Source organism: Pelagovum pacificum, assembly GCF_016134045.1.
In the GTDB taxonomy this organism is placed as follows: Bacteria; Pseudomonadota; Alphaproteobacteria; order Rhodobacterales; family Rhodobacteraceae; genus Oceanicola; species Oceanicola pacificus_A.
The window spans coordinates 494113-606002 of the sequence record NZ_CP065915.1; the positions used below are offsets into that span (position 1 = coordinate 494113).

The 111890-nt window shown below is 66.2% G+C and carries 107 protein-coding genes and 1 tRNA gene (2 of these 108 only partly in view); 48 read left to right on the forward strand and 60 right to left on the reverse strand.

What is annotated here, in order from left to right:
* Both fabB and fabA read right to left on the reverse strand, forming a co-directional pair.
* Nucleotides 1-787, reverse strand: partial view of a beta-ketoacyl-ACP synthase I gene (fabB, locus tag I8N54_RS02625; protein WP_140194058.1) — the 5' portion only. It extends 443 nt beyond the left edge of the window; the window shows 787 of its 1230 coding nt (coding positions 1-787); the start codon lies at nt 785-787; its stop codon lies beyond the left edge, outside the window.
* Between the two features lie 132 nt (nt 788-919).
* On the reverse strand, nt 920-1429 hold the full coding sequence (gene fabA / locus I8N54_RS02630; protein WP_140194057.1) for a bifunctional 3-hydroxydecanoyl-ACP dehydratase/trans-2-decenoyl-ACP isomerase: 510 nt from the start codon (nt 1427-1429) through the stop codon (nt 920-922).
* A gap of 185 nt (nt 1430-1614) precedes the next feature.
* Between fabA and irrA the strand changes: the two genes are divergently transcribed.
* The 3 genes from irrA (at nt 1615) to gndA (ending at nt 4292) form a co-directional block, all read left to right on the forward strand.
* Nucleotides 1615-2019 (forward strand): iron response transcriptional regulator IrrA, encoded by a 405-nt coding sequence (gene irrA, locus I8N54_RS02635; RefSeq protein WP_140194056.1) that lies wholly within the window; start codon nt 1615-1617, stop codon nt 2017-2019.
* A 52-nt stretch (nt 2020-2071) separates the two neighbouring features.
* A complete protein-coding gene (gene trmB / locus I8N54_RS02640) occupies nt 2072-2782 on the forward strand; it encodes a tRNA (guanine(46)-N(7))-methyltransferase TrmB (RefSeq protein ID WP_140194055.1) in 711 nt (236 codons plus the stop codon).
* Nucleotides 2783-2888: 106 nt separating this feature from the next.
* Nucleotides 2889-4292: an NADP-dependent phosphogluconate dehydrogenase gene (gndA, locus tag I8N54_RS02645; RefSeq protein WP_140194054.1), complete on the forward strand. Its 1404-nt coding sequence runs from the start codon at nt 2889-2891 to the stop codon at nt 4290-4292.
* Nucleotides 4293-4309: 17 nt separating this feature from the next.
* Here gndA and I8N54_RS02650 read toward each other — a convergent pair whose 3' ends face one another.
* Nucleotides 4310-5332, reverse strand: coding sequence for an aldo/keto reductase (locus I8N54_RS02650; RefSeq protein WP_140194053.1), 1023 nt, complete (start codon nt 5330-5332; stop codon nt 4310-4312).
* 153 nt (nt 5333-5485) lie between these two features.
* Between I8N54_RS02650 and I8N54_RS02655 the strand changes: the two genes are divergently transcribed.
* The gene (locus I8N54_RS02655; protein WP_197097529.1) at nt 5486-6379 is read left to right on the forward strand and encodes an AraC family transcriptional regulator; all 894 of its coding nucleotides are present in this window, start codon (nt 5486-5488) and stop codon (nt 6377-6379) included.
* 4 nt (nt 6380-6383) lie between these two features.
* Here I8N54_RS02655 and trpA read toward each other — a convergent pair whose 3' ends face one another.
* Nucleotides 6384-7175: a tryptophan synthase subunit alpha gene (gene trpA, locus I8N54_RS02660; RefSeq protein WP_140194051.1), complete on the reverse strand. Its 792-nt coding sequence runs from the start codon at nt 7173-7175 to the stop codon at nt 6384-6386.
* Between the two features lie 150 nt (nt 7176-7325).
* On the opposite strand from trpA, the gene I8N54_RS02665 reads away from it, so the two are divergent.
* Entirely contained in the window at nt 7326-7739 is a 414-nt protein-coding gene (locus I8N54_RS02665) for a DUF1801 domain-containing protein (protein WP_197097528.1), read from the forward strand.
* 3 nt (nt 7740-7742) lie between these two features.
* Here the strand turns inward: I8N54_RS02665 and I8N54_RS02670 are convergent, their stop codons facing one another.
* Complete coding sequence (locus tag I8N54_RS02670) at nt 7743-8162, reverse strand: VOC family protein (protein ID WP_140194050.1); 420 nt, start codon at nt 8160-8162, stop codon at nt 7743-7745.
* A gap of 110 nt (nt 8163-8272) precedes the next feature.
* Between I8N54_RS02670 and ychF the strand changes: the two genes are divergently transcribed.
* Both ychF and I8N54_RS02680 read left to right on the forward strand, forming a co-directional pair.
* On the forward strand, nt 8273-9370 hold the full coding sequence (gene ychF / locus I8N54_RS02675; RefSeq protein WP_140194049.1) for a redox-regulated ATPase YchF: 1098 nt from the start codon (nt 8273-8275) through the stop codon (nt 9368-9370).
* A 129-nt stretch (nt 9371-9499) separates the two neighbouring features.
* On the forward strand, nt 9500-10024 hold the full coding sequence (locus tag I8N54_RS02680; protein ID WP_140195642.1) for a GNAT family N-acetyltransferase: 525 nt from the start codon (nt 9500-9502) through the stop codon (nt 10022-10024).
* A gap of 3 nt (nt 10025-10027) precedes the next feature.
* Here I8N54_RS02680 and I8N54_RS02685 read toward each other — a convergent pair whose 3' ends face one another.
* Nucleotides 10028-13354, reverse strand: coding sequence for a chemotaxis protein CheB (locus I8N54_RS02685; protein WP_140194048.1), 3327 nt, complete (start codon nt 13352-13354; stop codon nt 10028-10030).
* 187 nt (nt 13355-13541) lie between these two features.
* Here I8N54_RS02685 and I8N54_RS02690 point away from each other — a divergent pair, with 187 nt between their 5' ends.
* Nucleotides 13542-14267, forward strand: coding sequence for a hypothetical protein (locus I8N54_RS02690; RefSeq protein WP_140194047.1), 726 nt, complete (start codon nt 13542-13544; stop codon nt 14265-14267).
* A gap of 40 nt (nt 14268-14307) precedes the next feature.
* Here the strand turns inward: I8N54_RS02690 and I8N54_RS02695 are convergent, their stop codons facing one another.
* The 6 genes from I8N54_RS02695 to I8N54_RS02720 all read right to left on the reverse strand — a co-directional run bounded on the left by I8N54_RS02695 (nt 14308) and on the right by I8N54_RS02720 (nt 19924).
* Nucleotides 14308-15396 (reverse strand): ABC transporter ATP-binding protein, encoded by a 1089-nt coding sequence (locus tag I8N54_RS02695; RefSeq protein ID WP_140194046.1) that lies wholly within the window; start codon nt 15394-15396, stop codon nt 14308-14310.
* A gap of 25 nt (nt 15397-15421) precedes the next feature.
* Nucleotides 15422-16267: a sugar phosphate isomerase/epimerase family protein gene (locus tag I8N54_RS02700; RefSeq protein WP_140194045.1), complete on the reverse strand. Its 846-nt coding sequence runs from the start codon at nt 16265-16267 to the stop codon at nt 15422-15424.
* Nucleotides 16264-16737, reverse strand: coding sequence for a VOC family protein (locus tag I8N54_RS02705; RefSeq protein WP_140194044.1), 474 nt, complete (start codon nt 16735-16737; stop codon nt 16264-16266). The genes I8N54_RS02700 and I8N54_RS02705 overlap by 4 nt, the downstream gene beginning before the upstream one ends.
* Nucleotides 16738-16767: 30 nt before the next feature.
* On the reverse strand, nt 16768-18015 hold the full coding sequence (locus tag I8N54_RS02710; RefSeq protein ID WP_140194043.1) for an ABC transporter substrate-binding protein: 1248 nt from the start codon (nt 18013-18015) through the stop codon (nt 16768-16770).
* 83 nt (nt 18016-18098) lie between these two features.
* Nucleotides 18099-19031, reverse strand: coding sequence for a carbohydrate ABC transporter permease (locus I8N54_RS02715; protein ID WP_140194042.1), 933 nt, complete (start codon nt 19029-19031; stop codon nt 18099-18101).
* A complete protein-coding gene (locus I8N54_RS02720) occupies nt 19028-19924 on the reverse strand; it encodes a carbohydrate ABC transporter permease (protein ID WP_140194041.1) in 897 nt (298 codons plus the stop codon). The genes I8N54_RS02715 and I8N54_RS02720 overlap by 4 nt, the downstream gene beginning before the upstream one ends.
* A gap of 189 nt (nt 19925-20113) precedes the next feature.
* On the opposite strand from I8N54_RS02720, the gene I8N54_RS02725 reads away from it, so the two are divergent.
* Nucleotides 20114-21184, forward strand: coding sequence for a LacI family DNA-binding transcriptional regulator (locus I8N54_RS02725; RefSeq protein WP_197097527.1), 1071 nt, complete (start codon nt 20114-20116; stop codon nt 21182-21184).
* Between the two features lie 23 nt (nt 21185-21207).
* The gene (locus I8N54_RS02730; protein WP_140194039.1) at nt 21208-21630 is read left to right on the forward strand and encodes a VOC family protein; all 423 of its coding nucleotides are present in this window, start codon (nt 21208-21210) and stop codon (nt 21628-21630) included.
* Between the two features lie 11 nt (nt 21631-21641).
* Here I8N54_RS02730 and I8N54_RS02735 read toward each other — a convergent pair whose 3' ends face one another.
* Nucleotides 21642-22424 (reverse strand): IclR family transcriptional regulator, encoded by a 783-nt coding sequence (locus tag I8N54_RS02735; protein WP_140194038.1) that lies wholly within the window; start codon nt 22422-22424, stop codon nt 21642-21644.
* 5 nt (nt 22425-22429) lie between these two features.
* On the opposite strand from I8N54_RS02735, the gene I8N54_RS02740 reads away from it, so the two are divergent.
* Nucleotides 22430-23683: a mandelate racemase/muconate lactonizing enzyme family protein gene (locus I8N54_RS02740; protein ID WP_269434064.1), complete on the forward strand. Its 1254-nt coding sequence runs from the start codon at nt 22430-22432 to the stop codon at nt 23681-23683.
* On the opposite strand, the gene I8N54_RS02745 is transcribed toward I8N54_RS02740, so the two are convergent.
* Nucleotides 23680-24639, reverse strand: coding sequence for a Gfo/Idh/MocA family protein (locus tag I8N54_RS02745; protein WP_140194036.1), 960 nt, complete (start codon nt 24637-24639; stop codon nt 23680-23682). The two genes, I8N54_RS02740 and I8N54_RS02745, sit on opposite strands and share 4 nt — an antisense overlap.
* Before the next feature lie 11 nt (nt 24640-24650).
* Complete coding sequence (locus I8N54_RS02750; RefSeq protein ID WP_140194035.1) at nt 24651-25841, reverse strand: mandelate racemase/muconate lactonizing enzyme family protein; 1191 nt, start codon at nt 25839-25841, stop codon at nt 24651-24653.
* Nucleotides 25842-26011: 170 nt separating this feature from the next.
* Here I8N54_RS02750 and I8N54_RS02755 point away from each other — a divergent pair, with 170 nt between their 5' ends.
* From I8N54_RS02755 to I8N54_RS02785, 7 genes are all read left to right on the forward strand, one after another.
* Nucleotides 26012-27229: an ABC transporter substrate-binding protein gene (locus tag I8N54_RS02755; protein ID WP_140194034.1), complete on the forward strand. Its 1218-nt coding sequence runs from the start codon at nt 26012-26014 to the stop codon at nt 27227-27229.
* Between the two features lie 75 nt (nt 27230-27304).
* Complete coding sequence (locus I8N54_RS02760) at nt 27305-28165, forward strand: carbohydrate ABC transporter permease (RefSeq protein ID WP_140194033.1); 861 nt, start codon at nt 27305-27307, stop codon at nt 28163-28165.
* A complete protein-coding gene (locus I8N54_RS02765) occupies nt 28162-28992 on the forward strand; it encodes a carbohydrate ABC transporter permease (RefSeq protein WP_140194032.1) in 831 nt (276 codons plus the stop codon). Before I8N54_RS02760 ends, I8N54_RS02765 begins: the two co-directional genes overlap by 4 nt.
* A gap of 6 nt (nt 28993-28998) precedes the next feature.
* Nucleotides 28999-29820: an aldo/keto reductase gene (locus tag I8N54_RS02770; protein ID WP_140194031.1), complete on the forward strand. Its 822-nt coding sequence runs from the start codon at nt 28999-29001 to the stop codon at nt 29818-29820.
* A 4-nt stretch (nt 29821-29824) separates the two neighbouring features.
* The gene (locus tag I8N54_RS02775; protein ID WP_140194030.1) at nt 29825-30877 is read left to right on the forward strand and encodes an ABC transporter ATP-binding protein; all 1053 of its coding nucleotides are present in this window, start codon (nt 29825-29827) and stop codon (nt 30875-30877) included.
* A 15-nt stretch (nt 30878-30892) separates the two neighbouring features.
* A complete protein-coding gene (locus I8N54_RS02780; protein ID WP_140194029.1) occupies nt 30893-31660 on the forward strand; it encodes an RraA family protein in 768 nt (255 codons plus the stop codon).
* Nucleotides 31657-32403 carry an SDR family NAD(P)-dependent oxidoreductase gene (locus I8N54_RS02785; protein WP_140194028.1) on the forward strand — a complete coding sequence of 249 codons (747 nt, stop codon included), beginning with the start codon at nt 31657-31659 and terminating at the stop codon, nt 32401-32403. Before I8N54_RS02780 ends, I8N54_RS02785 begins: the two co-directional genes overlap by 4 nt.
* 57 nt (nt 32404-32460) lie before the next feature.
* On the opposite strand, the gene I8N54_RS02790 is transcribed toward I8N54_RS02785, so the two are convergent.
* The 6 genes from I8N54_RS02790 to ytfQ all read right to left on the reverse strand — a co-directional run bounded on the left by I8N54_RS02790 (nt 32461) and on the right by ytfQ (nt 38586).
* Nucleotides 32461-32835: a response regulator gene (locus I8N54_RS02790; protein ID WP_197097526.1), complete on the reverse strand. Its 375-nt coding sequence runs from the start codon at nt 32833-32835 to the stop codon at nt 32461-32463.
* Between the two features lie 524 nt (nt 32836-33359).
* A complete protein-coding gene (locus I8N54_RS02795) occupies nt 33360-34064 on the reverse strand; it encodes a FadR/GntR family transcriptional regulator (protein WP_140194026.1) in 705 nt (234 codons plus the stop codon).
* Between the two features lies 1 nt (nt 34065).
* Entirely contained in the window at nt 34066-35040 is a 975-nt protein-coding gene (gene yjfF / locus I8N54_RS02800) for a galactofuranose ABC transporter, permease protein YjfF (RefSeq protein ID WP_140194025.1), read from the reverse strand.
* A complete protein-coding gene (locus I8N54_RS02805) occupies nt 35037-36056 on the reverse strand; it encodes an ABC transporter permease (RefSeq protein WP_140194024.1) in 1020 nt (339 codons plus the stop codon). The genes yjfF and I8N54_RS02805 overlap by 4 nt, the downstream gene beginning before the upstream one ends.
* A complete protein-coding gene (locus I8N54_RS02810; RefSeq protein WP_140194023.1) occupies nt 36053-37558 on the reverse strand; it encodes a sugar ABC transporter ATP-binding protein in 1506 nt (501 codons plus the stop codon). Before I8N54_RS02810 ends, I8N54_RS02805 begins: the two co-directional genes overlap by 4 nt.
* Before the next feature lie 83 nt (nt 37559-37641).
* Complete coding sequence (gene ytfQ, locus I8N54_RS02815) at nt 37642-38586, reverse strand: galactofuranose ABC transporter, galactofuranose-binding protein YtfQ (protein WP_140194022.1); 945 nt, start codon at nt 38584-38586, stop codon at nt 37642-37644.
* Nucleotides 38587-38785: 199 nt separating this feature from the next.
* Between ytfQ and I8N54_RS02820 the strand changes: the two genes are divergently transcribed.
* Nucleotides 38786-39361, forward strand: coding sequence for an exopolysaccharide biosynthesis protein (locus tag I8N54_RS02820; protein WP_140194021.1), 576 nt, complete (start codon nt 38786-38788; stop codon nt 39359-39361).
* A gap of 10 nt (nt 39362-39371) precedes the next feature.
* Here the strand turns inward: I8N54_RS02820 and I8N54_RS02825 are convergent, their stop codons facing one another.
* Nucleotides 39372-40589 (reverse strand): aminotransferase class V-fold PLP-dependent enzyme, encoded by a 1218-nt coding sequence (locus I8N54_RS02825; protein ID WP_140194020.1) that lies wholly within the window; start codon nt 40587-40589, stop codon nt 39372-39374.
* A gap of 70 nt (nt 40590-40659) precedes the next feature.
* On the opposite strand from I8N54_RS02825, the gene I8N54_RS02830 reads away from it, so the two are divergent.
* Nucleotides 40660-41433, forward strand: a complete 774-nt coding sequence (locus I8N54_RS02830; protein WP_140194019.1) for an IclR family transcriptional regulator — start codon at nt 40660-40662, stop codon at nt 41431-41433.
* Here I8N54_RS02830 and I8N54_RS02835 read toward each other — a convergent pair.
* From I8N54_RS02835 to I8N54_RS02870, 8 genes are all read right to left on the reverse strand, one after another.
* Entirely contained in the window at nt 41424-41918 is a 495-nt protein-coding gene (locus I8N54_RS02835) for a RidA family protein (RefSeq protein ID WP_140194018.1), read from the reverse strand. The genes I8N54_RS02830 and I8N54_RS02835 overlap by 10 nt on opposite strands.
* A complete protein-coding gene (locus tag I8N54_RS02840; RefSeq protein ID WP_140194017.1) occupies nt 41908-42870 on the reverse strand; it encodes an ABC transporter ATP-binding protein in 963 nt (320 codons plus the stop codon). Before I8N54_RS02840 ends, I8N54_RS02835 begins: the two co-directional genes overlap by 11 nt.
* Nucleotides 42867-43865: an ABC transporter ATP-binding protein gene (locus tag I8N54_RS02845; protein ID WP_140195641.1), complete on the reverse strand. Its 999-nt coding sequence runs from the start codon at nt 43863-43865 to the stop codon at nt 42867-42869. Before I8N54_RS02845 ends, I8N54_RS02840 begins: the two co-directional genes overlap by 4 nt.
* A complete protein-coding gene (locus I8N54_RS02850; RefSeq protein WP_140194016.1) occupies nt 43862-44977 on the reverse strand; it encodes an amidohydrolase/deacetylase family metallohydrolase in 1116 nt (371 codons plus the stop codon). Before I8N54_RS02850 ends, I8N54_RS02845 begins: the two co-directional genes overlap by 4 nt.
* Before the next feature lie 4 nt (nt 44978-44981).
* Nucleotides 44982-45851, reverse strand: coding sequence for an ABC transporter permease (locus I8N54_RS02855; RefSeq protein WP_140194015.1), 870 nt, complete (start codon nt 45849-45851; stop codon nt 44982-44984).
* Nucleotides 45851-46792, reverse strand: coding sequence for an ABC transporter permease (locus tag I8N54_RS02860; protein ID WP_140194014.1), 942 nt, complete (start codon nt 46790-46792; stop codon nt 45851-45853). Before I8N54_RS02860 ends, I8N54_RS02855 begins: the two co-directional genes overlap by 1 nt.
* A 67-nt stretch (nt 46793-46859) precedes the next feature.
* The gene (locus I8N54_RS02865; protein WP_197097524.1) at nt 46860-48362 is read right to left on the reverse strand and encodes an ABC transporter substrate-binding protein; all 1503 of its coding nucleotides are present in this window, start codon (nt 48360-48362) and stop codon (nt 46860-46862) included.
* A gap of 660 nt (nt 48363-49022) precedes the next feature.
* The gene (locus I8N54_RS02870) at nt 49023-49490 is read right to left on the reverse strand and encodes a hypothetical protein (RefSeq protein ID WP_140194013.1); all 468 of its coding nucleotides are present in this window, start codon (nt 49488-49490) and stop codon (nt 49023-49025) included.
* A 78-nt stretch (nt 49491-49568) separates the two neighbouring features.
* On the opposite strand from I8N54_RS02870, the gene I8N54_RS02875 reads away from it, so the two are divergent.
* Nucleotides 49569-50018, forward strand: a complete 450-nt coding sequence (locus tag I8N54_RS02875) for a MarR family winged helix-turn-helix transcriptional regulator (protein WP_140194012.1) — start codon at nt 49569-49571, stop codon at nt 50016-50018.
* 460 nt (nt 50019-50478) lie between these two features.
* On the opposite strand, the gene I8N54_RS02880 is transcribed toward I8N54_RS02875, so the two are convergent.
* Nucleotides 50479-51234, reverse strand: coding sequence for an SDR family NAD(P)-dependent oxidoreductase (locus I8N54_RS02880; RefSeq protein ID WP_140194011.1), 756 nt, complete (start codon nt 51232-51234; stop codon nt 50479-50481).
* Between the two features lie 139 nt (nt 51235-51373).
* Between I8N54_RS02880 and I8N54_RS02885 the strand changes: the two genes are divergently transcribed.
* Together I8N54_RS02885 and alaE are read left to right on the forward strand one after the other, a co-directional pair.
* On the forward strand, nt 51374-52276 hold the full coding sequence (locus I8N54_RS02885) for an AraC family transcriptional regulator (protein ID WP_231592525.1): 903 nt from the start codon (nt 51374-51376) through the stop codon (nt 52274-52276).
* A 282-nt stretch (nt 52277-52558) separates the two neighbouring features.
* Complete coding sequence (alaE, locus tag I8N54_RS02890) at nt 52559-52966, forward strand: L-alanine exporter AlaE (protein ID WP_140194010.1); 408 nt, start codon at nt 52559-52561, stop codon at nt 52964-52966.
* Between the two features lie 97 nt (nt 52967-53063).
* Here alaE and I8N54_RS02895 read toward each other — a convergent pair whose 3' ends face one another.
* The 3 genes from I8N54_RS02895 to I8N54_RS02905 are packed head-to-tail and all read right to left on the reverse strand — an operon-like array spanning nt 53064 to nt 54278.
* Nucleotides 53064-53435, reverse strand: coding sequence for a YdeI/OmpD-associated family protein (locus I8N54_RS02895; RefSeq protein WP_140194009.1), 372 nt, complete (start codon nt 53433-53435; stop codon nt 53064-53066).
* On the reverse strand, nt 53432-53842 hold the full coding sequence (locus tag I8N54_RS02900; protein WP_140194008.1) for a DUF1761 domain-containing protein: 411 nt from the start codon (nt 53840-53842) through the stop codon (nt 53432-53434). Before I8N54_RS02900 ends, I8N54_RS02895 begins: the two co-directional genes overlap by 4 nt.
* Before the next feature lie 13 nt (nt 53843-53855).
* A complete protein-coding gene (locus tag I8N54_RS02905; RefSeq protein ID WP_140194007.1) occupies nt 53856-54278 on the reverse strand; it encodes a VOC family protein in 423 nt (140 codons plus the stop codon).
* A gap of 98 nt (nt 54279-54376) precedes the next feature.
* Between I8N54_RS02905 and I8N54_RS02910 the strand changes: the two genes are divergently transcribed.
* From I8N54_RS02910 to I8N54_RS02920, 3 genes are all read left to right on the forward strand, one after another.
* Nucleotides 54377-55060, forward strand: a complete 684-nt coding sequence (locus I8N54_RS02910; protein WP_332872166.1) for a helix-turn-helix transcriptional regulator — start codon at nt 54377-54379, stop codon at nt 55058-55060.
* A 147-nt stretch (nt 55061-55207) separates the two neighbouring features.
* Nucleotides 55208-55297 (forward strand) — tRNA-Ser (locus I8N54_RS02915).
* Nucleotides 55298-55486: 189 nt separating this feature from the next.
* A complete protein-coding gene (locus I8N54_RS02920) occupies nt 55487-56167 on the forward strand; it encodes a hypothetical protein (protein ID WP_140194005.1) in 681 nt (226 codons plus the stop codon).
* Here I8N54_RS02920 and I8N54_RS02925 read toward each other — a convergent pair.
* Genes I8N54_RS02925 through I8N54_RS02955 form a run of 7 tightly spaced genes read right to left on the reverse strand, consistent with a single transcriptional unit; the run spans nt 56164 to nt 64729 of the window.
* Nucleotides 56164-57303, reverse strand: coding sequence for a glycosyltransferase (locus I8N54_RS02925; protein ID WP_197097522.1), 1140 nt, complete (start codon nt 57301-57303; stop codon nt 56164-56166). The genes I8N54_RS02920 and I8N54_RS02925 overlap by 4 nt on opposite strands.
* The gene (locus I8N54_RS02930; RefSeq protein WP_140194003.1) at nt 57300-58604 is read right to left on the reverse strand and encodes an O-antigen ligase family protein; all 1305 of its coding nucleotides are present in this window, start codon (nt 58602-58604) and stop codon (nt 57300-57302) included. Before I8N54_RS02930 ends, I8N54_RS02925 begins: the two co-directional genes overlap by 4 nt.
* Complete coding sequence (locus I8N54_RS02935; protein ID WP_140194002.1) at nt 58601-60292, reverse strand: GumC family protein; 1692 nt, start codon at nt 60290-60292, stop codon at nt 58601-58603. The genes I8N54_RS02930 and I8N54_RS02935 overlap by 4 nt, the downstream gene beginning before the upstream one ends.
* Before the next feature lie 12 nt (nt 60293-60304).
* Nucleotides 60305-61183 carry a sulfotransferase family protein gene (locus I8N54_RS02940; protein ID WP_140194001.1) on the reverse strand — a complete coding sequence of 293 codons (879 nt, stop codon included), beginning with the start codon at nt 61181-61183 and terminating at the stop codon, nt 60305-60307.
* Nucleotides 61180-62415, reverse strand: coding sequence for a glycosyltransferase family 4 protein (locus tag I8N54_RS02945; RefSeq protein ID WP_140194000.1), 1236 nt, complete (start codon nt 62413-62415; stop codon nt 61180-61182). Before I8N54_RS02945 ends, I8N54_RS02940 begins: the two co-directional genes overlap by 4 nt.
* Complete coding sequence (locus I8N54_RS02950; protein ID WP_140193999.1) at nt 62412-63629, reverse strand: polysaccharide deacetylase family protein; 1218 nt, start codon at nt 63627-63629, stop codon at nt 62412-62414. The genes I8N54_RS02945 and I8N54_RS02950 overlap by 4 nt, the downstream gene beginning before the upstream one ends.
* On the reverse strand, nt 63626-64729 hold the full coding sequence (locus I8N54_RS02955; RefSeq protein WP_197097521.1) for a sugar transferase: 1104 nt from the start codon (nt 64727-64729) through the stop codon (nt 63626-63628). The genes I8N54_RS02950 and I8N54_RS02955 overlap by 4 nt, the downstream gene beginning before the upstream one ends.
* Before the next feature lie 217 nt (nt 64730-64946).
* Here I8N54_RS02955 and I8N54_RS02960 point away from each other — a divergent pair, with 217 nt between their 5' ends.
* Nucleotides 64947-66050: a glycosyltransferase gene (locus tag I8N54_RS02960; protein WP_140193997.1), complete on the forward strand. Its 1104-nt coding sequence runs from the start codon at nt 64947-64949 to the stop codon at nt 66048-66050.
* Here the strand turns inward: I8N54_RS02960 and I8N54_RS02965 are convergent.
* Entirely contained in the window at nt 66031-67077 is a 1047-nt protein-coding gene (locus tag I8N54_RS02965) for a GNAT family protein (protein WP_140193996.1), read from the reverse strand. The genes I8N54_RS02960 and I8N54_RS02965 overlap by 20 nt on opposite strands.
* A gap of 206 nt (nt 67078-67283) precedes the next feature.
* Here I8N54_RS02965 and I8N54_RS02970 point away from each other — a divergent pair, with 206 nt between their 5' ends.
* Nucleotides 67284-68816: an oligosaccharide flippase family protein gene (locus I8N54_RS02970; protein ID WP_140193995.1), complete on the forward strand. Its 1533-nt coding sequence runs from the start codon at nt 67284-67286 to the stop codon at nt 68814-68816.
* A gap of 12 nt (nt 68817-68828) precedes the next feature.
* Here the strand turns inward: I8N54_RS02970 and I8N54_RS02975 are convergent, their stop codons facing one another.
* Nucleotides 68829-69815 carry a LacI family DNA-binding transcriptional regulator gene (locus I8N54_RS02975; protein WP_140193994.1) on the reverse strand — a complete coding sequence of 329 codons (987 nt, stop codon included), beginning with the start codon at nt 69813-69815 and terminating at the stop codon, nt 68829-68831.
* Between the two features lie 297 nt (nt 69816-70112).
* On the opposite strand from I8N54_RS02975, the gene I8N54_RS02980 reads away from it, so the two are divergent.
* The 6 genes from I8N54_RS02980 to I8N54_RS03005 all read left to right on the forward strand — a co-directional run bounded on the left by I8N54_RS02980 (nt 70113) and on the right by I8N54_RS03005 (nt 76683).
* Complete coding sequence (locus tag I8N54_RS02980; protein WP_140193993.1) at nt 70113-71042, forward strand: carbohydrate ABC transporter permease; 930 nt, start codon at nt 70113-70115, stop codon at nt 71040-71042.
* A gap of 4 nt (nt 71043-71046) precedes the next feature.
* Entirely contained in the window at nt 71047-71904 is an 858-nt protein-coding gene (locus I8N54_RS02985; RefSeq protein WP_140193992.1) for a carbohydrate ABC transporter permease, read from the forward strand.
* Between the two features lie 25 nt (nt 71905-71929).
* Nucleotides 71930-73216 carry an ABC transporter substrate-binding protein gene (locus I8N54_RS02990; protein ID WP_140193991.1) on the forward strand — a complete coding sequence of 429 codons (1287 nt, stop codon included), beginning with the start codon at nt 71930-71932 and terminating at the stop codon, nt 73214-73216.
* 62 nt (nt 73217-73278) lie between these two features.
* A complete protein-coding gene (locus I8N54_RS02995) occupies nt 73279-74787 on the forward strand; it encodes a sulfatase family protein (RefSeq protein ID WP_140193990.1) in 1509 nt (502 codons plus the stop codon).
* Nucleotides 74780-75874, forward strand: a complete 1095-nt coding sequence (locus tag I8N54_RS03000; RefSeq protein ID WP_140193989.1) for an ABC transporter ATP-binding protein — start codon at nt 74780-74782, stop codon at nt 75872-75874. Before I8N54_RS02995 ends, I8N54_RS03000 begins: the two co-directional genes overlap by 8 nt.
* An 83-nt stretch (nt 75875-75957) precedes the next feature.
* A complete protein-coding gene (locus I8N54_RS03005) occupies nt 75958-76683 on the forward strand; it encodes an SDR family oxidoreductase (RefSeq protein ID WP_140193988.1) in 726 nt (241 codons plus the stop codon).
* 142 nt (nt 76684-76825) lie between these two features.
* Here the strand turns inward: I8N54_RS03005 and I8N54_RS03010 are convergent, their stop codons facing one another.
* From I8N54_RS03010 to I8N54_RS03045, 8 genes are all read right to left on the reverse strand, one after another.
* Nucleotides 76826-78487: a hydantoinase B/oxoprolinase family protein gene (locus tag I8N54_RS03010; RefSeq protein ID WP_140193987.1), complete on the reverse strand. Its 1662-nt coding sequence runs from the start codon at nt 78485-78487 to the stop codon at nt 76826-76828.
* A 5-nt stretch (nt 78488-78492) separates the two neighbouring features.
* Nucleotides 78493-80562 carry a hydantoinase/oxoprolinase family protein gene (locus I8N54_RS03015; RefSeq protein WP_140193986.1) on the reverse strand — a complete coding sequence of 690 codons (2070 nt, stop codon included), beginning with the start codon at nt 80560-80562 and terminating at the stop codon, nt 78493-78495.
* A 102-nt stretch (nt 80563-80664) separates the two neighbouring features.
* Complete coding sequence (locus I8N54_RS03020) at nt 80665-81642, reverse strand: ABC transporter permease (RefSeq protein ID WP_140193985.1); 978 nt, start codon at nt 81640-81642, stop codon at nt 80665-80667.
* Nucleotides 81639-83174: a sugar ABC transporter ATP-binding protein gene (locus I8N54_RS03025; RefSeq protein ID WP_140193984.1), complete on the reverse strand. Its 1536-nt coding sequence runs from the start codon at nt 83172-83174 to the stop codon at nt 81639-81641. The genes I8N54_RS03020 and I8N54_RS03025 overlap by 4 nt, the downstream gene beginning before the upstream one ends.
* A 73-nt stretch (nt 83175-83247) precedes the next feature.
* Nucleotides 83248-84240 (reverse strand): sugar ABC transporter substrate-binding protein, encoded by a 993-nt coding sequence (locus tag I8N54_RS03030; protein ID WP_140193983.1) that lies wholly within the window; start codon nt 84238-84240, stop codon nt 83248-83250.
* A 33-nt stretch (nt 84241-84273) separates the two neighbouring features.
* Nucleotides 84274-84867, reverse strand: coding sequence for a hypothetical protein (locus tag I8N54_RS03035; RefSeq protein WP_197097518.1), 594 nt, complete (start codon nt 84865-84867; stop codon nt 84274-84276).
* A 21-nt stretch (nt 84868-84888) separates the two neighbouring features.
* Nucleotides 84889-85890, reverse strand: coding sequence for a 4-hydroxyproline epimerase (locus I8N54_RS03040; protein ID WP_140193982.1), 1002 nt, complete (start codon nt 85888-85890; stop codon nt 84889-84891).
* Nucleotides 85887-87134: an NAD(P)/FAD-dependent oxidoreductase gene (locus I8N54_RS03045; RefSeq protein WP_140193981.1), complete on the reverse strand. Its 1248-nt coding sequence runs from the start codon at nt 87132-87134 to the stop codon at nt 85887-85889. The genes I8N54_RS03040 and I8N54_RS03045 overlap by 4 nt, the downstream gene beginning before the upstream one ends.
* A 141-nt stretch (nt 87135-87275) precedes the next feature.
* Here I8N54_RS03045 and I8N54_RS03050 point away from each other — a divergent pair, with 141 nt between their 5' ends.
* Together I8N54_RS03050 and I8N54_RS03055 are read left to right on the forward strand one after the other, a co-directional pair.
* Nucleotides 87276-87992, forward strand: coding sequence for a GntR family transcriptional regulator (locus I8N54_RS03050; protein WP_140193980.1), 717 nt, complete (start codon nt 87276-87278; stop codon nt 87990-87992).
* A 162-nt stretch (nt 87993-88154) separates the two neighbouring features.
* Nucleotides 88155-89087, forward strand: a complete 933-nt coding sequence (locus I8N54_RS03055; protein ID WP_140193979.1) for a dihydrodipicolinate synthase family protein — start codon at nt 88155-88157, stop codon at nt 89085-89087.
* 118 nt (nt 89088-89205) lie between these two features.
* Here the strand turns inward: I8N54_RS03055 and I8N54_RS03060 are convergent, their stop codons facing one another.
* Both I8N54_RS03060 and I8N54_RS03065 read right to left on the reverse strand, forming a co-directional pair.
* The gene (locus tag I8N54_RS03060) at nt 89206-90303 is read right to left on the reverse strand and encodes a M24 family metallopeptidase (RefSeq protein WP_140193978.1); all 1098 of its coding nucleotides are present in this window, start codon (nt 90301-90303) and stop codon (nt 89206-89208) included.
* A gap of 18 nt (nt 90304-90321) precedes the next feature.
* The gene (locus I8N54_RS03065; protein ID WP_140193977.1) at nt 90322-91032 is read right to left on the reverse strand and encodes a GntR family transcriptional regulator; all 711 of its coding nucleotides are present in this window, start codon (nt 91030-91032) and stop codon (nt 90322-90324) included.
* Between the two features lie 317 nt (nt 91033-91349).
* Here I8N54_RS03065 and I8N54_RS03070 point away from each other — a divergent pair, with 317 nt between their 5' ends.
* From I8N54_RS03070 to I8N54_RS03105, 8 genes are all read left to right on the forward strand, one after another.
* Nucleotides 91350-93380: a hydantoinase/oxoprolinase family protein gene (locus I8N54_RS03070; protein ID WP_140193976.1), complete on the forward strand. Its 2031-nt coding sequence runs from the start codon at nt 91350-91352 to the stop codon at nt 93378-93380.
* A gap of 4 nt (nt 93381-93384) precedes the next feature.
* Nucleotides 93385-95097: a hydantoinase B/oxoprolinase family protein gene (locus I8N54_RS03075; RefSeq protein WP_197097517.1), complete on the forward strand. Its 1713-nt coding sequence runs from the start codon at nt 93385-93387 to the stop codon at nt 95095-95097.
* Nucleotides 95098-95155: 58 nt separating this feature from the next.
* On the forward strand, nt 95156-95659 hold the full coding sequence (locus I8N54_RS03080) for a GAF domain-containing protein (protein ID WP_140193975.1): 504 nt from the start codon (nt 95156-95158) through the stop codon (nt 95657-95659).
* A 16-nt stretch (nt 95660-95675) separates the two neighbouring features.
* Nucleotides 95676-96494 (forward strand): pyrroline-5-carboxylate reductase, encoded by an 819-nt coding sequence (proC, locus tag I8N54_RS03085; protein WP_140195633.1) that lies wholly within the window; start codon nt 95676-95678, stop codon nt 96492-96494.
* A 167-nt stretch (nt 96495-96661) separates the two neighbouring features.
* Nucleotides 96662-97651, forward strand: coding sequence for an inositol 2-dehydrogenase (gene iolG, locus I8N54_RS03090; RefSeq protein ID WP_140193974.1), 990 nt, complete (start codon nt 96662-96664; stop codon nt 97649-97651).
* A 49-nt stretch (nt 97652-97700) separates the two neighbouring features.
* A complete protein-coding gene (gene purU / locus I8N54_RS03095; RefSeq protein WP_140193973.1) occupies nt 97701-98585 on the forward strand; it encodes a formyltetrahydrofolate deformylase in 885 nt (294 codons plus the stop codon).
* A gap of 63 nt (nt 98586-98648) precedes the next feature.
* The gene (locus I8N54_RS03100) at nt 98649-98873 is read left to right on the forward strand and encodes an AbrB/MazE/SpoVT family DNA-binding domain-containing protein (RefSeq protein WP_140193972.1); all 225 of its coding nucleotides are present in this window, start codon (nt 98649-98651) and stop codon (nt 98871-98873) included.
* Nucleotides 98870-99265: a type II toxin-antitoxin system death-on-curing family toxin gene (locus tag I8N54_RS03105; protein ID WP_140193971.1), complete on the forward strand. Its 396-nt coding sequence runs from the start codon at nt 98870-98872 to the stop codon at nt 99263-99265. Before I8N54_RS03100 ends, I8N54_RS03105 begins: the two co-directional genes overlap by 4 nt.
* 9 nt (nt 99266-99274) lie before the next feature.
* Here I8N54_RS03105 and I8N54_RS03110 read toward each other — a convergent pair whose 3' ends face one another.
* The 4 genes from I8N54_RS03110 to I8N54_RS03125 are packed head-to-tail and all read right to left on the reverse strand — an operon-like array spanning nt 99275 to nt 103152.
* Entirely contained in the window at nt 99275-100186 is a 912-nt protein-coding gene (locus I8N54_RS03110) for a methyltransferase domain-containing protein (RefSeq protein WP_197097516.1), read from the reverse strand.
* Between the two features lie 30 nt (nt 100187-100216).
* The gene (locus tag I8N54_RS03115) at nt 100217-101464 is read right to left on the reverse strand and encodes a diaminopimelate decarboxylase (RefSeq protein ID WP_140193970.1); all 1248 of its coding nucleotides are present in this window, start codon (nt 101462-101464) and stop codon (nt 100217-100219) included.
* A complete protein-coding gene (locus I8N54_RS03120; protein ID WP_140193969.1) occupies nt 101457-101690 on the reverse strand; it encodes a hypothetical protein in 234 nt (77 codons plus the stop codon). The genes I8N54_RS03115 and I8N54_RS03120 overlap by 8 nt, the downstream gene beginning before the upstream one ends.
* Before the next feature lie 43 nt (nt 101691-101733).
* Nucleotides 101734-103152, reverse strand: coding sequence for an aminotransferase (locus I8N54_RS03125; RefSeq protein WP_231592519.1), 1419 nt, complete (start codon nt 103150-103152; stop codon nt 101734-101736).
* Between the two features lie 590 nt (nt 103153-103742).
* Here I8N54_RS03125 and I8N54_RS03130 point away from each other — a divergent pair.
* The 4 genes from I8N54_RS03130 to I8N54_RS03145 are packed head-to-tail and all read left to right on the forward strand — an operon-like array spanning nt 103743 to nt 108313.
* Nucleotides 103743-104375, forward strand: a complete 633-nt coding sequence (locus I8N54_RS03130; protein ID WP_140193967.1) for a paraquat-inducible protein A — start codon at nt 103743-103745, stop codon at nt 104373-104375.
* Nucleotides 104354-105019, forward strand: a complete 666-nt coding sequence (locus I8N54_RS03135) for a paraquat-inducible protein A (protein ID WP_232790425.1) — start codon at nt 104354-104356, stop codon at nt 105017-105019. Before I8N54_RS03130 ends, I8N54_RS03135 begins: the two co-directional genes overlap by 22 nt.
* A complete protein-coding gene (locus I8N54_RS03140; RefSeq protein ID WP_140193966.1) occupies nt 105016-107745 on the forward strand; it encodes an MlaD family protein in 2730 nt (909 codons plus the stop codon). The genes I8N54_RS03135 and I8N54_RS03140 overlap by 4 nt, the downstream gene beginning before the upstream one ends.
* A 1-nt stretch (nt 107746) precedes the next feature.
* Nucleotides 107747-108313, forward strand: a complete 567-nt coding sequence (locus tag I8N54_RS03145; RefSeq protein WP_140193965.1) for a PqiC family protein — start codon at nt 107747-107749, stop codon at nt 108311-108313.
* A gap of 188 nt (nt 108314-108501) precedes the next feature.
* On the opposite strand, the gene I8N54_RS03150 is transcribed toward I8N54_RS03145, so the two are convergent.
* The 3 genes in view from I8N54_RS03150 to I8N54_RS03160 are tightly spaced (at most 57 nt apart) and all read right to left on the reverse strand, a layout consistent with a single transcriptional unit that may run on beyond the window.
* Nucleotides 108502-109461: an ABC transporter permease gene (locus I8N54_RS03150; RefSeq protein WP_140193964.1), complete on the reverse strand. Its 960-nt coding sequence runs from the start codon at nt 109459-109461 to the stop codon at nt 108502-108504.
* Nucleotides 109458-110954, reverse strand: coding sequence for a sugar ABC transporter ATP-binding protein (locus tag I8N54_RS03155; RefSeq protein WP_140193963.1), 1497 nt, complete (start codon nt 110952-110954; stop codon nt 109458-109460). Before I8N54_RS03155 ends, I8N54_RS03150 begins: the two co-directional genes overlap by 4 nt.
* A gap of 57 nt (nt 110955-111011) precedes the next feature.
* On the reverse strand, nt 111012-111890 hold the 3' portion of the coding sequence (locus tag I8N54_RS03160) for a substrate-binding domain-containing protein (protein ID WP_140193962.1). 30 nt of this gene lie beyond the right edge of the window; only the last 879 of its 909 coding nucleotides appear in the window; the start codon falls outside the window, past its right edge; the stop codon is at nt 111012-111014.

Genomic DNA, 111890 nt, shown 5'->3' on the forward strand with positions numbered 1-111890 from the left:
AGGTCGCGGCGAAGCCGGTGACTTCGGCGTAGATCTTCGCGCCGCGCGCCTTGGCGTGCTCGTAGTCTTCCAGCACGACCATGCCGCCGCCGCCGGCGATGACGAAACCGTCCCGGTCTGCGTCGAACGCGCGCGAGGCCTTCGTCGGCTGATCGTTGTACTTGGAGGACATCGCGCCCATCGCGTCGAACAGGCAGGAGAGCGTCCAGTCGAGCTCTTCTCCGCCGCCGGCGAACATGACGTCCTGCTTGCCCATCATGATCTGCTCCGCGGCGGAGCCGATGCAGTGCAGCGAGGTCGAGCAGGCCGAGGTGATCGAGTAGTTGATCCCCTTGATCCGGAACGCGGTGCTGAGGTTCGCGGAGATCGTCGAGCTCATGCATTTCGGCACGGCGAACGGGCCGATCCGCTTGGGCGACCCTTTCTCGAGCACGGTCTGGTGCGCGGTGAACATCGCCGAGGTCGACGGCCCGCCGGAGCCGGCGATCAGGCCGGTGCGCGGGTTCACGATCTCGGACTCCTCGAGGCCGGCATCCGCGATCGCCTGGGTCATGGCGATGTGCGCGTAGGCCGCGCCCGGTCCCATGAAGCGCAGGGCGCGTTTGTCGACATGCTCGCTGACGTCGATCTTCAGGGTCCCGGCGATCTGGCTCCGGAAGCCTTTCTCCGTCATTTCTGGGACGGCTTCGATACCGGACTTGCCCGCCCGGAGGGCGGCGTCCACTTCGGTGGCATTATTCCCGATCGGCGAGACGATACCCAACCCGGTGACGACGACGCGACGCATGGAGTCTCCTTGCATGAGGCCGGCTCCCTGTTAACGACGCTGCGTCTCAGGAGCAAGGTGTCAGGGAATGTCGGTCCCAGTTCCGCGCGCCGCAACACGGGGTGCGGGGCCGGCAACAGGGTCGGGCGAGCGTCAGCTCTCCGACAGGGCGACCTTCATGTCCTTGACCTGATAGATCGTTTCGCCGTCCGCCTCGACGCGCCCGTCGGCGACGCCCATCGTCAGGCGACGGGTCTGAACGGCTTTCGTGAAGTCGACGTAGTAGGTCAGCATCTTGCGGTCCGGTCGCACCATTCCGGTCAGCTTCACCTCGCCGACACCGAGCGCGTAGCCACGCCCCTGCCAGCCGCGCCAGCCGAGGTTGAAGCCGGTGAGCTGCCACAGTCCGTCGAGGCCGAGGCAGCCCGGCATGATCGGATTGCCGGGGAAGTGACATTCGAAGAACCAAAGGTCGGGAGTGATGTCGAACTCGGCCACGACGTGGCCCTTGCCGTTCGGCCCACCGTCGCCGGAGATGTCGGTGATCCGGTCCATCATCAGCATCGGCGGTTCGGGAAGCTGGGCGTTCCCCGGTCCGAAGAGCTCTCCCCGCGCGCATTTGAGCAGGTCGTCCTTGTCGAAACTGGTGGGGTAGTCGGCCATGCCGGCTCTGCTCCTCGGTGCTGCTGCGGGGCGTGTGGTTCCTGACGCAGCGCCTTATCACCCGGGAGCGAAGCGTGGCAAGGGCGGCACTCGGGAGGCGCGGGACCCAACGACGCATTGAAATCCGGGGCACAAGCGCATTATCTTATGAGAAACGCTAAGGATTGGACGGACCATTGGACCAGGTGACGGTACGCAGCGAGAATTGGCTTGCGGCAGCGGGGCTTCGACCGACGCGCCAGCGGCTGGCGCTTGCGTCATTGCTGGTCGGTGACGGCCATGACCGTCACGTCACGGCCGAAAGCCTCTACGAGGCTGCGCAGCGAAGCGACGAGAAAGTGTCGCTCGCCACGGTCTACAACACGCTCAAGGCCTTCTGCGAGGCGCATCTCCTGCGCGAGATCGTGGTCGACGGTTCCAAGAGCTACTTCGACACCAACATGACCGACCACCCGCACTTCTTCTGGGAAGACAGCGCGGAGCTGACCGATGCCCCGGCGGAAGAGCTGGAGATCGCGCGGCTCCCCGACGCGCCGAAGGGTGCGGAGATTTCCAAGGTCGATGTGGTGATCCGCCTGCGCCGCACCTGAGCGGGGCCCATGGCACTTGCCTGCACACCCGGCTTTGGCTAGGGCGCGGCGCATGACCGATCAGCATCCCACTGGCGCACCCTGGCGCAACTTCTACGGACGGACCAAGGGCAAGGGCCTGCGGAAGTCGCAGGAGGTCTACCTCGACGAGGATCTCGGCAAGCTGTCGCCGGGCGATGTGACGTGGGACGCGAACCCCGAGCGCACGCCGCTCGACCTTTCAGGGCTGTTCGGCGACCGGGACGTCTGGCTGGAGATCGGGTTCGGCGGTGGCGAGCATCTCGTGCACCAGGCGGCGGCCAACCCGGACGTCGGGTTGATCGGCTGCGAACCCTACATCAACGGCGTGGCCATGCTGCTCGGCAAGATTCGCGCGGCAGGGGTCGAGAACCTCCGGGTGCATCCGGGCGACGTGCGCGACATGTTCGACGTGCTGCCGGCGCAGAGCATCGCCAAGGCGTTCCTGCTCTATCCCGACCCCTGGCCGAAGGCGCGGCACCACCGCCGCCGCTTCGTGACGCCGGAACATCTGGAGCCGTTGGCAGAGGTGCTGAAGCCCGGCGCGGAGTTCCGCATCGCCACCGACATTCCCGATTACGTGCGACAGGCGCTCGAGCAGGTGCCGCGGTTCGGCTTCGAATGGCTGGCGGAAGAGGCGGACGACTGGCGCCACCCTTGGGACGACTGGCTGTCCACGCGCTACGAACAGAAGGCGCTCCGCGAGGGGCGCGTTCCGCATTACCTCACCTTCCGGCGTCTCTGACGTCCGGGGGGCCTGTTGGTCGGTGCGGATTTCGGTCTAGGTTGCCGCCAGCACAGATCACTAACCCGGCAGGCGCCGGGATGCATGAATGACAAGGAGCCGCGCCATGACACTTCCGACACTCGGCCTGTACGGTCTTGGAACGATGGGAAGCGCGCTGGCGCTGAACATCCTGGACAACGGCTACCCGCTGCATGTCTCCAACCGCTCCGCCAACGTGACGAAGGACTTCGTCACCGAGGCCGGCCCGCTCGCCGAAAAACTGACCTCCGCCGACAGCCTCGTCGAGATGGCGCAGGCGATGCCCGCCCCGCGCGCGATCATCCTGATGGTGCCCGCAGGCAAGCCGGTCGATGATTCCATCGAGCAGCTGATCCCGCACCTCGAACCCGGTGACGTGATCGTCGACGCAGGCAACGCCGACTTCAACGACACGCGCCGCCGGACGGGCGAGCTCGAGTCGCGCGGCCTCGCCTTCCTCGGCATGGGCGTGTCCGGCGGTGAGGAAGGGGCCCGCAACGGCCCCTCCATCATGGTCGGCGGCACCGACAGTGTCTGGCACGGCCTGAAAGAGGTGATCGACGCGATCGCCGCCAAGTTCGATGGCGCGCCCTGTGCCGCGCGCCTTGGTCCCGACGGCGCCGGCCACTTCGTGAAGACGGTCCACAACGGCATCGAGTATGCCGACATGGAGCTCATCGCCGAGGTCTACGGCCTGATGCGCTACGGCCGCGACATGGAGCCCGCCGCCATCGGCGAGGTGTTCGGCGGCTGGAACGAGGGTCGCCTGCAGAGCTACCTCGTGGAGATCACCGCCGAGGTGCTCGCCGCGAAGGACAGCAAGACGGGTGAGCCCGCCGTGGACGTCATCCTCGACCGCGCGGGCCAGAAGGGCACGGGCCGCTGGACCGTGATCGAAGCGCTACGCATGGGGCAGTCGGCGTCCGCGATCGAGGCCGCCGTCGGCGCGCGCAGCTGGTCCGCCGAGAAGGGCACGCGCAAGGCGGGTGCCGATATCCTCGGCTTTACCCGTGGCTCGGTCGACCTGACGAACGAGGATCTCGAAGCCGCTCTGCTGGCGGGCCGTGTCGTGGCCTACGCGCAGGGCTTCCGCATCCTCAAGGCGGCGTCGGACGAATTCGAGTGGTCGCTCGATTTCGCCACCATCGCCGAGGTCTGGCGCGCCGGCTGCATCATCCGCTCGTCCCTGCTGGACGAGATCGCGTCCGCCTTCCGGGGCAACTTGCCCGAGGGGCAGCTGATCTTCGGCGACGACTTCGCGGAACTGCTGCGCAGCACCATGCCGGCGCTGCGCAAGGTGGTCTCCGCCGCCGCGCTGTCCGGTCACGCGGTGCCGGCGTTCTCGGCGGCGCTCGGCTTCCTCGACACGATGTCGACCGCGCGCGGTACGACGGACCTGATCCAGGGCCAGCGCGACCGCTTCGGGATGCACGGGTTCGAGCGTCTCGACACCGGCGAGACGGGCCAGCACGGCCCCTGGTGGGACTGAACCGACCCGCCTGACGATCAGCGCGTGTGCGGCGACGTCTGTTGCCGCGCCTGCATCCAGCCCGGATATTCGGGCTGGAGCGCCGAGACGGCATCGAGGGCCGAAAGGTCCTCGACCCCCAGCCTGAGCCCCGAGGCTCCGATGTTGTCGGTCAGCTGATCGACACTCTTGGCCCCCACGATGACCGAAGTGACCGCCGGCTGATGCAGGAGCCATGCCAGCGCGACCTGCGGCACCGACGCGCCGTGCGCTTCGGCGATCGGGCGCATCGCATCCACGATGTCGAACACCTGCTCCCGGTTCACTGGCGGAAAGTCGAAGTCGGCCCGTCGGCCTTCGCCCCCGCCGTCGCGGGTGAACTTGCCCGACAGGAGGCCCCCGGCGAGCGGGCTCCAGACCATGAGACCGATGTTCTCTGACAGCAGCATCGGCACGATGTCGCGTTCGAGATCGCGCCCGGCGAGCGAATAGTAGGCCTGAAGCGACAGGATCGGCGACAGTCGGCGCAGCTCGGCGATGCCGACAGCCTTCACGACTTGCCACGCGGCCCAGTTGGACAGGCCGATGTAGCGGACCAGTCCGCGCTGCACGAGGTTGTCGAGCGCTGTCAGCGTCTCTTCGATCGGCGTCTCGGGATCGAAGCCGTGCAGCTGGTAGAGGTCGATATGATCGACCTGCAGCCGCTTCAGGCTGTCCTCCGCCTGGGCGAGGATGTGGCGGCGGGAACCGCCCTTGTTGTTGATCCCGTCGCCCATGGCGCCGAAGACCTTGGTGGCGATCACCACGTCGTCGCGGGGCACGCCGATTTCCTTCAGGGACTGGCCGAGCACCTCTTCGGCGTGACCGAAGGAATAGACGTTCGCCGTGTCGATGAAGTTGATCCCGGCGTCGAGCGCGGCCTTCACGATGGGCTTGGCGTCGCTGGTCTGGAGCGTACCGACCTTGCTCCACATGTCCGGGCCGCTGTCGCCGAAGGTCATGGTGCCGAGGCAGAGTTCGGAGACGCGAAGCCCGCTGTTGCCGAGTTTCCTGTATTGCATGGGACATCCCTCACTAGTGTTGTCGTGCGTGGGCCTGAGATGGGAGGTGCGCGGAGGGGAGACGACACCGATCCTCTCGTGCTATTGCACGATCCTATCAATGAGCGGCGCCATCCGTTCCGGCGCGGACTTCGAGCGCCTATTTCGATCGACATGACCAGCGACCCCGAAACACTCGCCGTGATGGCCGACCGGCTCTGGAAGGCACAGGCCGGCGGCGTGCCCGGTATCGCGGGGCTGACCGTCATCCGCTTCGAGCGCGAACTCGGGATCCTGCCGACCGTCTATCACCCCTCCTGGCTGTTGCTGCTGCGCGGCCGCAAGGAGGGCGTCTTCGCGGGCGAACCGATGGCGATCGCGGCGGGCGAGGGGATGCTCATCAACTGCGATTCACCCGTTTCGGCGCGGATCCGGGACGCGACTCCGGCCTGGCCGTACATCGCTCTGCGGCTGGAGCTCGACCGCGACGCGGTCGCCGGGCTGCTGGTCGAAGGCGCGGACAGCGCCGCGCCTGCCGAACCGCTCCGCCGGTTCCGGCGGGCGCAGGCGGGGGCGGAGCTTCTCTCCGCGATCGGCCGCCTGATGGCGATGTCCGACGACCCGGCGGAGGAGGCGGCGCTTGGTCCGTTGGTCCGGCGCGAAATCCTGTGGCGGCTGCTGACCTCTCCGCTCGGGCCGCAGCTTCGCCACTTCGGGGCCGTCGAAAGTACCGAGGCGCGGATCTCGGCTGTTGCCGCCTACATCCGGGTGCACCATGCGGAAGCGCTCCGGGTCGCCGACCTCGCCGCGATGGCGCATATGTCGGTGCCGACGTTCCATCGACGCTTCAAGGCGGTGACCACCATGTCGCCGGTTACGTTCCAGAAGCGCGTGCGGTTGCAGATCGCGCGAGAGCTGCTGCTGTCCCCGGGGGACATCGCGGCCATTGGCTATCGCGTCGGCTACGGCAGCGCGTCGCAGTTCAGCCGGGACTATCGATCTCTCTACGGGCTGCCGCCGGGGCGGCACGGCGCGGAACTGCGCGCCATGGCTGCAGGCACGGGCTGACCGCTCAGGCGCGGTGCGCGCCGGCGGCGAGGCTTTCGACGAAGGCGAGCACGTCGGGCACCGACTGGCCCGAGGCGATTTTCTCCACGATGGCGGAGCCGACGACCGAACCGTCCGCGACGGAGGCGATGGCCTCGGCCGCCTCGGGGGTCTTGATGCCGAAACCGACGATCACGGGCAGGTCGGTGGCGGCCTTGATCCGCGCGACTTCCGGGCCGACCTCGGTCGCCTGCGCGACGGCGGCGCCGGTGATGCCGGTGATCGAGACGTAGTAGACGAAGCCGCTGGTGTTCTCGAGCACCTTGGGCAGGCGCTTGTCATCGGTGGTCGGTGTGGCGAGCCGGACGAAGTTCAGCCCCGCCTTCTGCGCCGGGATGCAGAGCTCGTCGTCCTCTTCGGGGGGCAGGTCGACGATGATGAGCCCGTCGACGCCGGCCTCGGTCGCGGCGGCGAGGAAGTTGTCGACGCCCAACGAGTAGATCGGGTTGTAGTAGCCCATCAGCACGACCGGCGTGGTGTCGTCCTCCTCGCGCAGGGCGCGGACCATGTCGAGCGTCTTGCGCAGGGTCTGGCCGCCCGCGAGGGCGCGCTGGCCGGCGAGCTGGATCGTCGGGCCGTCGGCCATCGGGTCGGTGAAGGGCACGCCGAGCTCGATGACGTCGACACCGGCGGCGGGCATGCCTTTGACGATCTGGAGCGACGTCTCGTAGTCCGGATCGCCGCCCATCACGTAGGCGACGAAGGCCTTGCGGCCGGCGGCCCTCAGTTCTGCGAATTTGGCGTCGATCCGTGACATCCCGTCCTCCAGCCTTGCGGTCGCGGTGGTGTGCTGCACGCGGGGCGGAAAAGCAATATCCCGGCGGCCTGGCGCGGGCCATTTCCGAAAGGCGGGGTTGCGGTGCACTTGTCAGCAGACGGAGGCGCCGGGAGATGGCAGGCTGCGGACATGACCGAGACTGTCCAAGATCTGCCTGCCGACATTGCGGCGGTCATGGCGACCTGGCCGTCGGCAGTGCGGCGGCGGGCGCTGGACCTCCGGGCCCTGACGTTCGACGTGGCGGCGAGGACGAACGGCGTCGGCCCGCTGACTGAGACGCTGAAGTGGGGAGAGCCGGCCTACCTCACGGCGGCGACCGGCAGCGGCACCACGCTGCGGATTGCGCCGGTGCGGGGCGACGAGGCCGTCTGCGGTCTGTTCGTGAATTGCCGGACGACGCTTGTCGATACCTTCCGGGAGAGGTTTGGCGACAGCCTCGATTGTCGGGGCGACCGGCTGGTCGCGGTGCCGACGACGGGTGCGGTGCCGCAGGAGGTCGGGGCGTGCATCGCCCTGACCCTCACCTACTTTCGCTGGCGCTGAGCCTCAGCCCGGCTGGTCGCCCGTCAGGCTGATCATCCAGCGCACGCCGAACCGGTCGGTGAGCGCACCGAAGAGCGGCGTCCAGAACGTCGGCATCAGCGGCATCCGGATCTCGCCGCCCTCGGCGAGCGCGTCCCACGCCTTGCGGGTCGCGGCCTCGTCGGGGAAGTCGACATGGACGTTGCAGCCTGCCATGGCGGGTGTCTCGCCGGTCGGATCGTCCGAGCCGTAGATCCAGCCGGACCCGACGGGGAGGGCGGCGTGCATGACCGTGTCGGGTGCGGCGCCCGGCATCTGCGCGCGGTCCTCCTCCGGCATGGCGGAGAAATCCATGATTTCCGGTGTCGCGCCGAAGATTTCGCCGTAAGCGGTGAAAGCCGCGCGGCACTGGTCCTTGAAGAAGATGTAGGGGATAGGCTGCATGGAAATGTCCTGTCTCTGCGAGTCGACGCGGCGATGCTAGCACGGCCAAGGTTGCGGCGAAGCGGAGATGCGCCTATGAGGCTCGGCGATCCAATTATGGAGTATCCCTCATGGGCTTTCGCATGGGTATCGTCGGCCTGCCGAACGTCGGCAAATCGACTCTTTTCAATGCCCTGACCAAGACCGCCGCGGCACAGGCCGCCAACTTCCCGTTCTGTACGATCGAGCCGAACGTGGGCGAGGTCGCGGTTCCGGATTCGCGGCTCGACAAACTGGCCGCGATCGCTAAATCCGCGCAGATCGTGCCGACACGGATGACCTTCGTCGACATCGCCGGCCTCGTGAAGGGCGCCTCCAAGGGGGAGGGGCTCGGCAACCAGTTCCTTGCCAACATCCGCGAGGTCGATGCCATCGCCCACGTGCTGCGCTGCTTCGAAGACGGCGACGTGACCCACGTCGAGGGCCGTGTCGATCCGGTCGCGGACGCCGAGACGATCGAGACGGAGCTGATGCTCGCCGATCTCGAGAGCATCGAGCGTCGTCTGCAGAATATCGTCCGTAAGGTGCGCGGCGGCGACAAAGAGGCGGTCCAGCAGGAGCGGTTGCTGAAAGCCGCGCAGGAGGCGCTGGAGAACGGCCGCCCCGCGCGCACGGTCGATGTGGACGAAGAAGACCGCCGCGCGTGGGTCATGCTGCAGCTGCTGACGACGAAGCCGGTTCTCTATGTCTGCAACGTCGAGGAAGAGAATGCCGGCCCCGGCAATTCCCAATCTGCCCGTGTCGCGGAGATGGCGGCGGCGGAGGGCAACGCCCACGTCGTGATCTCGGCCAAGATCGAGGAAGAGATCAGCCAGCTCGACCCGGAGGAGCAGGAGATGTTCCTCGGCGAGATGGGGCTGGAGGAGCCGGGCCTCGACCGCCTGATCCGTGCCGGCTACGAGCTTCTGCACCTTCAGACCTACTTCACGGTCGGCCCCAAGGAGGCGCGCGCCTGGACGATCCAAAAGGGCACGCTGGCGCCGCGCGCTGCGGGTGTGATCCACGGCGACTTCGAGCGCGGCTTCATTCGGGCAGAGACGATCGGCTACGAGGATTACGTCTCGCTCGGAGGCGAGCAGGGCGCCAAGGAAGCCGGCAAGATGCGGGCCGAAGGCAAGAGCTACGAGGTCAAGGACGGCGACGTCCTGCACTTCCTGCACAACGGGTAGGGCGTCTTCGAAGGCGCCCGTCACCTTTCATGGCGGCTGGAGGCGCTGCGATGCGTCTTCCGCCGGACCGGTTGATCCGTCCCGCGCGATATGTGAGGCATGACCCTTTCGACCGGAGGGCCAGTGCCGATGACCGACCTCGACGTCAGACCGAACCACGCGCGGGATCTCGCGCCGCTCGCGCGGCTGCTGTTCGACGAGGCCGACCTCGCGCTCGTCAATCCCAACGCCAAACATCCGTTCGATCCGCTCGAATGGCAGGAACGCTGGCTGAACGAAGCCGATGACGAGTCGTTCTACCTCGTCGATCCGGACGGCCGCGAGGTTGGCTTCTTTGCGCTGCGGGTCGGCGTCGGCCCGGAGATCCGCCACCTGACCTATGTCTTCGTCGCAGAAGAGGCGCGGGGCGGCGCGGGCGCGCAGCTTGCCGGGCTGGCCGAAGACGCGGCACGTGGCCTCGGCGCGCGGGCGATCTCGCTGAAGGTGGAGATCGACAACGAACCGGCCTACGCGCTCTATGTCAGCGCGGGCTACGAAGAGCTGTCCCGCAGCGGCGACATGGCGACGATGCAGCTTGAGCTCGATCCCGCGGATGCGCCGCCCGAACCGGAGCCGGAACTTCCGGTCCTCCTCCAGCAGCCGCCGCCGGACTGAGGGTCAGTCCTCCTGCCCGTCGGGCAGGGCGAGTATGTCCACCGGGCCGATCCTGCGGTTGCCCGCTTCGTCGTCACTGAGCACTCTAAAACTGCCGTAGACGTGGCTGACCTTGCCGTCGTCGCGGGTCCGCGCGTAGCCGCGCCCCTCGCAATAGAGCTCACTGCCGCCCTCGCGGAGGATCCGCGCGCGATAGGCGTAAGGCTCCGCGTCGGAGAGGCAGCGGCTCAGCATCTCGCCCACCATCTCCCGCTCATCGGGGTGGATGATGTCGAGGCCGCTCTGAACGCTCGGCACATGGGTGTCCGGATCGTAGCCGAGGATGCGGTGCAAGCCGGCCGACCAGTAAGGCTGATCGTTGGCGACGTCGTAGGAATAGAAGCCGACCTCGAATTCGTCTTGCACCTGCTCGAGGTTGGCGATCAGCATGCGGTTCCCGATCTTCTCGGCCATGTCGTAGAACACGCCGACGATATAGGCGGGCTCACCCCGGGAATCGCGCACGAGGCTGGCGGACGTGGCGACCGGTCGGATCAGCCCGCTCTTCGCGACAAGGCTCGCCTCGAAGGAGAAGGGCTTGCCGGTGCGCAGGCAATCTTCGAACGCCGACTGCACCATCGGCCGGTCGGCGTCGGTGTAGAAGCCGATCGCTTCTTCGACGTCCGGTTCGCCGTCGTGGTAGTCGAGGCCGTGCAACTCGAAGACCTTGCGGGACCACGTCAGCTTGCCGGTACGGATGTTGTAGCGCCAGTTCCCGATGCCGGAGACGACGTGCACCATCTCCGACATCGTCTCGAAGGGCTGCATGTCGAACTCCACGACGGAGATCATCTGCCCGATGAGCTGGCCGAGACTGTCCGCGAAGGGCGTGAAGTTGATCGTGTAGATGCTGTCCTCGCTGTCGACGGTGATCGACCGGGGGGTGCGCATGGTGAAGACTTCGCTGGCAATCCGGCTGATCGCCGGGAAGTCGCCGGGCAGCGAGCATTGCGACAGGTGAAAGCCGGCGCTGGGCAGGCGTCCGATATCGAACAGTTGCAGCGCACGGTCCGAGGCGCGCCGGATCATCAGGGCCTGGTCGACAACGAGCATGACGTAAGGCGAGCCCGACAGGATCGCCGACAGCTCCGTCGAGACACGCTGCAGCTCCGCCGTGTTGACCTGCATCTCCTCGTTGACGGTAATCAGCTCCTCGTTGGTCGCCTGCAGTTCCTCGTTCGAGGTCTCGAGCTCCTCGTTGGTGGCCTGAAGCTCCTCGTTGGTGGACTGCATCTCCTCGTTGACCGACTGGAGCTCCTCGTTGGAGGTCTGGAGCTCCTCCACCGTCTGCTGGAGCGCCTCGCGGGTCGACTGCATCTCGGACTCGATGCGGGCGACGTAGGCGATCCGCTCATCCGCGGAGAGCTGGTCGAGGTCGGTGCGGACGTTCACCTCGTGCCGGGTCAGAATCGCGAACAGGCAGTAATCCTCGCCGCCGTTGGGGCGGTAGATCGGGTAGCACTGAAGCTGTGCGCGGTTCGCGCCCGGCGTGTCGAACTCGTGCCAGCGGCCCGAGCGCATCTCGCGCGTCTTGGTGGCGATGGCCATGAGGCTGGTCGCCTCGTCCCGGAATTCGGAGACGAGAAGCCGGGTGTTGAGGGACAATGCGCTCTGCTCCGTCACGCGGACGAAGGGGCTTATGTCGCCGAACACCCGGACGATGTCGCCGCCCCTCGTGACGAGGAAGCCATTCGGCGCGACGGAGCGCGCGAGCGCTTCGAACATCGGGTCGTTGGGCTGGTTGGCGATCGCATCGCGGGAGCGGGTCTCGGCCCGCGACGGCGTGCCGAGCGGCTGGCTGCTGCTGGACAGGCCTGAGTAATTGAGACGCCGCCCGCCGCTGCGTTTGGCGAAAATCTTGTCCGAGCCGGAGCGGCTTTCGAACCAGGTGTCCATGCTGCCGACGCTTTCGGCCGTGCCGAGGAACAGCAGACCGTTCTGGCCGAGCGCATAGAGGATACGGCTCAACACGCGCTCCTGAAGCGCCGTGTTGAAGTAGATCAGCAGGTTGCGAAGGCTGACGAGGTCGACCTTGATGAACGGCGGGTCGTGGAAAATGTTGTGCTTGCTGAACAGCGTGACCGAGCGCAGCTCGTTCGTGACCGTGATGTCGGCGGCGCTGATGGAGAAATACTTGTCGAGGTATTCGCGGGGGATGTCCTGCGCGGCGGTGATCGGGTAGACGCCGCGCCGCGCCACTTCCAGCGCGCGTTCGTCGATGTCGGTTGCGAAGACCTGAAGGCGGCTCTTCTGCAGGAACTCCGGTCCGCCGAGCGCCTCGGCCACGAGGATCGCGATGGAGTAGGCCTCTTCCCCCGTCGCGCAGCCTGCCACCCAGACCCGAAGCTGGTGACTGTCCTGGGATTCGATCAGCGTCGCGATCTCTGCCTTCAGCTGCTGGAACTGCTCGGAGTCGCGAAAGAAGCGGGTGACCGAGATCAGCAGGTCGCGGTAGAGCGCGTCGAGCTCCTCTTCCGAGGCGCGGCAATATTCGACGTAATCTTCGTAGACCTCGATGCCGAGCGCCGTCATCCGCCGCGCGATGCGGCGATTGATCGTGTTTTCCTTGTATTCGCGGAAATCGACGCGGGTCCGGGCATAGAGGATCTGGAGCAGGTCAGAGATCCGGCTCGGCTGTTCGTTCAGCCGGCGCAGCGCTTCGAAGTCGCGCGGATCGGCAAGAATTTTCTCGAGGTGCTCGCCGATCTGTTCCGGCGTCAGGGTGAGATCGACGCAGCCCGTCTCGATCGCGGAGGCGGGCATCCCGTTGTATTTCGCGCTGCCCGGATCCTGCGCGATGGTGATGCCGCCGGCCTCGCGGATCGACTGGACGCCGTAGCTGCCGTCGCTTCCGGTGCCCGACAGCACGACGCCGACGCAGTTCTCGCCGCAGTCGGAGGCGAGGCTCTTGAACAGGCGGTCGGCGGATGGTTTCGGCGTCGCGGGGTGGCCGCTCGGGTTGCGCAGGCGCAGCCGACCGTTCTCGAGCGTGACGTCGGTGTTCGGCGGCGTGACGTAGATGGTATCCGGGGCCGGATCGGTGTCGTCACTGAGTTCGACCCCCGGCAGCCGCGTCTCGTGAGAGATGAGCGTGGTCAGCAGGCTCTTGTGAGTCGGGGACATGTGCTGCGCGATCACATAGACCGCGTGCGCTTCCCTCGGCAGGTTCTGCACCAGCAATGATGCGGCTTCGAGTCCCCCGGCAGATGCCGCAATCCCGACGAAACGCAATTCGTGAGGGGGGCTCGCGCGCTCCTCACCGTCGTTCTGACTGCCCGTAACCTCAGCCATCGTTACCGTTTCAACTCCCCCGATCTTGCACGGTAAAGTAGAGTGTCCGGCCATTATGGTGAAGCAGTTTTCTCGATTGCTGTACTCCGCAAGGCAAAGCGACGAGGTGTGAAGACCACAGTCGCGCCGTTAACCTTTTCTCAACTATTTTCGGGCGAGATTCAGGGCGAGCTCTAGAGGTATCCGGATGTCACAGCCGGCGGACAGCCGCAGCGAACCGACGATTCCGAGCGTGTCGATCACGTTCCGTCCTGTCGCGGACGATTTTCACCTGCAGTCCCTCAACGTCGTGGACGGGGATGCGCGGATTGCCGTGTCGTTCAACGACGCGCGTCCGCTCGGGACCACCCTGAAGGACCGCGCCGCGCGAGAGGTCCGACAGTTTCTCGATCGCGCGGGCGAGGAACGCGGCATGTGGAGCTTTCCGGACGAGCGGATCGTTCTGCGCGATCTGCTCTTGGCGGAGCCGCGTCTGATCGTGTCGCACCGTCCGACGCTCGGCCGGGTTCATGTGCTGCGATTCAATCGCTTCTACGGGCAGGTCATGGGGCTGTTCGACGCTTCGGTGAGGATCGCCAACCCCCTGCGCAGCCAGCTCGAGGATCTCGCTTTCCGGACTGTCGAGGGGGCGATGCTGCCACTCTTCAACCTGTCAGAATTTCTCGAGACCAACCGTTTGAGCGGTGAAGAGCTCGACCGGATCCAGGTGTCGCGAATGGTCGAACTGCTCGACCAGCTTCGCGAGAAGATCGGGCAGCTTCAGCTGCACTACCTGATCCTGTCCCGGACCGTCTCGAAGGGGACGCCGGACTCGGCCTCCCGTCTCAGCACGGACCTGATGGAGCTGATCGACGGCGAAGACGTCCTGCTGGCGGAGAACGACGACACCGCGATACCGCCATTCCTCTGGTGAGGCGACCGGGCGCGATTACGCACGGTGTCCGACGATCGCGCTAGAGCCGCAGCCCGCTTTCGGCGTCGAAGACGTGGGCTTCGGCGGCGGGATAATCCAGCGCGATGCGTGAGCCGGGCGTGATGCCGCGTGCCGTCGCGGGTTCGGTCCGCACGGCCCAGATGTCGCCGGGCGCCCTGCAGAACACCGTCGCGTCGCTTCCGGTCCGTTCGGTCGATTCCACTTCGTAGAACATTCCGGCATCACCGGTGGCGATGCGGAAATGTTCGGGCCGCAGGCCGAGCCGGATCGAATGTCCCCGCTCCGGTTCTCGCGCGAATCGGTAACCGGACAGGTCGACGGCGTGACCGTCCTGCATCCGCGCCACGGGGCCGCCGCTCTCGCCGGCCTCGATCCGTGCCTCGGCGAGGTTCATGGCCGGTGCGCCGATGAACTTCGCCACGAAGAGGTTCGCCGGATTCTCGTAGACCTCGTCGGGCGTGCCGAACTGCTGGATCACTCCGCCGTTCATCACCGCGATCTTGGTCGCCATCGTCATCGCCTCGATCTGGTCGTGGGTGACGTAGACCATGGTCGAGCGAAGCTCGTCGTGCAGGCGCTTGATCTCGATCCGCATCTCGGTGCGCAGCTGCGCGTCGAGGTTGGAGAGCGGCTCGTCGAAGAGGAACAGCTCGACCTGCTTCACGAGTGCCCGGCCGATGGCGACACGCTGACGCTGGCCGCCGGACAATTGCCCGGGTTTGCGGTTCATCAGCGGTTCGATCTGCAACAGCTTCGCCGCCCAGTCGACACGCTTCTTCATCTCGTCCTTCGGCAGCCGCCGCGCGGCGAGGCCGAACTCGAGGTTCCCGCGCACCGTGAGCGTGGGGTAGAGCGCGTAGGACTGGAACACCATCGCCAGACCCCGGTCCTTCGGGTCGAGGTCGGTGATGTCGCGGCCGCCGACGTGGATCGAGCCGGCGGTGACGCTCTCCAGCCCGGCCAGCATGTTCAGCAGCGTGGTCTTGCCACAGCCCGACGGTCCGAGCAGCACGAGGAAGTCGCCGTCGTCGACCTGAAGGCTCAGGTCGCGCATCACGGTCAACCCGCCGTATTTCTTGAGGATCCTGCGAAATTCGACTTGGGGCATGGGTCTGTCCTCTTCCTGTCGGGCGTCAGCGGAAATCGACGCCGGCGTCGCGTCCGGCGGCTTTCACGCGGTCGCGGGCGATGGCGTAGTCGTCGTGGTCGAGATGTTCGAGCATCAGCGGCACGTCCTGCGGCAGGGCATCGAGCCCGCGCAGGAACGCGGCGTAGTCGAGCGCTCCGTCGCCGATCATGCATTCGTCGAGATGCAGCGCGGCCTGGTGGTGCAGCGTGATGTCCTTGGCGTGGCAGCTCACGATGTGCGGGCCGAGCCGTACGAAACAGTCGTTCAGGAAAGCGCCGCTGTTCCAGTAGCGACGGGGCGTCATGATCAGGTTCACCGGGTCGAGGTGAACGGCAAAGGCGGGCCGGTCGATGGCGGCGATCAGCTCGAGGTAGCTGTCGACGCTGTCGGGCAGCGCATACTGCATCATCTCCAGCGCGAACTTCGCGCGCTTCGGCTGCACGGCGTCGATGATCTCTCGCACCGTCTCGACGCAGGCATCGAAGCCGCGTTGTTCGAGGTTGTCCGGGTGGGGGGCATAGTCGCTGTCAGGGGCGAATGTGCCGATGTAGCTGACGGCACAGCCCGCGCCCACTTCGTCCGCGATGACGAGGCACTCCTTCGCGCGGGCGAGGTGAGCGGCGCGGCGGTCGTCCTCGATCGCGGTGAGGTTCCGCCAGATGCCGATTTCCGCGATCGTGACGTCGGCCTCCGCGAAGGCCGTCTCGATCGCGCGCAGGCGGTCGGTGTCGGCCAGGTCTACTGGCGGGCAGTAGGCCGCAGCATAACCGAATGCGCGGTGCGCCGCGGCGAACCGCGCAGGGTCGTCGTCCGGTGCGACCGGCAGGCCATGACCGCCGAGACGGATCATGGCGTCTTGTCCTTGTCCCACTCGAGCAACTCGAGGATCGCGCCCATTGCAGGCTTGCCGTTGAAGTAGGCGTAGCGCCCGCCGCCGCCGTCGAACTCGCCCGACTGGATCAGGGGGAGTCCCTTCTCTTCCATGTGGGCGGCGCGGCGCTGCATGTCGCGGGTGCGGATGCCGAGGTGGTGAAAGCAGGGGCCGTTGGCCTCAAGCTCATCGCGCCACGTGCTCGGCTCCGGTCCCGGCTCGAGGAATTCGAGGTCGATATTGCCGAAGCGGAAGAGGGCGAGCCGGTAGGTGAACCGGCCCGGCCCGCCCTCGTAGATGTCGGTCTCCGGGTTGGAGGTCGCGGTCTTGCCGACATGCACCGGCTCCTTTCCCGTCAAATCGCCGAACCAGGCGATCGAGCGGTCGAGGTCGTCGGTGACGAAGCAGACTTGCAGCACTTCGTCGAAGTCGAGCATGCGGTCATCCATCCCGGAGGGTCCTTTCAGCCTTGATTGCGATCAGTAGAAGATCGCGTCGTATTCATCCTGGAGGTCGGCCACGACGTCTTCGGTCGTCATGTCCGGGTTGCTCCAGAAGTCGAACATCACCGCCCAGATGGCCTGGTGCCAGTCGCTGTCGGAGATGTTGAACGGGTTCTGCACCGCACCGCCATCGACGGCGAGCAGGTCCTGAACCACGATGTTGCACTCGTCGAGCAGGTCGGCCGGCGCATCGGTCCGCGCTGGCGTGGCGCCCTTGTTCGCCGCGAAGGCACCGGAGATCTCGGGCGACAGCGTCGTCGCCGCGAAGGTCAGTTCCGCCTCGGTCGTCGCCTCGTCCTGCCCGCCGAGAAGCCCGAAAGCGTCGGACGTGACAGGCACCGCCAGAGCGCCGGGGATCGGGATGCAGCCGAAGTCGACACCCGGTTCCTTGCCGGCGGCCTTCCACTCGCCCTTCATCCAGTCACCCATGATGTGCAGCAGGGCGTCGCCGTTGATGACCTGGTTGGTGGTCTCGTTCCACGGGCGGTTCTGGGTTTCGGGACCAGCGTATTCGGACATCTTGCGCACGGCGGCCACGACGTCCGCGAACTCCTCCGTCTCGAACGCGGTGATGTCGGGCTCCGCGCCGTAGATGCGGTTGTAGATGTCGGGCCCTGCCATCGCGGCGGTCAGCGCGTGGGTCAGGTAGCCGACCTGGAAGGCCTGGCTGCCGACGGCAGCGGGGATGAAGCCAGCCTCCTCGACCTTGTCGAAGTCGGCGAACATCTCGTCCACGGAGGTCCAGGACGCTGGATCGACGCCGGCTTCCTCAGCGACGTCCATGTTCCAGTAGACCATGCCGTCGATGTGCAGTGCGACGGGCACTTTGACGAACTTGCCGTCCACCATGCTGAGTTCTCGCACGATGGGAGCGAGGTTCTCGGCGATGCCTTCGCTCTCGTAGAGATCGGTCAGGTCGAGCGACAGGTCCCGCGCCGCCAAGTCGCGATAGACGCCGGGGTTGCTCTCGACGAAGGCGTTGGGCGGGTTGCCGCCCGTGACCATGTTCACGAGGCTGACGTTGACGCCGGAGTTGTGCGGGATCGCCATGTCCTTCCAGGCGATGCCCTGCTCTGCGAGGGCGTCCCGCAGGACCTGAAGGGCCGAGACCTCGGCCGGCGTGGACCAGCCGTGATAGATGACAAGCTCGTCGTCCTGCGCGGCGGCGCCGCTGGCGAGAGCCACGGCGAGACCGGCCGCGACGGTGTTTCTCAGGTGTTTCATTCTGTCCTCCCTTTGGCGGCGGGGCCGCCGTTTCTCCGGCCGCGTCGGCCGGTCTTTTGTCTCCCTGCGGAGCGTCGGCGCCATCACCCCTTGATCGCGCCGGCGGTGATGCCCTGGACGAAGAAACGGCCGAGCAGGAAGTAGATGACGAGAGGCGGGATCGCGGTCAGAAGCGCCGCGGCCATGTTCTCGTTGTAGAGGGTCTCGCCCGTGGTGGTGATGACCACGTTGGCGAGGATGACGGTCATCGGCTGCGTGCCGAGCCCGCCGAAGGTCAGCCCGATCAGGAAGTCGTTCCAGATGTTGGTGATCATCAGGATCAGCACGACGATCAGGATATTGCCCGACATGGGCACGATGATGCGGAAGAAGATCTGCCAGAAGCGGCCGGAATCCATCACCGCCGCCTGCATGATCTCGCGCGGGATATCCTTGTAGTAGTTCCGGAAGATCAGCGTCAGCAGCGGCAGAGACGTGATCGCGTGGACCACTGCGATGCCCCAGACAGTGCCGTAGATGCCGAACATCCCCGTCAGGATGATGAGCGGGATCATCACGATCTGGAACGGGATGAAGGCGCACATGAAGAGCAGGAACAGGAACGGCCCCGCCCACCGGACATTCCACAGTGCCAGCGCGTAGCCCGTCACGCTGGAAAGCACGATGGATAGCACCAGCGACGGAAACAGGATGGCGAGCGAGTTGACGAAGCCGACCTTCAGCCCGTCGCAGGTGATGCCCGAGCAGGCGCTGTTCCACGCCGTGATCCAGGGCTCGATCGTCCATTCCGTCGGCAACGAGAAGATGTCGCCCAGCCGGATTTGATCGAGCGTTTTGAACGACGTCACGAGAATCACATAGAGCGGCAGGCAGAAGAAGGCCGCGCAGAAGGTGAGGAACGCGATCACCGCGATCGACCGGCCCCGGATGCGGCGTTCCTTCCGGAGAGGCACCTCGGCCAGGTATTCATCCTCGAGCTGGCCACCCGCGGCGGCGGCGTTCACGTTCATGGTCATGTCACGGACTCCTCGGCGCGGCGGCGGCGACGGGCGGCGAAGATCACCATCGGCAGGAAGAAGGCGAGCGTGATGAGCAGCATGATCGTGGCCGCTGCGCTGGCGTAGCCGAGGTTCGATTTCTGCCAGTAGGCGTTGATCGTGAAGTAGGCCGGGACGAAGGTGGACTGCCCGGGCCCGCCGTTCGTCATCGCGACGACGATGTCGTAGGCCTTCACCACGCCGAGCGACATCAGGATCGCGCAGGTCAGGAAGGTGAACTTCATCATCGGGATGACGATGCGCGTATAGAACTGCCAGACGCCGATCCCGTCGAGCCGCGCGGCCTTCCAGATCTCGTCATTGATCGATTTCAGTCCCGCCAGCATCAGCGCCATGTAGAAGCCCGCGCCCTGCCAGACGGAGGCGAGGATGATGCCGTACATCGCCGTCTCCGACCGGGCGAGCCAATCGAGCCGCACCCACGTCAGCCCCCAGTCGTGCAACGCCGCCTGCATCCCGAGCTGCGGGTCGAACAGCCAGCGCCATGCGACGCCGGTCACGATCAGCGAGATCGCCAGCGGATAGAGGAAAACCGTTCGGAAGAAGCCCTGTCCGCGCCGTTCCCGGTCGATCAGGCAGGCGAGGATGAAGCCGAAGCCGATCGCCAGCGTCGAGCCGAGTCCGAGGATCACGAGGTTCTTCAGCGAGGTGATGAAGGCGTCGTCGCCGAAGAGCCTGCCGTACTGGCGGAACAGGTTCTCCGTGTCGATCGCGTATTCGGGGAAGCGGCGGCTGCGCGTGAAGGACAGGTAAACCGTCCACAAGATCGAGCCGATGAAGGCGACGAATGTGATCGCGACCGCGGGGGCGAGTGCCACCTGCGGCATCAGCGTGCTGTGCCGTAACCTCATTGGGTCCTCCCGACTGCCACCCGACACGGCACCTCCTCGTGCTGTCGGGCTGCATTACCGGTAATGCAATCCGATTCTTCCCATTTGGTCAATCAAAATTCATATATAGTTTTTCACCGGCGCTTCTGTATTCTTGCCGGCAAGCGCTACATGCGCTCAGGAGCGCCTTGCGAACGGAGGTCCGGGCACTTGGACGGGGAGGAGACAAAGCGGCGACCCGGTCCTGCCGGGGCGGGCGGGCCGATCCGGCTGTCCGACATCGCCGCGCGCACGGGCTTTTCCAAGAACACGGTGTCGCTCGCCATGCGGGGCAATCCGCGCATCCCGGAGAAGACGCGCGACTATATCCGGGGCGTGGCCGAGGACATGGACTACGTGCCCAACCATGTGGCACGGGCGCTCACCAGCCGCCGGACCCGGACCATCGGAGTCGTTCTGTCGGACATCTCGAACCCGGTGCTGACCGAGACCTCGAAGGTGATCGAGTCGCAATTGCGCGCGAAGGGCTATTCGATGCTCTTCGCCTCCTCCAGCGACAGCGTCGCGGCAGAGGTCGAGGCGATCCGCATGTTCCGCACGCGGCAGCTCGACGGAGCGCTCGTCTACCCGACCCGGCCGCAGCGGAACTGGCCCCATGCCGAGGAAATGCGCCGCGCCGGGTTTCCGATCGTGCTCGTCACACCGGGGGGGGAGGGGGGCGCCGACCTCGTCGCGGCGGACGAGTTCGCCGGCGCCCGGATGGCCGCGATCCATCTGGTCGAGGAGGGCTACCGTCGCATCGGCGTGGTCGACGGTGACGGGCAAGACGGCAATGCCGACAAGCTGAACGGCGTGCGCGCCGGGCTCCGTGACGCGGGTCTGTCGTTCGACGAAGCGCTGCGCGCCACCCCGGAGACCCACAGCCCCGCCGGCGGCTTCTCGGCGATGGAGCGGCTGATGACAGGGCCAGAGCGGCCCGACGCCGTGTTCCTCGCCAGCGATTACCTCGCCATCGGGGCGCAGCACTGGTGCCATCTCAACGGGCTGCGCATTCCCTCCGACGTCGCGCTCGTCGGGTTCGACAATATCGCGCTGTCGGAGTTCATGCCGACCCCGCTCACCAGCGTGGACTTCGACATCGGCCATATCGCGGAACTCGCCATCGGGCGGCTCATGACCCTGATCGACGCGCCTGGCCTCAAGCCGCCGCCGACCGTGACACTCGTGGCGCCACGGCTGATCGTTCGCGACAGCAGCCGCCGCCAACGCTCAATGAACTGAAAATCACCCAAAAGGAGAATTCCATGACCATCAGGATGAAACAGGTCGCCCACGTCTGCATCTTCGCGCGCGACGTCGAAGAGACCCGCCGCTTCTACGAGGATACGCTCGGCATGAAGACGGTCTTCAACTTCACCCGCGAGGGCCGGATCTTCGGCTTCTACCTCGACGCGGGCAACCGCACCTTCATCGAGGTGTTCGAGAACACCTCGGCCACCTACGACGGCAAGAACCAGATCAACCACATCTGTCTCGAGGTCGAGGACCTGCAGGAAGCGGTGGCCCACATCCGCGCGGCAGGGACGGAGCCGACCGAGGCCCGCAAGGCCTGCGACGAGACCTGGCAGGCCTGGATCGATGACCCGAACGGCGTGAAGATCGAGCTGTTCCAGTACACCGACGCCAGTGCCCAGTTCGCCGGTGGCGATCGCGAAGCCGATTGGTAGAGGTGTCCGCCTCAGCCTGCCAGCGCGGCGGAGAGGGCCTCCGCCGCGCCGATGACCGCATCGCGCAGCAGCGCGATGCGCTCCTCCGGCTGGCCCGCGAGGAAGGGGATGCTGATGACACCGGCAAGCGCGCCGTCCCGGTCGCGGACCGGCGCGGCGACCGCGTTGATCGACGCGGAATGTTCGCCCCGGTCCACGGCCCACCCCTGCTTCTGGATGCGGTCGAGCTCGGCATCGATGTCGGCGCGGTCGGTCAGGGTCACGTCGGTGAAGCGGTGAAGATCGGGCACGCCGATCCACGTCTCGCGCTCCGCCGGCCTCATGTTCGCCAGCAACAGTTTGCCCGCCGCGCCCACGTGGATCGGAATGCGCTGGCCCGGCGTGACCGTCAGCGCATATTGCCGCCGACCCTGCGCCGTGGCGAGCACGAGCACGCCCTGCGCGTCCACGACCGAGAGCTTCACCCCTTCGCCGGTCGTCTCCGCCAACCGGTCGAGGACGGGCTGCGCGCGCCCGACGAGTGCCTCGCTCCGCGTGTCCGCCACGCGGGAGGCGAGGACCAGCAACTGCGTGCCGAGCGTGTAGCGCCCCTTGTCGTCGCGGCTGACCATGCCGTGCCGGGTCAGGGTGTTCAGAATCCGGTAGATCGTCGTGCGCGGCTGACGCAGCGCTTCGGTCAGCGCCGTGATCGACAGCCCTTCCTCGCGCTTCTCCAGTTCCCCGAAGATTTCCATCATCCGGTCGATGACGGGGACGGAGTATTTCTCGTTCGGCTCGACCGCCTGATCTCGCATGTGTCGTGTCCTTCTTGCGCGTCGACACGCGCTATAGTGCATCGTGCGATCGAGACCAATCCAGATTTGAACTACCTGTCACGGATCAATCCATGAAAATCACCGGCCTCAAGACCTTCGTCGCGAACGTCTCGCGCACCAACTTCGTCTTCGTGAAGCTCTACACGGACGAGGGGATCGATGGCGTGGGGGAGGCCACGCTCGAGTGGAAGACCCAGACCGTCGTCGCCGCGCTGGAAGAGCTCGAGCGGGTGCTCGTCGGGCAGGACCCGTTCCGCACCGACCCGCTGATCGAACAGCTCCACCGCGACAGCTACTGGCGCACCGGTGCCGTGTTCCGCACCGCACTCGGTGCGATCGACGCGGCGCTGCTCGACATCAAGGGCAAGGCGCTGGGCGTGCCGGTGTTCGAGTTGCTGGGCGGCAAGTTCCGGGATCGCGTGACCTGTTATGCCAACCACTGGTTCTTCGGCGCGGTCGAGCCCGAGGATTACGCCGCCCGTGCCAAGGACGCCGTCGCGATGGGCTACACCGCGCTCAAGTGGGACCCGTTCGAAACGGCGGACATGGAGATGTCGCTCGCCGCCCGCAGCCGTACGGTCGACATCGTCGCCGCCGTCCGCGACGCCGTGGGGCCGGGCATCGACCTGATGCTCGACGTGCACGGGCGGCTCAACGTGCCGACCGCCATCGCCATGTGCCGCGCGCTCGAACCTTACGACCTGCGCTGGATCGAGGAGCCGACACCGCCTGAATCAATCGACGCGCTGGTCGAGGTGCGCCGCAACAGCCGGGTTCCGATCGCCGCGGGCGAGCGACTGTTCGAGCCGCAGCGCGTGATCGAGGCGCTGGCGAAAGGAGCGGTCGACGTGCTTCAACCCGATGTCAGCCACGCCGGCGGACTGTCGGAGGTGAAGCGCATGGCCCATATCGCGCACGCCCACCTCATCCCGCTTGCGCCGCACAACCCGGTCGGGCCAGTGATGAACGCGATGACCCTTCACACCGCCGTTGCCATTCCCAACATGTCGATCTTCGAGACGGTTTCGGTCGATGTGCCGTGGCGCAAGGAACTGGTGCGCGAGACGCTGGTCTTCGAGCAGGGCGATCTGCTCGCCCCGACCGCGCCCGGCCTCGGGGTCGAGCTGATCGAGGAGGCCTGCGCCCGCTTTCCGTACGAACCCTACGACGTGCCCTTCTACGACGGCTCGCTGAACACTGCCGGCATCGCGACCGGGGCGAAGGTCATGGGCGACTAGCGCAGGCCGACCTTCCGGTAGATCGCCTCGAGCGCGGCCATGTTGGCGAAGGCGTCCGCGCCGCCGGTCAGCGGGCGCTGGCCGGTGCGGACCGCCTCGACGAAGGCGGCAAGCTGATAGTCGTAAGTCGTGCCGCCGGCGACGGTGTACTGCCGCACCGGTGCACCCGCGATCTCTTCGCGCAGGAAGTGCCCGTTGTGCGGCAGGCAGGGATTGTCGAGCGTGAGGGTGCCATTCTCCCCCATGATCGTCAGGGTTGCGCGGAACGGCGGGTCAATCAGGTCGGCGGTCATCCGGGCGGGGACGCCGTCGAAGTCGAGCTCCGCCTCGATCCGCCGATCCATGCCGAGCTCTGTTAGTTCCGCGGTGGCCTGCCGTACCTCGGGCTCCGCGCCGAGGGCGCAGCGCAGCCAGTGCAGCGGGTAGCAGCCGAGATCCATCATGCAGCCGCCGCCCATTGCCGGGTCGAACCGGATGTTCGCCGGGTTCCACGGCACGTCGACGTGAAACCGCGCCTCCGCCCCGGTGATCTTGCCGAGGTCGGGCAGGCGGGACAGCAGGTGCAGGAACGCCGGGTGATAGCGGTCGTGGAAGGCTTCCATCAGGATCAGGCCTGCGGCTTTGGCGGTATCGACCATCTGCCGCGCCTCGGCCTCTGTCATGCCGATCGGCTTTTCCACCAGCACGGGCTTGCCTGCTTTGAACGCCTTCAGCGTCCAGTCGAAGTGCAGGGCCGGGGGCAGGGCGATGTAGATCGCGTCCACGCCGTCGTCTTCCAGCAGCGCCTCGTAGCTGTCGTGCGCGGTGGCGATGCCGTGCTCCGCCGCGTAGTCGGCCGCTGCGCCGGGCCGGCGGGCGGCGACTGCGGCGAGGGTCGCCGCGTCGCTTCGGGCGCAGGGCTGCACGATCGAGCGGCCGGCAATGTTCGCCGCGCCCAGAAGGCCGATCCGGAGCATGTGATATCCTTTCAGTCGAAGAAGCCTGAATCTTCTGGCGAGAGCCTCTCCCGGACCGCGTCCTCCCGGAACGTCACGCCGAGGCCGGGGCGGTCGGGGACGGGCACCATGCCAGCCTCGATCGCGGGCACGCCTTCGACGAGGTCGGCCCACCATGCGGGCTCTGCCACGGGATATTCGAAGGCGATGAAATTCTGCGGCAGCGTCGCGCAGACCTGGACCAAAGCGGCGCGGCCGATCAGGCCGTTCGCGGTGCCGTGCGGCGCGATCAGGATGCCGTGCAGGTCGGCGTATTCGGCGATCCACTTCAGCTCTGCCAGCCCGCCGACGTCGGCGGGGTCGGGCCCGATCACGTGGACCGCGTTGCCGCCGACGATCTCCTTGAAATTCTGGCGAAGGTATATCTGCTCTCCGGTGTGGATCGGCACGGGCGACATGCGGGTGAGCTCGCGCCAACTCTGCGCGTCGACCCAGGGGGTGTAGTCGCCCGACAGCAGGTCCTCCGCCCACAACAGGCCGAACGGTTCGAGCTGCCGGACAAGGCGCATCGCGTCGGGCAGCATCCATCCCGGCCCGCAGTCGAGCGCGAGCCCGACCCGGCCCGCCGCGACCTCGGTCATGGCGGCGACGCAGGCGACCATGTGGTCAAGGCCCTTCTGGGTGATCGGCCCCCGGTCGAGCGCGCCGTGGAACGGGCCCGCGCCAAGCTCGCCGTAGGTGAAGCCGCTCACTGCGCGCTTCATCTCGGCGTGGAACCCGACCGGTTGCTTGACGATGGTGAAGCCCTCGGGCGCCGCGATCATGCGCTCCATGTCCTCGGCGTAATGCTCCGGCTCGGATCCGCCGAGGGGCTGGCGGACTGCGCCGTTGTAGGCTCGCACCGAGTCGCGGACCTTGCCTCCGAGCAGGCGGTGCACGGGCAGCCCGGCGGCCTGTCCGGCGATGTCCCAGAGCGCTATCTCGATCGCGCTGACGGCCGCGCCCCACGGTTTGAACCCGCCACGCTGCCGAATCCGGCGCATCGTCCGTTCCACCAGCGTCGGGTCCTCGCCGAGCAGCGCCTCGCGCAGGGCGAGCACGTGGGGCTTCAGGTAGGGCTTGTGAAACTCGGCCTCGCCGTGGCCAGAAATCCCTTCGTCCGTGACGATACGCACGATCGGCGACCGGCCGATGATGGCGCAGCGCACGTCAATGATCTTCATCCGGCCGTCCTCCCTCGCTGCGACGCGGCGGGTGACAGGCTTGACAACACCGTCTCCGATCCGCTCTCTATCCAACTGTGAACTTTATTTGTTCAAATGGCAATTACCGCGAGGGGCGGGGTTGCCGAAAACCGGCGGGCCAGCCTGCCGACCTGGGAGGAGACCAGACAATGTCCCAAGCCAAACGCATCGCGCTGTTGACCGGCGCGTCCGTCCTGTCCGTCGCGGCGATGTCCGCGCAGGCGGACGAAGTCACGTGGTGGACACCGAACTTCAACGAGGAGCGGGCGCGCGAGCTCGTCGCGCAGTTCGAGGAGGAGCACCCCGAGATTACCGTGAACCTCGAGATTACGGTCACCAACGGGCTGCCGGAACGTATCCTGACCACGCTGCGCTCGGGCTCCGCGCCGGACCTGATCGACGTGCAGCACCCGTGGGTGAACGGCTACGCGCAGAATGACCTCGTGATGCCGCTCGACGACGTGCTGACCGACGCCGAGGATTACAACGAGGCGGCGATCGACTACGTCACGTGGAACGACCAGCTCTGGGCCGTGCCCTACCGGATCGAGGCGATGGCCGTGATCTTCAACAAGGGCGACTTCGAGGCTGCCGGCCTCGATCCCGAGGCCCCGCCCGAGACGTGGGCCGAGCTTGCCGAAGCCGCGCAGGCGCTCACCGGGGACGGCAAGTTCGGCTTTGCCATCACCGGCGGCGGCGAGGTCGGCAACACGATCTTCCGCTCCGTGCCCTTCGTCTGGATGAACGGCGGCGACCTGATCTCCGAGGACGGCACGGAGGCGATCATCAACAGCCCCGAAGCCGTCGAGGCAGTGAAATACTGGACCGACATGTATGTCGATCTCGGAGTCTCCCCGACTTCCACGCTCGAGAACGACGGCACCGCCAACCGTCGTCTGTTCATTGCCGACACCGTGTCGATGTACCAGTCCGGCCAGTTCGACCTTGCCTCCATCGCCCAGGAAAACCCCGACATCGACATCGGCGTGATGATGCAGCCCCACCCCGAGGGGAAGGACCCGGCGTCGATCCTCGGCGGCTGGTCCTGGGTGATCCCGGCGGATGCCGAGAACCCGGACGAGGCGAAGGTGCTGATCGAGTGGCTGGCCCAGGCCGAGAACATGGGCTTCTACACCGACACCTTCCCGGCGCGTGTCTCTGCGATGGACATGCCGCGCTTCGATGACCCGATGCTCGAGGTCTATGGCGACATGCTGCCCTACGGCCGCCCGCTGCCGAACCATCCGAACTGGGTGCAGATCTCGCAGGCCTACTTCGACGGCATCCAGCGGATCCTGATCGGCGAAATGGACGCCCAGGAGTCGATGGACCTCGCCGCCGAGGACATCCAGGCGCTGCTCGATTGACCTGATGGCCGCGCCGTGCGCTTCGGCGCGCGGCGCGACCCCCTCCACCATTTCCGAACCGACGGGAGCTGCGCCATGCGCCGCCTGCCAACAGGCCTACTCTTCGCGATGCCCGCGCTCGTCGTCATGACGATGCTGATCGCCTACCCGGTGGTCTACACCGGCATCCTGAGCGTGACCGACGCTGACGGCGCCTTCACCGGAGCCGAGAACTTCCGCGATGTTCTCGCGGCACGGGTCACGCCCAAGGCCTTCCAGAACACGCTCTGGTGGGTCGGCGGCTCCATCGTGTTCCAGATCATCCTCGGCACCGCGACGGCGATCCTGCTGAACCAGAAATTCCCCGGGCGTGGCATCGTGCGCTCCATCGCCGTGATCCCGTGGGTCGTTCCGGGCATCGTTGCCGCGACCACGTGGGCGTGGATGTTCCACACCGAGTTCGGGATCATCAACTACATGATGACGTCGAGCGGCGTGGCCGACGCGCCGATCGGCTGGCTGACCAACCGCCACACCGTGATGCCGGCGATGATCGCCATCAACATCTGGAAGCTGTTCCCGTTCGTCGCGATCATGGTGCTTGCCGGTCTCCAGTCCATTCCGAACGATCTCTACGAGGCGGCCCGCGTCGACGGGGCGAGTTTCTGGGACGAGACGTGGCACGTCACGCTGCCGCAGGTGCGTCCGGTTCTGATCGCGGTGACGCTACTGCTGGTGATCTGGGCGCTGAACCACATCACCACGATCTACGCGATCACCAAGGGCGGGCCAGCGAACCTCACGCTCATCACGCCGATCCAGATCTTCAAGCTCGGGTTCGAGCAATTCCAGTTCAACCAGGCCGCGGCGCTGTCGGTGATCTTCTTCACCGTCGCGATGGTGATCGTCGCGCTCTACATCCGGTTCCTGGCGCAGGGCGGGGAGATCGCGAAATGAAACGTCCCGCCATCGGCACCGCCGCGATCTATGCGGGAGCGCTGCTGCTCGTCCTTGTCTGCCTGTTTCCGTTCATGTGGATGCTCGTCAGCTCGCTCAAGGAACTGCGGGAACTCTACACGATCCCGCCGAGCTGGATTCCGAAGAACCCGACGCTTGAGAACTACGCCTCCGTCCTGTGGGAGAGCAATATTCCCCGCTACTTCCTGAACTCGGTGGTGATCTCGGTCGGCTCGACGGTGCTGGCGATCATCCTCGCGGTCTTCGCCTCCTACGGGTTCGCCCGCTTCCGGTTCCGGGGCAAGGCGGCGGCGCAGAGCTTCGTCCTTGTCGGGCAGTTGCTGCCGACAGCGGCGATCATCGTCCCGCTGTTCATCACACTGCGCTGGCTCGACCTCGTGAACACCTACTGGGGGCTGATCCTCGTCTACATGATCATCACCCTGCCGCTCTCGGTCTGGATGCTGACGAGCTATTTCCGCGCCATCCCGCCCGAACTCGAGGAGGCCGCCATCATCGACGGGGCGAGCCGGGTCGGCGTGCTCTTCCGTATCACGTTGCCGCTGTCGCTTCCGGGCCTCGTCGCGGTCGCCGTCTACGCCTTCGTGACGACATGGAACGAGTTCATCTTCGCGCTCTGCTTCGCGACGGACAGCTCGGTGAAGACGCTGCCCATCGGGCTGGCCGAGTTCACCACCGAATTCAACACCGACTGGGGCTCCGTCATGGCGGCCTCGATGATCATGACGGTCCCGGTCGCGCTGCTCTTCCTGTCGATGCAGCGGCTCTTCATCGGCGGTCTGACCGCCGGCGCAACGAAAGGATAGACGACCGTGATCAATGACGTGAACGGCATCCCGCAGATCGGCCTCGGCACTTTCGGACGTACGGGAGACGACGGCCTCGCCGCTCTGCTCGAGGGGATCGAGGCCGGCTACCGCCACATCGACACCGCGCAGAGCTACGACACCGAGCGCAACGTGGGTGAAGCGATCCGCCAGTCCGGCATTCCACACAACGAGTTCTTCATCACGACCAAGATCGTGGACACGAAGCTGCGCCGTGACGATGCGCTGGCGAGCGTGGAGGGCAGCCTCGAGGCACTGGGCGTCGACCGGGTCGACCTGCTGCTGATCCACTGGCCCTCCTTCCACGACGAGGTTCCGATCGAGGAGTATCTCAACGCCGCCGCGGACTGCCGCGAGCGCGGCCAGACCCGGATGATCGGTGTGTCGAACTTCACGATCGACCACCTGAAGCGAACCGAAGCGGTGTTGGGGAAGGGGGTTATCGCGACCAACCAGGTCGAGCTCCACCCCTACCTCCAGTCGCCCAAGCTGACCGGCTACGCCGCCGAGATCGGCCTGCCACTGACCGCGTACCAGCCGCTCGCGCAGGGCAAGGTCGCCGACGATCCGGTTCTGTCCCGTATCGCCGAGGCGCATGGTGTGACCGCCGCCGCGATCTCGCTCGCGTTCCTGATGGCGGAGGGGCACATCGTCATCCCGGCCTCCTCCAACGCGCAGCGCCTGCGCGACAACCTCGCCGCGCAGGACGTGTCGCTGAGCGAGGCGGAAGTCGGCGAGATTCGCGGCCTCGACCGGGCCGAGCGACTGATCCAGCCGCCCAAGTCCCCCGACTGGGACGACAGGTGATCTCATGGGAACGGTAACCATATCAGACGTCCGGAAGTCCTATGGGGGGCTCGAAGTCCTGCACGGTATCGACGTCGCCATCGCCGACGGTGAATTCGTCGTGCTGGTGGGCCCGTCGGGCTGCGGAAAGTCCACGCTCCTTCGGATGATCGCCGGGCTGGAAGAGATCACCTCCGGCGAGATCGGCATCAACGGCCGGGTCGTGAACGACCTGCGTCCGAAGGAGCGGGACATCGCGATGGTGTTCCAGTCCTACGCGCTCTATCCGCACATGACGGTCGCGCAGAACATGGGGTTTTCGCTGAAGCTCGCCCGCGCCGACAAGGCCGAACGCGCGCGGCGTGTCGCTGAAGCCGCGCGTATCCTCGACCTCGAACCGCTGCTCGACCGCAAGCCCGCGCAGCTCTCGGGTGGACAGCGCCAGCGGGTCGCGATGGGCCGCTCCATCGTGCGCGACCCGGCGGTGTTCTTGTTCGATGAGCCGCTGTCCAACCTCGATGCAAAGTTGCGCGTCGCGATGCGCTCCGAGATCAAGGCCCTGCACCAAAGGCTTGGCACCACGACGGTCTACGTCACCCACGACCAGATCGAGGCGATGACCATGGCCGACCGGATCGTCGTCATGCATGACGGCATCGTGGAGCAGGTGGGTACGCCGCTCGAGCTCTACGACACGCCGGCCAACACCTTCGTCGCGGAATTCATCGGCTCGCCTGCCATGAACCTGATCGACGGTCGGATCGAAGGCGGACGTTTCGTGACGCCCGGCGGCGACGTCGTCGAGCTTGCCGGACGTCATGTCGCCGAGGGGCCCGTGCGCCTCGGCGTGCGGCCGGAACATTTCGCCGTCGCCGAGACCGGCATTGCCGTCCGCGTGGTGACGGTGGAGCCGACCGGCTCCGAGACGCTGGTCACGGCCAGGGTGGGCGAGGGCGAGCTCGTCGCCGCCTTCCGCGAACGGATCCAGGCCCGTCCGGGCGAAACGCTTCACCTCCACCCCGATCCCGAACAGCTTCATCTTTTCGACGCGACGTCCGGCGAGCGGCTGAACCCCTGACCATTGAGGACCGACATGACGAGGATCCCGACCGAGATTGCCAAGATCGAAAGGCCCTCCCGCGCCTTGTGCGACCGTCTTGCAGAGATCGGCTCCGCCACCGCGTCGAGCGAGCTGAACCGCGTCTTCGGCATTCGAAGCGTCCACATCGAAGGGCCGCAGGCGCTGGTTCGCGGACGCAAGGCGGTCGCCGGTCCGGCGCTCACGCTGCAGTTCATGCCCAAGCGCGAGGACCTTTTCAAAGGCGGCGAATACGACAATCCGGAACTCCAGCTGCACCGGCACGTGATGTATCCGGCGGAGGCCGGCGACATGATCGTCGTCGATGCCTGCGGTGACATGTCCTCCGGCATCTTCGGAGAGATGATGCTGACCTTCTTCGCCGGCCGGGGCGGTCTCGGCGTCGTCGTAGACGGCTGTATCCGCGACAGCGGCCCCGCGCGGGACATCGACGTCGGGATCTGGGTCAAGGGCACCACGCCGAACTACCACGCGCAGACCTCGATCGTGCCCTGGGCGGTCAACGTGCCCGTCCAGTGCGGGGGCGTTCTGGTGATGCCCGGCGACATCATCGTTGCGGACGACGACGGCGCCATCGTGGTCCCCGCCGGACTTGGTGAGCAGCTCGCCGACGTTGCCGGAGAGCACGCGGAGTGGGAGGAATTCTCGCGTCTGCGCCTGAGCCAAGGGGCTGATCTTGCGAAATACTATCCCCTCACGGACGAGGTTCAGGACGAATACCTCGCCTGGAAGTCCGCGCAGGAGGATGGGTCCGGATCATGAGCGCGCACTACCCGTCGCTGGAGGGTCGCAGCGTCGTCGTCACTGGCGGCGCCACCGGAATCGGCGCGGCCCACGTCGAAGCCTTCGCTGCTCAAGGTGCGCGGGTCGCGTTCCTCGACATCGACCGGGCGGCGGGTACGGCGCTGGAGGCGACAGCATCCGGCAGCACGTTCCTGCCCTGTGATCTCACCGACCTCGAGGCGCTGAAGGCGGCGCTGGAGGCGGCGGCAGACCGCAACGGACCGGTCGAGATCCTCGTCAACAACGCCGCCGACGACACGCGACACGACCTCTCTGCAATCACGCCCGAGTATTTCGACAGTCGTATCGCGGTGAATCTCCGCCATCTCGTCTTCGCCGCCCAGGCGGTTGCCCCGGCCATGCGCGCGGCAGGACGGGGGGCGATCATCAACACCGGCTCGATCTCATGGCGCGGCGGCTTCGGTGGTATGCCGCTCTACATGACCGCCAAGGCGGGGATCGAGGGCCTGACACGCGCGCTGGCCCGAGATCTCGGGCCCGACCGCATCCGGGTCAATTGCATCATCCCCGGCTGGGTGATGACCGAGAAGCAGCTGCGCGAGCGTGTCGACGACGCCGGTCGTCGCATGATCGCAGAGCGCCAGTTCCTGCCCGACCCGGTGCTGCCCGAAGATGTCTCCGCACTCGCGCTCTGGCTGGCCTCGGACGCCGCGAAGGCCTGCACCGCGCAATGTTTCGTCGTCGATGGCGGGTGGATCTAGGGGGGCAGTCCGATGGCCTCCGCCGACCCGGGCAAGCCGACGAGCTGACCGGTCTTTCTAGTGGAGCTTCAGCGTTCTGCGCACTTTCGCGCGCAGCTCCGCCTGGTGGATCGGCTTCTCAAGGATGTCATCGACCATGTCCTGAAACTGCTCGTAGTGGCCGAGCATCGCTATTCGGCCGCTCAGGACGATGATCGGAATCGCCGCCGTGGATGGCGTGTCGCGAAGTGCGCGGACGAGTTCGAAGCCACCGTGTCCCGGCATCGCGATGTCCGTGATGATCAAGTCCGGCGCAACCTGCTTGAGGGTTTCCAGCGCATCGGACGTATTCATGCGGGAGACAACGCGGACCTCGAAAGCATCTTCCAGGATCGACCGTACCAGCTCGCAAGCGATCGGATCGTCATCGATGTGGAGAATTGTATGGGTCATAAATATCCGATTCGCTGGAAGTGTCGCGATTGCGGGGGCAACAGCGAAAACCTTCCAAGTGTAAGTCGTTAAACACATCTAGTGATTTCGTGGCGCAGAACTAGGTTGCGGGCGGGGATTAGTCCACCGCGGAAATCGGGCGCTTTAGGCCTCCGGAAATAGTGCGAGACGTCGTGCGATCGCCTCGGTAACGCGCCTGACACCACTGGCGGAAACATGCGGCGCAACATGCTCCATTGGACCGGTACGTAAATCTCCGCGCAAAGCGTCGTACCGAGCTCGCTAAGCGCCGTATCCCTTTTTCGGCGACAGGTGTGGCCAGCGGGTAGAGTTGGCGATCCCGTCCTCTCAACCCCCTGGAAATCGGCAACCGGAGTCGCGGACAGACGAGCCCGCAGGCCATGCTCCGGAGGCGCCCACTTGTGGTCTCTTAGTAGAACAGAGCCGTCGGAAATTCTCTCAAGGCTCGCTGGTCAGCCCTTCGACACGGACGAGGTCGCCGGACTGCCGCCGAAGATCCGTCCCTAGCCGACATCGATCACCTTGATCATCGCATCGTGCGCCTTGGCGGGCTGGCGGCAGGCGATCGCATCGGCGATCAGCTGGTGGCCGTCGCAGATCTTTCGCAGCTCCTCGGGGTGCGGGTCGGGGGAGGAGCGGCGCAGCAGCGATAGAAGGGCAGCTTCCACAAGCGAGACGACGGACTGGAAGAAGGCGTTGCCGGCCGCGTCGAAGACAGCCCGGTGGAACTCCATGTCCGCGAGCGAGAACTCGGTCTGGTCCTGCGCGCTCCGCATCGCTTCGACACAGGCGGCGAGACGATCGAGATCGGCGGCGGTCGCGTTCTCCGCGGCGAGGCGGGCGGCGAAGGGCTCGAACGCCAGACGCATCTCGAACAGCTGCTGATAGAAGCGGCAGCTCGGTTCGCCGTCCAGATGCCAGCGCAGCAGCTGGGCATCGAACATGTTCCACTCACGTCGTGGCCGGACGCGGGTCCCGACGCGGGCCTTGGCCACCACCATGCCCTTGGCTGCAAGGGTCTTCATCGCCTCGCGCAGAACGGTCCGGGAGACGCCGAAGACCTCAATCAGCTCTTCGTCGCGGGGCAGGAGCTCACCGTCGGGCGGCTCGCCCGCGACGATGGCCCGGCCGATCCCTTCGACCACGCGCCCGTGGTTGCTGCCGCCGGTGCTGAGGCCCGGATCGATCAGGTCGAGGAATTTGCCCATGTCAGGTCGTGATGCCGCGTTGTCTCTGTCCCAGTGTGAGAAGCGCTTTTTGCAGCAGGATGAAGAGAAGTAGAAGAAGCCCGATCGCGATTTTCGTCCACCAGCTCGACAGCGTGCCGTCGAAGACGATGTAGGTCTGGATCAGGCCCATCGTGAGCACGCCGATCAGGGTGCCGAAGACGAACCCCGACCCGCCGCTCAACAGGGTCCCGCCGATGACGACCGTGGCGATGGCGGTCAATTCGGTCCCAACGGTCGCGAGCGGGTAGCCAGAGCCGGTGTAGATGGAAAAGACGATGCCGGAGAGGCCGGCCATGAAGCCGGACACGGCGTAGATCAGGATCGTCGTCCGACCGACCGCGACGCCCATCAGGCGCGCGGTATGCTCTCCGCCGCCCAGAGCGAAGACCGACGTGCCGAAGCGGGTCCGGTGGGCGAGGATCATGCCACCCGCGACCGACAGCAGCATGAGGATGCCGATCAGCGTCAGCCGCCCGCCGCCGGGCATCCGCCAGTAGGCGTCCTGCAGCACGTCGTCGTAGAAGGCGTGATCGATCGAGACGCTGTCGATCGTCAGCATGTAGGCCGCGCCCCTGGCGAGGAACATGCCCGCCAGTGTCACGATGAAAGGTGGCATGGCGAGCCCGTGGATCAGCCCGCCCATCGCCGCCCCGAACCCCGTGGTGATGACAAGCAGGAGCGCGAAGACGATCAAGGGGTGCAACCCCGTGTCGCGCAGCACCACGGCGATGAAAACGCCTGAAAAGGCGATCACCGACCCGACGGACAGATCGATCCCGCCCGACAGGATGACGATGGTCATGCCCACGGCCGCGATGCCGAGGTAAGCGTTGTCGGTCAGCAGGTTGCAGATCACCCGCGTCGACAGCATCGCCGGGAACTGGATGTAGCAGATCAGGTAGGCCACCAGAAAGATCGCGATGGTGGCATAGAGCGGAAGGACCCGGGCGTTCATTCGGCGGCCTCGTTCTTTCTGGACGCCGCCGCCCCTCGGTTCCGGCGAAACAGGGCGGACAGCTGGGGATTGAGACGGGGCGACTGCAGCACGAGGATGACGACGACGAGGCCCGCCTTGATGACGAGGTTGAACTCGGACGGGAACCCGGCGAGCAGGATGCCGGTGTCGATCGTCTGGATGATGAGCGCGCCAAGCAGCGACGCCGCGATGGAGAAGCGCCCGCCGAGCAGCGATGTGCCTCCGATGACGACCGCAAGGATCGCGTCGAGTTCGAGCCAGAGGCCTGCATTGTTGGCATCGGCGCCCCGGATGTCGGCGGCGACGATGATGCCGGCGATGGCGGCGCAGAGGCCCGAGGCGATGTAGACGGCGATCAGCAGGACGCGGGCGTTCACCCCGGCGAGCGCGCTCGCGGGGCGGTTGATGCCGATCGCCTCGATCAGCAGGCCAAGCGCTGTGCGTCGCACCAGCAGGCCGACCGCGATGCCGACGACGATCCAGATCAGGATCGGTGTAGGTATGCCCAGAAAGTCGCCCGCGCCGAGGAACGCGAGGCCCTCGTTGCTGAATGTCAGGATCCGGCCTTCGGTGATCATCTGCGCCACGCCGCGTCCGGCGACCATCAGGATCAGCGTCGCGACGATCGGCTGGATGCCCGCCACGGCGACAAGCACGCCGTTCCACAGGCCGCAGATCAGCCCGGCCCCGAGCCCGATCAGGATGGCCGACAAGACGCCATAGTCGTTGGACACGGCCCAGGCGGAGGCTGCGCCGCAGATCGCCATGACCGCGCCGACGCTCAGATCGATCCCTTTGGTCGCGATCACCAGCGTCATGCCGACGGCCAGAAGCGCGACCGGCGCGCCGCGCTTCAATACGTCGACAGCGCTGCCGACGAAGCGGCCGTCGACGATCTCGACGGCTAGGAAGCCCGGGAAGAACAGCGAGACGAGCGCCACGAGGGCGACGAGCGTGATCAATTGCGGGGCGAGGCGGCGAAGACCGTGGCTCATAGTGCGGCTCCCTCGGTCGTGTCGTGAGCGGCGATCGACTTGATGATGCGGCCCGTCTCGATCTCTTCACCCACCAGTTCGGAGACATGGCGGCGGTCACGCACCACGATGACGCGGTCGGACGCGGCGATCAGCTCGTCGAACTCGGACGAGATCAACAGGATCGACATGCCCTGGTCGGTCAGCTCGCCGATCAGCTTGAGGATCTCGGCATGGGCACCGACGTCGATGCCGCGCGTCGGCTCGTCGAGGATCAGGAAGCGGGGGTTCATCGCGAGCCAGCGGGCCAGCACGACCTTCTGCTGGTTGCCCCCCGAGAGGTCGCCCACGGCCTTCTCCGCGTCGGAGGTGCGGATGTCGAGGCGACGGATGTAGTCATCGGCAAGGGCGCGTTGCTCGGCCCGGGGGATCGGCTTGGCCCAGCCCCGCCGTGCCTGAAGGGCGAGCGCGATGTTCTCGCGCACCGAAAGATCCGCGATGATCCCGTCGGTCTTGCGGTCTTCGGGCGCATAGCCGAAGCCACCCGCTATCGCGGCGCGGGGATTGCCGAGGTCGACGGGGCCGTCGGCGTCGGTCGCCTTGCCCCGGTCGGGCGGTGTACGCCCGAACAGCACATCCGCCGTCTCGGTTCGGCCGGAGCCGAGCAGACCGGCAAGCCCGATCACTTCGCCCTTGCGGACGGACAGATCGAACGGCTCCACCTTACCGCGCCGGGCGAGACCTTCGAACCGAAGCACTTCCGGGCCGGCCTCGCGGCTGGTCTTGCGGCTTTCGGCCTCCTCCAGTTCGTGGCCGAGCATGTGGTGGATCAGCTGCAGGCGATCCATCTCGGACGTCTCGGCGGTGACGATATGGCGCCCGTTGCGGAGCACCGTCATCCGGTCGCTGAGCTCGAACACCTGATCGAGGAAGTGCGAAATGAAGATGATGCCGAGCCCACGGTCCCGCAGGCGCCGGACGACGTCGAACAGCGTCTCGGTCTCTCGGGCGTCGAGGCTCGCGGTCGGCTCGTCGAGGATCAGCACCTTGCCGGAAAGCGCGACGGCGCGGGCGATGGCGACGATCTGCTGCACGGCGACGGAATATGTCCCGAGTTCGCGGCCGACATTGACGTGGTCGAGCCCGTAGCCCGCAAGCATCTCTTCGGCGTCCGCCCTCATCTGCCGCCCCGAGACCATGCCGAACCGAGTCGGCTGGCGTCCGAAGGTGAGGTTCTCGGCCACGGTGAGGTTCGGCAGGAGGTTCACTTCCTGGTAGACCGTGCCGATACCGAGCTCCTGCGCCTCTAGCGTGGAGGTGGGTGAGATCGGTTGGCCATCGAGCGTGATCTCCCCGCGGTCGCGGATGTGGACGCCGGTCAGGCACTTGATAAGCGTGGACTTTCCCGCGCCGTTCTCCCCGAGAAGCGCATGGACCTCGCCGGCCCTGAGGTCGAACCGGACCCCGTCGAGCGCGACCGTGCCGGGGAAGGTCTTGGTCAGGTCCTCGATGGTCAGCAGCATGGGAAACCTTCTTGGCAAAGGGTTGCGGGGCACCTCGCAGATGCCCCGCGCCGTCAGTCAGGTGGGCCGAGCCCGCCGACTGATCAGTAGCCGAGGTCCTTGCGGGCCTCGTATTCGCCCATCGGATCGTCGGCCTGGGTGTAGAGCGTGGATTCGGTCTGGATGAACTTCTCCGGCTCGGTGCCGTCGTTCATGTAGGCATCGAGTGCGTCGAAGGCCGGGCCGGCCATGTTCGGCGTCAGCTCGACCGTGGCGTTGGCATCGCCGTCGGCCATGGCGAGGAAGATGTCCGGCACCGCGTCGATGGAGACGATGAGGATGTCGTCGCCGGGATCGATGCCCGCTTCCTTGATGGCCTGGATCGCGCCAAGGGCCATGTCGTCGTTATGGGCGTAGAGCGCGCAGATGTTGTCGCCGCCACCTTCCGCCTGAAGGAAGCTCTCCATGACTTCCTTGCCGCCGGAGCGGGTGAAGTCGCCGGTCTGGCTGCGGACGATCTCGATATCGTCGTGACCTTCGATGGCGCTCAGGAAGCCGTTCGCCCGGTCGATGGCCGGGGACGAGCCGGTGGTGCCCTGAAGCTCGACGACGCGGCACTCGCCCTCGGGCTTGTTGTCGACCAGCCACTGGCCGGCGACTTCACCCTCGTGGACGAGGTCGGAGCCGACGGCAGTCAGGTAGAGCGACGGATCGCTGTCCACCATCCGGTCGAGCAGGACGACCGGGATCTCGGCTTCCGCGGCCTCTTCCAGCACGCTGTCCCAGCCGGTCGCCACAACCGGAGCGAGCAGGATCGCGTCGACGCCCTGGGCGACGAAGGACCGGATCGCTGCAATCTGGTTTTCCTGGCGCTGCTGCGCGTCGGAGAAGCGCAGATCGATGCCGCGCTCTTCGGCCTGTTGCTGCGTGACGGTGGTTTCCGCCGCACGCCAGCCCGATTCAGACCCGATCTGCGAGAAGCCGATGGTCTGTGCGGTCGCACCTGTAGAGAGCGCAGCCAAGGCTGCACCAAGCAAATATTTCTTCATGATTTCCTCCCAAAAATCTGGCCGGAGCCAAGCGAAGATAAATCATACTATATGACTTTAGGCAACGCGAAGTTGTATGCGCGTTTGAACGCACCGAAAGATTGAGTTGCCATAGGCCGGCGGAGGGTCGACGCCTTTTCATGGAACGTTCGTGAAGACGCGGCATTGCCCTCTAAGGGACAAGGACGGGGGCGACACAATGACAGATCATCCGCTTGAGGGGATCCTCGAAAAGCTCTCCGGGCTCGGCGAGGACGGGGGCAGCGTCGACCTCAAGACGGTCGTCCACACGCTGGAGACACGGGGCTTCGGGCCGCTTCTTATGGTGCTCTCGGCACTCATGATGCTGCCGGTCGGCATGTTGCCGGGATTCCCTGCCATCATAGGACTGCTCTTTGTCCTGTGCGGGGCGCAGATGATCCGGGGCAAATCGGGTGTCTGGATTCCCGACTGGCTCGGGCGGCGCGAGATGCCTGCCGACAAGCTGCGCTCCAGCATCGACAAGGTATGGCCCATGGTGCGTCGTCTGCGGAAGGTGATCGGCGAGCGCATGAGCTGGGCTGTTCACGGTACTGCAACACGCCTCATCGCCATCGTGCTGATCGTTGCGGGGCTGGCGATGATCGGCTTGGGTTTCGTGCCGGGCCTGCCGTTCGTCCTGGCGCTTCCGGTGCTGCTGTTCGGGATCGGACTGACAGCCGGCGACGGGCTGGTCGTCGTCGCCGGCTTCGTTCTGTTGCTCCCCGCCGTCGCCGTCGGCTGGATGGGGATCTAGGGCAGGGGGCTCAACTCAGCCAGTTCAGATAGGACTCGGTGCCGCCGTTGCGGACATCATCATGCGCCGCCGCTTCGTCGATCTCGACGGCGGACTTGTCCGAGAGGACGCGGGTCAGGGCATCGCGGACGAGCGCAGCCTGTCCGTCGGTCAGGTTGCAGGGGTCGAGATCGAAGTAGCCCTTCTCGACCTCGTGGCCGCGCACGACGATCGGTGGATCCTGCCGGCCGAAGGCGACGGCGAACTGCGCGGCAGACGCTCCGGCTACGGCGGGGTCAACCCAGACCCGCAACCGCTCGAGCGGGTTGTCCGTCGGGTCGGGCAGGGCCTTGGCGGTGATGCCGGGCAGGTCGGCGACTGCCTCGCTCCACATCTGTAGGGCTTCGGTTTCCCTGGCGCGGATGGCGGCGTGATCGCGCTCCAGCCACTGCTCCATCGCGGCGATGCTACCGGCGATGCTTTCCTTGCCGATCTTCATGCCCCGGCCGATGCCGATGTTCTGCAGATAGGCCGCGCGGACGAGGTCCTTGCGCCCGGCAACGATGCCCGACGTCGGACCGCCCATGAACTTGTGACCGGAATAGATGGCGATATCGGCGCCCTTCGCGATCATGCCGGTCAGGTCATACTCGGAGGCGGCATCGACGATCACCGGTACGCCCTTGGCATGAGCGATCTTGATGAACGTCTCGAGCGGCATCATTCCGTAGTCGACCACATGGTGCGACACGACATAGAGCGCCGCCGCCGCGCCTTCGAGCGCGGCCTCGAGTTGATAGTCGCGGGTCTGGGTTGACTGGCCGAAAACATGGACCTTGCCACCGACGAGGGTGATCGCCTGGCTGACCGGTGCGCCGTATTCGCAGAGGTGGCCCATCTGGACCGCGACACCGTTATCGGGACCAGCGCCCTCGGGCAGCGCTTCGACCTTGGCCGGATCGAGCCCGGTGAGGCAGCCGGCCACCGAAAGCGAAATGCCGGCGCTGGCCGACGCGGTGAGGAAGCCCGCCTCTGCACCCGTCAGGCGCGCGATCGTCTCCGAAGCTTGGGCCTGCAGCTCATGTATCTTGGCGAAGCGCGGCATCGCCGCGGCCGTCGCTTCGGCCACGCGCTTCGTGGTGACGGAGCCGCCAAGAGCGGTCATCGTGCCGGACACGTTGACGACGCGGCTCAGCCCGTTGGCATCGTGCCAGCTCCAGTCGACGCCGTATTCTTCATTTCGCAACATTCGAATCCCCTTTCGGGCTTGTCTCGAGTTCCACAGTTATGCTTGTTGTTTCGCGTTAATGGAGGCCATTATGACCGTTCAGAAACGCGGCAGGACCAGCGGCATCGATCGTGCGCTGCAAATCCTTGATATCCTGACCGAGCGACACGGTCCGATGACCGGCTACCAACTCGCCAAGGTGACCGGGGCTCCGCCGTCGACGATCTACAAGCTGGTCGAAGAGCTGATCGAACGGTCGATGCTGGTCCGCACCGGAGACGACCGTATCTGGCTCGGCCCCCGGCTGATGCGATACGGGCTGGCTTACCGCGCACGGATGAGCGCCTTCGGCGAGGCTGAGCGCGCGATGTTCGCCCTGAACGAGCGCGTGCGCGAGATGGTCCAGATCTGCGCGCGGGACGAAGGCATGATGCAGGTCGTCGCGATGGCCGAGGGCTCTGCCGGGCCGTTCCGCGTGACCTCTGACGTCGGCACGCGTGTGCCCCTGAACTGGACCGCGTCGGGGCGCCTGCTGGTCGGACACTTGCCCGACCGCGCTCGGCTTGAAGTGTTCCGCACTCATGCGCGCCCCTCGAACACTGGACTTGCCGAAACCGACCCGGACCGGTTGGCCGAGATCAGCCGTGTCGACTTCGTCGATGGTTTGTCGGTCCAGATCGACACCTCCGAGGACCAGGTGGCGTGCATCGCCGCCCCGATCCGCGACCTCGACGGCACTTGTCGGTTGACCATGTCGGTCGTCATGCCGAAGCACCGCGTGCAGGAGAAGTTCGACCTGGTCGCGAGGGAAGTGCGGGCTGCCGCCCGCGATGTCGAACGTTCGCTGGGGCTGCATCACGGCTGATCTTGCTCGGCCGCTCCGAAGATCGCCTCGATTTCGACGGTGATCCGGTTCGGCAGAGATCCCACTCCGAAGGCCGAGCGGGCGTGGATGCCCGACTTGCCGAAGACTTCGGCCAACAGGTTCGACGCGCCATCGATCACGAAGGGATGCTTCTCGAAGTCGGGATCGGCATTTACCATCCCAAGCAGTTTCACGACGCTGCCGACCTTGTCGAGCGAGCCGAGTGCGTCTCTCAACGCCGCAAGAATGTTGATAGCGACGAGGCGCGCATGGTCTCGCGCCTCTTCAGCGGTGACTTCCGAGCCGACCTTACCGCGCAGCAACGTGCCGTCCGCCTGCACCGGGCCCTGGCCCGAGACGTAGATCAAGTTGCCTTCGCGCCGGACATTGCAGAACGACCCGATCGGGTTCGGCGCCCGCCCGGGCAGAACGAGCCCAAGCTCCTTAAGACGCGATTCCGGTGTCGTGGTCAGCTCAACGGTCATAAATGTCCTCAAAACGTTTGCAGTAGGTCAGGTGGTCAGCGCCAGCTGACAGCGGCTCGGGGCGCCCGTCGGCGCAGATATCTGTGGCGTGCTGACAGCGGGTCCGGAACACGCAGCCCGACGGCGGCGCGAGCGGCGACGGAATATCCCCGGTTAGATGCTCCCGCGCACGGACGGCTCTCGGGTCTGGCATCGGGATCGCCGAATTCAGGGCCCGCGTGTAGGGATGTGCCGGATCGCTATGAATATCGCCGACCGGGCCCAGCTCCATCATTCGACCGAGGTACATGACTGCAACGCGGTCGCAGAGGTAGTTCACCACCGACAGGTCGTGCGCGATGAACAACATCGTCAGGTTCCGACGCTCGCGCAGGTCCAAGAGCAGGTTCAGAACCTGCGCCTGGATCGAAACGTCGAGCGCGGAGACGCTCTCGTCTGCCACGATGAACTCGGGCTCGAGCGCGAGGGCACGTGCGATGCCGATCCGTTGACGCTGCCCGCCGGAGAAGGCGTGCGGGTAGCGGTCCATGTAATCGGCATTCAGCCCGACCTCTTCGAGAAGTGCGGCGACGCGGTCGCGCCGCTCCTTGCGAGTGCCGATCCCGTAGGCCTTGAGCCCTTCGGCGATCAGGTCTCCGACCTTCAGCCGCGGGTTCAGCGACGACACCGGATCCTGGAAGATGATCTGCATCCGCCGCCGCATCTCGCGCATGTCGGTGCTGGACAGCGTGGTGAGGTCGGTGCCGTCGAAATGAATGTTGCCCGAAGTCGGTTCGATCAGCCGCAGCAGCGTCCGTCCCAACGTTGTCTTGCCGGAGCCGCTTTCACCCACAAGCCCGACGATCGAGCCGCGCGGAACGTCAAAGCTGACGTCATCGACTGCGTGAACAGTGCCAGAAGGCGTGTTGAACTGCTTGGTGAGGTTCCGGATTTCAAGGAGGTTGTCCGTCATGCCGCCCCCGCGAAGTCGTGGATGCAGGCGGCGAGGTGCGCCGGCGCCTTCCTCTCCAGGTGAACTGGTTCGCGGCAGCGGTCCTCGGCCAGCGGGCATCGCGGCGCAAAGGCGCACCCGGGCGGCAGGGCGTTGGGCGGCGGCACAGTGCCGGGAATCGGCACGAGCTTGCCCTGAAGTGCCGGGTCGGGCCGCGGGATCGAGTTGAGCAGACCCTGAGTATACGGATGGCTCGGCTGGTCGAACAGGTCCAGCACGCCGGCCTGCTCGACAACCGCGCCGGCATACATGACGGCCACGTCGTCGGCCATTTCGGCGACGACGCCCATGTCGTGGGTGATGAACAGCACCGACATGCCGAGGTCCTTCTGAAGCCGCCGCATGAGGTCCAGGATCTGCGCCTGGATCGTCACGTCGAGCGCGGTCGTCGGCTCGTCCGCGATCAGCAGCGCAGGATTGCAGATCATCGCCATCGCGATCATCACCCGCTGACGCATGCCTCCGGACATCTCGTGCGGGTAGGTGTCGATGCGGTTGGCGGCACCGGGGATCTCGACCAGCTCCAACATCTCGATCACGCGCTTGCGCCGCGCCGCGCCGTTGATGCCTTCGTGCAGCAGAAGCATCTCGCCGATCTGGTCGCCGACCGTAAACAGCGGGTTCAGCGACGACATCGGTTCCTGGAAGATCATCGAGATGCCGGGACCGCGCAGCGCTCGGAAGCCGGCGGGGTCGAGGGCGCGCAGGTCATGCCTGACGCCGTCCCGTCCGGTGAAGTGCATCTCGCCGGACAGCACCCGGCCGCTCGGCGGCAGCAGTCCCATCAATGCGAGTGACGTCACCGACTTGCCTGAGCCGCTTTCCCCGACGAGCGCCAGCGTCCGTCCGCGCTCGAGCGAGAAGCTGACTTCGCGCAGCGCTGTAACGGACTTGTCGCCCTTGCCGAACCCGACCTGAAGCCGGTCGACCTCGAGGATAGTCTCGCCGCCGCTCATGGCAACCGCCGCGCGGCGTCCTGCCATTCGGCGCCAAGCACGGTGCCGCGCGGCTCGAACACTTTATCCATGACCATCGCGTTGCCCTGGCTGTCGAGCACTTCGATTTCGCTTTCGACCAGGTCGAAAACCGTGAAGTCGGCCCGCTCGCCCGGCGTCAGCCCGTCGGCGCCCGGCAGGTCCAGGACCGAGCGCGGCGCGTTGGTGGAGGCCTGCATCACATCCTCGAACGGCAGCCCGACAGCCAGCAGCTTCGACATGGTTGTCGCCATGTCGTAGACCGGCTTTTCCATCGAGTGCTTGTGCAGATCGGTCGAGATCGAGAAGGGGCGGAGCCCGTCGGCGATGCTCTCGCGCGCCGTGCGGAAGTTGAACGAGGCGCCGCCATGGCCGATGTCCATCAGGATGCCGCGCTCTGCCAGGTCCTGCGCCATGCGGAACAGTGCCTGGGTGTCGCGGATCGAGCCGGCCGGTTTGCCGTTGAAACAGTGCGTGACGATGTCGCCGGGCGTCAGGATTTCGAACACTTCGTCGATCAGCGGGGGCGGCTCGCCGACGTGTACCATCAGCGGCAGGTTGGTCATCTCTGCCACCCGCTTGGCAATCTTCGCCGGTGTAATGCCCCAACTGCCGACGATGACACCGGAGGCCCGCACCTTGATCCCGCAGATCACATCGCGGTTCGCCTCGATTACCTCGAGCGTCTTGTCGATGTCGATCGAGCGCCAGTCCTGAAGCTCGGGCACACGGTTGCAGGCGACAAGGCCGATCGAGCCGATATTGAGGAACGCCTTGATCGTCTCGGCCTGCGGCTCGATCACGTATTCCCGGAGCCCGTGAAAGCTGGCCTCGCCGGCGCTGCCCGCGTCGGCCATAGAGGTGACGCCGGTCGGGCGACCCGCTTCGGATGCCCGGATCGAGATGTCGGTGCCGCCGTGCCAGACGTGCACGTGCAGGTCGCTCCAGCCGGGCGACAGCCAGGCACCCTTGAGGTCGAGGTCCTGCGCGCCGTCGATCGGGCCGGCTGCGACCTTGCCCTCGTCATCGACGAAGATCGTGTCGGCGGTGGTGTCGAAGGCCACTGTTTTGAAGTTTGTGAGTTTCAGGGACATGGACTTACGTCTCCTTGGCAAGCCGGGGGTCCAGCGCGTCGCGCAGGCCGTCGCCGACGATCTGCAGCGTCAGCACGGACAGGGCGATTGCGGCGCCGGGGATGAGGATCAGGAAGAAAGCGTTGTCGATATACTGGCGGCCCTCGTTCACCATCGTGCCCCAGGTCGGCGTGGTCGGGTCGATCCCGACGCCGAGGAAAGACAGCCCGGCTTCGGCGAGCATCGCGTAGGCGAAGATGAAGGTGGCCTGCACCAGAATCGGCGAGACGATGTTGCGCAGCACATGGGTGACCATGATCGACGGCGTCCGCGTGCCGAGCGCGACGGCCGCCTCGACGTAGGGCAATTCGCGGATGACGAGCGTCGAGGCCCGCACGATGCGCGCGATGCGCGGCGCGTAGACGATCGAGAGCGCCAGGATCACGTTGCCCATCGAGCCGCCGAAGATCGCGACGAGTGAGAGTGCCAGCAGGATGTCCGGGAATGCCATCATCGCATCGATCAACCGCGACAGCGGTGTGTCGAGCCGACGGAAGAAGCCGGCGACCAGCCCGATCACGATGCCGACGGTCGAGGACAAGGCTGCGACACCGAGCCCGATACCGAGAGACACCTGTCCCGCCAGCATCAGCCGCCCGAGCACGTCCCGCCCGAAGGCATCGGCCCCGAAGGCATAGCCATCCTCGCCCGGTGGTGTCAGCCGGCTTCGGACCGACATGCCGCCCGGGTCGGTGATCCCGAACGCCGGCAGCAGGAACGATGTGGCGACGACCAAAAGGAACAGCACCAGCGCGACCAGCACCGTCGGTCGGGCGGCGAGTTGCCGGATCAGGCCGGGCGGTGCGGAGGAAGCGGAAGAAGCGGAGCCGGCCATCAGTATTTCACCCGTTTGTCGACCACGAGGTAGAGAAGGTCCGTCACGAGGTTCACCAGCACGTAGAGTGCGGCAACCACGATGAGCGTGCCCTGGATCACCGGGTAATCCCGGCGCAGCACGGCGTTGACCACGAGGTTGCCGAGGCCGGGCAGGTTGAACACCCGCTCCGTTACGACGGCGCCGGATACAAGCAGCGCGAAGGTCAGGCCCACGACCGTGATAATGGGGATGCCAGCGTTCTTCAGCGCGTGCCGCAGCACGACGCGCCGTTCGGTCATGCCCTTGGCACGGGCGGTGCGGACGTAGTCCTCGCCGAGGATGTCCAGCATCGAGGCGCGCGTGAAGCGCAGGATCAAAGCGGAGTTCGTGATCCCCAGCGTGATCGCCGGAAGGATCAGGTGACGCATCCGCTCGGCAAAGTCGGCATCTGGTCCGCCGTAGCCCGATACGGGGAACCATCCGAGATCGGTGGCGAGGTAGCGTTGGAAGATCAGCCCGGTGAGGAAGCTCGGTACACTGGCGGCCAACATGGCGCTCGTCACCGACATCTGGTCTCCGACGGAGCCGCGCCGGTAGGCGGCCCAGATGCCGATCGGCGTCGCGATGAACAGCGCGACCAACAGCGAAAACAGCGCCAGGAAAATCGAAGGTTCGGCTCGGCTGGCCAGGACTTCGGTTACCGGCATGTTGAAGAAGAGCGAAGAGCCGAGATCGCCGCGCATCGCGTTGACCAGGAAGGTGCCGTATTGCACGAGGATCGGCCGGTCGAGCCCCAGGCGCACCCTGAGGTCGTCGACCTCTTCGGGGGTCGCATCAGGGCCCAGCATCAGTGACGCGGGATCGCCCGGTGCAAGGCGCACGAGAATGAAGGCGATGGTCAGCACCAGGAAGATGACGACCAGCATCCCGATCAGGCGTTGTGTCAGATATTTCCGCATCACGAACCGTCTGGAGAAAAGTGTGGCGGCCCCGTGGGAGGTCGGGGCCGCCGGTCAGTCTGTCAGGTTACTCGGCCGGTTGGGCGTTCCAGAAGGCCGGCCACGGCGAGGGAGTGACACCTTCGAGGCCTGCGGACTGGCCCTGCAGGGCGTTGAAGTTGCCGACCTTGATGAGGCCGACGTCCTCGAACACGATCTGCTGCAGCTCTGCAAAGATCTCCTGCCGCGCTTCCGGATCCGCTTCGGAAGTGAAGCGGTTCAGGATCTCGTTTTTCTCCGGGTTGTCCCAGCCTTCGCGGGCGGATGAGAAGAGCGACGAGATCAGGGCCGGTTCCGGCAGGAAGGGCGAGTGGGTGATGTAGATGTCCCACAGCTCCGGATTGTCGCGGTTCTGGGCAAGGGTGGCCCAGTCGACGACGTCCATCTCGACCGTGAAGCCCGCCATCTCGAGGCCCATGCGCGCGACTTCCGCCATCTGGTAGTGGAACTCGTACTGGCGCGAGGTCAGGATACGCAGCGGCTCGCCGTCGTAACCGGCTTCCTCGAGCAGGCTGGCGGCCTTCTCCTGGTCGTTCTGGTTGTAGAGTTCCGTGCCCGCGTCCGTGCGCCAGGTCCAGCCTTCCGGGTAGAGAGCCCCTTCGGTCTGGAAGAACTTCTCGTCGCCGAATGCCGCGAACAGCATGTCGTCGAAGGGCAGGGCGGCCTGCACGGCCTGGCGGATGGTGAGATCCGTCATGATGCCCTGCTTGTGGTTCACCGCGAAGACCGGCCAGCCGAACGGCTCGAGCAGGACGGGCTCGGCAGTGTCAGAGGATTCAATCCGGTCGTACGCCTCGGTCTGAAGGCCGTCGGCATAGTCGAACTGGCCCGAGAGCAGGCCCTCAACGCGGGTGTTGGGATCGGGGACCGGCACGAAGCGGATCTCTTCCGGGATTTGCTGACGTTCGGCGGCGCCGGTCGGCTGGGTATAGTCCTCGAACCGGACGAGCTGCGTGTATTGGTCGGGCTCGTGGGCTTCCAGCATGTAGGGGCCGGTGCCGATGACGGTTTCGATCTCCGGTGCGATCGTCTCTTCCGGGTAGATCGCGGCAGCGGAGTTCGAGAAGGCCAGCAGCGACATCAGCGGCGCATAGGGTTCGCTGAGCGTGATCGTCAGCTCGAAGTCGCCGGTGGCTTCGATGCTTTCGACCTGCTCGGCGATCGAGCGTCCACGGCTGGCAACTTCGATCCAGCGGTCAAGCGACGCTTTCACGTCCGCGCTGTCCATGGTCGAGCCGTCGTGGAACGTCACACCTTCGCGTACCGGAATGACATAGGTCAGTCCGTCGTCGCTGATCTCGGGCATGTCAGCGGCCAGCAGCGGCACGACGCTCCAGCTTTCGTCGAACGTGTAGAGCGTTTCCACGAAGTGCTGGGTAACGATGCTGACGACGTCCTTGGTCGAAATCATCGGGTCGAATGTGTCCGGTTCGCCGATGATGGCGACGTCGATGGTCTGAGCAGCAAGCGGCGTACCGGCAATCAGCGCGGTCGCGGCGGCGGTCATAAAGAGCCTAGAGCGATTGAACATATTTTATCTCTCCCTGAGACGATTGGCGGGTTTCTTGTCGTTATGCCCACCATAAGAGCGAGCGACCCCCACAACAGTCAACTATACTACGTAGTTACGGACTACGCGTATGGTGTCAAACGGTAAGGGACCGAGAAATAGGGAGTTTTCGTGCGATCCAAGGATAAGCTTCGGGTGCCTTGGAGCGATATGACAGGGCGCAGCACCCACCAAGTGACTCGGAACGGTAGGTTTGGGTGTCTGCCAAAGAACTTTGGATGGGACGATTTTACTGGGCGCCTCCGAGTTCGACTCACGTCTCGCCAGTGGTGGCGGTTTCCTGACAGATCAGACAGCTCTCGGTGAGCCACGAAATCAGAGCCTCGTTGACAGGCATTGCGCAGTACCGGCCGTTGGGGCGCGTTCAGATCAGCGGCCGCGTGGGCGGAGAGCGGACCTTCGCTGCGGTGGCGACTAATGTCCGAGAGGAACGGGCAGTGGGAGTTCGCTGCGGTATCAAGCTGACTATGGAGTACGGGGAAGAGCAGACACTGGCGAGCAGACACCGCTTCGACTTTCGAATGAAAGCAGCGGTCCAACGCATTGCTCGCCGACGATTGCTACGCAGGCGAGCCTGCCGCTTACCGCAGTCTCCAAAGGTAGGCTGAGCGAAGGCGGATCTCAGGCGTTGGCTCTTCCCGCCCGGACCCGCCTCGCGCGCATCGACAACCCGGCCCGCATGTTGAGCGTGAGCAGAACAATGTTCACGGCGCCCGCGGCCAGTTCGATGAGCTGCACGACGGAAAAGGTCGCATCCATGTGCCCCGCATGAGCTCGGATTCCGAGGAACACGGCGGAGGGTACGAGCACGAGGATGCCGTTGATTGCTGCGAGCATCGTGCGGCGGCGCTTGGAGACGATGACGGGTGACTTGGAGCGCCCTGCAAGCCGCGCACCACTGGCCCCGGCGGCAACCATGGCAATCACGAGCGCCGGCACCGCGTAGAGGATCGCCATTCGGACGGTGACGACCCCTGCGGTCGTCAGCACGAGTTCAGCGGTCAGCGCCGAGAGCCAGAAGGTTGAGATGGTGAGAAGGGCCACTGCGCCGGCGACGCCATGAACCAAGACGAGGGTAGTACGAGACATGCTGACCTCCTTTTAAATAGCACGCTATATAAATGACTACGAATAGACAGCGCGCTATGCAATAGATATCTTGCAGTCATGACCGATAGCAGCTTCGATCGCACCCGCTCGGCGGGATACCTCGCCAATCACATGGCCCGCCTCTTCGCGCAGCGCCTGCATGAGCGCATCCGCCCGCTGGGCCTCGCGCCGGCGCAGTTCATGACGCTCCTGGAATTGTGGGAGGAAGACGGACTTACGCAGCGCGAGTTGTTCGAGCGTCTCGATGTGGAGCAGGCCACCATGGCCAACACCCTCGCCAGGATGCAGCGGGACGGTCTGATCGAGCGCCGGGCGCATGCGACGGATGCACGGGCCAGAACAGTCCATTTGACGACACGAGCCCGCGACCTGCGCGGACCGGCACAGGCGGCAGCTCGAGAGGTCAACGCGATGGCTCTCGGGGACCTGAAGGATGATGACCTTGATCTCTTCGTGTCCACGATGCGCAGTGCCGTCGAGAGACTTAAGGCGGGTGACACCGGTTAGTGAGCAGGTTGGAGAGCAAGGGCGACGTAGCAAGCCGCCTCCGCGTCGACGTCATCGATTTGAACAAGTGAATGTGGCGGTCGGTGGGTGGCAGAGTTAATGCGCGCAGGCTTCGATGCTCCTTGCCGGCATGCCGACCGCCTGATTGCAGGGGGCAAGAAGCCTCTCAGTTGTCCTTCGCCGCAACGAGTTTGGCTCTGGGGCCGAATGCGGCCACGGCGGGTTAGGGTGCGTCCGGTGGCCGGACGCGGTCCCGATCTAGGTCTGGATCGAACGACCGCAGAAGGCCGCAGATGGCGCACCTGGCTGATGAAGTCGGTCGGCCGGACCGCTGCAACGCTCGTCCGCTTCGAGGCCAGACCAGACGACACGCAGGCACTCAAGTCCCGTCCGGCAATTTGCATCGGCCCGTCAGGCGACGCGCCGAGGGACCCGGCGCGTCGCGCATCACGCTGAATGATCAGATCGTCTGACCGCCCGACACCTCGATGCGCTGCGCGGTTACCCAGCGATTGTCGTCGCGCAGAAGGCTGGCGATCATCGGGCCGATGTCGTCCGGCAACCCGACGCGACCAAGCGCCGTCATGCCGGCGAACTGAGCGTTCACCTCGGCATTGTCTCGGACCAGCCCGCCACCGAAATCCGTCTCGATCGCACCCGGCGCGACGGTGTTCACCGCTATGCCGCGCGCGCCGAACTCCCGCGCCATGTAGACCGTGAGCATCTCGACCGCCGCTTTCGCTGCCGAATAGGCCGCGAAGCCGGGGAACGAGACCCGCGTCAGGCCGGACGAGAAGTTCACGATCCGCCCGCCGTCGGCCAGAAGCGGCAGAAGGGCCTGGGCGAGGAAGAAGACGCCCTTCACATGGACCGCGAACAGGCCATCGAACTGCGCTTCGGACGTCTCCTCGATCAGGGCGAACTCGCCATGCCCGGCATTGTTGACGAGGTGATCGAAGCTGTCGCGGCCCCAGACGTTGCTCAGTTCCGCGCGCAGGCTCTCGACGAAGGCCGGAAAGCCTTTGGTGTCGGCAACGTCGAGAGGCAGCGCCACCGCCTTGCGCCCCATCTCGCGGATAAGGGTCACGACCTCCTGTGCTTGCTCGGCGTTCGACCGATAGGTGACAATGACGTCGCCACCGCTTTTGGCAATGGCGAGAGCGGTGTTGCGACCGAGGCCACGATTGGCGCCGGTGACGAGAGCGACCTTGCTCATGGGACTGTCCTTTCAGGGTGTCTGGTGTCACCCGGAGATAGTCGGGTGCCGACCCTCGTGGTTGCCTGATCCTCGCCACCTCTTGCCTGTTTCCATTCTCCGCTTCTCTGAAAGGCCGGCTTGGGCCATGATATGTCGCATGACCTTTGCCCAAAGCAGTCCCCGCCTCGCTCAGTTGCTCGACCATTGTCGCCGGTTCGCCGATGCCAACGCAGGTCCCGACGGGTCGGCGCCGACCCCGGCCCGGGGCCTGACCGTGGTGCGCGCCCTGCACCCGGGAGATCTGATGGTTGCCGTCCAGAAGCCCGTGATCGCCATGCTGCTGCAGGGGAGGAAGCGCGTGACCACGCTGGGCGCGAGCTTCGAATACGCGCCGGGGGAGGCGATGGTGGTTGCGGCGGATATCCCGACGGTCAGCCGAATTACCGGCGCCAGCATCGCGGCACCTTACTATGCGCTGGTGCTCGAACTCGATCCCGCGATCCTGCATGCGATGAGTCCGGCTGTCTCGGTGCGGTCGGGTGAAGCGCGACCCGTGCGGGTCGAGCCGATCGACGCAGAGGTCATCGATGCCTCCCTTCGCCTGGCGGGGCTGCTTGACCGGCCCGCGGCTCTGTCAGCGCTCGGCGACGGCTTGCTTCGAGAGCTGCATTACTGGCTTCTCATGGGTGTCCACGGCCCGGCCATCGCAGCGCTCGGCGTTCCAGACAGTCACGCGGGACGGATCTCTCGCGCAGTCGACATCCTGCGGCGGGAGTACGCCCGTCCGATCAGGGTCGAGGAGCTCGCGGAGGCCGCAGCAATGAGCGAGCCGGCGTTCCACAAACACTTCCGCGCCATCACGACCCTGTCGCCGCTCCAGTTCCAGAAACAGCTTCGCCTGATCGAGGCGAGACGGCTCATGCTGGCAGAGGGTGCGCAGATTGCGCAGGCAGCCCACGCGGTCGGCTACGCCAGCGTGACGCAGTTCACCCGGGAATACGGCCGTCTTTTCAATGCTCCTCCTGGCAAGGATATACGCGCCGCAAATGCTGTCGCCTGAATGCTCGGCATTCAGGCCTGCGCATGGGCCGAGCGCCAGCTTCGTCCGCACGCCGCGCTAGGTGCTTGGCTCACTCCGCCGCCACCAATGCTGTCATTCCTGCGAATGACGGCTTCGGCGGATCGTGCTGCATCTGCCGGGCTGCATTCCGTTCGAGTCCAGACCTGAGTCGGCGGGCTGTGCAGACGCGGAGAAGCCCAAATGGGTCAGCGAAACCATTTCGTCAGGCGGATACGCAAAGAAAAGACTGTCTCTGCGCCAGTGTGTTGGTAAATCTCCCCCATGCGTGTCTTCATCATCGATACCATCGCGACGATCGCGTTCTTCACCGTGGTTGCGACGTTCTCAGAACTCGTGATCGCCGGGATGGACACATCAGAAGTTCTCACGACGCGGCTCGTGATGGTGCCGGTCATGATCGTGACGGGAAGGCCCTATACTCGATGGCGAGATTGGCTCTTTGCCAGGGTGCAGCCAAGGGGGCGGTTGAGTGCCGCCCTGACTGATATCGCCGCATTTTTGGCGTTTCAGGTTCCGGTCTACGGCACGACACTCATGATTGCCGGGGCGAGCGCAGCCGAAGCGCTTGTCGCCATCGGTTCGGCGGCGACGTTCATGATCCTGCTCGCGCGGCCCTTCGGCTTGTTCGTAGAACTGGTCAGGCGCATCTCCGGCGTCGAGCCTGCGTAGAGCCAGGTGGCAGTTAAACGTCGGGCGGACATAACTATTCCGAAGAAGGACGTTCCGTGAGCGTCGTCGAAAGTCAGCTTTGCCCGAATCCAGTCGTTCACTCGACCCGGCCAATGGCATCGCTCCACCGTCCGCTCTCCTGAGCGACGCGGATCATCTCAAGACCAGGCGGACGCATCTGCCCGGTGGCTATCAGCTCTTTCGCGATTGCCTGGTTCCTTGGCGACCAGTTGGACCCTTTGCGTCGCGGCGTCAGCCGTTGAAGCCAGGATATCTCACTCTCGGACTGCTTGAGCCCATCGATCCAGCCCCAGACGAGAGCGACACGGACGCAATCGTCCCACGTCACCGACGCCACACCAGACTGCTTGCGGTAGAGGCGGACCCAGAGCAGGTCCGCCTCCGCGTGATGTGCCACGAACCAGGCGTCGAGCGCGCCCCGGTTCGGGAACGCCGTCGCCCCGCTCATGACAGCACCAGCACGATGGCGATGACGAGTCCGGCGGCCAGGTGGTAGGCACCGCTGATCGTCCCGTAGAGGAGCGGTCGCGGGATGTTCGGATTGATGCCGGTGTTGGCGCTAGTTGCCGCCAGCAGGCCGAGCCCGACCAGGAGGCCAAAGCCGATGGCGCCTCCCAGCGTCTCGATTCCCAGAGCGGCCATGAGGAGCGCCATGACGATGGCGGTGATCAGGCTCCAGACCGCCGGGCCGGCGATCATCAGGAGCGGAGGTTTGGCGGCAGGGTCGTGCGCCCGGCCGAGGGCGGTAGAATAGGCGCGGCCGAAGAGCGCCGTGAACCAGACGCCTCCCAAGGCGAAGGAGGCGACGGTGGCGACGGCGATGCCGAGCCAGCTGATCTGCGAGATGTCGAACATGATCCGGGTCCTCTCAGGCGTCGTAGGCGACGGCGATGTCGAGCACCCAGGTCACGCTGAACCGGTCCTTCAGCATCCCGTAGAGCGGCGACCATCCGGCGGGGGCGAGGGGCTGGACGATCTCGGCCCCTTCGGACAACGCCGCCCAGTAGCCGCGCAGTTCGGCCTCGTCGTCGCCACGGATCGAGACGAAGACCGGGATCGTGCCGGGGTCGTAGGCCATGGCACCGGGCACGTCGTAGGCCATCACGTGGAAGCCGCCGGCGCTTTGCACCTGGCCCCACATGATCTGGTCTGCCTCGTCGGGGCTCTGCACTGCGTGGGCGTCGGCGTAGCTGATCGCCATCACCTCGCCGCCGAAGACGGCGCGGTAAAAGTCGAGCGCCGCGCGCGCCTCGCCGCGAAAGTTGAGATGGGTCGTGGTCGTTATGGACATCGTCGAAGGCTTCCTGTTGCCGGTTGCGATGACGCCGGTATAGGAGGGGCAACTGACAGTTTGCGACAGTTGGTGTGTCGATGGCGCGGTCGGACCGTTTGCTCCGCCTCCTCCAGGCCATGCGCGTGATGCCCGCGCCGATCACCGCGTCGCGGCTGGCAGAGGAGACCGGCGTGTCGCTGCGCTCGCTCTACCGCGACATCGATTCCTTGCGCGCCGCCGGTGCCCGGATCGAGGGCGAGCGCGGCTATGGCTACCGACTGGTCGAGGATTTCGCGTTACCACCGCAAACGCTGGACCGGGACGAGATCGAGGCGCTGGCGCTCGGCCTTGCGGAGGTCCAGCGGATGGGTGACCCGACGCTCGCGCGGGCAGCCGCATCCGTGCTTGCAAAGGTCGGCGCGCGACTGCCAGAGGGACATGAGCAGCAGCTCATCCACGCGATCAGCCAAGTCTACCGCCCGGATAGCCGCCTCTCATCCTCCGCCGACCTGGACCTGATCCGCGCCGCGTGCTGGCAGGAGAGAGCCCTGCGGCTGCGATACATCGACAGGGACGGCGAGGCGACGGAGCGCGATATCTACCCGCTATCCCTCATGTATACAGAGCGCACGCTGACAGTCCTTGCCTGGTGCTGCCTGCGGGAGGATTTCCGCATGTTTCGCAGCGACCGGATCGAGGCCGCCGAGGATGCCGGCCGCAGCTTCCGGCCTGCGCGCGCGGCGCTCCTGCGGAACTACCTTGCGCGGCTCAGGAGCCGTGAGGAGGCAAAGTATGACTGATCAGTCGAGCGACAGCTCTCTGCCCCAAAGGCCCAATGTTCCTCTGACGTTCCTGCAAGACCCTCGAAAACGCGCTACTAGGTGTTCTATCGAGGTGACGGCAAAAAAGCCTTGTTTCCATGGGGACCTGCCGCTAGACCCGCCGGCGGAGACGTGGCCGAGTGGTCGAAGGCGCTCCCCTGCTAAGGGAGTAGGCGGGAAACCGTCTCGAGGGTTCGAATCCCTTCGTCTCCGCCATTTAACTCAAATCATTGGCGTTTTGTGTTCGACCTGACGCGGATCGGGCCCCGGTGTCGCTCTCGGTAACCGTTCCTCAACACAGTCGCAGTATCGTCTGTCGCAGCGCACTCTTCCGTCCGGAAAGGAATGATATGTCCTGACCGACCTGATAGGTTTTCGAAAACCCAACCGAACGGGACCTCTCCTTTGCGACTGATCCATTTTATCGCCATTGCTGCTCTGGGGCTGATCGCGTCCATGGCGTCGGCGGACATTTTCGACTTGTCCGGTGTCTGCCGCAGCGGGCAACCCGACGGTGTTCGCCTGCAAGAGCAGATGGGACAGGTGGGGTGCGTTGACGGCGTTCTGACGGCCGAAGCGGGACCGAAGGATGGTCGCGTGGGAAAGGCGGCGCTGATCGTACCGACGGGCCGGCTTGGCCCGGGCGCGGGACTGCGGATTTCGGCGGAGGTGTTCTTTCCGACGGACAGTCCGATGAATTCGATCATTCTGATGGATGCCGAATGCAAGTACTGCGGCCGCGACGACAATCCGGGTCTTCGACTCTACCTGCGCGACGGACGGCTGCGCGTAGATCGCGCCAAGATCGGAGAGCGGCACGCCTGGACCAACGATACCGCACCGCAAGTGCCGCGCGGTCGATGGGTCGAACTCGTCTGGGACCTCGGGATCGCGACCGGCGACGATGGACGTTCAGATGTCTGGCTCGACGGAGTTCCGGTGCTTCAAGACACGGGGCGAACAACACCGGAAGATCGCGCGCCGGGCGATGCCGTCGACCGCGTGCAGATCGGGGTTACCGCCAATTCCAATGATAGTCCGGTCAGCCTGCAGATGCGTGCGATCCGGATCGAAACCCGGCCCTAGCCCTCGCGAACGGGGGACCATTTGGTGGAGCGCACGCCAACAGACCACCTCAGGATCGCGATCGCGATGGCAAGGTGGCCGAGCGTGAAGAGCGTCGCGACCGACGCGCCGGGCAGGCGCACGGACGTCGTCGCCGACAGGAGCGCGACACCGTAGACGCAGAGCTGCGCGATGAGGATCGCCGCGTAGATCGGCCCCGAATTGGCGAGCAACGTAGACAGGATCAGCAGAACGGGCAGCAGGAACGCGACCATCCGGCGGGCGAACTTGTGACTGACCAGCTGCCACGCATAGAGCCCGGTGCGGGCCGGGTTCATCAGCCGCGCAAACTGCATCAGACCGCGCCAGCCGCGCTCGGTCGAGCGGATGCGCCGGCCCATCTCCTGCTTTGCTCCGGAACTCACCGCTTCCCGGGCGACGGCACCGGGGGCGAAGGCCAGCCGATAGCCGGAATCGACCGCGCCGAGCGACGTCACGAGGTCGTCCGCCATATCCGCCGGCACTGGACGGACGAGAGCGCGCCGCACCGCGTAGAGCGTCCCCTGGGCTGATACGGTGCCGCCGATCCGGTCCTCGGCGATTTTCAGTGCGTTGTCGTAACGCCAGAACAGCCGCTCCGCCCGGTCCAGCAGACCGCCCCGGTCCGGAATGTCGAGCTGCCCGATGGCTCCGCCGACCCCCGGATCGGCGAAGGGCCGCAGCAGGGCGCGCACCGCGCCCGGCACCAAGGTGCTGTTGGCGTCCGAGAAAATGACGATCCGGTCGGGCGGGATACGGCCAAGCCCGATGTTCAACGCGCCGGCCTTGCCCACGTGGCCACCGGTCGAGAGCACTTCGACCCGCGGATCACCGGCGGCGGCGACCAGCGCCGCATCCTCCGTCCCGTCGTCGGAGCCGTCGGAGACGATCAGCACCTGCAGATCGTGTGCGCCGGTTTCCTGATCGAGGACCGAGCGGACCTTGGCACCGATGTCGGCGGCCTCGTTCCGGGCGGCGATCAGCATGGTTGCCGCAAAGGGTCGTTCCGGATGTGTCGCGCGGCGCGGCCAGACGGCGGCCAGGGCGATCCAGATCAGGCCATAGCCGGCGAGCGAATAGACGATAGCCGCGAACGTTATCCAGAACAGGGCGATCATCCGGTCTCTTCCTTCGTCAGCCATGCCGCACGCACGCAGAGGGCGACCAGGATCCACATGTACTTCGTGTCTTCGTTCGGCATGAAGAGGGACGCGAACAGGAACGCCGTGAAGGCCACGGCAAGCGCCCGGGCCATGCGCCCGCACTCACTGTCGGGCGCTTGCGCGGCGGCACGGAAGGCGGCGCGCACCGCGCCGAGCGTCGCGGCGAGGAACAGTGTCAGCCCGATGATCCCCGTCTCGACCGCGGTCTCGAGAAAGGCGTTGTGCAACTGGCGCGGCATCGGAAGGCGACCGGGATACCAGCGAAACTCGTCCGTCGCGTAGAGCTGTGGGAAGATGCCAGGGCCGACCCCGCTGATCGGCGAGCGGGACCAGAGCTCGAGCCCGATCAGGTTGTAGCTCAGGCGGCGCAGCAGGCTCCGGTCCGCGGTGCCGCTGTCACCGAGGGCGTCAGTCATGGCGCCGAGCCGCTCCCACATCGACGCGGGCATCGAAAGCAGCGCGATCGCGGCGCCGATGCCAAGGAGCAGCGCAACCGGCCCGAAGCTCCGCCGACCGCGCAGCGCGAACAGCAGTACGACCAGCCCGACGGCGAGCCCGAGTAGTGCGGACCGGGCGCCCATCACAGGGATCGCCCCGAGGCCCGGCAGTGCTGCAGCGAGCCACCAGATGCGGCGCGACCGGTCTTCGGCGGCCATCGTGAGTGACACCAGCACGCTTACCATCAGCATCTGCGCCGCGGTCGTCGGATTGTAGGCCGACGCCCCGGCAGAGCGGATCTCGCCACCCCAGGCCGCGATGTCGGCTGGGTTCGGGATCACGGTCAGGCGCGTGCCGGTCCGGGATTCGAGCATGACGAGGGCCGCCGACACGGTGCCCGACAGCGCGATTGCCCAGATCGACCAGCGTAGCAGCCGGGGCTCCGACATGGTCAGAACGAGGATCGGTACAATCGTCAGCGTCGCGACAAAGCCCTTGAGGTGGTCCTCGCCTTCGGCACCGCCGGGGCCTGCCAAATGTGCCACGACCAGCCACATTCCGAACAGCAGTGTCGCCGCGACGGGCAGGGACGGCGCGGGCCGTCCGGTCGCCGCCGGATTGTTGCGCAGCGTCAGCAGGATCGCCGACAGCGCCGCGGCGGTCGTCAGCTTGAAATGCGAGCCGGGCAAAACCGAGTCCAAATGCCCGAACAGCCCGTCGGTCTGGGACATGAAGACGAGCAGCACCGCACCCAACGCGCCTAGCTCGGCCAGCCCGACCGGCTGCCGTCGGGTCGGGTATGCCGGGACGTGGCTCACCCGGCGATGGTTCCGGGCTCGAGGTAGACGATGCCGACCGGCACGTCGCCGCGAAGCCTGGAGCGCAGGGCGTCGATCATGCCCGACAGGTCGGCGCGGTCGATCTCGTCCCGACCGAGCGTGACGATCACGGCGCCCAAGTCGGAGGGCAGGTAGTCAGGCACCGTCACCCAGCCGAGTTGGCCGGACATCAGGTTGTCGCCTTCGAGCTGCCGCTCTGCCAGCAGGTCGGCGAGCTTCGCGGACCGGGCGTCGCTCTTCACGTCGAGCACCATGATGTCGAGCGGCGTGTCGAGCGGCGGCCAGTCTATGACCGAGCCCTTGCCGCGCCGCACATCCGCCCGGTTCAGCGGCCGCAGCACCCGCACGTCGCCCGCGGCGGCGAGGTCGGCGCGGGTCTTGGCCCGTGTCGCGCCGAGGTCCTTCATGAAGATCAGCATCAGCCCGAGGATGATCCCGCCGACGAACCCCGACAGGGTGGAATTGATGACCTTCGGCTCCGCCGGAAAGCCAGGCGGCGTCGCCGGGTCGATCAGGCGCAGGGTCTCCATCTGGTCCGACAGCTCCGTGCGGACATTGATGATACGCGTCTCGATGTCGTTGATCCGGTCGCGCACACGCGCGATCTCGGCGTCGGCTTCCTCAAGCGGGGCTTCGAAGGCGGCGAAGCGGGCGATCTCCTGACGGAGGTCGGCGACGGTGCGAGTCCGCTCGGCGATCAACTGTTCCAGCTCGACAGAGCGGACCTGCGCGAGTGCGAGCTCTTCCTCGGTCGTAACGCTCAGTCCGTTGCGGCGGTCGTTTGTCTGGGCCTCGCCGAAGCTGGCGAGAAGGGCGTTGCTCGCCGAGAGTTCGGACCGTGCCGAGACGAGATCGGACTCGGCCTGCGACAGGCGCTGCAGAAGTGTCGTCCGTTCGGTCTGGAAGTCGGTGATCCCGTTCTCGCGCATCAGCTCGCTGCGCGCGCTCCGCAGGTCGGCGGCTTCCTCGACGGCGGCGGCACGCTCGCCTTCGAGGAAATCCTGCAGGCTTTGGGTGCTTTGTGCGATCTGCTCGCGGTTCCGGTCGCGATAGACCTCCGCCAGCATGTTGGCGATGATCGCCGCCTCTTGCGGATCATCCCAACGAACACCGATCTGCATGATGAAGGTGCTCTCAACCATCGACAGCGACATGGAATCGCGGATCTCGTCGATCTCTCCCTCGATACCGGTCGATTGCGGCCAGACGCCCGAGTTGATCCAGCGCAGCGTCTGTTTCACCTTGCGCTTCGCCTGTGACAGCAGGCTGGGCGGCGGGGGAGGCTCGGAACTTCCGCCGGCCAGTTCCTCGTAGACGCGGACGGCAGTCTCGCGGCTGCGGAGGTATTCCATGTGGCTCTGCGTGACGACGTTCGCGCTGTCGTAGGACGCGCCCCGCACGTAGTCGCGGGTGAACTCGAGCTCCGCGTTGGACGGTTGAACCGTGACGGTCGCGGTCGCAACGTAGGTCGGATCAGTGATCAGCTTAACGACCGCCAGTCCCCCCGACAGCGCCGCGCCGAGCAGGGCGAGGAGCGCGAGCCGGCGTGAACCAAGCCGGAGAAGGTCGAGGTAATGGGCCACGGCCCCGGGCTGTTCGGTCACGGTCGCAGTCCTTGTGACGCGGGTCGGCGCGGGGCGCATCGTGTCGAAAGTCGGCTGATACATCTTATGCGTCCATCAGATGCGAGGGCTCGGCGCGACGCGGATCGCTGGATCGGACGGCGCGCCGCGACGTTGCCAGACCCAGTGCGGAAAAGGCTGGTTCTTCCATGCACCGCCGACAAGCGCGACCGGGGCGATGGCGCCGACGGCCTCGCCGATGCGGGCGGCCAAGCGGCCCGCAAGGCCAAGTCCGGCACGCGCGCCGTCGGGATGGGACGTGTTCGGTGCGAAGGGCGAGCGCAGGCCCGGTGCAGGCGCGAGGTCCAGCTCGGCGAGCAACGCGGCGGTCCCGGCCTCGGGATCGGCTTTCATCGTTTCGTAGGACAAGCGGTGGCAGCGACCCGGGTGATCCGCCTCGAAAGATGCCATAAGCCGGGCGACCAGCGCGGAGGTCGCGGCGCTCCGGGCAATACGCATCAGGCGGCGAACCGGGCCGGCATCGGGCCGGCCGTAGGCGCGGAGCCGCGACAGGATCATCGCTTCGGCGTCGCGCTGGACAAGGACGAACTGCGCGTCGGGATAGGCCGCCGCGATCTGCCAGGCGTGGCGCAAGTGATGGGGGCTCTTCTCGACCCAAGCCACGCGACCGGCGGCGAACCTGTCCATCACGATGCGAAAGGTTTCAGCTGGATCGGAGCGGGCATCGCCCGGTTCGACACCGACGATCTGGCCGTAATCGCTTTCGGCGAAGGCCCGGATCGATTCATCTCGCCGGGCCGGGTCGCTCCAGTCCCAGGCCTGCGCGAAATGCGAGAAGAAGACGCTCTCGTGGATGCCCTGATGATCCACGTCCGTCACCGCCGCCACGTCCTGGTGCGCGGCGAGCAGGTTTCCCACCCACGTCGTGCCCGAGCGCTGCTGGCCAAGGATGAAGATCGGGCGAGGCATCGTCATGCGACCCCCGCGAGCGCAGCGGTACCCTCGGCCGGTCTCGGCCGGGCAGAGCGGAACATCTCAAGCTGTCGCCGCGCGTTGACGGCGAGGTCGAATTCCTCCGCGACGAGGTCCCGTCCGGCAGTCGCGATTTTCGCGGCCCTCTCGGGATTATCGTGGATGTCGGTCAGCGCGGCGCGCAGGCCCTCGACATCACCCGGCTCGGTCAGCCACCCGGTCTCACTTGGGCGCACCAGCTCGGGAATGCCCGAAACGTTGGTCGAAACGGCGGGACGGGCATGGGCCATCGCCTCGATGACCACGTTCGGGATGCCCTCGGTGCGGCCGTTCGGCCCGATCACCGACGGCGCGATGCAGGCCGCGGATTCGGCGTAAAGGCCCGAGATCGCCTCGTAGGGCTGCGGACCCATGAAGGTCACCCGGTCGGTGAGGCCGAGGTTTTTCGACAGCGCCTCCAGCTTGGCGTGATCCGGGCCGGTGCCTGCGATCTTGAGTTGCCAGTTCGGTCGATCGAACCCCGCGAGCGCCTGAAGCAGGACGTCGACGCCCTTACGCGGCTGAAGCGAACCGACGTAGAGCAGGCGAAACTTGTCGCGCGGCGCGGGTGGCAAGGCGGGGATGGAGGCAACGTCGACCGAAGAATGGATGACCTCGAAATCGTAGTCGGCCATGCCCGCGACATTCTTCGTGAGGAACGTCGCGCCGAAGCGGCTGACGGTGCGCACCGCGCTCGCCTCGCCGAACTTCTGGGCCAGCAGGCGCTGGCTGCGGAAGATGTCGTGAGCGCGGCAGCTGACGGAATAAGGGATGCCGGTCACGGCGTGGGAAATCCAGGCCATCGTCGCGGGATGTCCGGCGAACTCGGCATGAACGTGGGTCGCGCCCCATGCGTTCAGCTCTTCAGCCAGACGCAGGCTCGCCGGAATGAGGCCGAGCGACTTCGCCGCCATGACGCCGTCCCGCCCCTGGTGCCGCAGGATGGAACCCGCCCGCTGCAGTGCCGTCGCCGGATGGCGGAGCGCGGCGGCCAGCGTCGCTGGCGCGCCGAGTGGCACGTGATGGGCGCGCTCCGCCAGCGGCTTGGCGAATTCGTGCAGGATCTCGGACGCGCGCCAGGGCGCGACGTGATAGAGCCGCAGGTCGACCCCTTCGTCGAGCCAGACCATCAGGTCTCGCGCGATGAAGGTCTCCGTGGTTTTGGGGAACTCGGTGACGATGACGGCCAGTTTCATTGCACGGCCTCCAGTCCGCGCGTCCCGGCGCTGCGGCGCGACCGGCGGGCGACGATCCGCGAGGCACGTTTCAGCACCGCGAAGCCGAGCAGCGGCACGCCCCACCAGAGGTTGCCCTCCATCGCGCCGAGGTGAGCCCGAAGCGCGAAGGTATCGAGCGCGACGGACCGGAAACCGGCGTAATCCTCACCGACATGCAGCCGGGAGAGGATGTCGTCCGGCTCGTCCGCCGTGTTGCGCCCGGTGCCGCCAGTCGTTGCGATGAAGCCGGCCTGCCGTGCCAGGCGGCGTGCGGCGGGACTCGTCTTGTTCTCTGGCCAGCAAAAAATGCGAGGCATGCGGCCGATCTCGCGAGTGAGGGTGTTCTGCGAGTGTGACAGCACGTCGGCGACGCGGGACCTGTATTGGCCTTCGCTCTCTCCCATCGCTGCGGTCGAGAGCGCCGGCGCACTTTCCTGCACCGGGGTGCCGAGCGGAACGGGGAGGTCGGTCCTGCGATACCAGTCGTGCTTCGGACCCGGCATCTCGGCCCATTGGACGGTGGACAGTTTGCCGGCATTCGCCGCTGTCAGCCGGTCGACGATCGTCGGGCCCGTCACGACGTGCCCGTGGTCGGTGCCGTGCGCCTCGATGCGCCACTCGGGGCTCGCGTCCATCTCGCGCAGTTCGGCCCATGTCAGGAAGCCGTCGTCCGCCGGCCCATCGCGCCGGGCGTCTCCGGGTTCGATGAAGTCGGTCGAGACGAACAGCGTCGCGGTGAGGCCGTGCCGCTTGAGGATCGGCCAGGCGTGGATGCGGTTGTTCAGGTAGCCGTCGTCGAAATGGATCACCAGCGGTCGCTTCGGCAGGCGGCCCATCCGACGGTCACGGATGAACTCTTCGGTCTGAAGCGCCGTGTAGCCCATCCGCCGATACAGGCGCGCTTGCGCCTCCAGCGTTTCGGGCCGGATCGACGTCTGGTCGGCCCATGGCAGCCAGGCGGCATCCGGGGACACGGAATGATAGGTCAGCACGGGCGTTCCGCGTCGACGGATCATGAAGGGTGTCGCCATCGCTGCGCCGGCGAGCGCACCAAGACCCGCCGCGCCCATGGCAGGAAGGGCAGGGACCAAAAACGGCGCGACGGCCGCAGTGGCGACGACCGCGGCCAGCGCGCCGAGAGCGGCCCGGTTGCGCTGCTTCGCGCGGTTCGGCGTGCGACGGTCATCCGTCATGTGGGCAGCACGGTCTGGTCGAGGAAGTAGCGGTCGAGCCGGTATTGCTGCGTCGTCGTCAGCGCCCCGATCCGGGCGTAACTGACGATGCCCGACCGGCCGGGCCCGAGCGGCGCGTTGAACTGCACTTCGGTGTCGATGTCGATCTTCACGACGCGGCCCGACCGCAGCTTGCGCGACAGGGTCAGGCGGTGCTGGCCCGTCTCCGGCGGCAGGGTCGACACGAACTGCACCACTTCGTCGGAGATCCCGACCAGCGCGGCGATACGGCCACTTTCCATCGTAACAGTGGCCGACCGGGGCGACATGAAGCCGCCGCGCAGGAAGGTGTGCTGCGCGACCGGGGAACCGGTCTGGCGGATCGTCTCGAAGATGCCGGCGACGCCCCGGCGAAACACATGCCCGCCGACACGGGCAATGAAGGCCACGAGGGGCAGGTAGCGAACCGGGCGCCGACAGGCGCGGGCCACGAGCCGGCCACGCACGCGCTTTGACGCGGAGTGCGGCATCAGCGCCTGGCTCAGTCCCATGAGGCCGGGACGCACGGTGAAGCGCACGTCGAGGTCGTCGACCTGCGCCTGGTAGAGCGGCATAAGCTCGATCCGGATCGGGCGCGGTCCGAAGAACACCATGTCGCCGCGCAGGATGTTGAGCAGCTGCGGAAGCTCGTCCAGCCTGCTCTTGCGAAGGTAGCTCCCGAACGAGGTCTCGAGTTGCGTTCGCTTCGGCAGCGTCTTGCCGCTGGTCGCTTGGGCCGCCGACAGCGTCAGGGTGCGGAACTTCAGGATCTGAAAGACCTCGCCATGAAGGCCCAGCCGGTCACCCTTGTAGATCGCCGGGTAGGACGAGCTGACGCGCTGGGCGATCCAGATCATCGCGAAGATCGGAGATGTGAGTACCAACAGCACCGCGGCGAGACCCCGGTTGAAGATCGCGTCAGCCGTCGGGTGCTTCGGAACGTATCCGATCCCATCGTCGACGAGTGCCGTTGCCGCTGTCTTGCGGAACGGCGCGGCGACGGGCGTTTGCCCCGACCGACGTGCAACAATTGTGAAGCCCGATGCAGTTCGCTCGAACTGCTCGGCAGATTGATCTGTCAAAATTCCCCACCCCAGAGTACGTGGCTCAGCTATGCTGGCTTACGGAGCAACTCACGAAGTAAGGTTACCTTGCGCCTCAGGCCACAATTTAGTCAAATTTACAGATTAACGTGATATTAACGGAAACAGTCTTCGGTCCGGTTGCTCGACTGTCCAGCCTGACGCAGCCGCATCAATTTAGAGTTGTGCTCGCAATTCAGTTCCGTCGATTCGTGCCATGTCCGCTCCCATCCTGATTGTTCTTCCGCACCTCCGACCCGGGGGTATTGAGCGCAGCGTGATGCTCCTTGCGAACGAACTGACGCGGACCGGGACCCCCGTTCATCTCCTGCTGTCCCGACGAGACGGCGCGCTCCTCGCCGATTTGCGACCGGAAGTTGCCGTATCGGACCTCGGCGGGCGTCGCGCCGCGTCTAGCATTGTTTCCATTTTTGAAATGATCAAAGGTGCGCGTGCCGTATATTCAGGCACCAACGCCCGGAACCTCGCTGTCCTATCCGCGGCGGCGGTCCGAGCCTCCGCACCGCCGATTCTCATCTCCGAACACACATCACCGGAGGTCTACCTCGCGACCGCCAAGTGGCCGGCTTTGCGCCGGCTGGCGATGCGCCGTCTCTATCCCCGGGCCGCTCGGCTGGTCGCGCCGACACCCGGTCTCGGCGAGGCGTGGCTGACGCAATTGTCGCTTTCAGGGCCACCGGTCGCCGTCCTGCCGAACCCGATCCTCACCGCCGACGACATCGCCCTGTCTGCGCGCATCGCGGCGGGCAGCGGACCGGACCGTGATCCGGACCTCGTCGTCTCGATCGGTCGGCTGCACTCGGCCAAAGGGCCGGACATCCTGCTCGACGCCTTCGCGGTCGCTTTGGGCCGAAGGCCATCGTTGCGGCTCGACCTGTGGGGCGAAGGCGCGGAAGAGCCAGCGTTGAGAGCGCAGGCCGAAAGGCTGGGTATCGCGGAAAACGTCCGGTTTCGCGGGCTGACGTCGCAATCTGTGACCGAGATCGCGGGTGCCGGGCTGTTCGCGCTCGCCTCGCGGCGCGAAGGATTCGGCAACGTGGTGGTTGAAGCTCTCGCTGCTGGAACGCCGGTCGTCGCAACCGATTGCGACGGGCCGCGACGCCTGCTCGACGGGCTTGGTCCAGCGGGGCGGATCGTGCCACGCGAAAACCCCGATGCGCTCGGCCTTGCCATCGCCGAACAGGCCGGGCAGGCGGAAGCTCTTGCCGAAGCCCGGCAGGCCGGTCCTGCCCGCGCCGAACGCTACAGCGTCGCGGCAGCGGCCGAGGCTTTCCGCGCGCTTATCGACGAAGTTTCCTGAGAAGCGGCCGTGCATTGCGCACAGCGCCGGCGAGGGCGGGCCGCAGGTCGATCTCGTGGACTTGGACAAGCCGAACCCGGCGAGGCGAGACCCGCATCTTGACCCTGTCGCGGCTCGTCTCTTCGTCCGGCGCGTCTTCGGGGCTCAACCCGCCGACATCGACGAAGTCCACGCCGGGCAGGGCACCCCCCGCTGTCCGAGAGACGAGGTAGTCCAAGATCAGCGGCGACCGGGGGAAGGCCGCGTCCGGGTCCTGCCAGCCGCCGGCCATGAACAGGATCCGGTTCGCATCCCGCAGTCCGGTGAACAGACCGATCCGCTCCCCGTTGCGCCAGACGCCGGCAACGATTCCGCCTTTCGCCTGTGCGTGGGCGATCTGTCCCGGCCCGGACGGCGCGCCGGCGAGCGAGAAGTTGCGCCGGTCCTCCAGCACGCCCAGAAACCGCGACAGCGTCGGGCCGGGATCGGGGCCCGGATCGTCCGTGACGAGATAGCCCTTCTTGTGCGCCTGCTTCACCTGCCGCCGGTGATTGGGCGAGAAGCTCTTGCTCAACTCGTCCGGCGTGCGTCGCACATCGACCAGCCCCGTGTGATCGTGCAGCGTCTGCCGGTCTTCACTTGCGACCCCAATGCCGAGCGCGTCGAGACGGGCGGTCGCCCGGTCTGCCTCGTCGTCTTCCCACCGGGGGTTCATCGTCAACGTGAGGCAGCCTTCCTTGCGGATCGCGGTCAGCAGCGGCGGCAGCGTCTCGGTCAGATCGTCGGGTGTCGCGGTGACCGGCCCGCGCCGGAACGCCCCGATCCAGAGCCCGCCGGCAAGCCGCGTGCGCCGCAGAAGCCCATAAAGCCGCAGCGCCCCCGTATCGTCCCGCACCGTGCAGTGGAGGTAATCAGTCCGTCCGGCCTTCGGCGCGTAGTCGGGCCAGTCGGGTTCCTGGAAATAGCACGCCGCCGGGGACTCCGAGACGAACCGGGCGTAGGCGAGACGCTCCTCGGGCGATACGCTGGATGTGATCTCGGCGAACATGGACTGCATCCTTTCTGCCCGCTACCTATCCCCAACGCACCGCGTATCGCCAGAAGGGATCGGTCAAGCCGACGTCACCACGTCAAAATTTCGCTCCCACCACAGCCGCGCCCCAATTCGGGGCCAGTTGTGCATATAGCTCTCGCACATCCTGCGCCGCTGGGGCATCCCGTCGCTGGACTTCCTTTCGCCGCCGAGGCCCCTCGATGACCGAACCCGATCCGAAAGCCGACGCCGCCCGCGAAGCGGCCGCGATCGGCAACGTCGTCCTGGTGACGGCCTACAGGGGTATGGGGCTGGTGCTGACGATCGGCCTCGTGATGTTCCAGGCCGCAGCCTTCGGCACCACGCTCGCGGCGGACGCGTTCGCCTTCGCGCGGCAGACGATCTCGGCCACGTTGTCGCAACTCGAACACCTGCTCGAGAAAGTGTTCGTGCCTGTCTTCATGCAGGACGCCACCGCGGACGAAAGCTCTACCGCGGCGCGGCTCATGCGACTGGCCCTGCAACTGGTTCTGCTGTCGATCGTCGCGACGGCAATGCTCTGGTTGGCCGTACCGGCAATCGTCAGCGCGCTGGCGCCGACCTTCGAGGGCGAGCGGCGGGACATCACGATCACCGTCTTCCGCATCATGCTGCTCGGCATTCCGCCGTCGGTCCTTGCCGGGCTGTTCGCGGCGGCGCGGTTCTCGCGGCGGAAGTTCGGGCTCGTGTCGCTCGCCCGGCTGATGCCGCGCGCCGCCGGCCTGCTTGGCTTCGTCTTCGCGGGGCTGTCGCTGTCGGTGACCGGCCTGTCCTGGTGGCTGGTCGGCGGCATGGCGGCAATGGCGGCGGCACTCTTCTACGCCACCATGCGCGTGTCTCTGCGGGGAAAGCCGCTGTCGGTCGAGCCGGGACAGGCGTCGGAAGGCAGCGGTCGCCGCGCGGTGGCCACGGTCATCGGGGCCGTCGGGCAGATCGCGCTCGGCTCGATCAACGCTTTTCTCGCGACGTTCGGCCCTGTTGGGACGATCACGCTGATGTTCCTCGGCCTGAGGCTGCTGAACGCGGCGCCCGGCATGACGGGAACCGCCGTCAACACGGTCTATTTCGCCGAATTTGCGGAAGGCGCACAGAACCGCCGAACCGACCAGGCCCGCCGGATCGCCTCCGGTCTTCGCATGTCCTTGATGTTCGCCCTGCCGATCGCGGCCCTGCTGGTCGTCGCCGCGGGACCCATCGCCGAACTTCTGCTGGTCCGGGGCGCGTTTTCCGAGGCCGACGGTTTGGCGGTCGCCGAGTTCGTGGTCTTGATGACCCCCACGCTTCTGGTGAATGCCAGCCACAGCGCCTTCAGCCCTGCCGTCCTCGCCGATCCGGAACTGCCGCTCGCCCGCGTCACCACGATCGGCTCGGTCGCGGCCATCGCAGTGCGCCTCGGTCTCGGGCTGGTTCTGGTGCCGAGATACGGGCTCGATGGGCTGGCGGTCGCGATCCTTATCAGCTCGCTCGCCAACAATCTCGCGCTCTGGGTCGTGCTGCGGCGGGCCTACGGTCGGTTGATGTCCCTGCGGGACTTCGGTGTCCTTGCCCGGATGGCGGCTGCGGCCATCCTTGGCGCAGCGATCCCGTGGGCCTTGCCTGGGGTGCCGATCCTGCTCACCGCGCCGGCGTCCGGTGTGGCCTACGTCGCGCTCTGCTTCCTGTTCAACGTGCCAGAGATCCGCATTCTGCTGAGGCGGCGCAAGACTGCCGTCTGATCGACCTACAGGTCAGGCCGTCCCTCTCGCCAACAGTTCGACCGGCAGAATAACCGGTTCGTCCGGCAGCGGATCGCCGGAGATCAGCAACTCGACCGCCGTTCGTCCCATGTCGACTTCCGGGACCATGAAGGTCGTCAGCGGCGGGCGCAGCAGGCGCGCGAAGTCCCGATCCTCGCACCCGATGACGGCGACGTCGTCGGGAACCCGGCAGCCGACGTCTTCCAGACCTTCGAGCGCGCCAAGCGCCATCATGTCATTCTGGCAATAGATCGCGTCGGTGGTGACCTGCTCCTTCATCAGCCGCAGGACGATCTTCTTCGCGGCCTCGTCGATCGAGCGGCCGACCTCCACGTGGAACGGCGTCAGGCCGGACTCCGCCAGCCCGTTGAGAAACCCGCTGAGCCTGAGCCGCGTACCGATCTGCCAAGGGTCGCCGGTCAGCGTCGAGATCCGCTCGCGGTTCAGGGACACGAGGTGCCGCGCGGCCTGATAGCCGATGTCGTAGTGATCGGGCATGACGCTGGTGCCGATCCCGTCCTCACGCTGGCAATTGAGGAAGACGTGCCGGAAATTGCGCAAATCTTCCGTCGGCTCCGGGCCGACGTTGTAGGTCAGGGCGTAGACGACTTCGGTGATCCCGAGATCACGCAGATTTTCCAGCGCGGCCTTCTCGCGGTCGGCCCGGCCATCCGTCATCTGAACGACGACCTGGTAGTCGAGGTCAGCTGCCGTGGCCATGACGCCTTCCATCAGGTTGGACGCGTTCCGGTTTGATAACTCGTTTATCAGAACTCCGATGATTCGAGTGCCGGAGCGGTCCGGGCGGCGTGACAGCGAGGGGTGCCGATACTCGAGCTTCTCCGCGGCCCGGCGGACCCTCGCCCGGGTCGCATCAGGAATCCTCGTGCCGGGTATCTCGTTCAACACGAGAGAAACCGTTGTTTTAGAGACCTTTGCGGCCTTTGCGACATCGCTCATCAAAACGCGCTTGGCCATCTGTCCCTCGTCTTCGGCGCACACGACTTGACAAGATTACGGCCGTGGAAGCAAGTTCCGATAAACAAGTTTAGCAAGCTCGTTTGCCGGACGGTGAGGGGAGGAGAGACCTGACACCGAAGACCGGCAAGAAAACGTCCTTGGGAGGGGAACGTGCGACATGCAAGAACGCCTTGCGATCATGGCTGATGGACCTTTGTTTGCTGCGTTTGACCGGTCGGGCCGGTGGCTCGCCGGTGGAGCCGTGTCGGTCTGCGCTCCAAGCCGTCCGATCCTGCTAAACGCGGTTCGCACATCGTGAGTGAGGCCCTGACCCAGGCTGCCCGGCCGCCCCGCAAGGCCAGCCCGCGCAAGCGCGACGACACCCGTGCGGCGTTGGTGTTCCTGTCGCCCTGGCTGCTTGGCCTGCTGTTCCTCACGGCCATGCCAATGCTGGCGTCGCTCGTCCTGTCCTTCACCGACTACGACCTTCTGTCCTCTCCCGAATGGGTCGGCGCAGAAAACTACCAGAGGCTCTTCACGTCGGACCCGAGGTTCCTGAAGTCCTTGGAAGTCACGACGATGTACGTGCTGATCTCCGTCCCGCTCGACGTGGCGGTGGCGCTGGTCATCGCGGTGACGCTGTCGGGCGCCAACCGGTCGGCGAACTTCTTCAGGGGCGTCTTCTACCTGCCGTCCCTCCTGGGCGGGAGCGTGGCGATCGGGGTTCTGTGGCGGCAGATCTTCGGCTCGAACGGCATCGTGCCGGAAGCGATGGGCTTCATCGGGCTGCCCTCGACAAGCTGGGTCGGGAACCCCGACTACGCGATCTGGTCGCTGATCCTGCTGAACGTCTGGCAGTTCGGGGCGCCGATGGTGATCTTCCTCGCCGGGGTTCGCCAGATCCCGAAGGATCTGACGCAGGCCGCGATCATGGACGGGGCTTCGCCCGTGCAGCGGTTCTTCCTCATCACGCTGCCGCTGCTGAGCCCGCTGATCCTGTTCAATCTCGTGATGCAGATGATCGTCGCCTTCCAGGCGTTCGTGCCGGCCTATGTGGTCAGCGACGGCAGCGGCGGGCCGGTCGATTCCACGCTGTTCTACACCCTCTACCTTTACCTCGAGGGCTTCCGGAATTTCCGCATGGGCTACGCCATGTCGATGGCCTGGATCCTGCTGGTCATCATCGCTGTCTTCACGGCGCTCGCCTTCGCGACCTCGCGGCGCTGGGTTCACTACGAAAGCTGATGACATGACCGACGTGATCGCAGCCAACCGCAATCCCGCCCGCCGCCTTGTCCGGCAGGTGGTGCTCTGGGGACTCGTCTTCCTGATGAGCTACCCGCTGCTCTGGATGATCTCGAGCTCGCTGAAACCCGAGAGCGCGATCTTCACGCAGCCTGGACTCATCCCGGAGCGGATCACCTTCTCGAACTACACCGAGGGCTGGACCCGCCTGAACTTCTCCTTCGGGCTTTTCATGGTGAACTCGGTCGTGATCTGCATGCTCGCGATCCTCGGCAACCTGTTCTCCTGCTCGCTGGCGGCCTATGCCTTTGCCCGGCTGAGGTTTCCGTTCTCGAGGCTCGCTTTCGGGCTGATGCTTGCGACGCTGATGTTGCCCGTCCACGTGACGATCCTGCCGCAATACATCGTCTTCCAGAAGCTCGGCGCGGTGAACACCATCCTGCCGCTCGTCCTGCCGAAGTTCTTCGCGGTCGACGCCTTCTTCATCTTCCTGATGGTTCAGTTCATCCGCGGTATTCCGCGCGACCTCGACCAGGCGGCGGAGATGGACGGCTGCAACAAGTACCAGATCTTCTGGTTCATCGTCTTTCCGCTGTGCCGGCCCGCGCTCGTGCTGGTCGCGATCTTCACGTTCCTCTGGACGTGGAACGACTTCTTCAGCCAGCTCATCTACCTCAGTGACGCCAGCAAATACACGGCTCCGCTGGCGCTCAATCTCTTCATCGACGCGACAAGCGGCGAATCCGCGTGGGGCATGTTGTTCGCCATGTCTGTCGTGACGCTGCTGCCGCTCTTCATCCTGTTCGTCCTGTTCCAGAAGCAGATCGCCGAAGGCGTCGCGACGACCGGGATGAAGGGCTGAGACGAACACCAAAGGGAGGAACCAAATGAAACGACTACCAGCAAGACCCCTCGACCGTCGGTCGATGCTCAAGATCAGCGTCGGCGGAACCGCGGCACTGATGATCGCGCCGAAGGGCGCCTTCGCTCAAGGTGCGTCGATCAAGGCGTCGTGGTACGGCGGGCAGGACACCCACGACCGGATGCAGGAGGCCCTCGCGCTCTATTCCGAGCGGACCGGCACCAACATCGAGGTCGAGTTTGCGCCGTTCGGTGATTTCTACGACCGTCTGCCGGTGCAATATGCCGGGGGTGGGGCGGCGGACGTGCATCGCCATTCGATGACGTTCCTCTACGAATACACCAACCGCGGGCTGCTGGCCGACCTCGGGCCTTACGTCGGTGACACGATCAACACCGATGATCTCTATCCCGGGGTCGTCGAGATCGGCACGCGCAACGGTGTGACCAACGCGATCGGCAACAACCAGATCGCCATCGCGACATTCTACGACATGGCCAAGCTCGAGGAAGTCGGCATGACCGACCGGCTCGATGGCATGACGTGGGACGATTACCTCGAAATCGCCGTCGCGCTTGGCGACGCGGGCGGCGAAGGCAAGTACGGCACCAACGACGCCGGCGACTTCCTCGGCTTCTTCGAGATGTGGCTCAAGCAGCGCGGCACCGAGCTCTACCCCGAGGCCGGCGGCGTCGGCTTCTCCGGCGAAGAGGCCGCCGAATGGTTCGCCTACTGGGAGCGGATGCGTTCGGAGGGCGGGGCCCCGCCGCCGGCGATCACCGCTGAGAGCGGGGGCTTCCAGAACGCTCCCTTCGTGCGCGACATCGCGGGGATGCAGATCGGCTGGTGCCAGCAGCTGGTCTTCTATCAGGCGCTGATGGAGCCGGAACTCGGCATCACCACCGGCCCGATCGCCGAAGGTCTCGACAACAACGGCCACTACATCCGTGCGCTGGACTTCTGGGTCGTGCCCGCACAGTCCGACAATCCGGAGGAAGCGGCGAAGCTCATCAACTTCCTGCTGAACGACGAGGAAGCGATCGCGATCCTTGGTCTGACCCTCGGCGGCCCGGCCTCCGAAAAGGCGAGCGCGATCCTTCAGGACACCGCCGAAGGCGCCAGCGCCAAGGTGCTGACCTACCTCGAAGGCCTGCGTGAGAACGCCGATCCGGACACGCCGATCTGGAAGGGCGGGCAGGGCGAGCTGGAATCCGTGCTCGACCGCCTGAACCAGTCCGTCGGCTTCGGTCAGATCACGGCCGAGGAGGCCGGCGAACAGCTCGCCTCCGAAGGCCAGCGGATCATCGACTGAGACTGAAAGCGGACGGCCCCCGACCGGGGCCGTCCGACCCTCGTTCACGAAAGTACATCCCAATGCCCGACCGCCGCCGCCCGAACATCGTCCTCATCATGACGGACCAGCAGCGCGCAGACTTCACCGCCGACGCCGGGTTTCCGTTCGACACGATGCCCTTCGTCGACGGCCTCGGGCGCGAAGGCACCCGGTTCGACCGGGCCTACACCCCGATGCCGACCTGCACGCCCGCGCGCACCAGCCTGATGACCGGCCGTTTCCCGAAGGCCACGCGGGTCAAGCAGAACTGGGCCCCGGCGGAGCACGTCGTCTTCGAGAAGGACCTGCCGCAGGTTCTGCGCGAGTCCGGTTACAGCGTGAATATCGCCGGAAAGAACCATTCCTACCTGACCGCCGCCGATTTCGACTTCCACGCCGGTGGCTACAGCCACACCAACGGTCCCGAGCAGGGGCGCACGGCCGAGCAGGAAGCGTTCGACGAGTGGCTCTTCAAGCTCGACCACCGGGTCAGCGATCAGCCGTCGCCCTTTCCACTGGAAACCCAGCTCTGCCACCGGATCGTCGACGACGCGATCGAGTGCGTGGACGGGCGCGGCGAGAAGCCCTTCTTCCTGTGGCTCAGCCTGCCGGAGCCCCACAATCCCTACCAGGTGCCTGATCCCTACTATTCGATGTTCGACCCGGACCAGATGCCGGAGCGGAGCGGCGATCCGGCCGAGGCGGAGGCACGCGGCGGGCACTGGAAATGGCTGCGCGATCTCTTTCAGGACAAGCGTCCGCAATACGACGGCGAATGGCGCCGGTATCGAGCGGTCTACGCAGGCATGCTGCGGATGCTGGATGACCAGATCGCGCGGTTCGTCGGACACCTGAAGGAAAACGGACTCTACGACGACACCATCCTAATCTTCGTCTCCGACCACGGAGATTACGTCGGCGACCACGGCCTGCAGCGCAAAGGCGTCGGCCTGCCTGAGTGCCTGACCCGCGTGCCGATGATCCTGCGCGGCCCCGGGATCGAGGCGTCGCGAAACGCCGAAGATTTCGTGTCTCTCGTCGATCTGATGCCGACCCTTTGCGACGCGATCGACGCGCCGATCCCGTTCGGCGTGCAGGGGCGGAGCCTCTGGCCGATGCTCTGCGGGCAGTCCTACCCGAAGGCTGAGTTCGACAGCATCTATGCCGAGCTCGGCATCGGCGGCCCGCCTTGGGGCGCGGAAGAACGCCCGCCGCTTCACTTCGATTACGACACGCCCGTCATCGACGAGCTGAACGCGGTCACCCAGAGCGGCAACACCAAGATGGTGCGCAAGGGCCGCTGGAAGGCCGTCTACGGCGCACCGGGGGGAGGCGAGCTTTATGATCTCGACACCGACCCGGGCGAGCTGAGGAACCTCTTCGACGACCCCGCACATGCCGCTCCGAAGGCCGAGATGCTTGAAGTGCTGCTTCGCTGGACCATCCGCACCGAGGATCCGCTTCCCCGCATCAAGTACGTGCCGAAAACCGTGGAGAAGGGGTGGCAATGGACCTCGTCCCCCGCGTCACAGGACCTGCCCCATGACTGAGATCAAGCTGGCCAAAGTGTCGAAGTCCTACGGACAGGTGGAAGTCCTCCGCGACATCGACCTCGACATCAAGACGGGGGAATTCGTGGTCTTCGTCGGACCGTCGGGTTGCGGCAAGTCGACCTTGCTGAAGATGATCGCGGGCCTCGAGGACATCAACGACGGCGACCTGCTGATCGACGGCGTGCGCTCCAACGACACGCCGCCAGCGCAGCGCGGCATCGCGATGGTGTTCCAGTCCTACGCGCTCTACCCGCACATGACGGTCGCGAAGAACATGGGCTTCAGCCTGCGCATCGCGGGCGAGTCGAAGGAGCGCATCAACGAACGCGTCGCGAGGGCGGCGGAGATGCTCCAGCTGACGCCGCTGCTGCAACGCTACCCGCGCGAACTGTCGGGCGGACAGCGCCAGCGCGTCGCCATCGGCCGCGCCATCGTCCGGGAGTCCGGCGTCTTCCTCTTCGACGAACCGCTGTCGAACCTCGACGCGGCGTTGCGGGTCGCGACACGGGTCGAGATTGCGGAGCTGAAGGAACGGCTGCCGGATACGACGATGATCTACGTCACCCACGACCAGGTGGAGGCGATGACTCTGGCCGACCGGATCGTGGTGCTGAACGGCGGCACGATCGAGCAGGTCGGCCCGCCGACGGACCTCTACCACCGTCCGAACAACCGCTTCGTCGCAGGCTTCATCGGGTCACCGGCCATGAACATGATTCCCTGCGATATCGCCTATGGCGGAGACGGCGCCAAAGTCACGGTTGGCGGCAAGGTGATGGACGAGGGCACCTTCCTCTCCGGCGATCGGGCCGGCACCGCGACCGGGACGCTCGGCTGGCGGCCGGAACACGTCGTGCCCGCGCCGGAGGACGAGGCACTCGTCAGCGGCAAGGTCGAACTGATCGAGCACCTCGGCGAGGTGACGATCGCCTACCTCGGCCTCGCGGACGGTTCGCAGTTCCTCGCCAAGTTCGACGGGACGCGGTCCTTCGCCAAGGGCGAGGTTCTTCACCTCCGCCCCGACCGGTCGGAACTGCACCTGTTCGACGCGGACGGCCTCGCCCACACCCGGCGCGAGCGCTGAGGTCGAAGCCCCCTCGACATTACCGCCCGTGTCGGCCTCTTTGGGACGGCACCACCGCGGCAAGGACAGGGAAGGGACGCAGCATGTCATTCGAGGGAAAATCGGCGATCGTGACCGGGGCCGGCAAGGGGATCGGCCGCGCCACCGTGCAGCTGCTGTCCGAGCGGGGCGCCCGTGTCGTGGCGATCGCCCGGACGCAGTCCGACCTCGACAGCCTGAAGGCCGAAACGGGCTGCGACGTGATCGCCGCCGACCTTACCGACATGGCCGAAATCGCCCGCACCGTCGAGGAAGCGGGGACATGCGACTACCTCGTCAATTGCGCGGGGACCAACGTGCTGGAGCCGGTGCTCGACATCACGGAAGAGGGCTATGACACCGTGCTCGGGATCAACCTGAAGTCGGCGCTCTTCATGTCGCGCGATTTCGCCCGCGCGCGCGTGGCAGCCGGCGGCGGTGGTGCGATCCTGAACGTCACCTCCATCGCCGGGCATCGCGGCTTCGTCGAACATATGTGCTATGCCGCTTCGAAGGCGGGGCTCGAAGGTGCGACGCGGGTCATGGCGAAGGAACTCGGCCCCCACGGCATCCGCGTCAACGCGCTCGCCCCCACGATCACGATGACCGAACTCGCCGCCGTCGCGTGGAGCGATCCCGCCAAGAGCGAGCCGATGATGGTGCGCCACCCGGTCGCCCGATTCGCCGACGTGGAGGATGTCGCCCGCAGCATTCTCGCGATGCTGTCGGACGACATGGCGATGACGACCGGCGCGGTGTTGCCGGTCGATGGTGGGTTCCTGGCCGTCTGATCGGATCAGCCGATCGGGCGAGAGCCGCACCGCTCCGCAATAGCGCGACGGTCTAACTCGTCTCCTGCCTTGAGGCGGGGTAACCGCGCCCGAACAGCCGGCCGTCCGCACCTACGGATCGAACGGGGCGGGCGCGATCATCTCAGCCCTCGTAGCCGTAGATTTCGCGCGCCCGCTCCGGCGTGATGTAGCCGTTCCTCAGGTCGCGGGCGATATCCTCTTCGCTGCGGTTCTTCGGATCGCCGTAGCCGCCGCCGTTCGCGGTCACCACGCGGATCACGTCGCCGGTATTCACCTCGACGTTGGTGGCGAAGGAGAATTTCTCCGAGGTGCCGTCGGTGCGGATCACCTCGACGAAGTTGGTCGAGCCGTCGAGCCCGCCATCGACACCCCACGGCGGGATACGAGAACGGGTATAGCCGAGCGACAGGAAATTGTGGTCGGCGCGCACGCGGTAGTGGACGTCGATCCCCTTGCCACCCCGCCATTGGCCCTCACCGCCGGGGCCTGCGTTCAACGCAAGCTGGTCGACGGCGAGGCCGTAGCGTGCTTCGGCCACTTCGGCCGGGCAGTTGAAGGTCTCGCCGTGGAAGCCGGAGAACTGTCCCGACGGCCCGTCATGGCCCTGCCACGCGCCCCAGCCGCCGACCTGCGGTTCGACGATGGTGTAATGCCGCCCGGTTTCCGGGTGCGGGCCGCCGACGACAGTGCCGCAGATCGAGGCGAAGTTGCCCGCCGGCACGACGCCGGGGAAGTGGTGGGCAAGCGCCCGCAGCAGCATGTCGAACAGCCGGATCTCGACTTCCGAGTAGTAGCCGAGCGCACCCGGCTCCTTCACGTGGAAGATGGTGCCGGGCGTCGTCTTGATGTTGAGCGGCCGGAAGAACCCGCCGTTGCCCGGCGCGTCCGGGTCGGCGAAGGACTTGAAGGCGAGCTGCACCGCGATCTCCGTCCCCTCGCGGGAGGAGTTGGACGACCCGGCCTGGGCGGGGTTGTCGCGGAGATCGACGATGAACTCGTCATCGGTGATCGTCAGCTCCACCTTGTGGATCTGCCCGGTGTCCTGCTCTTCCTCGAAGCTGTAGGTGCCGGTCCTGATCTTGCCGAGCGCCGCGCGGGCGCGCGTTTCGCCGAGCTCCATGAAGTCGGCGACGGCAGCTTCGAACGTGTCGGCGCCGTACTTGTCGATCAGCTCGTGAACGCGCCGGTCGCCGATCCGCAGGCCGGCGATCCCCGCCCAGAGGTCGCCGCGCAGGTAGTCGGGAAGGCGAGTGTTGACGTAGAGGATGTCGAAGATCGCGCTGTTCTCGACGCCCTGGTCGAACAGCTTCACGGCCGGGATACGGACGCCTTCCTGGAAGATCTCGGTCGCGTCCGAGGACATGGAGCCGGGCACCATGCCGCCCACGTCGTTCCAGTGGGCGATGTTGGCGACCCACGCGACGAGGCGATCCTCGGCGAATACCGGCGCGGCGAGCACCATGTCGTTCAGGTGCGTGACGCCGCCGTAGTAGGGATCGTTCGAGGCGAAGACGTCACCGGGCCGGATCTCGTCCAGCGGAAACTTCTTCAGGATGCCGTGGATCGCCTTGTCCAGCACGCCGATGAAGGCCGGGATGCCGGCTCCCGATGCCGCGATCTCGCCCTTGGCGTCGAGGATCGACGTCGACAGGTCGAGCACCTCATAGATGATCGCGCTCATCGAGGTCTTGCGTTGCGCGACGAACATCTCGTCGGCGACGGCCTCCAGCGCGTTCTGGATGATGTCGAAGGTCACGGGATCGTATGTCTTGTCCGTGGTCATGTCTCTCAGTCCCGCGTTTCGATGTGGATGTTGCCGAAGTCGTCGATCGAGACCCGGTTGCCAGGGTGGATGACGACAGTCGTGCCGGGGTCCTCGACGATGGCCGGCCCGGTTAAGGTCATGCCCGGCTCAAGCTTCTCGCCGTCGTAGATCGTCGCCTCGTGACGGCCCTCGGTCGCGTAGTCGACCTCGCGGCGGCCCTTCACGGCGTCCTCGACCGTCGCACCCGTGGTGGGGAGCGGCACGATCTCGAGCTTGCCGACCTCGCTCGACGCGATCAGGTGGATGCCGGTGACCTCGACCGCGGCATCCAGCGTGTAGGTGTACTCCCGCTCGTAGGCGACGTGGAAGTCGGCGATCATCTGTTTGACCGTCTCCGCGTCGACCGGGCCCGCGGGGACCGGCACTTCGACGCCGAACTCCTGGTTCTGGTAGCGGCAGCGAATCTGCGGCGCGAGGATGACGGCGTCACGGGCGATCCCCTCACCCGAGAATTCGTCGCGGGCCTGCTCCATCGTGTGATGCAGCAATTCGTTCAGCCCCTCCGCGTCGTCGGCGTCATGGAGGCTCGTGACGAAGTAGTCGCGGCGCAGATCGGACATCATCATGCCCCAGGCCGAGAAGACCGGCGCGCCGCGCGGCACGACGACCTTCTTGACGCCGAGCTCCTGACCGAGCGCGACACCGTGCATCGGGCCGCCGCCGCCGAAGACGACGAGGGTGAAGTCGCGCGGATCGTAGCCCCGGTTCACCGAGACGAGCTTGAGCGCGTTGACCATGTTGGAGTTGGCGATCCGAACGATGGCGCTCGCCGCCTCGGCGGGGGAGAGATCGAGCTTGTCCGCCAATTCACCGAGCGCGGAGTCGAGCGCGGACATGTCCGCCTCGACCGTGCCACCGCAGAAATAGTCGCGGTTGATCCGGCCGAGCGCGAGGTTGGCGTCCGTCGTCGTGGCGTTGGTGCCGCCCCGCCCGTAGGCCGCCGGACCCGGAGAGGCACCGGCGGATTGCGGCCCGACATGCAGCTTGCCGAAGTCGTCGACCCAGGCAATGGACCCGCCCCCGTTGCCGATCTCGACGAGGTCGACGACCGGCACCATGATCGGATATCCGGCGGACTTGCGGTTCCGCTCGATCCAGTAGTCGGTCTTGATGGTCGCCTGTCCGTTCTCGATCAGCGAGCACTTGGCCGTCGTGCCCCCGATGTCGAGCGCGAGGATGTTCGGCTCGCCGATGCTGCGGCCCAGCTCCGCCGCGCCCCAGAAGCCCGAGGCCGGGCCGCTCTCGACCATGGTGATCGGCACGGCCTTCGTCGCCTCGACGCTGTCGACGCCGCAGTTCGATTGCATGATGAAGAGCTGCCCCTTGTAGCCCTGGTCTTTCAGCCCGCCCTCGAGCTTCTCGAGGTAACGCTGTGCCTTGGGCTGGACGTAGGCCGACAGGATCGTCGTCGTGGTCCGCTCGTATTCGCGCCACTCGCGGGTGATCTGGTGCGAGGCGACGACCGTGACGTCGGGCCAGCGGGTGCGAACTTCCTTCGCCAGTGCCTCTTCGTGCGCGGGGTTGGCGTAAGCATGAAGCAGACAGATCGCGACGGCCTCGACCCCGGCGGCCTTGAACTCGGCGATGGTCGCATCAAGCGTGTCGAAGGACAGCGGCGTGATCTCGGTGCCGTGGTAGTCCATCCGGCCCTCGACCTCGTGCCGCAGGTAGCGTTCCACGAAGGGCTTGGGCTTCTCGTACATCAGGTTGAAGAAGTCGGGCCGGTTGCCCCGACCGATCTCGATGCTGTCGCGAAAGCCCTTGGTGGTGATGAGGCCGACCTTCGCACCCTTGCGTTCGGTCAGGGCGTTGATGACGACCGTGGTACCGTGGGCGAACATGTCGATGGCGTCGACATCGACCCCGCCCTTGACCAGCACGTCGAGCACGCCCTGTTCGAAGTTCGGAGGCGTGGTGTCGGACTTCGCGGTACGGACCGTCTGTTTGCCGGTGGCCCGGTCGGTCTCGAAGTAGACGAGATCGGTGAACGTGCCGCCGACATCGGTCGACACCCGGGTGATCGTATCAGCCATGTTGGGCCTCTTCTCGGGATGCAGGGAGCCCGGGCGGCGGCGTCGCCGCCTCCGGTGCTTCCGTATTGAAGGGACGCGGCCAGCGCCGCGCGAGTTACAGGGTCAGCGTCGGGACGCGGAGGCGGCGAGCGCCACGGCGATCACGATGATCACGCCGGTGGTGAGGTCCTTGAAGAACGGGTTCACGTTCAGGATGTTGAAGCCGTTGCCGATCAGCGCGATCAGCAGGACCCCCGAGACGGAGCGCCAGACCGCGCCGGACCCGCCCATGATCGAGGTCCCGCCGAGGATCACCGCGGCGATCGCCTCGAGCTCCATGCCGACACCGGCCTGCGGTTCGGCCATCGAAATCCGCGAGACGCTGATGACCCCGGCAAGGCCGGCGGCTCCGCCCGTCAGACAGAAGGTCATGATCTTCACGAGGTTGGTGCGGATACCCGACAGGATCGCCGCTTCCTCGTTGCCGCCGACGGCGAAGACCTTCCGGCCGAAGGTGGTGCGGTTGAGCAGGAACATCATCGCGATCATGAAGATCGCCAACACGATCACCGCGACGTTCACCATCCCAATCCGCTCCCGGCCGAGCCACGAGAACTCGGGGATGCGCACCGGGATCAGAGCGCCGCCGGTGATGAGGATCGCGACGCCCCGGTAGACGAGGCTGGTGGCCAGCGTCACGAGGAACGAGTGGACGCCGAAGCCGGTGATGATGATGCCGTTGATCGCGCCGAGCATCAGCCCGATGAGCGGCCCGGCGATGATGCCGATATAGGGATCGACGTTCACCGCGAGCCAGCCCGCCGAGACGGAGGCGACGCCGAAGATCGCGCCGGTCGACAGGTCGAACCCGCCGCCGATGATGACCAGCGTCAGCGCGCAGGCGATGATGGCGAGCGGGGCGGACTGGTTGAGAATGTTCAGCAGGTTGCGCGCCGTGAAGAAGCTGTCGGAGGCGAAGCTCAGCCCGATCAGCAGGGCGACGATGATGATGAGAACGCCGTACTGCTGCGCGAAGTATCCGATGGCGGCTCCGTTGATACGCGGCCGGGCACGGGACGTGGTCGTGGTATTGTCGGTCATGCGGAGACCTCCGTTTCTTGCGGCTGGCGCGCGCTCTGCGCTTGGAAGATGCGGTTCAGGGCGTCCTCGACGGAGAGGGTCCGACTGTCGGTTTCGGCGAAGATGCGACCTTCGCTCATCAGGTAGCCCCGGTGCGAAAGGTTGATGACCTCTTCGAGCTCGGAGGAGATCAGCAGCACGCCGACGCCGCTTGCGGCCATCTCGACGATGAACTCGTGGATGCGCTGGCGCGCGCCAATGTCGACGCCGCGGCTCGGCTCGTCGAGGATGAGAAGCTTCGGCCGCTCGACCGCCCACTTGGACAGCAGGACCTTCTGCTGGTTGCCGCCGGAGTAGAAGGCGACGTCGCCGTCGACCTTGCCGGGCACGATTCCGAAATGGTCGATCATGTCCTGGACGCGGCGCCGCTCGCTGCGCGGCTTGAGGATGCCCCACGAACTGATCTTGTCGAGCCTCGATAGGCTGACATTCGGACGTGTCGTCTGGGTGAGGACGAGCCCCTCCTTGCGACGGTCCTCAGGAACGAAGGCGACGCCCAGCCGGACAGCACGGTGGGTGGAGAGCTTCTGCTGCACCACGCCGTCGATCGAGTAGGTGCCGCCGGTCATACGGTCGGCGCCGAACATGGCGCGCCCGACCTCGGTGCGGCCGGCGCCGACGAGGCCGATCAGGCCAACGATCTCGCCCGGACGGACCTTCAGCGATATTCCGTCGAGCCCGGTGTCGGTTGTGACGTCCAAAAGTTCGGCCACGGCAGGGACCTGGGGTCCGGGGGCCGGTGGAAGCTCGGGCCACAGGATCTCGGACGATTGTCCGAGCATCGAGTCGACCAGCGACTGCTTCGTCTCGCCCGCGATCGGGTCGGTGCGGATCACGTGCCCGTCCCGCATCACGGTGACGCGGTCGCAGTTGGCGATGATGTGGTCGAGGAAGTGGCTGACGTAGATGATCGTCTTGCCCTGCGCCTTGAGGCGCGAAATCAGCATGTGGAGGCGCTGCGCCTCGTCCTCGGTCAGCGACGAGGTCGGCTCGTCCATGATGATGACGTTCGCCTCACGGGCGACGGCGCGCATGATCTCGACCTTCTGGCGCTCGGCGATGCGCAGCGTGGCGACCTTAGCGGAGGGGTTGAGGCCGAACTCGCAGGTCTTCTCGAGCTCGCGGAACCGGGCGAGGTCGCCACGGGCAAGGATGCCGGCGCGGTTCGTTTCTTGCCCGAGGAATACGTTCTGCAGGACCGTCAGCTCGGGCACGAGCTGCAGTTCCTGGTGAATCATCGCGATGCCGCGGTTCAGCGCGTCGCGGGGGGAGAAGCGGGTGACGCGGTCGCCGTCGACTTCGACGAGGCCCTCGTCCGCGCTGTAGTAGCCGCCGACGATCTTGCCGACGCTGGATTTGCCTGCGCCGTTCTCGCCGACGAGCGCGTGAACCGAGCCGCGCAGAAAGTCGATCGTGATGTCGTTCAGGATTCGGGTGTTGCCGAAACTCTTGGCGACGCCCTGGACCCGAACCGCGATATCCGAAGCGGTCATGTCCGTCCTTTCGGTGGGAGGGGCAGGCTTGGCCGGCACCGCGAGGCGCCGGCCAGAGGAGCGGGGCTCTGGATCAGCCCTGCCACTCGGCTTCGAAGTCCGGGTTCTCGTCCAGCCATTCCTTGGTCACGACCGCCGGCGAGTCGCCGAGCTTGGATTCGTCGATCCAGGTTTCGACTTCCTCGCCGTTCAGGCTGTCGACGACGGCGTCGAGCGCGGCGCTGCCCATCGACACCGGGAACTGTGCCAGCGAAGCGTCCCAGGAACCGGCCCGGATCGCGTCCGCGGCGATCTGGTTCAGGCCGCCGCCGATCAGGTAGATCGACTCGAGGTCGAGGCCGGCATCGACGATGGCGATCTCGGCGCCCATCAGGTGCTGGTCGGCGTTCGACAGGACGGCATCGACGTCCGGGTTGGCCTGCAGGATGTCCTGCATCGCGGTCAGCGAGGTCTCGGGGCTGTAGTTGCCTTCGCCGGTCGCCACGATCTCGATGTTGTCGTGCTCACCGAGCACGGACTGGAACGTCTCGTAGCGCAGGTTGTCGAACGGGAAGACCAGCTGGCCGATCAGCACGACGACCTTGCAGGGGTCCTTGTCCTCGCAGAACGCGACGACTTCCTCGGCTTGCCGGGCGGCGCCGATCGACGGGTCGGAGGCGACGGTGGTGACGAGGCCGTCGACCTGCGGCTCCATGTCCTGAAGGTCCGGTCCGATCGGGAACAGCGTGGCGGCGACGGTCATGCCGGCCGCAGTCGCATCCTCGAGCGCGGTGGCGATGCCGACCGTGTCGTTGGGCGTGACGATCATCGCGTCGAAGCGGCCACCGGCAACGAGGTCCTCGACCTGCGTGAACTGGGTCGGGGCGGAGAACTCGCCGTCGAAGATCTCGACCGAGACGTTGCCATAGGCTTCGGCAGCTTTCTGGATACCTTCGTAGATCGCCTGGTTGAAGCCGTTCTGGCTGGAGGAGGCGAGGTAGGCGATGTTGATCTCATCGTCCTGGGCAAGCGCGGCGACCGGCGTGAGCGCGGTCGAAAGCGCGGCAATCTTCATGATGGTCTTCAATGGACTTCTCCTTGCTGGATTGAACTTTGATCGTCAGGTCGCGCGTGCCTTTTGGTCTTCTGCGCCTTCCACGACGGTCGCCCCGGATGAGGAGGGCGGGCCGTCGATGAAACTGTCCGTCTCGACGTCACCGGCGTGCAAAAGAAGGAAGCACACGGTCGCGAGCGGCTGCCACGCCATCGCGGCCTCCACCCGGTCCGGTGTGTAATGTCCGGTCTTCTCGAGAAGGTTGATGGTGCCGACGACGCGTCCGTCCGCGACGGCCGGCAGGTTCAGGTTGGAGCCGAAACCGAGGCTCTCGATCTTCTCCCAGTCGAAGAAGACCTCGGCGATCTCCTCGATCTTGGTGGAGAAGAACGGCTGCGCGCCTTCGATCACAGTCTCGTAGTAGCGGTTCCGGTCGAGCCGCTTGAAATTGCCCGCCGGATAGCTCTCCGGGTCGTCGCTGTAGACGCGTCGGCTGCGCATCTCGTCGAGGTCGTAGAGCGAGGCGGTCATCAGCCCGCAGCCGGCATCGCGCAGCAACCCGTCGCGGACGTAGCCGAACAGGTTGGCGGCGGCGCGCGGGGCGCCAAGGATACGGTTCACCTCGGCCATGTCGTAGGGAGTTTGGGCGGTCAGGGTCATGTCTCTGTTTCGGTGTTCCTGTCAGGCGACCACGAAGCCGTGCGCATAGGGGTCACGTTCGTCGATCGTGATCGTGTTGGTGCCGGTCTGGCGGGCCCAGCCGCCGATCGAGGGGATGATCGCGTCCTGGCCGCCGACGCGGACGGCGTCCTCGACCCTTCCGCGGAACAGGCTGCCGATGATGCTCTCGTGTATGAACTCCTCGCCCACCGCGAGCCGCCCCTTCGCGGCCCACTGCGCCATCCGGGCGGACGTGCCCGTCCCGCAGGGGGAGCGGTCGATCGCCTTGCTGCCGTAGAACACGGCATTGCGGGCGGTCGCCTCCGGATGGCGCGGCGCACCGGTCCAGAGGATATGGCTCAGCCCCCGGATCTCGGGGTGGAGCGGGTGGATGAACTCGTAAGCCTCGTTCAACGCGGCGCGCAGCTTCGGGCTGAAGCCGAGCAATTCACCGGCGGTGTAGCGATCCATGTCCTCGAAGGCGGGCTGCGCATCGACGATGGCGTAGAAGTTGCCGCCATAAGCGACATCCACGGTGATCGTGCCGAGGCCCGGGACCTCCGCCGTCAGACCTTCGGAATGAAGGAACGACGGCACATTGGTCAGGCGGACTTCCTCGATGTAGCGTCCCTCCTGCCGGTAGGTCACCGTGACGACCCCGGCAGGCGTGTCGAGCCGCAGCATCCCCGGAATGCGCGGCGTCACCAACCCGTTCTCGAGAGCCATGGTCACCGTGCCGATCGTGCCGTGACCGCACATCGGCAGGCAGCCGGAAGTCTCGATGAACAGGATCGCCACGTCGCAGTCTGGCCGCGTCGGCGGGTAGAGGATCGCGCCCGACATCATGTCGTGGCCGCGCGGCTCGTACATCAGGCCGGTACGAATCCAGTCGTATTCCGCGAGGAAATGCGCGCGGCGTTCGATCATCGTCGCGCCGTCGAGCGTCGGCCCGCCGCCGGTGACGAGGCGAACCGGGTTGCCGCAGGTGTGGCCGTCGATGCAAGTGAAGGTGGCGCTGCTCATGCCGCTTTCCCCAGGAAACGTTCCGGGCGGTAGGCCGCCCTGTCGATGTTGGAAGGCCGCCCCGCAACGAGGTCGGCGACGAGTTCGGCGGTGCCGGCGGACTGGGTCAGGCCGAGGTGGCCGTGCCCGAACGCCAGCACGATGTTGGGCATCTTCGGCGCGGTGCCGATCACCGGAAGGCTGTCCGGCATGGAGGGCCGGAAACCCATCCAGCTCTTGCCGCCGGTGATGGAGAGCGACGGCATGAAACGCTTCGCCTTCTCCAGGAGCACGTCCGCGCGCTTCATGTTGGGGGGCAGCTTCAGGCCGCCGAGTTCGACCGCGCCACCGACGCGGATGCCGTCGAAATTCCGCGTCACCACGAAGCCGTGGGAGGCGAAGGTGACATGCGTGCGCAAGTCGAAGGCACCGGCCGGCAGGGTGGTGTTGTAGCCCCGCTCCGTATCGAGCGGGAAGGACAGGCCGAGCGGCTTCAGCAGCTCGCCCGAGTGGGCTCCTGCCGCCAGCACCACCCGGTCGAAGTGCATCGCACCTTCGGCCGTCTCCACCGTCGCGCCATCCGCCGCGTGCGTGATGCGCGTCGCCTTGCGGTGCAGGATCGTCACGCCGTTCCGGCTCGCGCTCTCGGCGACATGCTCGGTCCAGGCTTTCGGGTCGGTCGTATTCATCCAGCCCGGCGTGAACATCGCGTGTGTGAACTGGGACGACAGGCCCGGCTGCAGGTCGGCGATCTCACCAGCGGACGTCAGGGCCTCGTAGCCGATGCCTGCCTTTTCACGCAGCTGCCAGCTCTTCTTGCTCGCCTCGAAGGCGGCCTTGGTGTCGTAGACCTGCAGCTGCCCCTCGCGACGGATGAGCGGCTCACCCTTCACGTCATTGATCAGCAGTTCGAGCGCCGCCTTCGAGTGCGACATCAGCCGCGCCTGCGCCTTGCAGGCGGCCTCGTAACGGTCGGGCAGGGAGGCACGGAAGAACCGCAGCAGCCAAGGCGTGATCTGGAGGGCGTAGCCGGGGCGCACGGTGAGCGGCCCGAGCGGGTCGAACAGCCAACGCGGTGCCTGCAGCAGGATGCCCGGCGTGGCGAGCGGGATGATGTCTGCGAAGGCGAAAGCGCCTGCTGCGCCGCGCGACGCACCATTCGCGACGCCGTCCGGATCGAGCAACGTCACCTCATGCCCGTCACGCATCAACGCATGTGCAGCAGACACGCCGATCACGCCTGCTCCGATGATCCCGATACGCATATTCAACTGTCCCGATCCTCGTAACGCTGCTTGGATACTAACTTGCATTTCTTTTGTCGACAGAAAAAATACGATTTGAACCTGACGACGAGCCAAGCGATAAATATCTATGTCTTTTTCGATGATGGATCGGTGCAACCCATGAAGAATCAAGCGCCCAAGGGCGAAGGCGATGCCACCCGCAAACGCGGCTCCGGGGTCTCGACGGTCTATGAGACGCTGCGGCGCGAGATCATCGACCTCACGATGCCGCCCGGCACGCCCATCGACGAGGCGCAGCTGTCCGAGCGGTTCGCCCTGTCGCGGACACCGATCCGCGAGGCTTTGGTCCGCCTTGCGCACGAGAACCTCATCACCACGCTGACGAACCGGGCGACGATCGTGTCGCAGATCGACTTCCTCAATCTTTCCAGCTTCTTCGACGCCATCACGCTGATGTACCGGATCACGACCCGCGAAGCGGCGATGAACCGTCGGCCGCAGGACATCGCCCGTATCCGCGACATCCAGTCCGCCTTCGCCGCGAGCGTCGATGCCAAGGCCCCGCTCGACATGATCGCCACCAACCGCGACTTCCACGTCGCCATCGCCGAAGCCGGGGGCAATCGCTACTACGTGGAGCTTTTCACCCGCCTGCTCGACGAGGGGCGGCGGATCCTGCGGCTCTACTACTCCTCCTTCAACGACGAGCTGCCGCGCCAGTACGTGACGGAGCACGAGGACATGATCGAGGCGATCGAGTCCGGTGACGTCGAGCGCGCCGACAGGCTGGCCACGGCCCACGCGGACCAGATCGTGCGCCAGATCCAGTCCTACATCTCCGCCGACCGCCGTCAGAGTCACGCAGTCCAGCTTTAGCGCGACAGACCGGACCGCGCCTGACACGCGGTCACGCGCGCAAATTCCACGTCCTGTATTTTTCTTGTCGACAAACATTCGACAACTGCGTATCCAGACTGCATGCGAGGCGTGAGCTCCTGTCCACCACGGGGCCGGACGCCAATTCAGGAAGGACGACAGATGACGAACAGTATTTTCAGCGGATGCATTCCCGCGCTCATGACGCCTTGCAAGGCCGACCGCACGCCCGACTACGAGGCGCTCGCCCGCAAGGGCCGGGAGCTGATCGACGCCGGCATGTCGGCGGTCGTCTATTGTGGTTCGATGGGGGACTGGCCGCTCCTGACCGATGAGCAGCGCATGGAAGGCGTGCGTCATCTCGTCGAGGCTGGCGTGCCCGTGATCGTCGGCACCGGCGCGGTGAACACGCGCTCCGCCGTTGCCCATGCCGCCCACGCCGCCGAAGTCGGCGCGAAGGGCCTGATGGTGATCCCGCGCGTTCTCTCGCGCGGTGGCTCCCCGGCGGCGCAGAAGGCGCACTTCTCGGCTATCCTCGAGGCGGCGAACGGCTTGCCGGCCGTCATCTACAACAGCCCGTACTACGGCTTCGCCACCCGCGCCGAGCTGTTCTTCGACCTGCACGCGACTTATCCGAACCTGATCGGCTTCAAGGAATTCGGTGGAGCCTCGGACATGAGCTACGCCGCCGAGCACATCACCTCGCGCGGGGACGACCTGACGCTGATGGTCGGCGTCGACACGCAAGTCTTCCACGGCTTCGTAAAGTGCGGCGCCGAGGGCGCGATCACCGGCATCGGCAACGCGCTGCCCAAGGAAGTGCTCCACCTCGTGAGCCTCGCCCGCAAGGCCGCGACCGGCGACCTCGAGGCGCGCGCGAGGGCGAAGGAGCTGGAAGAGGCGCTGATGGTGCTGTCCACCTTCGATGAGGGCGGCGACCTCGTGCTGTTTTACAAGTACCTGATGGTCCTGAACGGGGACGAGGAATACCGCCTCCACTTCAACGAGACAGACGCGCTCACCGAGTCGCAGCAGCACTTCGTCGAAGCGCAATATTCCCAGTTCCGCAGCTGGTACGACGCCTGGGCGGCCTGATCCACCGAAGTTACCTTCCCTGACTGCCCGGTTTCCCTGTCGTCTCGGGGGCCGGGCATTTTTTTGCGTCCGGGAGGGTGCCGGGGCACCGCGCGATATGCCGATGCCCCGTTCCACGTCAGCCGACGATCCGGAGATCGCGGGGGAGGGTGGTCAGGGACCGCGCCCCGTCGGCGGTGATCAGGACGTCGTCCTCGATCCGGACACCCACGACATCGGGATCGTAGAGCCCCGGTTCGATCGTGATGAGCATCCCCTCTTCCAGCGTCTGGTGGTTGCCGACCATGAGCTGTGGCGCCTCGTGCACGTCGAGGCCGAGCCCGTGGCCAACCTTGTGGCGGATGTTGTCGGCATATCCGGCGTCGGCGAGGTGGCTCTGCACCGCGCTGTCGAGCTCGTGGATCGACAGTCCGGGTTGCAGGATCTCGCGCCCGATGCGGTTCGCCTCCTGCACCGTCTCGTAGAGCTTGCGGGACGCGTCCGGCACATGCTCGCAGAAGAAGGTGCGGGTGATGTCGGCGCTGTAGCCGTCGACCGCCGCGCCGAAGTCGAACAGCAGCGCGTCCCCGGCCTTGAGCCGCCGGTCGGCGGAGGGCACGCCGTGGCAATCGGCAGCGGCCCCGCCGGCAAGCACGATCAGGTCGAACGCGGGCGCATCCGCGCCACGCTCCAGCATCTCGATCATGAGGCGGGCGCGGATCTCGGTTTCGCTCATCCCGGCTTTCACGACCTCTAGCGTCGCCTCGAGTGCCTGCTCGCTGATCCTGACCGCCCGTTCGACCTTGACGATCTCCTCCGCGTCCTTGTGGAGCCGGAGCGGCGCAAGCATCGTCGTGCCGTCGGTCGGCGCGAAGCCGAAGGCCTCGGCCAGCGCGGCGGCCTCGAAATGGCGCATCCGGTTGCCTTCGACGGCGAGTGCCGAAAGCCCTGTCTGCGCGGCGAGCCTGGAGAGCGCATCGGCATAGCCGTCGGAATCCTGCCAGAAGATCGTCTGCGCCTGCGGCACCTCGGCGGTCCAGCGGTCCCGCTCGAGCGCGGGGATCGCGGCGTGCATCTCACCCGTCGCGGTGACGATCAGGATCGTCGGCCGCTCCATCAGGCCAAGCTTCACGCCGGTCAGGTAGTAGAAGTTCGGCCCCGGCACAAAGGCGATGGCAGGGCAGTCGGCGGCCTGAAGCAGCGTGGTCAGTTTCTTCAGGCGAGCGGTATCGTTCATGTGGTCTTTCACTTCTGGTCAGGACAGCGGGGCCGTCGACAGATCGACGTCGTCGGCGATGGAGGGTTCGAGGGAGGTCTTGATGACCCGGAGCACGTCGGCGATCTTCTCGCCCGCGATGCGGTTGCAGGCGGCGATGTCTTCGCGTTCGACGGCGTCGATGATCGCGGTATGCGCCTTCACCTGATAGGCGAGGTCCTCGGGCGTCGCGTAAGGGAAGTAATGCAGCAGCAGCGTGCGCCGCCCGGCGTCGAGGATCTGCGGGTAGAACCACGCGAGGAAGAAGTTCCGCGCGACCACCCGATATTCGAGCTGAAGCTCCAGCAGGGCAGTGGCGATCTTCATCTGGTCGCCCGACTCCGTCGTTGCGGCGAAGGCGTCGCACCTGGCCCGCAGGTTGGCGACGTCCGCTGGCGTCCGGCGGTGCGCGGCGTCGATCAGCACCGCGCGGGTCAGGATCAGCCAGGTGTCCAGCAGGTCGTTCATCCGGTGCATCGACAGCGGCGAGACGATGGAGGACCGGTTCGGGAGCACGCGGACGAGGCCTTCGCCCGACAGCATGAAGATCGCTTCCCGGACAGGCGTCCGGGACATGTTGAAGGCCTTCGCGATGCTCATCTCGTCGAGCGCGCTTCCCGGCTCCCGCGCCAGCGTCAGGATCTCCTCGCGCAGCGCCTGGTAGACGGTGATCGCTCCGCGTTCCTTGCGGGCCGGGGCCTCGTTCTCCATCCGGTCTTACCTCGTCACTGATAACGTTTCGCGTGGCCGCCCGGGGCGCTTTGAGCGTCGTCGCGACCATGAATCAGGGTAGCATTAAGTTTGTATAATTGTCTTGCATAAAGTCTGCATGCAAGCTAGCGTTTTTGAGCATGCAGAAGAAAACCCGTTGAAAGACAAGGGTTTTGCGTCAGAATCGGAAGGTCGCCCGTCCTTTGAGGGACGGGTGGTCCAATGGCACTTCGGCTGCGCTCCCCGTGACTTTCGACCCGCGAGACAAGACCCCCGTGAACGGGGGCTTTTCCACGACAGAACGGAGAGGTGACCCAATGGCATCAACCGGCTACCGAGTCTCTGCCGACATCGGCGGGACGTTCACGGACATCGTGTTCCAGAATTCCGAGACCGGCGAGGTCCGGGCGCTGAAGGTGCTCTCGACACCGCAGAACCCCGCGCTGGCCGTGCTCGAAGGTGTCCGCAAGGGGCTGGGCGAGGGCGAGGCGGTCGACTTCTTCGTGCATGGCACGACGGTCGGCCTGAATTCCGTGCTGACGCGGCGCGGCGCCAAGGTCGCGCTGTTGACCACGAAGAACTTTCGGGACGTCTACACAATCCAGGGCAACGACAGGGGCGAGATCTTCTCGATCCGCTGGCGCAAGCCAGAGCCGCTGGTGACGGTCGAGCACACATATACAGTCGACGAACGCATCGCCGCCGACGGCACGGTCGATACGCCGATCGACGTCTCCCAGCTTGATGAGCTGGTCGAAGCCGTGGCCGAACAGGGTTACGACGCGATCGCGGTCTGCTTCCTCTTCGCCTTCCGCAATCCCGAGCACGAGCTTGCCGCCGAGGCCTACCTGCGCGAACGCCTGCCGGACATCGACATCGCCCTGTCGCACAAGGTCTCGCCCGAATGGCGGGAGTTCGACCGCATCTCCACCACCGCGATGGACGCCTTCACCGCGCCGGTCGTGCGGCGCTACCTCAACACGCTGGTCGAGCAGATGAGCGACACGCTGCCCGACGGCGGCAAGGTCCACGTGATGGAATCGAACGGCGGCGCGATGACGGCCGACGCCGCGGCGAGCAAGCCGCTGCAGACGCTGCTCTCCGGTCCGGTCGGCGGCACCATCGGGGGGCGGGCGCTCGCCGCACAGACGGGACGCGATAACCTGATCTGCGTCGACATGGGCGGCACCTCCTTCGATGCGAGCCTCATCGTCGACGGCCTGCCGTCGAGCTCCAACGAGACGAGCCTCGAGGGGCTGCCGGTGCAGATGTCCGTCGTCGACATCCACGTGATCGGCGCCGGTGGCGGCTCCATCGCCTGGGAAGAGGCGAACGCGCTCCGCGTCGGGCCGCAGTCCGCCGGGTCGGTGCCGGGCCCCGCCTGCTACGGGCGCGGCGGGACCGAGCCCACGGTCTCTGACGCCAACCTCGTGCTGAAGCGGCTCGATTCCTCGAACTTCTCCGGTGGAGAGATGACGCTCGACGCAGAGGCCGCCCGCGCGGCGGTCAAGGCGCTCGGCGATCGGTTCGGCCTCGGCGCGGAGGCCTTCGCGCAGGGCATCATCGACATCATCAACGCCAAGATGGCCGACGCCATCCGGACGATCACCGTGCAACGCGGCATCGACCCGCGCGACTTCGCACTGCTCGCCTACGGCGGTGCCGGCCCGAGCCAGGCTGCCGCGCTGGCCGAACAGCTGGACATCCGCGAAGTCATCATCCCCGTCCATCCCGGCGCCTTCTCCGCCTACGGGATGCTCCAGACCGACATGCGGCACGATTTCAAGCGCACCTATTACGGCGACTGGGGTGCGATGTCGCCCGATGACCTGACCGCGACGTTCAAGGAACTGGAGGCCGAGGGCTTCGACCATCTCCGCCACGAGGGGATGAGCGCGGACGACATCTCCTTCGAGCGGTCGGTGGACCTGCGCTACGAGGGACAGGAGTACGTGCTGACCATTCCGGTCGACGGCGGGCAGGTCGATCCGCAAGCCGTGCGCGACCGGTTCGACGCGGCTTACCAGCGTCAATACGGCCATTCGAGCAAGGTGAACGGGGCCGAAGTCGCCAACCTCCGGGTCGCCGCGCTCGGACGTCTGAAACGCCCCGGACTGCCGAGCCCGGCAGAGCGCACCCCGTCCGTCGAGACCTCCCGCATGGTCTATTTCGACGGCGCGGAGCACGAGACGGCGGTGCTGCAGCGCGTGGCCTATGCGCTGGGCGACCGGATCCACGGCCCGGCGATCATCGAGGAAGAGACGACCACCACACTCGTTCCGCCCGGCTGGCATGTCGAGGTGATCGAAGGCGGTCACCTGTCCATGAAGAAATCGAAAACGGAGTGATCCCATGACCATGACCGACAGCGATCCGATCACCACCGAAGTCGTCCGCAACTTCGTCATCTCCTGTGCGCAGGACATGAACGCCGCGCTCTGGCGCTCCGCCTACTCGCCGGTCATCTACGAGGGCCGGGACAGCGCCGTCGCGATCATGGACCCGGACGGCAACATGCTCGGCCAGTCGACGGGCGTGCCGCTTTTCGTCGGTGCCATCGACGCCTGTGTTCACTTCGTGCTCGAGAGGTACGGCGACGACATCGGCCCCGGCGACATCTTCCTGATGAACGACAGCTACCTTCAGGGCACGCACCTGATGGATTTCACCGCCATCGGGCCGCTGTTCCACGACGGCAAGCTGGTCGGCTTCGGCGCGGCGCGGGCCCACTGGTCCGACGTCGGCGCGATGGACCCGGGGATGCCGATGGCTTCCAGCTCCATCTTTCAGGAAGGCTGGCGGCTCGGCCCGACACGGGTCTGCCAGAATTACGAGGAATTGCCCGACTGGATGGACCTGATCCAGCGCAACACCCGGATGAAGGCGGCGATTCTCGGCGATTTCCGCGCGCAGGTCAGCGCCATCCGCACCGGCGAGCGACGGCTCGGTCAACTGCTCGACCGCATCGGGCAGGAGACCTACCGCGCGAGCTGCCTCAACATCTTCGAACAGTCGCAGGCGCTCGACCGCGCAGCGATCGGCGCGCTGACCGACGGCACGTGGAGCCGCGAGGGCTACCTCGACAACGACGGCCAGTCCGACGAGCCGGTGAAGGTCCGCCTGACACTCACGATCGACGGTGAGGAGATGATCATCGACATGGAGGGCTCCTCGCCCCCGGTCGCCGGGTCCATCAACTGCGGCGCTGTGCAGACGCAGTCGCTGCTGCGGCTCGCCTACAAGACGATGATCAGCCCCGACCGGGCGATCACGGGCGGGTCCTTCTCGACCATGACCGTGAAGATCCCCGAAGACTGCATGTTCAACGCCAAGGAGCCTTACGCCTGCGCGTGGTACTTCACAGGGCTCGGACTGCTGGCCGACCTGATGATCGCCTGCCTGTCGGAGGCGATGCCCGAGCGGGCGACGGCTGCGCACTACGGTGACAGCATGGTCGCCTCGTTCTTCGAGGTCGATCCGAAGAAGAAGCAGTGGCTTTCGGTCGAAGCGACCGCCGGCGGCTGGGGCGGCTCCAACGGTTCGGACGGAGAAAGCGCGCTCATCAACCTCGTCAACGGCGGGTTCCGCAACTTGCCGGCCGAAGTCTACGAGACCAAGTTCCCGGTGCGGATCGAGGAGTTCTCGATCCGGCCCGACACGGGCGGTGCCGGGCGCTGGCGCGGCGGCAACGGCGTGGTCCGGACCTACGAACTGCTCGAGGACGCCGGCGGAGCGCTCTGGTTCGAACGCTCGAAGACGCCCGCGTGGGGTCTGTCCGGCGGTCAGCCTGCCACGGGGCCGTCGAACACGCTCGTGCTGCCCGACGGAACCGAGGAGACGCCGCTCAAGATGCGCGCCCGCGTCTTGCCCAAAGGCACGCGGATCATCACGCGCACCGGTGGTGGGGGCGGCTACGGCGACCCGCTGGCCCGGCCCTTCGCGGAAATCCAGCTCGACCTCGACCGCGGTTTCCTCAGCCCGGACAAGGCGAAAGCCGACTACGGCGTCGTCGTGACCGACGGCCGCATCGACGAAGCGGCCAGCACGCCGCGCACCACGTTCTGAAACCAGCGGTGGGGCCTTTCGGCCCCACCGCTCCCTCAAGAAGACGACCGAGACTTATATGCCAGACCACCCAACCATGCCGGCGGGGTTCGCCGACGACTTCATCGCGACCCTCGCACGGCCGGATTGCACCGCGCACAGCCTTTTGGCCCTCGTGGCGGCCCACCTGATCGAGACCTGCGATCTCCGCCTCGTCACCATCGCCGCGCGCGACACGAACGACGGAACCTTCCTTCGGCTGTTCTCCTCCATGCCCGACGCCTACGCCGCGCAGGGCCGCAAGCCCGTGAACGAGACGGACTGGAGCCGTCACGTCATCGACGAGCACAAGACCTTCATCGCCAACGACTACGAGGAGGTGAAGGCCGCGATGTTCGACCACGAGCAGATCCGCGCGCTCGGCTGCGAGTCGCTCGTCAACGTGCCCGTCGTCGTGTGCGGCGATGTGGTCGGCACGCTGAATTGCCTGTCCGTCTCGGGCCACTTCGACGACGCCATCGTCGCGGCCTGCGAGGCAATGCGCCTGCCCGTCGCCGCCGCGCTGCTGTTGCAGGACGAGTGAGCGGATGCCCTCAGCGATTGATTTCGGCGAGATCGCGGACCGTGGCCTCGTCGTGCTCGGCTGCGGCAAGATGGGCGGAGCGCTGCTCTCACGCTGGCTCGACGCCGGGCTGCCGGCGGGATCGGTCTGGGTGCTCGAGCCGACGCCGGCCGACTGGCTCACGGCTGTCGATGGTCTCCATCTGAACGACGGGCTGCCCGATGCGCCCGCCGTCGCCCTGATCGCCGTCAAGCCGCAGATGCTGCGCGAGACGCTGCCTCGGCTCTCGTCCATCGGAACGGGGAAGACTCTGGTCCTGTCCGTCGTCGCCGGGATGCCGCTCTCGGTCTACGACGAGCTTCTCGGCCCCGACGCCGCCGTCGTGCGGACCGTGCCGAACACCCCCGCCGCGATCGGCCACGGCATCACGTCGATGTTCGCCAACGACCGCACCGATGCCGCACAGGCGGACCTTGCTGAACGCCTGCTGGGCGCAGTGGGCGAAGTGGTGCGCCTGCCGTCCGAGGACCAGTTGCGCCTCGCCACCTCCATCGCAGGATGCGGACCCGCCTACGTCTTTCACCTGATCGAGACGATGGCCGCCGCAGCGACCGCGCAGGGCCTCGCACCTGACGTCGCGCTCAAGCTGGCGCGGGCGACCGTCGCCGGGGCGGGGGACCTCGCCGAGCGGACAGGCGAAGACCCCGCCCAGCTCCGCCGCAACGTGACATCGCCGAACGGCGTCACCCAAGCCGCGCTCGAGGTGCTCATGGACGAGCAAACCGGCTTTCCCGCGCTGCTTGACCGGGCCGTCGCGGCGGCGCTCCGGCGGGACGACGAACTCGGCGGAGCGTAACCGCCGGCAAGGATCGTCCGACCCGGGGCCACCCGCAAATCTCTGTCCGCCCGTCGAAATCGCGGAGCGAGATGTCGGATCTGCCGGTTTGGGCGCTTGTCACTTCGACTAGCATCCGTCACGTCAGCCCGGCGCCACCACGGCGCCAGGCAAGGGAGCGGGACAGGATGCTGAAGGTCGGACTACTCGGCGCGGGACGTATCGGACAGGTGCACGCGGTCAACATCGCGCGCCATCCGGGCAGCACGCTCGCCGCCGTTTCGGACGTCCACGCGCCGGCTGCTGAGGCGCTGGCCGCCACCTACGGCGCGGAGGTCCGCAGCTCGGGCGACATCATCGCCGATTCCGCCATCGACGCCGTCCTCATCGCGACCTCGACCGATACGCATTCCGACCTGATCGAGGCTGCGACCGCCGCGGGCAAGGCCGTGCTCTGCGAGAAGCCGGTCGACCTGAGCCTCGAACGCGCCCGCGCCTGCCTGGCGGCGGCGGAAGGCGGCACGGTGATGATCGGCTTCAACCGCCGCTTCGACGCCAGCATGGCCGCGATGCGCACCGCGCTGGCAGGCGGAGAGGTCGGCACGGCGGAACTGCTGTCGATCACCTCCTACGACCCGGCGCCGCCGCCGGTCGCTTACGTGAAGGTCTCGGGCGGCATGTTCAGGGACATGACGATCCACGACTTTGACATGGCGACTTTCATGATGGGCGAGATGCCTGTCACCGTCTCCGCGGCTGCTTCGTCTCTCGTCGATCCCGAGATCGGTGCTGCGGGCGACTTCGACACTGCCGTCGTGACGCTGACCTACGGCGACGGCCGCCTTGCCGTGATCCGAAACTCCCGCCGGGCCGCCTACGGCTATGACCAGCGGATCGAACTGCTCGGCTCCGCCGGGGCGCTGCAGGTCGACAACGTCACCGAGACCAAGCTCGTAAAGTCGACCGTCGACGGCATCACCGGGGCGAAGCCGACGTACTTCTTCCTGGAGCGCTACATGCCCGCCTACGTCGCCGAGTGGGACGCCTTCGTCACCGCCGTCACCAACGGCACAGCTGTACCCGTCACGCTGGCCGACGGCGTCGCCGCCCTCGAACTCGCCGAAGCCGCCACCCGCTCCGCCCGCGAGGGCAGGCCGGTGGCCCTCTCCGAAATCTGAAATCCCGGTCTCCGTGTCACACGGCCCACGCATCAAGAGAGACAGACCCATGAACAGCTTCGCCCTTCGCGTGAAATGCCCCTCTAGGCGCGGGATCGTGGCCGCCGTGTCCGCCTACCTCGCCGACAAGGGCTGCAACATCACCGACAGTGCGCAGTTCGACGATACCGGCACCGGCAACTTCTTCATGCGGGTTAGCTTCCGATCCGAGACGGGTGCGACCCTCGATGAGCTGATCGCCGACTTCGAGCCGACTGCGAAGGAATTCGGGATGGAGACCGAGTTCTTCGACGAATCCGAGAAGCGCAAGGTCGTCATCATGGTGTCCCGGTTCGGACACTGCCTGAACGACCTGCTCTATCGCTGGCGGATCGGTGCCCTGCCGATCGAGATCGTGGCCGTCGTCTCGAACCACATGGACTACCAGAAAGTCGTGGTGAACCACGACATCCCCTTCCACTGCATCAAGGTGACGAAGGAGAACAAGCCCGACGCCGAGCGCCGCATCATGGACGTGGTCGAGGACACCGGCGCGGAGCTGATCGTACTCGCCCGCTACATGCAGATCCTGTCGGACGAGATGTGCCGCAAGATGTCGGGCCGGATCATCAACATCCACCATTCCTTCCTGCCGAGCTTCAAGGGCGCGAACCCCTACAAGCAGGCGTTCGAGAAGGGTGTGAAGCTGATCGGCGCGACGTCGCACTACGTGACCGCCGACCTCGACGAGGGCCCGATCATCGAGCAGGACGTCGTCCGCGTCACGCACGCCCAGTCGAACGAGGATTACGTCGCCCTCGGCCGCGACGTCGAAGCGCAGGTCTTCTCCCGCGCGATCCACGCCCATGTCCACGGTCGCGTCTTCCTGAACGGCAACAAGACCGTCGTCTTCCCGCCCTCGCCGGGGTCGTACGCGTCCGAGCGGATGGGGTAGGGATGTGTTGCCCCAGGCGAGCCAAGGCAGTATATACACTTATATATCCGAAGGGGCGCTCAGATGATCGAGACGAAAATCCGCAAGGTCGGCAACTCCGCCGTGATGACGCTGACGACCGAAATGCTGACCATGCTCGACGCGAAGGAGGGTGATACCCTCTTCGTCGTGCGGGGTGACGATGGCAGTCTGAAGATCACGCCGCATGACCCCGCCATTGCGGAGGCCCTCGCGGCCGCCGAGGTCGTGATGGATGAAAACCGCGACCTGCTTCAAGCACTGGCGTGACAGGGCCAGTCTGGGTTCCGATCGCTGCCGTCATCGCCATTCACGACCGCCAGATCTCCCGTCACGGTGGTGCGTCCGGCATGCGTGACCGCTCGCTGCTCGAGATGGGGTGCGCACGTGCGATGAATCGCGCCGGTTATGAGGATGCCAGGCTCGAAGACATCGCCGCCGCTTACGCGTTCGGCCTCGCCAAGGCCCATGCCTTCGTGGACGGCAACAAGCGCACGGCCTTCGTGACTGCGGTGACGTTCCTGCGGCTCAACGGCTATGCGTTCCGCCCAGACCCGATTCAAGGTGTGCGTATGATGGAAGACCTCGCCTCCAGCGAGGTCGGCGAAGCCGACTTCGCAAACTGGCTTGCCGCAGGAATGGTCGCGCTGCCCGAGGGCTGATCGCAAGCCTCACCCCGCCGGCACACCCTTGATGACACACACCTCGTGGTAGATCCCCGCCTCGGGGTCGGCGTCCATGCGGGCCTGTGCCTCGATCGCGGACAGGGGCTGCTTGCCCGCTTCGTCAGCGAAGAACTCGCACACGAAGCCGCCTTCCATGCCGGTGCCTTTCAGCGCGCGCTCCAGCGTGACGAAGAAGGAGATGTCGGTCCCCGCGTGCTGCAGCGCCATCTGGGAATGCAGCTTCTCGGGCTTGTAGCCGTGCGCCTCGAACATCTCGAACAGGATGCCGGTGCCGATGCGGCAGCCGAAATTCATCACCACTTCGCAGTCCGGAGCCTGCTCGACAAGGCGGCTCAGCAGCGCCTCGTTCAGACCGAGCCCGACGGTGTTGAAGGGGTAATCGTCGAACATCGCCCACGGGTAATAATGCGCGATGTGATCCTCCGCGCGGACATCGGCGCCGGCGGCGAGGGGGACGCGCATCTCTTCCCGGAAGGCGCCGAAGCGGTCGCAGTCGGGATCGCCGACCTGCGGCAGGCAGGCGATGACCACATCGGTCTCGGCGATCTCGGCGCGGGCCTCCTCCGTGTCGATCAGGCTCACCGCGCCACGCACGGGTTTGAACTGGCGGATCTTCTCGGGGACAAGCGCGCGCACGTTCCGCTCGGCGAGCTCCACCAGCCGGGGATCGAGGTCGCTGCCCGACACCCGTGCCGCATTGCACATCCGCAGCATGAAGGCGGCGTTGATCCCCGTGCCGATCCCGACTTCGTAGACCCGGCGCCCCCCGAGACCCGCGAGCTCCAGACCCCGCTGGAACGTCTGGGTCCACGGATCGGTGGGGTCGAAGGCAAATTCCGGGGCCTCCGGCGTCAGGGTATAGTCCTCGTCCGCCATCGTCTCGTCGGGGGTCGCCATCTGGGGTCCTTTCGGTTCGGTGGGCTGGGCTCAGTCGAGCAGCAGGATGTCTCGGATGTCGCCGCGCAGACAGTGGTCGGAGCGCATGGAGGACGCGTAACCTCCGGCATTGATGAGCACGATTGTGTCGCCTTCCTCGGGCGTCGGCATCTCGAAACCCTCCGCCCACTTGTCGAGCGCCTCGTTCACGTTGCCGACGAGCGTGTAGCGCCCGGTGCCCGCGTTGCGCGGCACGGCGGGGACAGGTTCGCAGGGGAGGTCGTAGAACGCCGGCTCCATGGCGAGGTTGAATCCGGCGTCGAGGCCGAGGAACTCCACGGCCTTGCGCCGTTCGATGTAGGTGACGCTGGCCAGCAGGACGCCGGAATCCTTCACAAGGAAGTCGCCCGGCTCGACGGCCATCTTCACGCCCCGGTCGGTGTAGGCATCGGCGATGACGCCGGCCCACCGGTCGAGGTCGAGCGCCTTGTCCCCCGCACGGTGCGGCACGCCGAGGCCACCGCCGATGTTGACCTCTTCGAGATCGGGCAGCTGATCGGCGAACTTCCGGCTTTCGGCCAGAACACGGGCGAGCTGGTCGAGCTCCCGGTCGAGGTAGCCGCACCCGGCGTGGAAATGGATACGCACGATCCTGAGGCCGTGCTCCCTGGCGATCTCGATCGCCTCGCCCAGCCGGTCGAGGTAGATGCCGAACTTCGTCGCCTCGGTGCCGCTGTACTGCAGCATGTCATTGCCGGCATAGCCGATCCCGACGTCGGGGTTGATCCGAAGGCCGACCTCGCGGCCGGGGCAGGCGCGGCCCAGTCGGCGCAGCGCCGAAAGACTGTCGAGGTTCACCCGCACGTCGGACAGGCGTGCCAGCACGTCGATGTCGGCGGGGCTCAGCGAGGTGCCGGTGAATGAGATGTCCTCTTCCCGGAAGCCGCAGGACATCGCGTGCAGCGCCTCCTCGGGAGAGCAGACGTCGGCCCCGCAAAGCCGCTGTGCCGCGAGATGCGTCAGCAGTTGCGGCGTGCGGTTCGCCTTGATCGCGTAGTAGATCCGGTGGTCCAGCCCGGCCCGGTCGAAGGCGCCGTGCAACAGGCCCAGCTTCTGTACCACGCGCGGCGCGCGGATGACGTAGGCGGGCGTGCCGACCTTCGCGGCCAGTGCACCGAGATCGCAATCGCCGAGCGTCAGACGACCCTCCTCGTATCTCAGGTCGTCACGCTGCCACCAGGGCGCGGAGGTTTCGGTTTCGGAAGCGGACGTGCGGGGTAGTGTGTCTGCTTCAGGCATTCGCCGTCCGTGACGTCTCCGTGTTCGTCGCGCCCTTCATCAGGTGGACATCCTCGTCGACGCCGGCGAGCCAGCTGCTCAGGCTGTCGCAATCGCAGTCGGAATCGACCACCGCGTGCAGCGGCGTGGCGGCTTCGCCCTGGCAACAGAGGTTCTGCCGGATACGCAGCATGGTGAGCGGGGCGGACAGCCCCCGGCAGTCGAGCGTTTCGAAACCATCTTTCATGTCGTTTACCCTTTGCTTTCGGCTTTCGGAGTACGGCAGTCGATTATTCGAACGCCCCGCACGCCAGGTCCTTGGCGGCGCGGAGGAGCGCGTCTTCCAGTATCGTCACGATCTTGTCGATCTGCGCCCGGCCGACGATCAGCGGCGGGGACAGAATGCAGAGGTTCTCGTAGGGGCGCACCAGCAGCCCGGCCGACTGGCAGTAGCTGTCGACGCGCTGGGCGAGCGCCATGTTCTTCGCGGTCGGGCCGGCCTCTTCACCGGTCCAGCACTCGACGCAGGCCATCAGGTGATCGCCGCGCACGGTGTAGACGATCGGCAGGTCCGTCAGCTCGCGCAGGCGCTTCATGAAGTAGGGGCCGACCTCGCGGACGTGGCCGGGGATGTCCTCCCGCTCCATGATCTCGATGTTCTTCAGCGCAGTGGCGCAGGCGACCGGGTGGCCGGAGTAGGTGTAGCCGTTCGAGAAGACCGGCTTGTTCTCCGGCGCCGACTCGCCGATCGCGTCCGCGATCCGGTCGGAGATCAGCACCGCGCCGAGAGGCTGGTAGCCCGAGGTGATGCCCTTCGCCGTGATGATCATGTCCGGCACGATCCCGAACCGAACCTCGCTGGCGAAGAAGTGCCCGAGACGCCCGAAACCGGTGACGACCTCGTCCGAGATGTAGAGGATGCCGTGCTTCGCACAAAGCTCCCGCGTCGCCTTCTGGTAGCCCTCCGGCGGGACGAGAACGCCGCCCGAGGCGAGGATCGGCTCGGCCACGAAGGCGGCGACTGTCTCGGGACCGAGTTCCTCGATCTTCGCTTCCATCTCGGCCAGCAGTTCGGCGAGGCGCTGCTCAGACGATTCCTCGGCGATGTCGGCGTCGTAGCCGGGGCTCGACAGGTGATGGACGAAGTCCTTTTCGTACTGGAACAGCGTCCGGTCGGCAGCCTTCCCGCAGAGCGACGCGGCGAGGTAGGTGCTGCCGTGGTAGGCGTTCTTCCGGCTCAGCACGTGGCGCCGCTCGGGTTGGCCCTGCGAGGCATGGTAGTAGTGCGCGATCCGTACGGCGGAATCGATCGCGGTCGAGCCGCAGGTCGTGAAGTGGACCCGGTTCAGATCGCCCGGCGACAGCTCCGCCAGCTTCTGCGCCAGCCGCGCGGCGGGCTCGCTCGAGACATCGCCGAAGGGCGTGTAATAGGTCATCTTGCGGGCCTGGTCGGCCATCGCGTCGACCAGTTCGTCGCGACCGTAGCCGACAGTCATGCACCACATGCCGCCGATCGCGTCGAGGTAGGTCTTGCCCTCGCTGTCCTGGACATGGACGCCCTTCGCGTCCTGTACGACCAGCGCGTCCTCGTCGGACATGGCGCTGAGGTCGGCCCACGGGTGAAGGACGTGACGGGCGTCGGCCGCGATCAGGTCCTTATGGTCATTACGGCCCTCACCGGGAGCGAGGGTTTCATCGAGTGCTGCCAAGGGTCTTCCCTTTGTTCTCTCTGTCGCGCCGGCGATCGTGATCTGCCGTCTGCGCCTGGCCTGTCGCCCTCGGTTCCTTGTCGAACCGTCCTCGGGTGACTGCCTCTGCGTCGAGGCTACGGCCCCGGGTGCGACGCTGATAAGTCCTGCGGCCCCGATTTCGCGGAAAAAACCGGGTGGTGCCCGGATGATGCGCAATCGCTGACTGACTGTGCAGTCCATGCGCCCGATCTGCGGGCGAAGCCAACCTTTGTGAGCCGAAAACGACTTCTGGATGTCGTTTAGCAACAAGTTTGGGCAGTGTGCAAACCCTGTTGCCGCAGCTGCACCCGCCTTTGTTGCAACGTGAGCGGGAACTTCGGCGTGCTGAACCATGCAGGTGCAGAATCCTCGACCGACCCGAGGGCATCACGAATTGGTCGGACCCGATGGTGATGCTTCCCTTTGTATCGCCAATATGTTGAATGACCTGTCAAAGAGGTAGCCGCTTTCCCGGATTGATCTTGCCGGTCATATGGATAGCGTTGCCTGGATGGCCCCTTTTCGAGGCCTTGGCACCGGCCACGCATGGGGTCGGCGGCGGAATTGGAATGACTACGAGCGACCACGCGGCTTCCGACCTCTCTGACCTGATCGCATGCCCTCAGTGCGATGCCGTCTACCGAGTCGTCGAACCCCAGTCCGGCGAACGCGCGACCTGCGCCCGCTGCCACACGGTGCTCATCGCGCCGCGGCAAGGGGCGGGCAAGCGGATCATCGCGCTCGCGCTGTCGGTGGTGATCCTCATCATTGCTGCAACGATCTTTCCGTTTCTGTCGATCCGCGCGGCCGGCGTGAGCAACGCCAGCTCGATCCTCGACGCGGCGCTGACCTTCCTCGACAACGGGCTGCTCGCCGTGCTCGCGCTCGCCGTCGCGTCGGTCATCGTGTTCGTGCCGGTACTGCGCGCGCTCCTCGTCATCTACGTGCTCGCCCCCGTGACCGTGGACCGCCCGCCGTTCCCCGGCGCGATCAGCGCCTTTCGGTTCTCCGAAGCGCTCCGCCCGTGGAGCATGGCCGAAATCTTTGCCATCGGCTGCGCGGTCGCGCTGGTGAAGGTCGCGGACCTCGCCAGTGTCGAGTTCGGTCCCGGCTTCTGGATGTTTTGCGTTCTCGTCGTGCTCGTCGTCGTGCAGGACAATTACATGTGCAGGTACTCCGTATGGAAATCACTGGAGAAGTGAGGACGGCCCGCGATATGGGGCTCGTCGCCTGCACCCGCTGCACCAAGGTCTGGAGCGCGGGGACGGAGACGTGCGCGCGTTGTGGCCATCCGTTGGCGTCGCGGGACGAGACGTCGCTCCAGCGTGTGTGGGCGTGGTGGCTCGTCGGCATGTTCTGCTACATCCCGGCCAACCTCTACCCGATGCTCGAGACGCGGACGCTGGTGTCCAGCCAGGCCGACACGATCCTCGGCGGCGCGATCGAGCTCGCCCATCACGGCAACATCGGCATCGCGATCGTCATCATCGTCGCCTCGATGCTGATCCCTATCGGCAAGTTCCTGGTCATCGCGGCGCTCGCCTTCGGGACGCGCTACGGTTCTACCTTCACGCCCATCCGGCGACAGCAGCTCTACGAAGTGGTCGAATATATCGGCCGCTGGTCGATGATCGACGTGTTCGTCGTCGCGATCCTGTCGTCCCTGGTGCAACTCGGCACGCTCGCGGCGATCCGCCCCGGATCGGCCAGCCTGTTCTTCGCCCTCTCGGTCATTTTCACCATGCTCTCGGCGCAATCCTTCGACAGCCGCATGATCTGGGATGAAACTGCCGACGACCCCGAACCTTCCGGCCAGAAGCCGGCCGCCAAGGAGGCCGCCGTATGAGCGACCAGCCCCCAGAGATCCCAGTCAAGAAGGCCCGCAAGAGCCTTGTCGAGCGGATCTCCATCGTCTGGATCGTGCCGCTCATGGCACTCCTCGTCGCGCTTGGCGTGGCCTGGCAGAGCTACGTCGACCAGGGACCGCTCATCACGATCGTCTTCGACGACGCGTCAGGCATCGCCGCCGACGAGACGGAAGTCCGCTATCGCGACGTGACCGTCGGCGTTGTCGAGGAGGTCGGCTTCACTGACGAGCTGAATCAGGTCGCGGTCGAGGTGCGGCTGTCCAAGGACGTCGGCGACTACGTGGACGAGGACGCGACCTTCTGGGTCGTGCGCCCCGAGGTATCCGCACAGGGGGTTACAGGCCTCGACACCGTGCTGTCGGGCGTCTTCATCGAAGGCATCTGGGACAGCGAGCCGGGCGGCCTTCAGGACGAGTTCATCGGCCAGTCCTCCGCCCCGCTGAACCGGGACGGCCGCGACGGGCTGCAAATCCGGCTCCGCGTCGCGGGCAACGCCCGGCTGACAGACCGCGCCCCCATCGAATATCGCGGCATCCAGGTCGGGCGCGTCGGTGTCGCCGAAGTCTCCGAAGACGGGGCGACGATCGAGGCAGACGCAATCATCTTCGCACCGCACGACCAGCTCGTGACCTCCGCGACGCGGTTCTGGGACACCTCCGGCTTCACATTCACCATCGGCACCTCGGGCGCCGAGATCGACTTCTCCTCGCTGGCACAGCTCGTCTCGGGCGGCATCAGCTTCGGCACCGTCGTATCCGGCGGCGAACCGGTCGAGGACGGCTCCGATTTCGCGCTCTATTCGGATGAGGCGACGGCACGCGCCAGCCTGTTCAGCGAAGACGACGGCGGCACACTGACCTTTACCGCGATCTTCGACGAGAACGTTTCGGGCCTCACCGTCGATGCGCCGGTCGATTTCGGCGGCCTTCGCGTCGGCCGGGTCGAGTCGATCAACGGCGTCGTCAACGAGGAACGGTTCGGCGATTCCCGTGTCCGGCTGGGCGCCACGCTCCAGATCCGGCCGTCCCGCCTGGGGCTGGAGGATGCCGTATCGCAGGAGAGCGCCTTGGCGTTCTTCGAGGACAGGGTGGAGAACAACAACCTCCGCGCGCGGCTCGTGACGGCGTCACTGCTGACCGGCGGGCTCAAGGTCGAACTGACTGAAGTCGACGAAATCGAACCGGCCACCATCGACCTGGATGGCGATCCCAACCCGATCTTCCCGACCGCGCCGGCCGCAGTCTCCGACGTGCAGGCCTCTGCCGAAGGGGTGCTGGAACGGGTGAACGCGTTGCCCATCGAGGAACTGCTCGACAGTGCCATCGGCGCGCTCGACAACGTCAGCCGCCTTGCCGGAAGCGAGGACATCCGCGCAGTTCCCGGCGACGTGCGCGCGCTCATCGCGGATGCGCGCGGAATCATCGGCTCCGAACAGCTGCAGGCGCTGCCCGACCAGATCGGCACCGTCGCGACCGAGATCGAGTCGCTCGTGACCGCCCTGAACGAGCAGGAAGCGGTCGCCCAGCTGATCGCCGCGATCGGCAGCATCGACGAAACCGCAACCACCGTGACCGAGGCCGTCGCCGGCGTGCCGTCCGTTATCGACCGCGTGGACGCCATCGCGGCGAACGTGCAGGAGCTGCCGCTCGACGTGATCACCTCGAACGTGACGAGCCTGCTGGCCAATGCCGACGGGCTGCTCACCCAGACCCGCGTCGCCGTCGGTGACGTCGGGCGCATCGTCTCCTCCGACGAGATGCAGGCGCTGCCGGGGCAGATCGGCTCCGTCGCGGGGCAGCTCGAGGAGATCACGACCTCGCTCAACGAGCAGGAGGCCGTCACCCGGCTGCTGGAAGCGGTCGGCAGCATCGAGGAAACCGCCGACAGCGTCTCCGCCGCGGTCGAGGGCGTGCCCGCCGTGGTCGACCGGGTCGATGCCATCGCGGCGTCGGTGCAGGAGATGCCACTCGGCTCCGTCGTGGATGCCGCCACCGAATTGCTCGCCAACAGCGACACGCTCGTCACCCAGACACGAGGCGCTGTGACCGACGTCCGTGCCATCATCGGCACGGAAGAGATGCAGGCCCTGCCGGGTCGCCTCGTCGCCATCACTAACGAACTCGAGACGGTGATCGCGACCCTGAACGAGGAAGAAGCCGTTGCCCGACTGCTGAGCGCGGTCGACGAGATCTCCGAGGTCGCCCGGACGGCCGGCGACTCCTTCGCCGGGGTGCCGGGGCTGGTGGAAGAGCTGAACACGATCGCCGCCGAGATCGAAGAGCTGCCGCTGTCCGAAGTCGTCACCCGCGTGAACGCGCTTCTCGAAAGCGCCGACGCGCTGATCGGCACCGACGCGGCGCGCGCCCTGCCGGAGGATCTGTCGGCGGCGCTGAATGAGCTGCAACTGGCGATCTCGGAACTGCGCGACGGCGGGCTGATCGCCAACGCCAACGCCACGCTCGGCTCCGCCCGGGCGGCGGCCGACAATGTCTCGACTGCGGCGGCCAGCCTGCCGTCCCTGCTCGCTCAGGCGCAGCAGGTGCTCGCGCAGGCGTCGACGACGATCGGCGGCTACAGTTCGGACCGGGAGGTGGGTCGCGAGATCAACGCCGCCGTCCGCGAAATCAACCGGGCCGCGGCCGCCGTGACGTCCCTCGCCAGGGAACTGGAACGCAACCCGAATTCCCTGCTATTCGGAAGGTGACATGACACTTCGCATCACATCCATCTGCTTCGCCGCCCTGACCGCCCTCGGGGCCTGCGGGGACAACAGCCAGCTCTATTCCGTCCCGCCCGTCCCGGCGGCGGAAAGCGAGCGGGTCCAGATCAGCTACGGCACCGTCGAAGTGCGGCAGGTGAGCCTGCCGGACTACGCCTCGCAGCCGGAAATCTACGTACGCGGGGCCGATGGCAGCCTGACCGCGTCCGACGACCTGCTCTGGGCCGACGAGCCGACCCGCGCAATGACGCTGGAGCTGTCGCGCTACCTCGCCCAGTCGACCGGCGCGCAGGTCGCGGCAGAGCCGTGGCCTTTCGCCGACCGCGCGCAGGCGACGGTCGAAGTGCGGGTCGAGGAGATGCTGACCGAGCCCGACGGCATGTTCCGGATCACCGGCCAGTATCACGTCGCCTCCGACTTTACCGGCGGCGGGAAGTCCGGCCTGTTCGACGTCGCCGCGCCGCTGACCGCCAGTTCAGCCGGCGGCATCGCCGCCGCGCGTGGCCGCGCGGTCTACGAGCTGGCGTTGCTGATCGCCCGCCAGGGTATGTGATCGTCCCGATCCGGCGGAGCGCGCCTTCGGCGCGGGCGTCATGAGCCCTCCCTGCCGGTCGGGCAGGGGGGAGGGGGCTGTCTGCCCCCTCTTGGGCCTGCGGCCCAATTCACCCCCGAGAATATTTGACGCCCAAAGAAGCACGGGTCCGTTAAGGTTAACGTCTGCCTCAGGGGGCGGTGTCGGGCCTAGCTGCGCCGTCCGAGCGACGAGGTCGCGACTGCCAGCAGCACGATCGCCCCGATCAGCATCTCGCGGATGTAGCTGTCGACCTGCATCTGGGTCAGCCCGTTGTCGAGGATGCCGAGGATCAGCACGCCGACCAGCGTGGCGAGTACGTGCGGCTCGCCCTCCCGGCCCATCGTCATGCCGAGGAACACCGCCGCGATCGCATCCAGCATGAGGCCCGCGCCTTGCGTCGGGTTCGCCGATGCCACCCGCGCGGCATACATCAGCCCGGCCCCGGCGGCGCCGAGTCCGGTGAGCGCGAAGGCCGCCAGCTTCAGCCGCCGCACCCGGATGCCGGCGAGGCGGGCAGCCTCGGTATTGCCGCCGATCGCGTAGAGCCTGCGGCCGAAGTTGGTCTGTTCAAGCAGAAGCCACACCGCCGCCAGCACGGCCAGCGCGGTGAGCGTCAGTGCCGGCAGGCGCAGCCCCTCCAGCCCGATCGCGTCGAGCGCCGGGCCCGAGCGCGCGTACCCCGAGAAGCCCGCCGGGATGTCGCGCCCGAAGATCGTCCGTCCATCGGAGATGAAGAAGGCGAGCCCCGAGTAGACCGTCAGCGTGCCGAGCGTCGCCACGAAAGGCAGGATGCCGACGTAAGCCACGAGGATTCCGTTGATGAGCCCGCCCGCGACACCGACCAGCAGCGCGATCCCCGTCGCCTGCCAGACCGGAAAGCCGAGGGTGAACAGCATCGCGGCCGTGATCCCCGACAGGCTCGCCATCGAGCCGACCGACAGGTCGAAATCCCGCATCACCATCACGATCGTCATCGCGAAGGCCACCACGGCCAGCATCGACACCTGCTGGCTGATGTTGATCAGGTTGCGCGCCGTCAGGAACGTGCCCGGCAGCTGCGCGGTGAAGAAGATCATGATGGCGATCAGCCCCAGCAGGGTGCCGAACTGTCGGAAAGTCTGGATCATGCGGCCCTTTCATCCGTCGCGTAGCAGGCGGCGAGCAGTCCCGCCTGGGTCAGCCCGTCCGGCGTCAGCGCGGACACCTGGCGGCCCTTCTGCAGGATCAGCAGCCGGTCGGAAAGGCCGATCAGCTCGGGCAAGTCGGTCGAGGACAGGATCACTGCGCAGCCTGTCGCGGCAAGCTCGCGGATCAGGCTGTAGATCTCGAATTTCGCGCCCACGTCGACGCCGCGGGTCGGCTCGTCGAGCAGCAGGAGCCGGGGGCGCCCGCCGAGGGCGCGGGCGAAGACGACCTTCTGCTGGTTGCCGCCCGACAGTTGCGAGACGATCTGGTCCGGCCCGCGCGCCTTCAGCTTCACCGACTGGCCGAGCTCCCCGGCGCGGCGGCGCTCTGCGCGCCGCGAGGCGAGCAGCCCCGCAAGGTGCGGCAGCAGGGCGTTCTCGCGGATCGTCATGGGCATCATGAGCCCCTCCGCCCGCCGCTCTCGCGGGACATAGGCGATGCCCGCGTTCCACGCCCGTGCCGGGTTGTGCGGCACCGGCCCGTCGCCGTAATCCAGCCGGCCGGTGCGGACCTTCTCCAGCCCGAGGAAGAGGTCGAGCACCGCGCCCTGTTCGGCGTCGGCGAGCCCGGCGAGGCCGAGGATCTCGCCCTCCCGCAGCTCGAACGAGATGTCGGACAAGTGTCGGGAGCCGACGCCCTCCGCCCGTGCGACGACGGCGCTGCCGACGGGGACGGTGCGCGGCGGCACGGTTTCTGTCACCTCGCGCCCGGTCATCTGCCGGATAACGGTCTCGCGGTCGGTTTCGGACACGGGCGCGGACATGACCAGCTGTCCGTTGCGCAACACGCTCACCTCGTCGGCGAGGCGCATCACTTCCGCCAGCCGGTGCGATACGTAGAGCACCGCCGCGCCCCGCGCTGTCAGCCGCTCGATCACCGCAAAAAGCTTCTCGGACTCCGCCTCGTTCAGCGCGGCGGTCGGCTCGTCCAGAACGTAGAGCGACGGGGTCTCCGCCCCCTCGTCGCGGACCAGCGCGGCGGCGATCTTCATCAGCATCCGGTCGCCGGTGCGCAGCGACCCGGCATGGCGCCGCACGTCGATATGCGCGACACCGAGCTCCTCCAGCGCGGCACGGGCGCGGGCGGCGAGCGCGCGCCAGCGCACGAAGCCGAGCAGAGAGGGCGGGCGGTGGCCGAGCAGGATGTTCTCCGCCACCGACAGCTCGGGCACGATCGTCAGTTCCTGGTGGATGAAGCGGAAGCCGGCGGCATGGGCGTCGGCAGGGGAGCGCAGGGGCACCTCGGTGCCGTCCCGCTCGATCCGCATCGCGTCGGCGCGCTCCACCCCGGCGAGCAGCTTGATGAAGGTCGACTTGCCCGCGCCGTTCTCGCCCATCAGCGCGTGGACGCGGCCCGGCTCGAGCGCCATCGACACGTCCGTCAGAGCCGGCGTGCCGGCGTAGCTTTTCGTCAGGCCTTGCAGGTGGAGCGTCATGGGGAGGGTCTTGGCGTCAGCGGCCCCGCGCCGCAAGGGGCACGGGGCCGGATCGGATCACTCGTCGACGTTGGCGGCGGTGATGAGGGTGGTCGGCACATAGGTCACCGGGGCGACGAACTCCTCGCCCGCGATCGCGCGCGACACGGCGTCGGCGGTCGCCGCGCCGATGCCGACGAAGTCCTGCGCGACGGAAGCCTCGAAGCTGCCACCGGCGGCGATGGCGTCACGTGCCTGCGGGTTGGCGTCGATGCCGACGACGACGATGCCCTCGTCACCACGGCCCGCGTCCTCGATCGCCTGCAGCGCGCCGAGCGCGGGCTGGTCCCACGCGGCCCAGACGGCGGAGATGCTGCCTTCGTCGGGGTTGGCGGCCAGCACGGCCTCCATTTGCGCGCGGCTGTCGGCGATGCCGCCGTCCTGCACGTCCGGGGTGATGCGGTCGACGATCTCGATGTCGGGGTAGTTGCCGAACACCGCGTCGGCGATCACGCCGCGCACCTGCACCGGCGGGAAGGCGTCGAAGACGAACATCACGACGCGGCCTTCGCCGCCCAGCCGGTTCGCCACGTAGACCGAGGTCTCGGCCGCCATCGCGTAGCCGTTGGAGGTCACGTTGGTGGCGAGCAGCGGGTCGGAGCCGGCGTCCATCCCGATCACCGGGATCCCGGCGTCGGCGGCGGCCTGAAGCCCGGCGAAGACCTGCGCGGGATCGACGTTGATGACGATCGCATCGACCTGTTGGGTCACCGCGTCCTCGATCCGGCTGATGACGGCGGCGACATCGCCCGCCGTGTCGACCACGTTCACGTCCCAGCCGTTCTCGCCCGCGGAGGCCTCGAACCCTTCGAGGTAGGCCTGCGTGCCAGGCTGCGCGAGGTAGGGCGTGACCACGGTCACGGTCTGCGCCATCGCGGCAGTGGTGGACAGCGCCAG

Excerpts from the sequence above, each read along its gene's own strand:
- I8N54_RS02945 (WP_140194000.1), bottom strand. The coding sequence starts at position 62,415 with ATGAAACTGGCCGTCATCGTCACCGAGTTCCCCAAAACCACGGAGACC.
- I8N54_RS02840 (WP_140194017.1), bottom strand. The coding sequence starts at position 42,870 with ATGACGGACAACCTCCTTGAAATCCGGAACCTCACCAAGCAGTTCAAC.
- I8N54_RS03020 (WP_140193985.1), bottom strand. The coding sequence starts at position 81,642 with ATGACCGACAATACCACGACCACGTCCCGTGCCCGGCCGCGTATCAAC.
- I8N54_RS02755 (WP_140194034.1), top strand. The coding sequence starts at position 26,012 with ATGTCCCAAGCCAAACGCATCGCGCTGTTGACCGGCGCGTCCGTCCTG.
- I8N54_RS03075 (WP_197097517.1), top strand. The coding sequence starts at position 93,385 with ATGACCATGACCGACAGCGATCCGATCACCACCGAAGTCGTCCGCAAC.
- I8N54_RS03050 (WP_140193980.1), top strand. The coding sequence starts at position 87,276 with ATGAAGAATCAAGCGCCCAAGGGCGAAGGCGATGCCACCCGCAAACGC.
- I8N54_RS02885 (WP_231592525.1), top strand. The coding sequence starts at position 51,374 with ATGACCTTTGCCCAAAGCAGTCCCCGCCTCGCTCAGTTGCTCGACCAT.
- I8N54_RS02680 (WP_140195642.1), top strand. The coding sequence starts at position 9,500 with ATGACCGACCTCGACGTCAGACCGAACCACGCGCGGGATCTCGCGCCG.
- I8N54_RS02995 (WP_140193990.1), top strand. The coding sequence starts at position 73,279 with ATGCCCGACCGCCGCCGCCCGAACATCGTCCTCATCATGACGGACCAG.
- I8N54_RS02710 (WP_140194043.1), bottom strand. The coding sequence starts at position 18,015 with ATGAAACACCTGAGAAACACCGTCGCGGCCGGTCTCGCCGTGGCTCTC.
- I8N54_RS02670 (WP_140194050.1), bottom strand. The coding sequence starts at position 8,162 with ATGCAGCCTATCCCCTACATCTTCTTCAAGGACCAGTGCCGCGCGGCT.
- I8N54_RS03150 (WP_140193964.1), bottom strand. The coding sequence starts at position 109,461 with ATGATCCAGACTTTCCGACAGTTCGGCACCCTGCTGGGGCTGATCGCC.
- I8N54_RS02775 (WP_140194030.1), top strand. The coding sequence starts at position 29,825 with ATGGGAACGGTAACCATATCAGACGTCCGGAAGTCCTATGGGGGGCTC.
- I8N54_RS02665 (WP_197097528.1), top strand. The coding sequence starts at position 7,326 with ATGACCGAGACTGTCCAAGATCTGCCTGCCGACATTGCGGCGGTCATG.
- I8N54_RS03120 (WP_140193969.1), bottom strand. The coding sequence starts at position 101,690 with ATGAAAGATGGTTTCGAAACGCTCGACTGCCGGGGGCTGTCCGCCCCG.
- I8N54_RS03080 (WP_140193975.1), top strand. The coding sequence starts at position 95,156 with ATGCCAGACCACCCAACCATGCCGGCGGGGTTCGCCGACGACTTCATC.
- I8N54_RS03145 (WP_140193965.1), top strand. The coding sequence starts at position 107,747 with ATGACACTTCGCATCACATCCATCTGCTTCGCCGCCCTGACCGCCCTC.
- I8N54_RS02760 (WP_140194033.1), top strand. The coding sequence starts at position 27,305 with ATGCGCCGCCTGCCAACAGGCCTACTCTTCGCGATGCCCGCGCTCGTC.
- I8N54_RS02850 (WP_140194016.1), bottom strand. The coding sequence starts at position 44,977 with ATGTCCCTGAAACTCACAAACTTCAAAACAGTGGCCTTCGACACCACC.
- I8N54_RS03060 (WP_140193978.1), bottom strand. The coding sequence starts at position 90,303 with ATGAACGATACCGCTCGCCTGAAGAAACTGACCACGCTGCTTCAGGCC.
- I8N54_RS02695 (WP_140194046.1), bottom strand. The coding sequence starts at position 15,396 with ATGCCCCAAGTCGAATTTCGCAGGATCCTCAAGAAATACGGCGGGTTG.
- I8N54_RS03130 (WP_140193967.1), top strand. The coding sequence starts at position 103,743 with ATGACTACGAGCGACCACGCGGCTTCCGACCTCTCTGACCTGATCGCA.
- I8N54_RS02715 (WP_140194042.1), bottom strand. The coding sequence starts at position 19,031 with ATGACCATGAACGTGAACGCCGCCGCCGCGGGTGGCCAGCTCGAGGAT.
- I8N54_RS02730 (WP_140194039.1), top strand. The coding sequence starts at position 21,208 with ATGACCATCAGGATGAAACAGGTCGCCCACGTCTGCATCTTCGCGCGC.
- I8N54_RS02705 (WP_140194044.1), bottom strand. The coding sequence starts at position 16,737 with ATGGATGACCGCATGCTCGACTTCGACGAAGTGCTGCAAGTCTGCTTC.
- I8N54_RS02880 (WP_140194011.1), bottom strand. The coding sequence starts at position 51,234 with ATGAGCAAGGTCGCTCTCGTCACCGGCGCCAATCGTGGCCTCGGTCGC.
- I8N54_RS02835 (WP_140194018.1), bottom strand. The coding sequence starts at position 41,918 with ATGACCGTTGAGCTGACCACGACACCGGAATCGCGTCTTAAGGAGCTT.
- I8N54_RS02985 (WP_140193992.1), top strand. The coding sequence starts at position 71,047 with ATGACCGACGTGATCGCAGCCAACCGCAATCCCGCCCGCCGCCTTGTC.
- I8N54_RS02685 (WP_140194048.1), bottom strand. The coding sequence starts at position 13,354 with ATGGCTGAGGTTACGGGCAGTCAGAACGACGGTGAGGAGCGCGCGAGC.
- I8N54_RS02935 (WP_140194002.1), bottom strand. The coding sequence starts at position 60,292 with ATGTATCAGCCGACTTTCGACACGATGCGCCCCGCGCCGACCCGCGTC.
- I8N54_RS02990 (WP_140193991.1), top strand. The coding sequence starts at position 71,930 with ATGAAACGACTACCAGCAAGACCCCTCGACCGTCGGTCGATGCTCAAG.
- I8N54_RS02905 (WP_140194007.1), bottom strand. The coding sequence starts at position 54,278 with ATGTCCATAACGACCACGACCCATCTCAACTTTCGCGGCGAGGCGCGC.
- I8N54_RS03065 (WP_140193977.1), bottom strand. The coding sequence starts at position 91,032 with ATGGAGAACGAGGCCCCGGCCCGCAAGGAACGCGGAGCGATCACCGTC.
- I8N54_RS02810 (WP_140194023.1), bottom strand. The coding sequence starts at position 37,558 with ATGCTGCTGACCATCGAGGACCTGACCAAGACCTTCCCCGGCACGGTC.
- I8N54_RS02875 (WP_140194012.1), top strand. The coding sequence starts at position 49,569 with ATGACCGATAGCAGCTTCGATCGCACCCGCTCGGCGGGATACCTCGCC.
- I8N54_RS02855 (WP_140194015.1), bottom strand. The coding sequence starts at position 45,851 with ATGGCCGGCTCCGCTTCTTCCGCTTCCTCCGCACCGCCCGGCCTGATC.
- I8N54_RS03035 (WP_197097518.1), bottom strand. The coding sequence starts at position 84,867 with ATGACCCTGACCGCCCAAACTCCCTACGACATGGCCGAGGTGAACCGT.
- I8N54_RS03115 (WP_140193970.1), bottom strand. The coding sequence starts at position 101,464 with ATGCCTGAAGCAGACACACTACCCCGCACGTCCGCTTCCGAAACCGAA.
- I8N54_RS02860 (WP_140194014.1), bottom strand. The coding sequence starts at position 46,792 with ATGCGGAAATATCTGACACAACGCCTGATCGGGATGCTGGTCGTCATC.
- I8N54_RS02735 (WP_140194038.1), bottom strand. The coding sequence starts at position 22,424 with ATGCGAGATCAGGCGGTCGAGCCGAACGAGAAATACTCCGTCCCCGTC.
- gndA (WP_140194054.1), top strand. The coding sequence starts at position 2,889 with ATGACACTTCCGACACTCGGCCTGTACGGTCTTGGAACGATGGGAAGC.
- I8N54_RS02825 (WP_140194020.1), bottom strand. The coding sequence starts at position 40,589 with ATGTTGCGAAATGAAGAATACGGCGTCGACTGGAGCTGGCACGATGCC.
- I8N54_RS02900 (WP_140194008.1), bottom strand. The coding sequence starts at position 53,842 with ATGTTCGACATCTCGCAGATCAGCTGGCTCGGCATCGCCGTCGCCACC.
- fabA (WP_140194057.1), bottom strand. The coding sequence starts at position 1,429 with ATGGCCGACTACCCCACCAGTTTCGACAAGGACGACCTGCTCAAATGC.
- yjfF (WP_140194025.1), bottom strand. The coding sequence starts at position 35,040 with ATGAACGCCCGGGTCCTTCCGCTCTATGCCACCATCGCGATCTTTCTG.
- I8N54_RS03010 (WP_140193987.1), bottom strand. The coding sequence starts at position 78,487 with ATGACCACGGACAAGACATACGATCCCGTGACCTTCGACATCATCCAG.
- I8N54_RS03140 (WP_140193966.1), top strand. The coding sequence starts at position 105,016 with ATGAGCGACCAGCCCCCAGAGATCCCAGTCAAGAAGGCCCGCAAGAGC.
- I8N54_RS02655 (WP_197097529.1), top strand. The coding sequence starts at position 5,486 with ATGACCAGCGACCCCGAAACACTCGCCGTGATGGCCGACCGGCTCTGG.
- I8N54_RS02785 (WP_140194028.1), top strand. The coding sequence starts at position 31,657 with ATGAGCGCGCACTACCCGTCGCTGGAGGGTCGCAGCGTCGTCGTCACT.
- I8N54_RS02830 (WP_140194019.1), top strand. The coding sequence starts at position 40,660 with ATGACCGTTCAGAAACGCGGCAGGACCAGCGGCATCGATCGTGCGCTG.
- I8N54_RS03000 (WP_140193989.1), top strand. The coding sequence starts at position 74,780 with ATGACTGAGATCAAGCTGGCCAAAGTGTCGAAGTCCTACGGACAGGTG.
- I8N54_RS03005 (WP_140193988.1), top strand. The coding sequence starts at position 75,958 with ATGTCATTCGAGGGAAAATCGGCGATCGTGACCGGGGCCGGCAAGGGG.
- I8N54_RS02720 (WP_140194041.1), bottom strand. The coding sequence starts at position 19,924 with ATGAGGTTACGGCACAGCACGCTGATGCCGCAGGTGGCACTCGCCCCC.
- I8N54_RS02765 (WP_140194032.1), top strand. The coding sequence starts at position 28,162 with ATGAAACGTCCCGCCATCGGCACCGCCGCGATCTATGCGGGAGCGCTG.
- I8N54_RS02845 (WP_140195641.1), bottom strand. The coding sequence starts at position 43,865 with ATGAGCGGCGGCGAGACTATCCTCGAGGTCGACCGGCTTCAGGTCGGG.
- trpA (WP_140194051.1), bottom strand. The coding sequence starts at position 7,175 with ATGTCACGGATCGACGCCAAATTCGCAGAACTGAGGGCCGCCGGCCGC.
- I8N54_RS02780 (WP_140194029.1), top strand. The coding sequence starts at position 30,893 with ATGACGAGGATCCCGACCGAGATTGCCAAGATCGAAAGGCCCTCCCGC.
- trmB (WP_140194055.1), top strand. The coding sequence starts at position 2,072 with ATGACCGATCAGCATCCCACTGGCGCACCCTGGCGCAACTTCTACGGA.
- alaE (WP_140194010.1), top strand. The coding sequence starts at position 52,559 with ATGCGTGTCTTCATCATCGATACCATCGCGACGATCGCGTTCTTCACC.
- I8N54_RS03015 (WP_140193986.1), bottom strand. The coding sequence starts at position 80,562 with ATGGCTGATACGATCACCCGGGTGTCGACCGATGTCGGCGGCACGTTC.
- I8N54_RS03055 (WP_140193979.1), top strand. The coding sequence starts at position 88,155 with ATGACGAACAGTATTTTCAGCGGATGCATTCCCGCGCTCATGACGCCT.
- I8N54_RS02750 (WP_140194035.1), bottom strand. The coding sequence starts at position 25,841 with ATGAAGATCATTGACGTGCGCTGCGCCATCATCGGCCGGTCGCCGATC.
- ychF (WP_140194049.1), top strand. The coding sequence starts at position 8,273 with ATGGGCTTTCGCATGGGTATCGTCGGCCTGCCGAACGTCGGCAAATCG.
- I8N54_RS02940 (WP_140194001.1), bottom strand. The coding sequence starts at position 61,183 with ATGACGATGCCTCGCCCGATCTTCATCCTTGGCCAGCAGCGCTCGGGC.
- I8N54_RS02965 (WP_140193996.1), bottom strand. The coding sequence starts at position 67,077 with ATGTTCGCCGAGATCACATCCAGCGTATCGCCCGAGGAGCGTCTCGCC.
- I8N54_RS02690 (WP_140194047.1), top strand. The coding sequence starts at position 13,542 with ATGTCACAGCCGGCGGACAGCCGCAGCGAACCGACGATTCCGAGCGTG.
- I8N54_RS03155 (WP_140193963.1), bottom strand. The coding sequence starts at position 110,954 with ATGACGCTCCACCTGCAAGGCCTGACGAAAAGCTACGCCGGCACGCCG.
- I8N54_RS02745 (WP_140194036.1), bottom strand. The coding sequence starts at position 24,639 with ATGCTCCGGATCGGCCTTCTGGGCGCGGCGAACATTGCCGGCCGCTCG.
- I8N54_RS03110 (WP_197097516.1), bottom strand. The coding sequence starts at position 100,186 with ATGGCGACCCCCGACGAGACGATGGCGGACGAGGACTATACCCTGACG.
- I8N54_RS02970 (WP_140193995.1), top strand. The coding sequence starts at position 67,284 with ATGACCGAACCCGATCCGAAAGCCGACGCCGCCCGCGAAGCGGCCGCG.
- I8N54_RS02650 (WP_140194053.1), bottom strand. The coding sequence starts at position 5,332 with ATGCAATACAGGAAACTCGGCAACAGCGGGCTTCGCGTCTCCGAACTC.
- I8N54_RS03025 (WP_140193984.1), bottom strand. The coding sequence starts at position 83,174 with ATGACCGCTTCGGATATCGCGGTTCGGGTCCAGGGCGTCGCCAAGAGT.
- I8N54_RS02795 (WP_140194026.1), bottom strand. The coding sequence starts at position 34,064 with ATGGGCAAATTCCTCGACCTGATCGATCCGGGCCTCAGCACCGGCGGC.
- I8N54_RS02895 (WP_140194009.1), bottom strand. The coding sequence starts at position 53,435 with ATGAGCGGGGCGACGGCGTTCCCGAACCGGGGCGCGCTCGACGCCTGG.
- I8N54_RS03135 (WP_232790425.1), top strand. The coding sequence starts at position 104,354 with ATGGAAATCACTGGAGAAGTGAGGACGGCCCGCGATATGGGGCTCGTC.
- I8N54_RS02805 (WP_140194024.1), bottom strand. The coding sequence starts at position 36,056 with ATGAGCCACGGTCTTCGCCGCCTCGCCCCGCAATTGATCACGCTCGTC.
- I8N54_RS02950 (WP_140193999.1), bottom strand. The coding sequence starts at position 63,629 with ATGACGGATGACCGTCGCACGCCGAACCGCGCGAAGCAGCGCAACCGG.
- I8N54_RS02925 (WP_197097522.1), bottom strand. The coding sequence starts at position 57,303 with ATGATCGCCCTGTTCTGGATAACGTTCGCGGCTATCGTCTATTCGCTC.
- I8N54_RS02960 (WP_140193997.1), top strand. The coding sequence starts at position 64,947 with ATGTCCGCTCCCATCCTGATTGTTCTTCCGCACCTCCGACCCGGGGGT.
- I8N54_RS02870 (WP_140194013.1), bottom strand. The coding sequence starts at position 49,490 with ATGTCTCGTACTACCCTCGTCTTGGTTCATGGCGTCGCCGGCGCAGTG.
- ytfQ (WP_140194022.1), bottom strand. The coding sequence starts at position 38,586 with ATGAAGAAATATTTGCTTGGTGCAGCCTTGGCTGCGCTCTCTACAGGT.
- I8N54_RS02700 (WP_140194045.1), bottom strand. The coding sequence starts at position 16,267 with ATGATCCGTCTCGGCGGTCATGGCCTGCCGGTCGCACCGGACGACGAC.
- I8N54_RS02865 (WP_197097524.1), bottom strand. The coding sequence starts at position 48,362 with ATGTTCAATCGCTCTAGGCTCTTTATGACCGCCGCCGCGACCGCGCTG.
- purU (WP_140193973.1), top strand. The coding sequence starts at position 97,701 with ATGAACAGCTTCGCCCTTCGCGTGAAATGCCCCTCTAGGCGCGGGATC.
- I8N54_RS03070 (WP_140193976.1), top strand. The coding sequence starts at position 91,350 with ATGGCATCAACCGGCTACCGAGTCTCTGCCGACATCGGCGGGACGTTC.
- I8N54_RS02820 (WP_140194021.1), top strand. The coding sequence starts at position 38,786 with ATGACAGATCATCCGCTTGAGGGGATCCTCGAAAAGCTCTCCGGGCTC.
- I8N54_RS03045 (WP_140193981.1), bottom strand. The coding sequence starts at position 87,134 with ATGCGTATCGGGATCATCGGAGCAGGCGTGATCGGCGTGTCTGCTGCA.
- I8N54_RS02790 (WP_197097526.1), bottom strand. The coding sequence starts at position 32,835 with ATGACCCATACAATTCTCCACATCGATGACGATCCGATCGCTTGCGAG.
- I8N54_RS02975 (WP_140193994.1), bottom strand. The coding sequence starts at position 69,815 with ATGGCCAAGCGCGTTTTGATGAGCGATGTCGCAAAGGCCGCAAAGGTC.
- I8N54_RS03100 (WP_140193972.1), top strand. The coding sequence starts at position 98,649 with ATGATCGAGACGAAAATCCGCAAGGTCGGCAACTCCGCCGTGATGACG.
- I8N54_RS03040 (WP_140193982.1), bottom strand. The coding sequence starts at position 85,890 with ATGAGCAGCGCCACCTTCACTTGCATCGACGGCCACACCTGCGGCAAC.
- iolG (WP_140193974.1), top strand. The coding sequence starts at position 96,662 with ATGCTGAAGGTCGGACTACTCGGCGCGGGACGTATCGGACAGGTGCAC.